Source organism: Paenibacillus sp. P3E (assembly GCF_001909045.1).
GTDB lineage: Bacteria > Bacillota > Bacilli > Paenibacillales > Paenibacillaceae > Paenibacillus_AQ > Paenibacillus_AQ helianthi.
Genome location: NZ_LVWH01000187.1, coordinates 57,672 through 149,492, shown reverse-complemented (window position 1 = coordinate 149,492; position 91,821 = coordinate 57,672). Strand labels below are relative to the sequence as shown.

Genomic DNA, 91,821 nt, shown 5'->3' with positions numbered 1-91,821 from the left:
GACATTTATCACTTTTGAATCCGTCCAAAGACCCTTTTTGTAGCAGCCTTATGACATATATCGGCGTATAATAGAAAAAAATTTAATTATCTCGTTTCATCTTCGATGGCATTCTAGCATAAGCAGGACATAATACATGTGAAAATAATCACTTAAAGATAAACTTTTTTATTGACAGTTGAATTATATCAAATTTTAAAATACTAAGATACTAGTTTAAAGGACTATTATGTGACAGAAACCGACGGGGGTTGCTGTTCTTTTCTGCGGCCGGGATTAGATTCATTTTTAAGGATCAGGGGTAATGATTTTGTAAGACATGAGCCTCTGGTCATACTAAAAAGGCACCTAAGGAGATGAGCATGTAATGGATAGTAATGTAATCAAGGGAAAGTGGATGCAGCTTAAAGGTGAGGCCAAGAAACAATGGGGACAACTTACAGATGATGATCTTGATGTTATCGACGGTGAGAAGGATAAGCTGGTAGGCAAACTTCAGGAACGTTATGGCCATACCAAAGATGATGCGGAAGCGGAATACCGCAGCTGGGAGCAATCCATCCGCCACTAATATAACACACCCTCAAAACAGGATAATCACATAAACAGGAGAGGCGATGTCTATGTATAAATCCCATGTCGTAACCGGCAGAATTATCGAGATCAACGCTGATCGGGTACTTACACAGCAGGGAGAGATGTTCTGCAGCTTTCATCCCCGGTACTATATGCTTCCGGATGTTGAGACATGGACACCTGAGGAATGTGACCTGAAAGAGGAGCCTGTAATCATATTGCATGAGCAGAGCGGAGGCCAGAGCTTGAAAAGCCGCTGGAGTTCTATAAGGCCCTGGTTTCCGCAGCATAAGAAGAGCGCAAATCGTATCTGATTTGCGCTCTTCTTATGCAGAAAGGCATATATCGGAGAAGGATTTGGGCCTGGTTCGCAGGTATTAATGGGACTGTAATTTCATGTGTTGATCCTACTATTATGGTACTATGATTGATAAGAATTACATATTTGTAAGCGTTGAAGGAGTGGTGCTATGGAATACTTGAAGATTTTTTTTATGAACACAGCTCTGCTGATTACTGTCGCTTATCTGGCGAATTTAATATATAAGCATACTATTTCTCATGCTCCAGAGACTGTCAAAAAGGCAAGCTGGGTCGTGCTTTCCATCTTTGCCGGTTGGATCACGATATTGTTTGGCTACAGACTGCATGAGAACGCCATCTTTGATTTGAGGTTTGTGCCGCTGATTATTTCTACGCTTGCATTTCCCCAGCCCTTTATTCTAATTATCATCGGTGTTGGCATAGGCTTGACCCGTCTCATCTTCGGGATGAACGAGGCGGCGGTAGCAGGCGTGCTGAATTTATCGATTCTGGGCTTCGTCTGTGCCGGGCTCAGCTACTGGGTGCGCCGCACCACGGTTACGATTGTGGGTAAGGGTCTCCTTATCATTCTGGTTGTGAATCTGATGAATGCGGTGAATATCATTGTTTTTGGAGTGATACCGGATCGGGTGTACATAACGGAAATTATGCCTATCACACTGCCTGCCGGGATTGTTCTCAGTATGCTGTTTTCGCTGATCATCCGTGATTTCCAGCTTGATCTGCAGCGCACCGGCCAGGTAGTAAGGGCGAACAAACTGCTCTCCGCACAGGCGGAAGAGCTGCACAAGAATAAGATCGTGCTGGAGGAAAGGGCCAAGCAGCTGATGCTGGCCTCCCAATTCAAATCGGAGTTTTTGGCTAATATGTCCCATGAACTGCGAACACCTCTCAACAGCATCATTAATTTATCGCAGATTATTGAAGAAAATGATCAACAGCTCACCCCGGAGGAGATCACCGAATATGGCTTGATCATTCACCGGTCCGGCGGAGATCTGCTGGCGCTGATTAATGATATTCTGGATCTCTCCAAGGTAGAGGCGGGCAAGCTGGATGTGGTTAACGAGGAGTTGAATGTCAGCGAGATTCCGGAATTGCTCGCGCTTCAGTTTACTGTGGTGGCCAGAAAAAAAGGATTGGAATTCAATATTAACCTTAGCGAGGACGTCCCCGCGGTAATTCATTCCGATCCCCAGCGGGTGCAGCAGATTCTCCGTAATCTGTTATCCAATGCGTTTAAGTTCACTTTGAACGGCTTTGTATCGCTGAATGTTCGAATGATAGAACGTTCAGAAGGGCAAGCCCTGAAGCGCTGGGTGGTCTTTGATGTACAAGACAGCGGAATTGGAATCGCCGCCGACAAGCATACGGTAATCTTTGAGGCCTTTCAGCAGGCGGACAGCAGCATCAGCCGCAAGTATGGAGGGACGGGCCTCGGTCTGTCCATCAGCAATGATCTGGCTAAGCTCCTGGGCGGCTACATTACACTATCCAGCAAGGAGGAACAAGGCAGCCTCTTTTCCCTATATTTGCCACTGTGATCGTCCGGGCAAGAAGGTGCTTGGAAGTCCAACTTTATTTGTGATTTTGGCGTATTGACAGGAGCTTGATGCGGAGTAGAATGAAGCAAAAGCCGCATCAAAGGAGTGTTATCACCCCCATGAACATCATGAGAAACAGGCTTGGCGGTTCACGTCCAAAAGTTCTCCGCAAAGCCTCAGTACATCGTAAGAATCTGCAGATCGCAACGTTTGAGGGGATACCATCAACGATATTTCAGGTGCTGCTCCAAGGGCAGTTTCTGACAGGCTTTCTGTTATATCTAGGAGCCAGCTCCAGCCAGATAGGTTTTGTGATTGCACTTACTACACTGGTTAATGTAGCGCAGATAGGTGTGGCTTTTCTGATTCAAAAGCTGCCGAGCCGCAAATGGGCCATGGTAACCTTTATCGGCTTACATAGGCTGCTCTGGGGCTCCACGGGGCTCGTTCCGTTTATTTTTCCTCAAGAGCACTGGGTCACCGCATTTATCGTATTATATACGATTGCATTCATTGCCAATACAGCCGGTGGTGTTTTGTGGAGTTCTGTGATCAGTGACCTTGTTCCCGCACGGGTGAGGGGCCGTTACTTTGGAATCCGCAATACGTTTCTGAATGCCCTGGGAAGTCTTGTGATGTATGGCGGAGGCATTGTACTAGACCGTTATCCGGGAGGGCACGGGTTTCTGATTCTGTATATTGTGGTCTGGATTTTTTCCATCTCTAATATCATTGTGTTCTTTTTCTATCCGGACGTACCGTTTGAGAAATCGGAAGAGAAGGACTTTCTGCCGATGCTCAAGAAACCGCTGCATGACACGTTGTTCATGAAATCTACGCTGTTCCTGTCCGCATGGCTGCTGCTGCAGAACCTGACAGTGCCGCTCTATTCCTATGTCATGCTGCAGCTGCTGAATATCAATTATGAGACCTTGTCCCTGCTGAACGTCTCACAGACGATCTTTATGATGGCAAGCTTCTATGTGTGGGGGAATCTGAACGCCAAGTACAGCAATAAGCGGCTGCTGCTCTGGACATTGCCGATCATTGCCATATCCTCGTTGCTCTGGGGGCTGCTGTCTGTAATGCCGATGCTGCTGGTGCTGTTCGCCGCCCATATTGTGTTCGGTGTGGGAGTAGGAGGCTTCAACCAACTGGCCTTTAACTTCATCATTGGCGATACACCAAAGAAAGAGCGGCCAATGTATATGGCGATGTATGCGGCTCTGACTGGACTCGCTGCGTTTTTTGGACCGCTTATCGGAGGGCGGATTTATGAGTGGATACAAGAATGGCCGCAATGGATGCAGGTATACGGGATGCAGATTATCGTAGGGACGTTGATGCTTCTTCTCGCACTGCTGCTGGGCCGGCGTATTCTGAAAGACTAACTGCAGAGGATGGCCAGGTCTTCCTCTTATTTCGGATGAAAGGAGACCATTCAATGACGAGAATTGCAGTAGTGCTGGGGGCTACGGGTCTTGTAGGCCGTGCGCTTACGGAAGATCTGCTGAATGGGGGTTGGGAGGAAGTGCGTGTGCTGGTGCGCCATCCGATGAAGCTTCAGCATCCCGGACTGAAGCAGGTTATCATCGACTGGGAGCAGCTCGCACAGTACAAGGAACAGTTTGCCGGTGCTTCTGCTGTCTTCTGCTGTCTTGGAACAACCATCAAGACAGCTGGCTCGCAGGAGCAGTTCGAACGAGTGGATCTGGAATATCCGCTTGCTGCCGCGTCACTGGCCAAAGCAAGCGGCGTGAAGCAGTTTCTGGCGGTTTCATCGATGGGGGCAAGCGTCAAATCGCGCAATTTCTATTCCCGCACCAAAGGGAAAGTGGAGGAGGGGCTGATTGCTGCCGGTTTTCAGGGACTCCATCTGTTTCGCCCTTCCCTTCTGCTGGGAGAACGTGAGGAATCCAGGCCCGGTGAACGGGCAGCCGCCGTTGTGATGAAGGCACTGGACTTTGCCATGGTCGGACATGCAGCCAAGTACCGGGCAATACCCGCAGCGAAGGTGGCTAGAGCAATGATGAACATCGCCCTTGCCGATACGCGCGGTGTTCATGTCTATACCAACGAAGTCATTCATGTAATTGGAAAAGTGGAGGCCTGAGGTTTGCAATAAGCTTGGCTCAGGACGTACAATGGGACATAAATCATACGTACATAGAGAGATCACTGTCTTGTACAGCAAACAGGAGGAGAACATGAGCAAAAAACAGGTGGCAACCGCAAAAGCCCCAGGCGCAATCGGCCCTTACAGTCAGGCGATCATGGCCGGGAACTGGGTATACACTTCGGGTCAACTGGGTCTGAACCCGGAAACAGGGGCTCTGGCAGAAGGTGTAGAGGAGCAGGCCCGTCAATCGCTAAGCAATGTGAAGGCGATCCTCGAAGAGGCTGGCGCATCCCTTGAGCATGTAGTGAAGACGACCGTGTACCTAAAGGACATGAATGATTTTGCGGCTGTAAACGAAGTGTACAGCACATTCTTCACGGAGCCATATCCGGCACGCAGCGCTGTTGAAGTTGCACGTCTGCCAAAGGATGGACTTGTAGAGATTGAAGCGGTAGCCCGGAAGAAATAAGCCTAAGGGTTATGAGAGTCCCTGAGTGTTTCCGTACCTTGGAAGCACTCAGGGATTTTTTTTGAACAGATAAGTTTGAACAGATAAGAATGACCTCAAAATTTACTCCGGCGTGGTGTCAGCAGCAGCCAAGTGCTGTAGAGCAGCAGTAAGCCGGCAGCGACTAGCCCCGTAATAAACACACTGCCGGTATCTTTATGCTCCAGGGCAATGGCGATGAAGGCCCACACGAAGACCAGCGGATAGATCCTGTCCCGGTAAGGGAAACTGACAATAACAGCGAGCAAAGTGCCGACACAGAGCATAATTACGGCCCAGGTGGAATCACTTAACCCGAAGCCGTCCCACTGGTTCTTTTCCAGGACGACACTAACATTGACAATAGTGGCAACGGAGATCCAGCCCAGATAGAGGCTGAACGGCAGCTTGACCAGCCATTGTTCCCCTGGAGTGGGGCTCGTGATGCTGCGGGTTTTGCGGTAGATGACAATCAGTGTAATCAGCATCAGCAACATAACCGCGAGGGACAGTTCAATATAGAGATATTGCCAGAGGAACAGCCAGCCCATATTAAAGATGCAGCTAAGCACAAACCAGATGCTGATCGGCCGTACGGAATCCCGGGAGCTGGTACCCTGCCGGAATGGATAGACGATGAAGCCGGCGAGCAGCAGATAGATCAATGACCAGATGGAAAAGGCATAGCCGGCAGGTGTCAGCAAGGTGTGATACCTGTCCGAAATTTCACTGGTGCTGTTCCCGCCAAGCGGGAGGGTCACCGATAGGGTATTTACGACGAGTACACCAAGGAAGAACAGCAGATTCCACCATTTATAAGAATTGTTTCGAATCATTTTCATTCACTCCCTAACCCTGATTATTTAGTGCTGAAGCTGGCGTCTACATAGAATATACCCGCATTCACAGCTGATAAGACCATTTTTGGCAAAAAATGACCAGAGGGTCATAAAGTTTTCGGATAGCAGTCCGGTAACGCTGGGTAATATGTATTAAAGTAAAAGCCGCAACAGCCGAAGGGGGAAAGCAAGCATGGAGAGCAGTGAAGCGATTCGTCCCGAGAAAATGGGTCCGCTGGTTATGAAGGAGACCTGGAATACACCTGGAAGCTTGGTATCCTGGGAACGCTCTGAGAATATATACATTGTCCAGGGAGAACGCGGAGGCATTGTTTTTGTCTTTTTGAATGACGAAATATTCCGGATGAAGGTGTTTCGGGACAAGGTGCCTGATCTGACGACGACTCCGGCGGTGCTGGCCGAGAGCTGTATCCCGCACTTGTTCCCTGTGGAGGAGAATAACGATCAACTGACCTTTACGACCAGTGCAATCAAGCTGATCATTGAGAAAACGTCCCTGCTGCTGCGTGTGGAGAACATGGACGGAGAGATTGTTATGCAGCAGAATCTGACGAGCTGGAATCCGCGCGGCGCGAGCCACGCTGAATATGATATGCAGCCGGACTCCCACTTTTACGGGCTGGGGGAGAAGGCAAGCTTTCTCGACAAGCGCGGGGAACGCTACACCAACTGGAACACCGACGTTTTTGCCCCCCATTTGCCGGAAATTGAAGCTCTATATGAGTCCATTCCGCTGCTCATTCATGTGCATGGCGAGCTGTCTTATGGCCTTTTCCTGGACAATACGGGCCGGAGCGATTTTGACATGCGCTCGCACGGGGTGGCGTTTACCATCGGCTGTTCTACGGGGGCCTATGATGTCTATTTTATCAACGGTCCTGATATGAAGGATGTGGTCAAAAGATACACCTCACTGACCGGCCGGATTGCACTGCCGCCCAAATGGGCTATTGGCTATCACCAATCACGCTACAGCTATATGAATCAGCAGGAGGTGCTTCAGCTCGCCCGGACTTTCCGCGAAAAGAACATTCCATGCGATGTCATTTATCTCGATATCCACTATATGGATGAATACCGGGTGTTCACCTTCGATCCGGTCAATTTCCCCGAACCTGAGAAGATGATTGCCGAGCTGGGCGAGCTGGGGGTGCGGATTGTGCCGATTGTAGATCCCGGTGTCAAAAAAGACCCCAACTATGAAATATATAAGCAAGGGGTGCTGGAAAAACATTTTTGCCGTTTCCTGGAGGGTGACATCTTCTTCGGCGAGGTCTGGCCAGGGATCAGCGCGTTTCCCGATTTCAGTGATGTCCGCACTGCCGAGTGGTGGGGCGATCTGCACAAATACTATACCGACCTGGGCATTCAGGGCATCTGGAATGATATGAACGAGCCTGCGGTGTTCAATGAGTCGAAGACCATGGACCTTGATGTGATGCATTTCAACAATGGCCGTCCGGTCACGCACGAGGAATACCACAATCTGTACGGAATGATGATGTCTAAGGCTACGTATGAAGGACTGGCGGAGCATATGGGCGGCGAACGTCCTTTTGTACTGACACGGGCCGGGTATGCGGGAATTCAGCGCTATGCCGCTGTGTGGACCGGGGATAACCGCAGCTTCTGGGAGCATATGGCGATGGCCATGCCGATGGTACTCAATATGGGGCTGTCCGGTCTCGCTTTCTCGGGGCCGGACATCGGAGGGTTTGCCCACCATACCTCTGCCCAGCTGCTGGTGCGCTGGACGCAGATGGGGGTCTTTTTCCCGTATTGCCGCAATCACTCTTCCATCGGCACGCTGCGCCAGGAGCCCTGGTCATTCGGGGAAGAGGTGGAGGCGATTCTGCGGGAGTTCATCGGACTGCGCTACCGCTGGATGCCGCATATCTATAATCTTTTCCATGAAGCTGAAATGACGGGCCTGCCCGTGATCCGCCCGCTGATTCTGGAATACCCGCGTGATCCGCATGTGACGAATCTGTGTGACCAGTTCCTGCTTGGGGAGAATGTGGTGATTGCTCCAGTGTACCGGCCGGACACGGACCACCGCTCCGTCTATCTGCCGGAGGGGCTGTGGATCGACTATTGGGACGGAGAGGTTACCGAGGGCGGGCAGCATATTTTGGCTGCTGCCCCGCTGCGGATTATGCCGATGTACATCAAGGCAGGGACCTTTGTGGCCGAAGGACCGCTTAAGCAGTATGCGCTGGAGAATACGGCCGAGACGATGATCTTTCATCTATATGGTGCCCGGGCGCGGGATGGGTTCCTGGCCTCCTTTTCCCTCTATGAGGACGACGGACATAGCTTCAACTATAAGGAAGGGCTCTATTCGGAGATCAGCGTCCATGCGGAGGGAGAAGAGGGTGAACTGCGCCTGGGCTGGACCTATACGGTCCGCGAGTACGCGCCGCGAAGGGAAATGCTGCGCTTTGCGCTATGCTATCCGGAATTCACTGCAGCTTCTGTAGACGGGCTTGCCGAAATCAGTCTGGAACAGCTGGAGGAGGGCCGGACGGGCTGGGCACGCAACGGCGGAAATGGCGCGCTTCTAATCCAGGTGAACGATGATCCGGATGGCGGGGAGCTGCGTATTCAGGCAGCGAAGGAGTAGAGAAGGCTGATAAGAAGGAATCGGGAGGACTGCTGATAGGAAAGACTGCGAGGGCAGGAAAAGACTTGCTGATAGTCGGACCTTTAGGATGTAAAATATGCAGGTCCAGGCCATTGGGCCACCTTGAAGGGTGGGCTTCTTACTTCTTGGGAAAGCCTGGATTTCCTTCGTTGGAGATAAGGGGGGAGAGAGTTAGGGGGCAGCGGGTAGTGAAGTGGAATTAGTGAACTTAAATGGGCTCAAAGGCGCTTTGTAAAAGGTATTAGTGGGAATTAGTAAACTTAATCTAAGTGAATTCATCTGAGAGGGTGCGAATCGGTCAGATTAGGTCTACTTTTTCCCACTAGCGATTGTGGGGAGTGGTAGGGGGAATAATTAGGTTTACTTATTCCACTTGGTTTTGCCGCTTGGTTCAACGTGATCCGGAATGACTAGAGGAAGCATAGGGTTACTCTGCGAGCAGGAATGGGCAGGTTGCAACCATGTTCGGACAAACGAGGGGAACCGCTAAATCAACCGCTATTTAGCGGTTTTTTGGCATGGATTGGGTGGATGAAGAGGGATTGGCTACCATAATGAGTGGGTAAATCCGCAAAAAGCAGATAAATCTGCAGAAAAAAGTGCAGAAAGGTTTTTAAATATCTCCTTTTTCGTATAAGATGAAGGGATGAAGAAAAAAACATTTGGCAATCCGAGGGCCGTTCATTCAGACTCTCCGGTTACCTGTAACTATATTTCTTGCGGAGAAGGATTCAGTCTTCCTGATGGGGGGCAGACTGGCTCTTTCTGTTTGCTCAAAAAGAATGGAGATCATCAATGATTAAGCATCTGTATGCAATATGGTTAGGGGACGTATTTTTCTGCTTCTCTGGCGAAACTTCGGAGCCCAAGGTAGACGCATGGACGCGTGTGGTCAAACGGCTGGAGCTTCGGAGCGGCTGGCGTCCTTTTGCGGGTGCTGCACTGAGGCTCACGGAGGTGAAATATCCGGTTGCCGCCTCTGCGGAAGGGAGAACCACGCGGCGCGGCTTGCCGGGGCGGACGCTTGAGGGGTTGGCCCTCGCGCCGAAGGATGCCTTCGAGCTGCTGCTCGGCTGGGACGAGCAGCTATGCCGCAGCCAGGGCCTGGAGCCGGGCGGGGAGCTGCGCTATTGGGCTGCCGCCGCCCGCTTCGCGCTGGAGCTGATGGGCACAGGCGGTATTGTGCCGGGGGCGCTGCCGCCCCGGCCGTTAGGCTCCCGCCGCCGCGGAGGAGAACAGGCGGCGTCGGCTGCCTGGTCTCCGGCCTTCCGGCAGGAGGCAGACAGGGAGCTGTTCCTGCAAATGGCGGCATCTATGCCGGTGCTGGCGCTCGGAACGCATGTGGCAGAGGAAGGCGACCTGTCTTCCCGTGAAGATGCCGGTGCATATGTGCTCTATTCCTTCCTGCAGTCGGTAATGACTGCGGAGATCAAGCGGGTTGTTGCACAGAACGAAGTGAAGCTTGCACCGTACAAGGCGAACTACCGGCGCGGCTACTCCCCTTTGACAGAGCTGTGGTGGAACAGCCTGCTCACGGGTAGCCGCGATATCCCGGTACAGGGAACACAAGCCGAAGTGACGGAGCTTCTGGCTGCAGTGAACGGAACCGCCGGCAACGAAGTGCCGCATGCGGAGACAGAAGAAGCACGCAGCGGACAGCTCAGCCTGGGGCTGCGTCTGGAGCCGCCCGCGGACGAGAACGAGGATTGGCGGTTGTCCTTCTGGGTGGAGAGCCGGGAAGAGGGGGAATTCTGGCTACCAGCCGCGGCAATCTGGAGCAGCCGTGAACGCGAATTCACGCTCTGGGGCAAGCGGTACCGTAATATTCAGCAGCAGCTGCTGTCCGCACTGGGCCGGGCAGGCAAGCTGTCGCCGGACATTCAGCGGGCGCTGACCGTACCTGCTCCGGACAGTGTGAAGCTAACGCCGGAACAGCTCTATTTGTTCCTGAAGGAAAGTGTACAGCCGCTGCGTGAGCGGGGCATTACTGTGCAAATGCCGTCCCGCTGGAGCCGTGAGGGCCGGCGGCGGATCGGAATGAAGATGAAGATGCAGCCGCCGGCTGGCGGAATCGACGGCCCCGCCCAGGCTGCACTGGGCATGGAACAGCTGATTTCCTTCCGCATAGAAGCTTCGCTGGGGGATTCGGATGTCACTGAGGACGAACTGAACGCATTGGTGGAGGCTGGCGTACCTTTTGTACGGTTCCGCGGGGAATGGATTGAGATTGATCCGAAGGAGCTCCGCCAGGTGCTCAGATATATGAAGCGTAATGAAAGCGGAGAAATGTCGGCAGCAGACTGGATGCGTCTGGAAGCCGAAGCAGGCGAGGAACGGCTGTGGAAGGGGATGTCGGTGACCGGAATGGAAACCACCGGTCTGCTGGCTTCGCTTATGCAGGGCGACATGCTGCGGCATCTCCCGCTGCGTCCGGTCCCTCCCGATTTACACGGAACGCTCAGACCATACCAGGAACGCGGGTTTCAGTGGCTGGCCTCGCTGAGCGGGTTAGGCTTCGGGGTCTGTCTGGCGGATGACATGGGACTGGGAAAGACGGTCCAGGTGATTACCTGTTTGCTGGATCGCGCGCTCACTGCGGAGCCGGAACAAAAACACGAGCCTGTGCTTATTCTATGTCCGACTTCCCTGCTGGGGAATTGGCAGCGGGAACTGCAGCGTTTCGCGCCTTCACTACGGGTGCACATTCATCATGGGGGGCGCCGGATTCGCGGCGAAGGCTTCGCCCAGCTTGCGGCCAGTCACGAAATCGTCTTGACCACGTATCATCTCGCCGGACGGGACAGTGAGGATTTGGCAGGTGTAAGGTGGTCAACGGTGGTCCTGGACGAGGCGCAATACATCAAGAATCATCGTACCAAGCAGGCACAGAGCGTGATGAAGCTGTCGGCGCCTCACCGCATTGCTATGACGGGTACTCCCGTAGAGAACAGACTGGGCGAGCTATGGTCTATCTTTCACTTCCTGAATCCGGGATACCTGGGAACGTACCATTCGTTCCGCCAGCGTTATGTTTCCGGAGAAGGAGGAGAGCGGCTGCGCGAGCTGCACCGCCTCGTGTCGCCTTTCCTGCTGCGGCGTCTGAAGAGTGATCCGGATATCTCCAAGGATCTGCCGGAGAAGCTGGAGCTGAAGCAGTACTGTGCGCTCACAGAAACTCAGGCAGCGTTGTATCAGGGAGTAGTCAATGAAATGCTGGGCGTAATCGGAGAGCGCTCGGGTATGGCCCGCCGGGGTCTGGTGCTGTCCTCTCTGACCAAGCTGAAGCAGATTTGTGATCATCCGCAGCTGTTCCGCAAGGATGAGGGGCGGGGACAACGCAGTGAGGCTTCGGGCAAAATGGACGTCATGTTCGAGGTGCTGGACAGTATCGCTGAGCTTGGAGAATCGGCACTCATCTTTACCCAATATGTGGCGATGGGCGAGCTGTTGGTCAGCAGGCTGGCCAGACGGTATGGCAAAGCACCGCTCTTTCTGCATGGCGGGGTCCCTAAGCGGGAACGCGATGAGATGGTGCATGCTTTTCAAGAGGGGGAAGGCCCTGCCTTCTTCGTTCTCTCGCTCAAAGCCGGTGGTGTCGGGCTGAATCTGACCCGGGCCAACCACGTGCTGCATTATGACCGCTGGTGGAATCCGGCAGTCGAGAATCAGGCGACCGACCGGGCTTTTCGGATCGGGCAGCACAAAAATGTGCAGGTGCATAAGCTGATCTGCCAGGGAACCCTTGAAGAGAGAATTGATGAGCTGATCGAACGTAAAAAGAATCTCTCAGAGCAGGTCGTCGGCTCCGGCGAAAACTGGCTGACCGAGATGTCGAATCATGAACTTAAAGAGCTCATTGAGCTGCAAGGGCAGGACTGGATGTAGCGGATACGGACGAAATAAAGGAGGAATCAGCAATGAGCGGAGGGCTTGAGCTTCGGCTGGACATCCAGCCCGGTAGGGTAAAAGCAAGAAGTCTTCAGGGGTCCGGGTCAACGCCGGAACTGCAGGGTGTGCGAAAAGCAGCATCAGCCGTACAGGAGCCGGAAGCCGCAGCGGTTCTTTCTTTGGAAGTTCCGCCATGGACGGCTGAACGGAAAAGAACGGTTCTGCGCGAGCTCGCTGCGCATCCGGGAGAGCTGTATGGACTTCTGCAGGGAGAGTTGAGCGTAAGGCTTGCCGGGCTTGGCCTGCTGCCTGCAGAGGAGGAGCTTGCCTCTGCGGTCTTCGGGCAAGAGCTCGACGCCGCAGACAAGGCCCGGCTGCAGACCCTGCTGACGCAGCGGCTGACGGAGGAGCCGCTGCTGGCTCTGTCGTTGCGCGGCCTGGGAAAGGAAGAGCTGCTGGCAGGCGTATTTGGCCTGTGGGCCGAAGCCGGCACCGAAGAAGAAGGAGAAGCTGTGCCGGACGCTTCAGGTGCACTAGCTGCGGAGCTTGCCCGGCTGGAGCGCAAGGGTCCTGCGGTCGCCTCAGGAGAATGGATGGCAGAGGCTGCCGCCGAAGGCTCGCTTCACCAGCCGGGGCCGCTGTTTCACGAGATCGCAGCCCGGCCGTTTCCGGTGTCTCCAGTGGTAGCCGTGCCAACAGAGGATTGGAAGTCCCTTCTTCCACAGACCCCCAGAGCGACCGAAGGGCTGGCGCTGATCATGCGGGAAGTAGCCGAGGCGGCTGCCCGCCGGGCTGCCGGGCTAAGTAAGATGTGACCATGAAGCGGAATTATACGAAAGGCAGCATATGAACAGGTTACCCGCTGTTCATATGCTGCCTTTTTAGATGATATAAGTCCTAATTTTGTTCAGGGGTCTTATTTCGTGGAGGGACCTTCCGCCAGCTCCAGAATCTCCCGGCGGAGGCGGAGCATTTTCTGGTCCAGTTCATCGGCGGCGCGTGCCGCTTCCTTCAATTCCTCGGCGACATGGGGAGGGAGCTGCTTGTCGAATTTATAATATAGAATATGCTCCATGCTGGCCCAGAAATCCATCGCAAGCGTGCGCAGCTGAATTTCGGCCTTCACCCAGCGGGTTCCCTCCAGCAGCACCAGCGGCATGGCTACAATGAGATGCAGACTTTGATAGCCATTGGGTTTGGGGTGGGCAATATAATCCTTGATCTCCAGCACCCGCATGTCTTCGCGTGCACACAAATGGTCGACCAGACGGTAGATATCCTTTACAAAGGCGCAGACGATCCGCATGCCTGCGATATCATGAATGTGCTGCTCCATATTGTCCAGTGTGAATTCATGCCCTTTGCGTTCCATCTTCTGCAGAATGCTCTTGGGCTCCTTGATCCGGCACTTGACATGCTCAATCGGACTGAAACCGTCGCGCACCTGCCATTCCGTCTTGATGATATCAATCTTATTCTCAAGCTCATTCAGTGCATGGCGGTAGAGCGCCGGCAGCGCTTTGAAGCTTTCCATCTGCTTGGCGAAGTCTTCGCTCATTTGCCACTTCTGCAAATCCTTGACATGTACCTGCAACTGATTCAGCGTAACCTGTGTACTATCGTTTTCTTCCACTGAGACTCTCCCGGTATTCATGATTTGTGACTGGTTCATAATTATATTTTAACCCATGTAGAGCCCTGGAAGCAAAAAAATAAGACCCGGTCCCTCTGGATGAATGCCGGGGAGTCCGGGTCCTGAAATGGAAGAAAAGCAGCTCGCGGCCAGTTTTGCAGAAACATTTTGACGTCCGCCGCGTATTAGCACACATAAAGTTTCGGGCAGGCGCGTAGTTATTTGTTGGTAGGCGAGCCCCCATCATAGCCTGTGTCCTCGTAGCCGGTGTTGGCAAGCTTCGGCAGAACATTCAGCTGTTCGATTGTCTGACGGGTCTCCGGGGTGCCATGGCGGTGGACATACTGAAATACCCGGAGGGTCTGATCGTCGAACTGGTTAATGGCCTCATCGTGGTCTGCGGACTTGTAGGGCACAAACGCACGCCGGAAGGCATACTCGTCCTCCCTGGCCAAATCCTTGAGGATATCCTGAAGCCCTGTCAGCTCTTCAGCGGTAAGCAGGACCTCATACTCACCCGAGTCATTGCGCACATCCTGAATGAGGCCATGACTTACGGACACGAAATAGCGTTTCTTGTCATCGCCATGCAAGTGTAATCCCTCCATCATTCGATGTTTCTCGCTAAAACGGGTACTGTCCTTAGTAGGACGGAGAAGCCGTTTTCACGTAGTATTATACACAGAATGACAAATAATGAATCTGGCCGGGACATTTGGTATGATAGAAGCACAATTCCGCTTCTGCAAGGAGCGTAAAGGGTTAACTACACTATACGAGGCTGCGATCAGCCCGGTTCTCACTCTGGAGAAGGAGGAACTTACAATGAATTTTTTGCAACGGATCAAGGACGGTGCCAGCCGGGTGAGCGAAAAAGCGCAAAGCTCGGTGGAAATTGGCAAACTGAATGGTCAAATATCGGATATTGAGCGTGAGATGGAAATGGAATTTATGAAAATGGGAAAGCTTTTCTACGATGGCTTCCGTTTAAGGGATATGTCGGTGGCGGAAGGCAAAATGGTGGAACTCTCACGGGGCTGCTTCAAGTTTCAGGAGCAGATTGACGAGCTGCGTGCACGTATTGCCGAGCTGAAGAATGAACGTCTCTGCGCCTGCGGGCATGTGGTCGCTCTGGATGCTAATTTCTGCCCGCACTGCGGACGCAAGCTGGAGGGCATCTCCCCGAGAAAAGAAGCGGCGGCAGTGAGCGTACATACCGTTCATGAGCACGAAGAGGAAGAGGATGAATACTACGGCGAGGACGAATTAACTGAAGCCGAAAAAGAACTCGCAATGAGACATGAGAATCGTGCCGTGTACACCGAGGTGCTTCCTGAAGAGGAAGAACTGCCTTTGGAGAATTATGCCGGAAATGCCCAGCATGAGGAGCGCAGCCGCCGCGAGGCCGATGAACTGGAGCGTGAACGCGAGCGGCAGCTTGAGCTGGACCGGCGGATCCGGGACTGGAAGGCCAGTGAACCGGAGGAAGCGGCTGTCAGTGAGGGCAGCGGTGTGCGCGACATCGTGAAATGCCAGATCTGCCGGGCTGATCTGCCCAAGGGCTCCATGTGGTGCCCGCGCTGCGGTTCAGAGCAACTATAGACAGAGTCAGAGACAGCTTAGGGGGACACATAGATGGAACAGTTGCTGCTGCATCTGCGCAATTTGGGCTTCACGGAGATGGAGTCCAAAATCATGATCGAGCTGGCCACCAAAGGCCAGGCTTCGGGCTACGAGGTCGCCAAACAGCTCGGAGTATCCAGATCCAACGTATATGCGGCGCTGCAGCGCCTGACTCAGCAAGGATATGTAAGATGCGGTGAAGGGGAACCGGCGCGTTACAGCGTGCTGGACCCGGAGGAGCTGGCGACAATGATTTCCGGCCGGGTACAGGCATCGCTGGCTTATATGGAAAGTGAAATGCCCCGCGGCGGGCCGGTAAGCCCGTCCTTTTATAATGTCGAGGGTGACCGCAACGTAATGGGGGCGCTGATCCGCCAGTTGAATCTCGCCCGGCAGGAGATCGTGGTTGATGTATGGCGCGAGGAGGCTTCGCTGCTGCGCAGCGAGCTGGAGCAGGCGGAACTGCGCGGAGTGAAGCTGCTGTGGGCTTTTGACGGCGGCAATTCCGTTCCCGCACCCTATCCGGCCTGGCCGCCACTTGGCGGTAAGCTGGCTAGAAGCGGGGGGCGCAAGTTTTCTTTTGTCATCGATAGGAACTGGTGTATGCTGGGCATGCGTTATGAAGATGGAACCGCACAGGCGGTGGTCACGGAGCATCCAGTGCTGGTGGAGCTCTTGCTGAACCACTTTACACAGGAAATGGTGCTTTTTGAACTGGAAGAAGACATGGGAACTGAACTGACCAGGCGTTACGGTGAGCGCTACAGCCGGATTTTCGGTAAATATGTGCTGCATGACCCGTCTGGGGAAGAAGCGGAGAGAACCGGAGAGCAGGTTGCAGGGGAGATGCGGTCCGAAGATTCTCCCGATTAGTGAGCGCTGCGGAGCCGATATTAGCTTAGGGAGGTGAAAAGCATGGAGTGTATCGTCCATTTTGAGGTGAATCATACCGAAGGTGTGAAGCCGCTGCGCGGTCTGCTGTTTCTGGACGAGGGACAGATTCCTGGAGAGAAAGAGCTGGTTGATATGTTCAAGGATATGAAGTTTGATGTACGGCTGGATGACCGTGAGAAGCTGATCTTTAAGCCTGTAAATCCCGGGGAAACCTACTCGGAGATTCGCATCACTAGCTTTGATAATGGAAAGACAGACGGTAAAGAGGATCATAATCTGAAGTCGATCGTCGGTAACCTGCTGCCACAGAAGCCCAACGGGCTGTAAGTAAGGTGCGAGTAAGGAACATGGGTCCATGGGATGGGAGAAGGAGGGGCACAGATGAAGTTGTTGAGACAAAAGGTTATAAGTGAAGGAATTGTTCTCGGACAGGGCGTGCTCAAGGTGGATTCTTTTCTGAATCACCAGATGGACCCGTTTCTGATGCGTGAGGTTGGGCGTGAGTTTACCCGCCGTTTCGCGGGGGAAGAAGTGACGAAGGTGCTGACCATCGAATCCTCCGGGATTGCGCCAGGCATCATGACCGCGCTGGAGCTTGAGGTTCCGCTGATTTTTGCCCGCAAGCAGAAGTCTCTGACCCTGACGGAAGATATATTCGTAGAAAAAGTATATTCGTTCACGAAAAAAGAAAGCAATGAAATTACGGTTTCCAAAAAGTTCATTGCTCCCGGCGAGCGGGTACTGATCGTAGATGATTTCCTGGCCAACGGCGAGGCAGCCTTCGGACTGGCACGGATCGTTGAGCAGGCAGGCGGGACGGTGGCGGGAATCGGCATTGTGATCGAAAAAGCGTTTCAGCCCGGGAACAGGCTGCTTAAGGAAGCCGGCTACCGCGTGGAATCGCTCGTGCGCATTGCTTCGCTGGATGATGGCATCATCACCTTTGTGGAGGAGGACGCGGAGCTCTCTGACTGAGGTTCCGGCGGATAAACCGTCCATCGGCAGATCAGGATGTCCCTGTGCGGGGGCTTCGGACCCGTGGAATACTGTATGCATAGCCATAAAATCAAAACGAACCCTATCGCCACTTTGCAGTGGAGAAGGGTTCGTTTCTTTGTTAAGAGAGGAAGCGGCGATTGTTGCGGAGCATCCGCTGTGCATGCCGCTTGGCAGGTTCGGCCGGGATCTCGCCGTACAACGTACCCGCCTAGCCGCTCGCGGTGCAGGAGCCGGCTACTCCGTCAGCGCTCAGCGCAGCGGCCAGCGGTGAGAGCACGCGCAGCGCGCCCGGCTCACAGCGCACCGTCAGCGGCGCTGTGCCCAGGCTCTCGCCGTCGCCGATGGCCTGGCGCGGCTCAGCGAAGCGGACGGCTACGCTGCGTCCGCGCAGCATGGTCACGAAGGGCAGCGTGGTATGCTTGCCCTTCACGACCGTCGGGAACAGCCGCAGCAGTTGCCCGCGGCTGACTCCGTGCACCACGCAGACGTCGAGCAGGCCGTCATCGGCCTTCGCCTGCGGGCAGATCAGGAGCCCGCCGCCGTAGCTGGGCAGGTTGCAGATCGAGACAAGCCAAGCTGTCTCGAAGGCCTCCTCTTTCCCGTCGCAGGTCACGCTCACGCGGCAGGGCTTAAAGGTCATCAGCGTATGCAGAATGCCGATGAGGTAGGCCAGCTGTCCAGCCCTGATGGCGTTGCATAGCCGCTTGTAGCGGCTGTTGTTCACATTGACGGCCACCTGGGCGTCAAAGCCGCTGGCCACGGCGGTCAGCGTCAGGCCGTCCTCGCCTGACAGCACGTCCGCTGTCAGGCAGCGGTCCTGCAGCGCGGCGTCCAGCGCGGCCTCCGTGGCCAGCGGGATGCCGAAGCCCCGGGCCGTATCGTTGCCGGAGCCGGCGGGGATTACCGCCAGCGCCACGCCTCTGCGCCGCAGCGCGCCCAGCACGCTGTGGATCGTGCCGTCGCCGCCGATCACGATGGCGGCGCGCCAGTCCTCGCGGTGCGCGAGCGCATGCAGAACCTGGGACTCGGCGCTGTCCGCGCTTTGCGTGAACAGTGCTTCGTAAGCGGTACCGCGAGCCTGAAGCATGGCTTCCACGGCATGCCAGGTCCGCTCACCTGCCCCTCCCCCGGAGCGGGGATTTATGATCAATAAATACATGAATGTTCCTCCAGCCTGCAGATTCCTGTATGTCCTGATTCCATTGTACGGAGGAGCGGAGCAAAAGGGAATCTTTTTAGCAAGGATCAGCAAAGACCCGCTGGCACCCAGGTAAGGAACCGGGGTGCCGTTATAGCTTGCGGAGCTGATTTTCTGCGATATCCCCTACCCAGGGCAGCCTATACCACCTTCCACCCAGTGCGTGGTAGATCATCAGCAGCCACACGGCGAACGAGCACAGTGAGATGAGGGCGGCGAAGAATGGACCCAGCAGCGGAATGAATCCGCACAGCACATGGATAATCATCAGCACGCCGAAGGCGATCAGCGACTGAAGTGCATGGAACAGCACGAAGCGGCTGCGTTTTTCAAGAGCGAGAAATACAATCCCGCCAATGAACGGGAAAAAGTAACAGAGGGCAGCAGCGATATGGTCCGGTAATCCGGTGGAGGATTTGATAGGGGACAAGGGCTCACTCTCCTTGGGTGTGGTGGAAGAAGGCAGATTGCCTATTCCTGCTTCCTTACAAGCCTATGAGAGGTTCGTATAAAGTATGTGGCTGCTAACGCCGCAAAGTTAATCCGATTGCCCCTAAAAACCGATGTAATTAGTAAGCACTCTGGTAATGGGCAGTGAACAAAGCGCATACATACGGCTGATATTTTTGCCAGGACTGGGCATTATATCAACATCAGCACCTGTGCAGCCCTCACTGAGAGTCCCTTCTGTTCACGGAGTGTTCACAACCCTAACCTGCATCGGAAGGTAAAATTCATAAAAAAATCCTTTCGCACATTTTACATGGAAAGGTGGAACTTGGACTGGAATATGATACAATATAACGATAAGGCCCGAAAGGAGTGATTCAGCAAGTGGCTCTTCGGGTAACTAAAGTGTCTAAGGGGTCCGATTTATCGGGATGTCCTTATTCTCAGCCCAAATCACGACGAACCTGCTTCACCGGCGAGACGGAATTCCTTTATTGGAAGGATGGTATTGGCGGATAATGCAAGCCACGTATGTGTATGGTTTCTGAACTTGCATTCAAGGTTACGGCGAACTTTTCATCATGCATTCTCTACTATCGGAGCATTCATTTTCAATGTTTTGGGAGGGAACTGATCATGGCAAGTAAAGGTCATAACGAAGTCAAGGAAAGTCTGCGGGAAATGACACGAATTTTCCGGCCCAAAGATCCCAAGAAATTTGTGAAGGAGTACGTCCGTAAGTATCGGATTACGGGAGGCTATGAAGAAGAGCTGACCATGGTCGTGGAGCATGAGCTGGTGAGAATGAACTCATCCGTCTCTTGAACAACAGACAGTTGTACTAAGCATGCTGCTTCTTGAAAGACATCAATCTGAGTCATTACATCCATGAGGATTCTCATAAACCGTGCCCGGGCCGCTTGCTGCCGCAGGAAACGGTTTTTTTTGTATGCCCATTTAAATTGCGCATAACAAATCTTTTAAAATAGTCAAATGAATTAATAGACATAATTAGTTATGTATGCGCTTTATTCATTATAGCAGATATGAAGGTACTTTTGAAAGCGCTATTAAAGTCAATTGGGACAAGACTTCCTGCTGGACAATGCAACATGTGAATTTGTTGTGAACGATTGACAAAACCCCCCTTCAAACTTATATTAATAGTGATTGTTATAATTGACAGGATAATACTCTAATCTACGAAATCGGGAAAAGCGGGGTAGATCAATGATGAAAACGTGGCAGGCTGGAAAGCGGCTTCTTCCCATGACCGCAGCGCTTGGACTCATTCTTGCCGGATGTGGGCGGGAGGACCTGTCGGTGCTTCGACCGCAGGGACCGGCGGCGGAAAGCTCGTTCGATCTGATGAAGCTGTCGATCACCATCATGATCGTAGTACTGCTGATCGTCTTCTCTATAGCAGCCTATGTGCTAATCCGTTTCCGCCGCAAACCGGATCAGAGCGAAATGCCTGAGCAGGTCGAGGGCAACTTCAAGCTCGAAGTGCTCTGGACGGTCATTCCATTGATTCTCGTAGTTGTGCTGGCCGTCCCTACGGTGAAAGCGGTGTTTGCCGCCGGGAATGATCATGCGAACGACAAAGATGCGATAAAGGTTAAAGTGACAGGGCACCAGTACTGGTGGGAATTCGAGTATACCGATTACGGAATAACCACAGCACAGGATCTGGTGATTCCCGCCGGGAAAGATATCGCTTTTGAGCTTAGCACGAAGGATGTATTACATTCCTTCTGGGTACCCTCCCTCTCTGGCAAAATGGACACCAACCCTGAAGGATCAACAAACCGTTTCAGCTTCAGTGCACCAAATGAAGGCGTTTACCGGGGCAAATGTGCAGAGCTGTGCGGTCCTTCCCATGGCTTCATGGAGTTTAAGGTGAAATCAGTCAGCGAAGCGGCGTTTGAAAAATGGGTGAATTCCATGAAAGCTCCAGCGGTGCTGCCGGAGGACCCGGCGCTTGCCAAGACGTTCAAGTCCCAGTGTCTGACCTGCCATGCGGTAGGGGAGATGCCTGACATGTCGAGTGCCCCGAACCTGACCGGGATTGGCTCCCGGGAGTCGGTGGCCGGAATCTTGCTGAATGATGATACAGGGGCGGATGGCGCTCCGGTGCTGGAGAATCTTAAGACCTGGCTGCATGATACCAAGGGCGTTAAGCCTGGCAACAAGATGCCTGACCCTAAGAAGGATATGGGACTGAGTGATGAAGAGATCGACGGAATTGCGGAGTATTTGGCCGGCTATACGCTGGACTAGAGCTTACAACCTGCAATGGAAGCAGCATATCTGAAAAGGGGGTACGAACCTTGGCTCAAGCAGCGCAGTCCCTGAATCCATCACCACCTTTGAGGCATGGCCACAGCGTGAAGCGTCATACCGGACTGATGGACTGGATTACTACCGTCGATCATAAAAAGATAGCGATTCTTTACCTGTGGGCTGGAGGCTTGTTTTTTGGCATCGGCGGGCTTGAGGCCATTCTGATCCGTATCCAGCTCATCAAGCCGATGAATACGTTTCTGGATGCCCAGACGTTCAATGAACTGATTACGATGCATGGTACAACCATGATTTTCCTGGGCGTCATGCCAGTGATTTTTGCGCTGATGAACGCGGTGATTCCGCTGCAGATCGGGGCCCGCGATGTGGCCTTTCCTTTTCTGAATTCGCTGGGCTTCTGGACCTTCCTGTTTGGCGGCATCCTGCTCAATCTCAGCTGGATCATGGGCGGTGCGCCTGATGCGGGATGGACCGCGTACACCCCATTATCCACTATCCAGTACAGTGGAACGCATGGGGTTGATTTCTATACCATCGGGCTGCAGATTGCCGGTCTCGGGACCCTGATCGGCGGCATTAACTTTCTGGCTACCATCATTACGATGCGCGCGCCGGGGATGTCCTTCATGCGGATGCCGATGTTCGTCTGGGCCAGCTTCATCACGTCCGCGATTATCCTGTTTGCTTTCCCGGCTATTACAGTAGGGCTAGTGCTGCTTACGTTCGACCGGATTCTCGGAGCCAATTTCTTCGAAACCTCGTCAGGCGGCAACCCGGTGCTCTGGCAGCATATCTTCTGGATCTTCGGTCATCCCGAAGTGTATATTCTGATTCTTCCTGCATTCGGCATCATTTCGGAGGTTATCCCGACTTTTGCCCGGAAGCGGCTGTTCGGCTACAGCTCCATGGTTTTTGCCACGATTCTGATCGCCTTTCTGGGCTTCATGGTCTGGGCGCATCACATGTTCACGACAGGCCTTGGTCCGGTAGCGAATGCGCTGTTCTCGGTATCGACGATGCTGATTGCCGTGCCGACCGGGATCAAGATCTTCAACTGGCTGTTTACGATGTGGGGCGGGCAGGTTCGTTTTACGAGTCCTAATCTGTTCGCAGTCGGTTTCATTCCCACCTTCACGATGGGCGGCGTAACCGGGGTCATGCTGGCCTCTGCGCCTGCGGACTTTCAGTTCCATGATACGTACTTTGTCGTTGCACATTTCCATTACGTCATTGTTGGCGGTCTGGTATCCGGACTGTTCGCAGGACTGCACTATTGGTGGCCGAAGATGTTCGGCCGGATGCTAAGCGAACGCTTAGGCAAATGGACTTTCTGGACCTTCATTATCGGCTTCCATCTCACTTTCTTCGTGCAGCATTTCCTGGGACTTATGGGGATGCAGCGCCGGGTATTCACGTATTTGCCGAATCAGCAGTTTGACCTGCTTAATCTGGTCAGTACGATAGGCGCGGGGCTGATGGGTGTGGGGATGCTTATTTTCCTCACGAATATCTTCCTCACTTCCAGAAAACCGGCAGACGCAGCAGACGATCCCTGGGGAGACGGCCGCACGCTGGAGTGGACGATTTCCTCGCCGCCGCCGGAATACAATTTCAAACAGACGCCGCTGGTGCGGGGCCTGGATGCTTTCTGGAAGGAAAAAACCTCCGGTCATACCGCTATGACGCCTGCTGAGCCGGTCGGTCCGATCCATATGCCATCGGCGACGATCCTGCCGTTCCTGATGTCGGTCGGCATCTTTATTGCCGGATTTGGCTTTATGTTCAGCCGGGATGACTTCGGGAATGCGTTCATGAGCTTTATGTTCAATAACTATCTGGTTACGGCCATAGGGCTGCTGATCACCTTTGGATCGATGCTGGTACGGTCGCTCTATGATGATCACGGCTGGCATATCGAGCCTGAAGAGCTGGAAGGAAGGTGAGCGGACATGACAACAGCACATGCTGAGGCGGCAGGCACTCTTCCGCACGAACCGGAAAAGGCAACCCTGGAAGGAAGGAATAAGGTGCTGGCCTTCTGGCTGTTCCTAGGCGGAGAGTCGGTGCTGTTCGGCACATTGTTTGCCACATTCCTGGCTCTGCGCAATCAGACTAATGAGGGTCCGTCGGCGAATGAACTGTTCCACCTGCCGCTGGTGGCGGCTGCAACCTTCCTTCTGCTGGTGAGCAGTCTGACCAGTGTGTTTGCCATCCAGGCCATGCACCGCAATAAGCCGGCGCTGCTGCGCAATTGGCTGCTGATTACAGTCTTTCTGGGGCTTGGCTTCCTAGGTCTGGAAATCTACGAATTCAGCGAATATATAAGACATGAAAAGTTCGGCATGACGACAAGCGCCTTCAGCTCCGCATTTTATACTCTGGTTGGTTTCCATGGTGCCCACGTGGCTTTTGGCATTCTCTGGATTTCCGTATTGATCGGACAACTGGCGCGCAAAGGGCTTACAGTCATAACCGCACCCAAAATTTATGTGTCCGCCATGTACTGGCATTTCATAGATGTGGTGTGGGTCTTTATCTTTACCGTCGTATACCTGCTCGGAAAGGTGGGGTAACCATGGCGACAGAACAGCATTCCCCTTCGGATGGTGCAGTGAAGCACCGTCACCGGCAGGAAGGGCCGCAGCGGCATATCGTGGTGTTTGTCCTCTCTGTTGTCCTGACGCTGATTGCCTTTGCGGCTGTTGCCGCCGGAGGCGTCAACGCTACATTTGCCGTGATCCTGTTGCTGGTGATGGCCGTGTTTCAGGTCATCCTGCAGATGGGCTTTTGGATGCATCTCAAGGATAAAGGGCACTTGCTGCCGATTATATTCATGCTGGGCGGCTTTTTTATTGCCGGAACCTGCATCGTGATGGCGCTGTATTGGGTATGGTGGGATTAATGAGACAGGGCGGCGATGCCGCCTTTTTTGCTATAAGAAGAGCGGACGCTGCTGAATGAGAAATAAGGGTGAGTATGGAGGCTCAGTGAGGAGGTTAGAGCGGCGCGGGTTACTTCACTAACTAATTTGCTGGTGGTAAAAGGAGTTAGCGGGAGCGAGATGAAATAAACATAATTCTCGTTACTGGGGCTGGAGTTGGGTTTAGTTGGAAAAAGTAGAGTTAATTCTCCCGTTTAGGGGTGAAACCGACTATTAGTGGGAAAAAGTAAACTTAATTTGGCTGAAAACTGCAAAGGAGTATGGTTTTAACCGAATTAGTTGTACAAATTCCACTTAGCAATCGCAGACGTGGGGAAGGTAGCGTACCGCCTCGGTCCTCACCATACCGGGTAGCGTACCGCCTCAGGCCTCACCACTCCGGGTAGCGTACCGCCTTAGGTTCCGCCCTCCCGGGTAGCGTACCGCCTCAGGTTCCGCCCTCTAAGGTAGTGACCGAATCAGGCTCAGTGAGTCTCAGGCCTTCCATCCGGTCAGCGCTTCAACTGTGCTTCCAACCTTTGTCCCATCAAATATCCTGTACGAGGAGGCCTGAAACATGCCGGGATTATCCTTTTTTAGCTTTGCCGAGCTGTGGAGTCCGCTGTTTCTTGCGGTCATGCTGCTTTTGTCAGCCGGCTACTTTGTAGGGATAGGTCCGCTTGCCGGGCGTTTTCCGGGTTCATCTACAGTTCAGCTATGGCGGCGGCTCTCGTTCATCTTTGGTATGCTGGCGCTGTATCTGGCCCAGGGTGGACCGCTCAGCCTGCTGGGGCATATTTTGTTCTCTTTTCACATGGTGAGCATGGCTTTCTCTTATCTGGTGGCGGTACCGTTGATCATGCTGGGCATTCCGGATTGGGCCTGGCGGGCTCTGCTGAAGGCAGTTCCTCTTCCGCTACGGCGGTTATCCTTTCTGGCTCAGCCCGTGGTGGCGGCGCTGCTGTTCAACGGACTATTTTCGCTCTATCATATCCCCGTGATTCATGATTATGTCATGCTGCATTTTACGGTGCACCGGATTTACTATGCGGTACTCTTCCTGACCTCCGCACTCATGTGGTGGAATCTGATCAATCCGCTGCCGGAGCTGCGGAGCTTAAGCGGACTGGGCCAGATCGGGTTTATCTTTCTGAACATGGTACTGCTGACCCCGGCTTGCGGACTGATCATATTTGCGGGAGCGCCGTTATATGCCACTTATAGTGATCCGCAGACCTGGGCGCGGGCGATGGGGTACTGTGTGTCCGGGAGTCCAGCAGCGCTGCTGCAGGCTTTTGGCGGTCCGGCCTTCTTCGGCTGGCTGTCGCCTAAGGTGGATCAGCAGGTGGGCGGGATCGCCATGAAGTTCATTCAGGAATTTATTTTTGCCTCGATGCTTGCTTATGTGTTCTATCATTGGTATAAAAAAGAGAACGGGCAAGACGATGCGGAAGTCTCCGCGCCCTCTTCCGAGCTGGAAGAGCATGTTATGACCCGGGTATAGCAGGTAGAGCACCGAGGAGGATAATCATGGATATTTTCACAGTGTTTCCGACGATCAGCACATCTTTCATCGTGATCAGTGCGGTGCTGGTAGCTATTGGCTGGAGACAAATTATTAAAGGTAAACGCGAAGCGCACAAGAAGACGATGATTGCCGCCGCTGTCGCTGCTGTACTGTTTTTCATCGTATATATGTCAAGAACGGTGTTTGTAGGCAATACTTCGTGGGGTGGTCCGAATAGTCTGTCGCTGTTGTACCACATTTTTCTGATTTTTCATATTGTGCTGGCAACGGTGGCAGCCGTATTTGGAATTACCACGCTTACTCTCGGCTTCAAGGCTCAGTATGCCAAGCACCGGAAATGGGGCAGAGTGACCGCAGTGATCTGGTTCATTACAGCCATTACAGGAGTAGCGGTATATGTGCTGCTGTACATATTTTATCCTGGCGGACATACGAAGCCTGTATGGGATGCCATTTGGGGTTTTAATTGAAGTAAGAATCGGCCTGTACCGCTGCATCCTTCATAGGAATGCAGGGTACAGGCCTTTTTGATGTGATTTACACCTTTATGAACGGAAGGTAGCAAATCTTGTTCAAATTCGGAAGCAGACAGTTTATAACTTTGGGTTGACACTGGAAAATGAAGGACATATACTGTGTATATAGATATACACAGTAAGCACACAGGAAGCACACTCAGATGATAATTGATGCACACCATGTTACTGAACATAAAGTGAGGTTAAAGTTGATGACAACGATAAGAGATGCCTTGATTATTGTCCGGGGGGACTTTCGGGCCGATAAACTGAAGCTGTTGTGGGCACTGGCCTTCGCCATTGTTTTTATGGGCTATATTTCCATATTTAGCGGAATGATTCTGGATGATGTACTGGAGTCGGGGGACGGGAAGGTGCTGGCAGATATCCTGCTGCTGTCAATGACGCCGATGCTTGGCGTCACTTTCTCCAGGCGTACGATGAAGTATTTAAGTGAGGACTCGTATACCCGGATGCTCGCTTATATGCGCAGTCTCCCGGTTCCGGTGGCTGTGATTCTGTGTAAGAGAAAGCTGCATACCCTCTTCTCCCTTTCTCTGAACGGGGTGCTCCTCTTCGGCCTTATTTATGCCATTAGCGGACAGATTCGAAGCGAGTTGACTATCCCTGCTTATCTCTCCTTTGCATTAATTTGGACAGGGTTCGCACTTGTGATGTCGGGGCTGTACACTTTCATTGAATTGCTGGTTAGCGGTAAAATATATTTCTGTCTTCTCCTGCTCATCGTGTTGCTGTGCATGGGTGCGGCCCTGCTGGTCTGGGAGTTCGGAGGGAATCTGTTCCTCTACAGCTTACAAAATGCGAAGGAATGGGGCTTAGCCTCCCCGTTGATGTGGTCAACGCTGTTGCTGGGAACCGTATCCGTGCAGCTGTTTTCCAAATGGACCATCTATCGGCTGAAGAGCCGTGATCTCGTATGAGGGGACTGAAGGATAGGGAGGATCTCCGGGTGGCCGGAGCGTGGAAAGCGGGTGTGAATCATGTGGATACCGATACAAATTAACGAGAATAGCGCTGAGCCGCTGTACCACCAGATCGAAACCCAGCTCAAATCGCTGATTATCAGCGGAACCATCACCGAGGGTACACTTCTGCCGTCGATCCGGGAATTTGCCGGTGACCTGAAATGCAGCGTAATCACTGTGCGCCGTGTCTATCAAGATCTGGAGGCCGAGGGTCTGCTGCGTACCAGACAGGGTACAGGTACGTTTGTCTCCCATGTGGGTGAAGGGGCGATGGAGGGATACAAGAAGGAGGCCATCCGCAAGGCGCTGGAAAGTGCAGTGGATGTCGGCTTGTCCGTACAATGCTCTGAAGCGGAGCTGATGGAACTGTTTCGGGAAATTGTGAAGCACAAATATGGATCACAGGAATGAAAGGTGGGGACTTTCAATGGTACAGCAGGCCATAGAGCTGCGTAATGTGAGCAAGAAGCGACGGCGGGGCAAGACGATAGGACCGCTTGATCTGAAGCTCCCGCAAGGCTATATTACCGCACTGGTGGGCCAGAATGGGTCCGGCAAAAGCACACTGCTGCACATGCTTCTGCAGCTGACATTTCCCGACGAGGGAGAGATCCGCTGGCTAGGGCAGCTTTATCCGGACGGGTTGCCGCTGTCGCTTCGCCAGCGTATAGCCTACGTGCCAGAAACCTCAGAAGTGGAAGAGAAGTTCTGGAGTGCCGGAGAGGCTGCTGAATTCCGCCGACACTGGTATCCGGATTGGGACCAGGAATATTTCGAGGAACTGCTGGCGAAATTTGAAGTGCCGCAAGGTGCGAAGCTGGGGAAGATGTCCAAGGGAGAGCGCCGTAAGTTCGAGATTGCTGCCGCTCTGGCACCCCGCCCACAGCTGCTCCTGCTGGATGAACCCTCCTCGGGGCTGGACCCTTTCGCCTGGAAGGCTATGGTTGAGACGCTGCGCAAATATATGGATGCTACCGGTGCTACCGTGGTGATCTCCACCCACATTATTGAAGAAGTGCGGCGGCTCGCAGATTATATCGTGCTGATGCATCAAGGGAGCCTGCTCGGAATGGCCGAAAAGGATAGTCTGTTCGGCTCCTGGAGCGAGCTTTGGGTCCAGGTGGAGAATGAAGAGGAGCTGAGGGAGCTTGCAGGGGAGTTGCCGGGAGCATTGCATTTTGATATGCAGACACCGGGTGTGGCTTCACTCATTACCCCGCAAGCTCAGCAAAATGAGAAACGCATGCAGAATTTAGGCGTAAAGGTTATTAAGAGCCGGATGCTCGAGCTGGATGAGATTTTAAGCTTATGGACACAGGGGCATCGCCCGATTCTGATTGACCAGGAGAGAGGGGATTAGAAGAATGGAAGCTTTGAAGCTGGAACAGGTAGTGAAGCAGTATGGAGAGAAGACCGCAGTAAACGGAATCAGCCTGAAGGTGGAGCAAGGTGAGATTTATGGACTGCTCGGAGCCAACGGCGCCGGCAAAACAACGACGATGCGCATGGTGCTTGGACTGATCTATCCCGATGAGGGAAAGATCCTCTATAATGGCAAAACGTTCAGTGATGAGCTGCAGCATCTGATGGGCTACCTCCCGGAGGAACGCGGGCTGTACCCGAAGGTTAAGGTTAGTGATCAGATTATCTATCTGGCCCGGCTGCGCGGTATGTCGGCAAGTGATGCGGACAAGAGCCTCCGCTTCTGGCTGGACCGCTTCGACGTTCCGGATTATTACAATAAGAAGATTGAAGAGCTGTCCAAGGGTAATCAGCAAAAAATGGGCTTCATCGCCGCAGTTGTCCACAAACCGCAAATTCTGGTCCTCGACGAGGCTTTCAGCGGCCTGGATCCTGTCAACGTGGAACTGCTTAAGGATACTGTAAGGGAGTTGCGTGACCAGGGTACAAGCATTCTGTTCTCCACCCACCGGATGGAGCATGTGGAAGAGCTGTGCCGCAATATCACAATTCTCGACCGTTCCAATACAGTAGTACAAGGGGATATTCGTGAGATCAAAAAGGGTTATCCGCGCGAAGAAGTTGTGCTGCGGACAGTGGGCGAAGTAAGCGGCCTGGATCTGATTCCTGGAGTTAGCGCGGTGCAGAAGCAGGAGCGGGGTTATGTGCTCTCCATCAGCGAGATTGCTGCAGCACAGCGTATTCTCCAGCATGCGATGGCGGCCAATGAAATTGAGCATTTTGAAATCAAGGAACCAACCTTGAACCAAATCTTTATCAGAGCGGTGGGTGAATCTCATGAATAAGATGGGGACAATTATCAGCTTTACCTTCAAAAACAAAGTGAGAACCAAATCCTTCATGATTACAACATTAATTCTGGTGCTGCTGCTGAGCATCGGGATGAACGTGCCATACCTCATCAAGGTGTTCCAAGGTGATGATGGAGCGAAGAATACACAGATCGGTGTAGTGGCTGAACAGGGGAACCGTGCCGCAGAACTCTTGCTGGCGTATGTGCCGCCTGCAGCTCCAAAAGCTGATGCGGATAAAGATACGGACACAGTGGCTTTCAAGGCCTTTGCCTCGGCAGATGATGCTGCCCTGAAGCAGGGATTGGATGACGGTAAAATCGAAGGCTACCTTACCTTTGATGCCAAAGGCACGGAAGGCGTACCTCCAGTAACCTACCACAGTAAGGACGGAGAACTGGATGGAGATTTGCAGACTTACCTTCAGACTGCCCTGCAACAGATCAATACAAAGCTGATCGTAGGTGATAAGCTGACTCAAGCACAGGTAGCGGCGATGTTCGCGCCGGTGTCTATCGGAACCCAGCAGCTCAGTACGGATGGAACGGATAGCGGAGCAGCAGATAAATCAAAGCCAGCTATCAATTATGTTATCGTCTATGTGCTTCTGATCCTCTTCTTCATGTCAATTACCATGACCGGGAATATGATTTCGGCAGAAGTCACCTCGGAGAAAAGCTCCCGTATCATGGAGATTCTGATTACCAGCGCTTCACCACTAACGCAAATGTTCGGCAAGGTGATCGGGATCTTCCTGGTCGGCTTGATGCAGATTGCCGTTATCTCGGCAAGTATCGCCATCAATCTGATGCTTCCGCATAACGCCAGCATATTGTCTGACTTTGACCTGGATCTTGGACAATTGAATTATGGCATTCTCGTATACGGACTAATCCTTTATGTGCTGGGCTTCTTCCTGTATGCTCTGATGTATGCTGCTGTAGGCTCCATTGTGAGCCGCACGGAGGATCTGGGCCAGGCCGTGATGCCGGTAATGATGTGTACCTTTGTGGCCTTTTACATTCCGTTGTTCAGTATATCAGCTCCTAATACCATGCTTATCAAGGTGGCAAGCTTTGTGCCCATCACTTCACCGCTCAGCATGCTGCTGCGCATCGGTATAGGGGACGTAGCCTTTTGGGAGATTGCTGTATCACTCATCATCTTGCTCGCAACCACATTTGGACTGGGCTGGCTCGCCGCCAAGATCTATCGCACCGGTGTGCTGATGTACGGCAAACGCCCAAGCATCAAAGAGATCAGAAAAGCGATGAAGGCTTACAAGATTTAAGCGGAATAAGCGCAGTCATTGAGAACAAGTAGCAGTATTTGTTAAAAACCTTGAAGGGCCTAGGCCTTTTGAGGTTTTTTTGCGTTAAGGTATTCAAAATGTAATAAAAAATTAAAATATGGGATTTTTGGAAAAAATAACAACGTAATGGAAAGACAGTTCAATACGATTATGACGGGGATAAAATTATTGCTGAGGCAAATGTTGTAAATGGCATCCCGCAAGAGGTGGCCAGCTACATTCGTGGACAGAGATTGGAAGCCATTTCGTACAATGATGGTACCAAGGCATACCCTCTATACAATGGTCACGGCGATATTGTCGAGGTGAGAGATGCTCAGGGCGAGATTTTAAATCGCTATGATTACGATATGTGGGGCAATATCACTCTGAAAGAGGAGAAGGTTCATAACCCGTTCCGGTACTCTGGAGAGTTATGGGACGATACTACGGGCTTACAATAACTCCGGGCCAGATGGTATGATCCAAATGTAGGACGATTTATAAATGAGGATATGTCTGAAGGGCAGATAATAAATCCGCTGAGTTTGATTTTGTATACTTATGTTGGTAATAATCCTATGATCCGTTTTGATCCTAGCGGAAATTCTTGGATGAGTGATCAGTCGAATGCATTTGTTATTCAAATGAAATCGGTCCATTCATCATGGGAAAGCGCGCTGAGCTATTGGACATTCGGCTTCACAGATCCATTCTTCACTTCAGCTCGGGTAGCAATGAATACGAAAGAGTATTGGTACGCTCAAGCACAAGATCGGCTGCTGTAGTGGAGAAGAACGAAGTAAGCTCGGTAGTGAGATTAGCCAAAAATGCATGTAATTGTTTTACTGGCGATACGAAAGTGCAGACAGGCGAAGGGGAGAAGAATATCGAAGACATTGAAGTCGGAGATAAGGTTCTTTCCAAGGATGAAACGACTGGCGAGGTAGCTTACAAAGAGGTTACGGCAACGTTCAACCACGAGACGGATGAGATTTACAACATCTATGTGGGCGGTCAGACGATTGAATCGACCTTTAACCATCCATTCCATGTGAAGGATAAGGGTTGGACGTTCGTTAAAGACCTTAAAGTCGGTGACTTGCTTGTTCAAAGCGATGGGGATACACTCAAAGTTGATAGCATTGAAGTTGAACACAGGCAAGCAACGGTTTATAACTTGAGGGTTGATGGCTTCCATACTTATTTTGTTAGTGACCTTGGGATTTGGGTGCATAACACCAATTGTGCCTCTATAAACTGGAAAGGGTTTAGTAGTGGTAAATTACAGCCGCATTATGAGAAGCATGGGCATGAATTTGGGAACATAACTCAAAATGAGTACTTGAAGCTAGCTAAAGACTTCGCCGCTGAAACTAGTGATTCTTTCAAAGAACAGGTTGTTGGTAATTTCATTGTTAAATATGATTCTTCAACAAGGCGCGTACTTGTGGGTCATATAAAAGACCGACAGATTAGAACGTTTTATAAGGATGACGGGCGATCTGCTGATCCGTTCCAAGCCGCAGTTGATCTCGCAAAATCACTTGGTGGCGGCTAATAAGTGAGGTGAGAAAATGAATCGATATGAAGCAATAAATATTATCTTAAATTCAACAGTTGCAGATATGTCTAAGGATAAACGGGAAGAAATCCTAATTGATTGGTGGGGGATTGACCAAGACAATCCCGAATTTGATAGATTGCCGGAAACGTTACAATCAGAAATACTCGGTTTTGATGAACCTCAACTAGATGCTATGAATGAAGTTTACAATGCATTGATATCTGTAGCTTTAAGGAAAAAGTATCTTGGAGTCAGAAATGAGTATATATCAAAAAGCGTTTCAGAAATCCTGCAATCTTTCCATGAGGTTGAGGGTTCTCAAGAAGAACTTTATAGTTGTCCGTGTTGTGAATTTAAGACCCTTCCAACGAAGGGAGAATACGATATCTGCCCAGTTTGCTTTTGGGAGGATGATGGGAACAGAGAACTAAGTTACTTTAGTTCACCTAACCATATGACGCTTGCTCAAGCACGTGAGAATTTTGTTGAATTTGGTGGTGTGAAACAATCCTCGCTAAAATATCTTGAATCGGATAGATTTGAGAAGTTCAGTAAATAAAAGGTGGTTGTTCTGGGCCTTGAGGGATAAAACCTTCAAGGCCTTTCACTTACCCCCACCCAGTGCCGAATGAATCGGGTGGCTAAGACAAGATGAACTTAACGCTCACTGGACAGGATTATAGCAGAGCACTACAAAAATTACTTAACGGCGGAAATCTAAGTGCACAAGATAAGGTGGCGGCACAAGCAATTTATGATGATATGCAGAAGGCATTATTAGGAAAGTAGTAAGAGGTGAAAACAGTTGGAGTATGAAAACTTAATCGAACGTTTATTGGCTGACGTACCACAAATTAGACCACATTATGAAGAAGAGATTGAATGGCTTGAAGAGGATTTACCCCATGTTATTTTTGGTATGGTGGTCACTCCATTTATAATCAAGTCTATTGAAACTCAAAAAGAAGTAAGTAATCTCTATAGCTTCCTTGAAGAGATGGCTGTAGCTGATGATAAGGTTCAGGAAGTATTGGTTGTATCAGTTCTAGAATCATTAATAACTGATAGAGATATTATCGATACAGCCAAATCTCATATGGGTAAATTAACGAAAACACTATGTGAGACAACAGAAACAGAATACGGATATTAATGTTATAGGCCTTGAGGGGCGATACCCCTCAAGGTCTTTCTTATACCCCCACCCAGTGCCGAATGAATCGGGCGGCTAAGAAGAAATGCTCACTATCCCCGTATGAGATTTTCTCAAGACCCCTGTTCGCACAATTCCTTTCAGTGCTTGTATTTATTCCTCTATAATTTACCAAGACCCTTGGGAGCAATCTTCAAGGTCTTGATTGATCGGACCCAATGCCCAATGAATCGGTGGCTGACAAACTTACAAAGTTTTGAAAAACATACCGTATAGAAAACACCAGTCTCCGGCATTCGTTATCTGTTCATCTGGCGGAATCATGCCGTATGGTGTACCTTAGTAAGTAAGGAGTGGTAATGTTGATGAAAAAAAGACAAACGCCCTTGATGGTAGCGGCTTCGATCCTGTTGATTATCCTCAGCAGCCTGATTGATTCAGAAGGTTCAACCTGGCTGGGTGCGCTACAGACGTTATTACTGGGTATCGGATTATTAGGGTGCTGCATGGCATTCTTGAGATTCGCCAAGGGCGGCAAAGGCACAAAAGACAAGAATAGCAAAAAAGGCAAAAAATAATAAAAACGGAATAGAAGCCGAGGCTGGTTGCCACGGCTTTTTTGCGGCTTAAGAAATTATTTAAGTCTAAAACTATGGATAACTCCGATTGAAAAGTGAGAGGGATAAACGGAAGAAATGAAGTGATTCAATAGATGGTAAAGCCAGAGGGAGCAATAAGAAGTGGGTGTCATTACCGTGATTCATAGGGTTGGCCGTGATTTGAAGTTTAACCCACTTAAGTACCTTTGAATTGAGCGTAGGCAGGGAAATCGGCGGAATGAGAGGTAGAAATACCTCTGGTCGCGCCATAAACGGGCTAGCGGGCGGAATGAGAGGTAGAAATACCTCTGGTTGCGCCATAAACAGGCTAGCGGGCGGAATGAGAGGTAGAAATACCTCTGGTCGCGCCATAACCGGGCTAGCGGGCAGAATGAGAGGTAGAAATACCTCTCATTCTGGACGGTACCTTAAGCGATACTCTGTATCGCTGCTTCAGCAGCATAGGCTCTCTGTACAGGACTGCAAATCCGTTTTGGCCTACAGTGCTGTTCACTTTAGCCGGCAGATAAACCGGATTTGGGTTGTGCAGCTTCATGTGCTGCCAGTAGCTCGCGCATTTGCCGGAGCTGCGCCTTAAGCTCGGGCATGCTTTTCATGAGGATCGGACTGATCTCCGCCAAAGGGAGCCGCAAGCCATACCGGAGCGCATGCACAAGCTGGTCCTCCCAGGAGAGACAAGCTGTACTGCTGGCCTTACGGCCTTGTGCAATCCGGAAGCAATGCCGGATGCATTCGCGGTAGGCCAGAAGAGAGAAGCTCTGCGGGTCGCAGCCCTTTCGGAGATAAGGTATATACAGCTCTGTGAAGCTCTTCACGGCAGCCTCCTCCGCTTCAGAACCCTGTCCCAGCAGCAACCTGCAGAGCGTAAAGATATTTCCGCTATACTTCTCAACATATTCCGCAAATTCGGATGCGGAAACCGACATGCGCGATTCCATTCCTGTATTCCTCCCCGGATTAGATATACTACTTTTCACCTAGCCCCGGCCGCTCTCCCGGCGAAACCCCGTTACCTCACTAATTTCCGCAAAAAAGCCGCAGCAGAGGAGAACCTCTGCTGCGGCTTCGGTACAGGCTTAAATAAACCTGGCGCTTAAGCTTGGCGGGTTAAGATCTCTCTCTATACGCTTACGAGGTTAGCTGTCGGATTCGGACGGTGAGAGTCGCCCTACCTTGTGAGACCGCACTTCTACAGTCTCCTTAGGATTCACCCCAATAAGGCCTAGTGGCCCGGTGGTTCCCCCGTTTCCCGTGTGCCGGGAATTCAGCGTTCATGTAATTTTTCATGAATTACTTTCAAAACGAATCATACTGCTTCGGGGAGGTCTTTGTAAAAAAGGAAAAGGGAGTTGCTGCGCCAATTTCACGTTGAAATCGGATAATTCGAAGGAAATAAACGGATAAAACCATATATCTTACTGCATATCGGCCCATTATCTCATTCGCACGCCTGTTTTTATTTCTGCCTCAAAATACGGGTCATTCCTTAGGCAAGACAAAAAGGGTATTCAGGGGCAAACAGCTCCCGGATACCCTTTTGTGCAAGTGAACCAATGAATCCGTACGCGGCATTCTCCTGCCAGCGTTCCGGCATATTTATTTCGTAGCTGCGATAAGCTCCTTCAGCTCGGGCAGATTGAACCCTTTGACGACATGTGCCCCGGCTACTGTAACAGGAACGCCCATGAAGCCCAGCTTCTCAACTTCTTCCTGATAAACCGTGCTGGTCATTACATCCCGTACCTCAAAAGGAATGTCCTGCTCCTTCATCAGCTGTTTCACCTGATTGCAGTCACTGCAGTTGGCTGTAGAATAAATGATTACAGGTTGGCTCATTGGCTCACAGCTTCCTTGAGGGCATCGCGGGTGATTTTCCAGTGGGAGGTGTTCCACCGGACTTCACCATCTTCCAGCAGGAAGATTTGCGGGGACTCATGCTTGATGCCGAAATCTTCGGCAATCTGGTTGGAGACCGGACGGTCTTCAATCACATGAACCACAGCAGCGGGAGTTCCGGAGCTCTGGACATAAGCCTGGAATTCTTCATTCGCCTTGGCGCTGATCGGGCAGGTGGTACTGTGCTTGAAGAGCAGTTTTTTACCGGGTTGTGCAATGTATTGATGCAATTCATCAAGATTGTGGATTTGTTGTATGGACATTAGGGGTTCACCCTCCTGGTAGTTTATTTTGCTAACAATTCGGTTGTTAACAATGATATTCCTGATTGTAACATAGTTCAAAATTAAATCAAAAGGAAGAATCAGCAGGGAATGCATTAGCAGAATAGTCCAGCAGAGGACGTTGAATAATGACAATTCCCATGCTAAGGTGTAGGGGATATGGCGATTTATGTATATTGATGTCTGATAAGAGGGAGTGACCCATTCCATGAAAAAGGCTGCTTGTGTTACCGGTGCCGACCGGGGACTCGGGTTTTTCCTTGTGCGTTGGCTTCTGGAGAATAAATATAAGGTTTTTGCCGGGCAGTACCTGGAAGAATCGGAAGCGTTGGAAATACTCAATACAAAATATAAAGAACAGCTAATTCTGGTTCCGATGGATGTCGGGAGCAGCGACAGCGTAAAGTGCGCGGCACGAACTATTGCAGGACGCACAGGGCATCTGGATATGATCATCAACAATGCTGGGATTATTGACCGTGCGGATGATGCCACCATGCTGGTAGATATGGATGACACCGCGATGGCACGCATTTATAATGTGAATACGCTTGGCTCTCTGCGGGTGAGCAATTCGCTGATGGGCCTCCTGCTGCAAGGCAAGCAAAAGCTAATTGTGAACATCTCCTCCGAAGCCGGCAGCATCAGCCGCAATCAGCGGATTAACATGTACGGTTATTGTATGTCCAAGGCGGCACTTAATATGCAGTCCTCTTTACTGCACAATCATCTGCGGGTCATGGGCGGCCAGGTGATGGTTTTTCATCCGGGTTGGCTCCAGTCCTACATGAACGGTGACAAGAATGAGGCAGCCCCTATTCCCCCTGAAGAATCCGCCCGCAAAATTATGGGAATCGTGCAGGAGCATAAGACGCATATGGGCATGGAACCGGCTTATCTTGATCTGGACGGCAATCCCTGGCCCTGGTAAGAACAACTCTCGCTAAGAGAAAGGCGTAGATAAAAGATGACAGAATGGAAGGCACTGGCGCTGGGAAGCTATACAGAGGTTAAATATCATCCGTTCTCCGGGGTGGACCACGTGTTTGAGGCGTTATTTGCCGGGAAGCTGGACGTGAAATCTACGGAAGATTACTCATTGCTCAGTCCGGACAGCCTATTGGCTTACAAGCTTGTGATAGCGTATACAGAATTTTCGGACAACAAAATAGCTCCTGAACAGAGCGGGGCACTGCTCTCCTATGTAGCTAACGGCGGCGGACTGCTCGTAGTGCACAATGGGATCTCACTGCAGCGTAACCAGGAGCTGGGTGTGATGCTGGGAGCGCATTTCACGCATCATCCGGCCTATACTGAGCTTCACATGACAGTTCCGGCAACAGGCCATCCGATCATGCAGGGGATTACCGACTTTGTCATCGAGGACGAGCCGTATTATTTTGACATGCAGCCCTATTTTGAAACGACGGTGCTGGCGGAGTATTTCCACGAGGGGGCCCATCATGCGGCAGCCTGGTGTCATGAGTTCGGGATGGGGCGAGTTGTGTATCTGATGCCGGGCCATCATCTTCCTTCCTTTTCCGTAGAGCCGTTCCGGCAGATGATTACAAGGGGCGGTCTGTGGGCGGCCGGATTACTGTAGTCCTTGATCATTTTAACAACATCATATGGATGGATAGTGTAAAAACCAACGGAAGCGTTAGACTGCTGTTGGTTTTTTGGTTGTTTGGCTGCTCCCGGCGATAAAAAGCCTTGACCCTGACACTGGTGTCAGGGTTTATACTAAGAACAGACCATTTCTCATGAACCCCGGGGAGAACAGACCATGAAAATAGGTGAGCTTGCCGCACGGACGGGTGTCAGCATCCGTTCTCTGCGATATTATGAACGTCAGGGCTTGATCACTCCGCTCCGCCAGGCCAATGGATACCGAGAGTATTCGCTCTTGTCCGTGGAGACGGTGGAGACGATCAAACTGTATTTGAATCTGGGCTTATCGACCGAGGAAATCGCCGGTTTCTTGAATTGTGTACTGAAGAAAAAAGAGGCTTTCTGTGCAGAAGTGATGCCGCTGTACCGCAGCAAGCTGGAGGATATTGAGCGTCAGCTCCTGCAGCTGAACCAGATCAAGCAGAATTTGGAGGAACGGATTGCTTCCATACAGCAGGAGCAGCAGGAATCAGAATAACCTGAATATATTCTTAGACTGATAAGGAGGAGTTAACAATGACTGTTATAAATGCCGGGCACGCCGATACCGTTCGGAGACAGCTGCAGGAAGGCGGAACTGTGCTGGTAGATTACGGAGCGCCATGGTGCGCGCCTTGCCGGGGTCTTCTGCCGGTTCTGGAGGAACTGGATGAAGAGTATGGCAGCAATATCACGATCCTCAAAGTGAATTGCGATGAGCTGCCGGAGCTGGCTGCAGAAGCGGGAGTCATGGGCCTCCCTACCGTGATCGTATACAATGGGGGGCAGCCTATGGAAAAACTGGTAGGACTGCGCCCGAAATCGGCTTATCAGGGCGTGCTGGACAAATTTGCTGCCGCGAATAGCCGGTAAACGCAGGAAAGGCAGGAAGCCGCATAATGCTTGGCTTCCTGCCTTTTTGTTAAAATATAAGAATTTATATGTTTCACGCTATAAATTATCCTTCAATTTCTCGCTGAAACGGATACCATCCTTAAAAGGACGGCGAAGCCGTTTCCACTTGTGGGAAAAATTAAAAATGGAACGAAGTGCGGTTATTTCGCATTCAATGGGAACGGTACCACTTCATTATGGTGCAGCGCTTCGAGCACTTCAGCATGGAGTTTGTCCGTGAATTCAGTCCATACCTTAAGGCTGACCCCCAGCTCATCACGGCCAATGGATTGGATCACTTCCAACCATCCCCGTTTATCGTTAATAGTACCGAGCTGCTCCTGGATGTCTTTGTAGATTTCCTCATGGGCGTGAAATTTCTGGTTGAGCGCAAAGGAAGCGGCACCGGCGGTATAACGCAATTCCTTGGCGGCAATCCGCAGCTCATGCAGCGCATCGAAGGCTTCCTTGGATTCGGCCTCAGGACCCTTAAACAGGGTCTTGCAGGCTTTTTTCTTCTGCTCGAAAGCGACCTCAAGCTCACGCATGACAACGTTCGCATCTCTTTTGCCCGCCAGTGCCTCGAGATCGCTGTTAAGGAATGCCTCCCACTCGGCGTCCAGCGCTTTGCCGCACAGCTTGGGCAGTTTGGTGCCCAGTTTCTTGCGGTACTTCTTTCGTTCGTTCCTCTCGTACTGGATAACAGCCTTGAGCAGCTTGGCCGATTTGGCTTCTCCGGCTTCCTCCGCTTGCTCCCGTCTATCCTTGAAGGATTCAATCAGCACGTCCGCGTCTCTAACCTTGCCGAGTCTTTTTTGCGCCTCTTTGAAGGTACTATACAGATTTGCTGTCACCAGATGCTCCGGATCTAGAATGGACAATAGCGTCAGCAGCTTACGGCAGTTCACTCTGGCCTGATGGGTATCTTCATCGCCGAACTCCTTCAGCGCATCCTTGCTGTAATCACGGAAATTGAGATAGAGCTTGTTCAGCGCCAGCTCCCATTGTCTGGCTTTGCTGATTTGCCGTTCCTTCACGGTTAGCAGGTCAGTCATACGGCATCACTCCTTAATGGTTGTGTATAGCATGAGCTTTGGGGCGGGACGAATGCTCTTCATATACCTTAAGGATAACGCTATCATCCTGCTTTTTCAAATGAAGGTGCTGCCCTGAGCTTCGCTGCTGCACCCCGGATCGGTTACAATGGGAATATTGCCGGTATTGTAAAATAGTACAGGAAGACGGAGTATTCGACGGCAGTCTGCAGGAAGCCAGTAAGTGTGGATGTCTTGATTACGCGAAAGAGGAAAACGATGGTCACCGGGAGGGGTTATGGATGAGCGGAGAATACAAAAAGCAGGGGCAAGGGCAAGAGCGGGTTCAAGCGCAGGAGCAAGCAGTAGAGCAAAGACATATGTACGAGCGAGTGCAGGAGCAGGGGCAGGTCCTGTTCCAGGAGTCTGAGCCTGAGCAGGTGTATCCGTCTGCGGGTTTGCTCCCGCCGGTTATGGCGCTCTTTGAGCACCTGGCGGCAGGGGAATCATCACCGGAAAGCGCAGACTCCGGAAGGATAGCGGATGCAGCAGAAGCCGCGGCGATGCAAGAGCCCGTTGAAGCGGTTGCCGGAGATATGCTGCTCCCGTTCGCGTTCGAGGAGACGCTCTGCAGGGATGTGGGTGCGGGCCTTGTTCCGCCGTCTGTACATCTATGGAGCCATCCCGGCGGAGTGGCATTGGGCCTGCGGGACAGCAAGCTGCCGCGGGCAGCTGAAGCCATGGCCGCGCTGGAAGAGCAGGGCTACCGTACAGCGGTGCGGCACTCCGGCGGCGCGGCTGTGCCGCTGGATGCCGGCATCGTCAACGTATCGCTGCTGCTCCGCAAAAGTCCGGGCAAGCTGGACTTTCATGATGATTTCCGGCTGCTGGCTTCGCTGATCACAGAAGCCGTTGCGGTCAACCATCCACAGGCAGCGGCACAGATCCGGGCAGGCGAGGTCGCCGGGTCGTATTGCCCGGGCGACTTCGATCTGGCCATCGGCGGCCGTAAATTCTGCGGCATCGCCCAGCGGAGGCAGAGCAGCGCGTACTTCGTGCACGCGTTCGTGATCGTCTCCGGCTCCGGGCTGGAGCGCGGGCATTTGATCCGCGGCTTCTATGATACCGCCGCGGATGGCGATGACGCGCTGGACTATCCGCGCGTCATGCCGCAGACCCTAGCCGCGCTTGGCGAGCTTGGCGGACCGGCTTCGGCGGATGTATTCGCCGAAGGATTCCGCCAGGCCCTGGCCCGGCGCGGCGTCAAGCTTCAGCCTGCGGCCGGGCTGGCGGCCGCAGGGTACAAGCTCCAGTACACCGATATCCGTGTACTGGAGGCGGCGCGGGTGCTGCGTGAACGCTACGCCCGCTAAGCTGTGTCATGGCCGGTCGAAGCGAACCGGCCTTGCTCTATAGCCTGTGTAATGTAGCATCACCGGCATAGCAGAAAGTGCCGCATCTGCTGATAGATTCAGCAGGTGCGGCACTTTTTTGCAGTCTAAAGTTCAATTCGATGTGCCCTGCACAATCGGCCCGGCGGATCAAAGATACAGCTCCGGCCTCCGGTCGGAGAAAACCGGAATCTGCGCACGAACCTCCCGCACCTGATGTAAATCAATCTCTCCGCTCAGAATTTCCTCGTTCTCCGAAGCTTCGCAGACCACCTCGCCCCAGGGATCAATGATCATCGAATGGCCGGCAAAGGTGTTCGCGGGATCTTTTCCAGTACGGTTGCACGCAACGACATAACATTGATTCTCAATCGCCCGGCTGATCAGCAGCGCCCGCCAGTGGGCAAGACGCGGCAGCGGCCATTCGGCACTGATGAACAGGACTTCGGCACCGAGCGCCGTATGGGCGCGGACCCATTCGGGGAAGCGGATATCGTAGCAGATCAGTCCGGCGCAGCTTGTCCCGTTCAGAGTGAACAGACCCTTGGCTTCTCCAGGATGCAGATACAAGTGCTCATCCATCAGGCGGAACAGATGCAGCTTGCTGTATTCGCCGGCGATCGCTCCGGTGCGGCTGAACACATACATGCTGTTGGTTATGCCGTTGTCCTTCTTACTGGCGACGGAGCCGGCCACAATATGGATGCCGAGCTCGCGGGCCAGTCCTGACATCAAAGCCTTCGTGGCCTTCCCCTCAGGGTCGGCAATGTCCGCAAGCCGGGTTAAATCATATCCGGTTGTCCACAGCTCGGGAAGAACCACACAATCCGTCCCCTGAGCAGCAGCTTCACGGATTTTACGTTCTGCGGCAGCATAATTTACCTGGGGATTGCCAAATGCTATATCGAGCTGAAGCAGGGAGATTTTCATGTAACAGCCCTCCTTTTTTGGTCGAGCACTACACTTTGATTCTACGGGTAAGCGGCTGCCGGGGCAAGTTGAAAGGCCAATTGAAATTATTAGTTGACGGGTCAAGGATAAAGGTGTAAAGTGATGAATGTCAAAAAGGTTTTGTGCAATCTATTTGTGTTAGGGGGTTAATCTTGACTGAACATCTGCCTGAGGAAGACCGCATCTTTGAACGGCTGCAGGCGCTGAACAAAGCCATTACACCGACCTTCGAGCGTTGTGCGGGCATAAGCCCCACCCGTCTCCGTCTGCTTCATGAGCTGTTTCAGGTTACTGAGATCAGCCAGATTTCACTGCAAAAGCAAGTAGACATCGATGCTGCAGCCATCACCCGTCACCTAAAGGGGCTGGAGGAGAATGGCATGGTCTCCCGACGCAACAATCCCGATGACAACAGAGTGACCCTGGTCTCGCTGACTGCGCAGGGAAGAGACAAAATCCGTACGTACAAGGAAGAGAAGAGCCGCTTCATCGGCAGTCTGCTTGCCGGTTTTGATGAACCAGAGCGCGCTCTGCTCGCAGATATGCTTGTCCGGCTGCAGCATAATATCAACTTGCTGTAGCCATTAACTATAATCCAACTATAAAAGGAGTTTATTATTCATGAATGCAACCAGAACCAATGATTTCACAAGTATTATCACAGGCCGCCGCTCCATCCGTAAATACGACACATCTGTCAAAATTTCGAAAGAAGAAATGACTGAAATCCTTACCGAAGCCACGCTGGCCCCTTCCTCGGTGAACATGCAGCCTTGGCGGTTTCTTGTGATCGAAAGTGCGGAAGGCAAAGCCAAGCTCGCGCCTATCGCCAAGTTCAACCAGCTTCAGGTAGAGACCTCTGCGGCCATGATTGCCGTGTTCGGAGATTTGAACAATTTCGATTATGCCGAAGAAATCTACGGCACCGCTGTAGAGCGCGGACTGATGCCTGCGGACGTAAAAGAAAGACAGCTTGCTGCGCTGGGTGCACATTTCGCGAAGCTGCCTGCAGATATCAACAGAGAAACGATCATGATTGACGGTGGCCTCGTCTCCATGCAGCTGATGCTGGCTGCACGTGCCCACGGCTATGACACCAACGCCATTGGCGGCTTCGAGAAAGACCAGATCGCCGAAGTCTTCGGTATGGACAAAGAGCGCTATGTTCCAGTCATGCTGATCTCCATCGGTAAAGCCGCTGAAGAAGGTTACGCCTCCGTCCGTCTTCCTATCAACACCATTGCACAGTGGAAATAAGAGGCGTAAGCTCATATATGTAAGTCCACGTTTCTAACATAAACTTAGCCTATGCTAGAACTTAAGTTTATGCTTCCGAAGCGAGTTTTGTACGAAGCCAATCAGTAAGCCTAAGCTTACAAAACTTTTAGGAGGACTAATCAATGATTATTATTCATGCCGTAATGCAAGTAAATCCTGCGCATAAGGAAAAATTCCTGGCTGAGGCGAAACAGCTGTTAGCCGCAACCCATAAAGAAGAAGGCAACCTTTCTTATGAGCTGTACAATCATTTCGAACAGGAAAACACCTATATCATGATCGAAACCTGGCGCGATATGGAGGCTGTAGCCAGCCATAATACAAGTGCTCATTTGACCGGATTTGCAGCGAAAGCGCCTGAGTTCCTGACCGCTCCGCTGGACCTTAAGGAATATATAACGGAGAACCGGCCGGCAAATAATCTGTAGCCGGAAGATGAAATCCTGCAGTGAATCATTTTGAGCCATCCACCGGGTTACCGTTAACCTGTTGGAGCTGTTCAGTGAAGCGGATCACAGGGTTGAAATGAATGTAATACATTCTTTGAAGCAAGGGGAAGTTTCAAGAGCCGGACGGGCTGTTGAAACTTCCCCTGTTTGTTTCGAAATATAAGCATTTATAGGTTTTGCTCTATACCGATAGAATCGGGTGGTGAGGAAATAACACGTACGGTACGTTTATTGACGGGCGATCCGGGGTATCTAACCTTAGCCTGATTCGACCTGTCATTTGTTCGCTGGCCCTGAACTGATAGGATCCCCCTTAAGACGGATGGAGGACTTGCCAATGAAGAATATACATATTAATGCCAGAATCTCCTTCGGAGAATGGGATCAAGAGCTTCAGCAGGATGTTATCGATTTTGTGAATTATTATATTTCGGGCGGATCCCTGAGGGCGGTTGCTGACCCGTCCGAACGGGTTTCGTCATTGATTGCCGCAGCTCTGGAAGGAGGCGCTGCCCGCGCATACCGGCAGGAAATTGGTGGCGTAATCACAGAGTTAAGGCAGCTCACTGAATTGCCGGGTTTCAGTACGGAGCTGCTTGAACAGCTTGCCGCTGAGGTCAGCCGGCTGGATTCGGGTAAGCTCCGGGCACTGGCTCCGCGGACTACCCGTAATAACCAGGTCGACGCCTATGTGAACGGCCCGCAGTGTCTGGAAATGCTTCTTGAGGAAATCGCCAAGGCCCGGCGTTATATTCATCTGTCCGTCATGCTGTTTTTTAATGATGATTCAGGCAACCGGATTGCGGCAGCGCTGCTGCATGCATTGGATCGCGGGGTTCAGGTCCGGCTGATGGTGAATTACACTGTCACTGCCCTGGGGTATGGACATAACCTGGCGGTCGGAAGGTTCTCGGAAATCTCGGACCGGCTGGAGCAGGCGGGAGCGAAGCTACAGGATACCTTCCACTCCTACTATTCTGCTATGGAGTGGAGTAGGAGACGGGCTGAATTGAAGGCTCAGGGTATACCTGAGCGCATCCTGTTCCTGCAGGATAAAGTGCAGGAGGACGTTGAGCTGACGGGGCTGAATGTGATTGACCACCGCAAATTCATGATTATCGACGGGATCACCTCTATCGTGGGCAGTCTGAATATTGGAGATCAATATACGTTTGCCACACCGATTGAAGCCTCTGCCTCGGTACAGGTGGATGGGCGCCCGATGGGCGTTCCAGTCCGTGAGGAGGAGTGGCATGACGGCTGTTTTCGTATCCGGGGAGCAGCAGCGCTGCCGCTGAATGCCGTGTTCCAGTCCAGATGGCTTCTGCTCGGAGGGGATTTCTATGATCCGGAGGATGCATTGTATCGTTCTGAAGGCAATACAGATTTCGGCTCAGAGGAATGTACGCTGTTTGTGAGTTTTCCCGGAAATCCGGTCAATCTGATGCAGCAGTATTATCTGGATCTGATCACGTATGCTGCCGATGAGACGGTCATTGTGAACCCGTATCTGATTGACCATGCTTTCTGGGACCGGCTGAGCGGGCTCGGACCGGAGCGCTCCTGCCATCTTACGATCTGCAATCCGCTGGAGGTCAATGACCATCCAACCAACCGTGCAGCCGTGCGCAGCAATATGTATGTCCCTTTTTGCAATGGGGTGTCTTTTTATGACTACAGTGCCACAGAACGCTTTTCCCATTGGAAAATCACCTATGACCACAGGTCGCACGCGGTGTTCCACGGCTCATATAATATCAACGAAAGAAGCGCCTGCCACGATTTCGAGCTGGGGCTGTTGGTGAAGGGAGAGGCCTTTGCAGCAAAAGTAAAAGCTATGATAGACTATGACCTCAGCGTATCACGCAAAATCACTGATAAGAGGGAATTCTTCAAGCACCCGTGGATGCACCCCAGCACTTATGTGAATACAGCAACCCGGAATTATACCTGATCGCGCAGCGGACCGGATGTCATGTATAATATGCAGTAAATCCTAGCAAATGGAGCCATTGCGATGAATATCAAAATACAGAAGACAGGCCTGAAGAAGGACGAGGTGTTTTTTGAAGCGGATGCCGGAGAGGGTAGAGGAATCTGGTGCGGAGCTCAGGTGAAGCCGGGGGACCTTGCTGAGGTAGAATTCGAACTCCCGGTACTGCTTATGCGCTGGGTGGACATCATTCCGGCAGGCGGAGGGGAGCACAGCATCCGTTTGGAAGGCGATATTGTGGTGCTTACCGGGGTGCTGGACAATATCGAGGAGGATGGAACCGGCTGTCTGCAGCTGGACGGAGAGCTAATCATGTTCGAAAGCCTTGGCGAGCCGATGGCGCTGGGCAGCCTGGTGGAAGTCAGGACCCGGGAGATCCGGTTGTATCCGATCTTTCTGTGAATAAGGCATTCGTCTATCAAATTAACCCATTGGCATAGCCACTCTTGGCTAAATAGGCTAAGATAAATAGTATTCAAGAAGTAAGCTATGAGGAGCAGAGGTTCAATGAACAGCGATATTCAGCAATTCAAGACAGAATTTTTTAAGGCGCTGGCTCATCCGATGCGGATTCGTATCCTGGAGCTGCTGAGCGAAGGCGAGAAGAATGTGAACGAGCTGCAGGCCATTCTCGGGTCCGAAGGGTCTGCCGTGTCCCAGCAGCTTGCCGTGCTCCGCGCCAAGAATGTAGTAGCCAGTGTAAAAGAAGGCACGACGGTGATTTACTCCCTGCGGGATCCCCTGATCAAAGACCTTCTGGCCGTAGCTAAGCAGATATTCGATAATCATCTGGTGAACGCAATCTCCCTTTTGGAAGGGATCCGCAGCGAATAACCCGGGGCCTCCCGGGGCGGATTACCCGTTGACAAGCGAGGCTTGCAGGAGTAATGTTGCTCTTATATTCAAATAATCAGATATTTAGAGAAAAGAAGGTTAAAGGATGACAGGGTGGGGCCGTTTCAAAGGCTATAATATTGCTTCGCTGCGTAAGGATCTCATTTCAGGGGTTATCGTAGGCGTCATTGCCATTCCTCTGGGGATGGCATTTGCTATTGCTTCGGGTGTGAAGCCTGAGTACGGAATTTATACAACCATAGTCGCAGGGATTATAATTTCTTTGTTTGGCGGTTCAAAGTTTCAGATCGGCGGACCTACGGGTGCGTTTATTCCTATTTTATTCGCCATTGCCATGCAGTATGGCTATGAAAACCTGCTGCTTGCCGGAATGATGGCCGGGATCATTCTTGTCCTCATGGGTCTGCTCCGACTGGGGGTGCTGATTAAGTTTATCCCCAAGCCTGTAACGATCGGATTCACCGCAGGGATTGCCGTTATTATCTTCACGGGGCAGATCGCGAACTTTCTGGGCCTGAAGGATATGAAGCGGCATGAGAGCTTCGTGGACAACATGAAGGAGATTGGCCTGCATATCTCTACGATTAACCTGTACAGTATTCTGACGGCGGCCATTTGTCTGGCTGTGCTTATACTGGGGATGCGTTTTGCACCCAAAGTGCCAGGGGCACTGGTCGGACTGCTCTGTGCAACCCTCATAGCTGCACTGTTTTTCAGCGGCAAGGTGACTACGATTGGTTCTGCCTACGGGGACATTCCGAATACACTGCCGAGCTTCCACTTCCCGGTCATTACCTGGGAACGGATTAGGCTGCTGCTGCGACCTGCCTTTGTCATCGCTATGCTCGGAGCGATAGAGTCTCTGTTGTCCGCCGTGGTGGCAGACGGCATGTCAGGCAGCCGTCATAACAGTAACCGCGAGCTGATCGGACAGGGGGTTGCCAATATTGCTGCCCCTCTGTTTGGCGGGATTCCGGCTACCGGTGCAATTGCCCGGACCGCTACCAATATCAAGAGCGGAGCCGCTTCCCCCTTGTCTGGTGTGATCCACGGTGTAGTGGTATTTCTTATTCTGCTGCTGTTTGCACCTTATGCATCGAGTATTCCGCTAGCCGCGATGGCACCGATCCTGATGGTCGTAGCCTGGAATATGAGCGAACGCAAGGAATTCATTCATTTGCTTAAACTGAAGACCGGAGATTCGCTGGTGCTGTTCATTACGTTTCTGTTGACCGTCTTTGCCGATTTAACCGTGGCGGTGGAGGTTGGACTGGTGCTCGCTGTAGTCTTGTTCGTTAAACGGATGGGCGAGGTGCATCTGGTGTCCAAGGTGCTGCCTGATCCGGACTCAGTGAAGGTTGAAGCACATATGGTCACGGACAGCCATGACTGTCCGCAGATCGGTATTTATAATGTGGAAGGGCCGCTGTTCTTCGGAGCTGCCTACCGGTTCGAGAATACGATGCCTGGCTTCGGCCCAGATAAGCCAAAGGTTATTCTGCTGCGGATGGGCAAGGTGCCGTTTATCGACACCACCGGTGAAGCCAATCTGGCAGGGCTGGTGAAGAAGCTGCATGAGGATGGCGGCCGCCTGATGATCTCAGGCATTCAATCTCAGCCGCTCGAGCTGCTTAAGAAGACCGGGCTGTATGACAAGATCGGAGCAACGCAGTTCTATGAGCATACCGGAGAGGCAATCAATGATGCGCTTAAGGTCATTAACTATAATAAGTGTCTGGGCTGCCGTCATGCTGCCTTCAGGGAATGCGCAGCCTTTGCCGGACTGGATGAAACGTCTGGCCGCAGTGCCTTCAAAGGGCGTGTGCCAGCTGTAGCACGTAAGCTGAGCGGTGAATTGTAGCCGCTGAGCAGTATGCTCGGATAATTTTTGGCATCAGCGGCAGGCTGTGGCAGAGAAGCCTTAGCTTCATTCTATAGCCTTCAAAAGCAGCGCTTCTCCCTTCACCTGGAGAAGCGCTGCTTTGCGTTAGTGCTCATTTTCCGCTTGCTCTAACTGGTCATAGGCTAGTAAAGGTAGTGACCATTTGAATCCGCCACCCGCGTGGAAAGAGCCGAAACAAAGGTATTTCTGCCTTTGAATCCGCTACCCGGAACAGGCTTATGGCCACTCCGATTTGTACAAGACATAGAAAAATTTGTACAATTACCAATAGAGGGTTTATGAAATTCATTGGGATAAGGAGAGTACCCGGACATGAAGGAATTGAATTATATCAAGGTATTTCTGCTGTTGGCAGGATTGTCCCTTGTCACACTGGCGGTCTACGGTGTAGTGTCTCAACGGACAGATACGTTCTACGAGTTTCTAATCTGGAATCTGTTTCTGGCCTGGCTCCCATTCGTGTTCTCCATGGCCGCCCATGAACTGGACAAAAGAAAAATCGGGGGATTGCTGGTGCTTCCGCTCGGCATCGCCTGGCTGCTGTTTTTTCCGAACGCGCCATATATTATGACCGATCTGGTGCACTTAACGATCCGCAAGAATTTGTATTTTGTCGGTGGAACGATCCAGAGCCGCTACTGGTATGATCTGATTACACTGCTGCTGTTCACCTGGAGCGGCTGGCTGACCGGTTTCTTCTCCCTGTACCAGTTCCAGGCCGTGATATACCGGAAAAGCAACCTGCTGCTCTCCTGGATTTTCGTGGTGTTTGCCTGCGCGCTCGGGGGGTATGGCGTACTGCTCGGACGGGTGTACCGGCTGAACAGCTGGGATGTGCTCACCGACCGGCATCAGCTGTACCAGCTCGTTGTCGACAGCCTGAACAGGCAGTCGGTCTTTTTCAGTGTATTCATTGCGTGTGTGCTACTGGCTATTTATGCAACGATGTACTGCCTGCTGAATGTGCTGGGCAAAGGAAGTAACCGGCCTTATTCCAGTTGAAGCTCATCCTCAGACTTCGGATGATACTGGTAGCGCTGAAGATCGATCGCTCCCTTTGCGTCAAAAACGATGCCTTCTCCCAGCAGATATAGCCGCTGCAGAGAGCTGGACTCATCGTCCGTAAGGGCAATTTCCCCTTTGACATTGACCACTCTGTGCCAGGGCAGCTTGTATGTGCGGCTCATGGAGTGGAGGATGCGGACGACCTGTCTGGCCCCTCTCGGGCTTCCGGCAGCCCTGGCAATGCCCCCATAGGTCATGACATAACCTTCGGGAATCGAGCGGGTGACGGCGATAACCTTTTGCGTGAATGGTGTCATGGCTGGAACTCCTTTTGTACAAACAGTAGTGTGGATTTACTTGAATTATATCAGAAGAACCAGGCCCGTGATGCTCCCAAGGAGTACTGCGGGCTTTGCTTTTGGAGCACACTATTTCCTGCACAGTATAATTATGTGGAATAGGAGAACCAGAGTCGGGGGATAATCAGATCAAAACAATTGTGACAGGAGTGACTGCTGTGAAGAACACAGATGCTGCCCTGGGAAACAGACAGGACGCCTCCAAAATATCGTCTTCCCAGCCGCTTAGTCCCTCGCTGGACGACAATGTGGCTCTGTTCCGGCGGATATTCAGCAATGACGGGACGCTTCGGGTGCGGGTGATTGAGAATAACTATGGAACGCTGTTACGCTGCGGCCTGATCTATGTGGATGGAATGACTGACCAGGATCTTATACAGAATGGTATTACGAAGCCTGTAATGACTTATCCATTCAAGGAAGAAGACCATGGGAATCCGGCGAAGCTGATGGAGAAGATCCGCATGGAGATCATAAACATCAGTGACATTATGGTTTCGACGGAGCTGGATGAACTAGTAGGAGCTGTTGTAGGAGGAAAGACGGTATTTCTCTTGGACGGTTATGCCGGGGCGCTGAATATTAATGCCCAAGGCTGGCAGACTCGTGCAATAGAAGAGCCTACGACGGAAAAGGCAGTCCGGGGTCCAAGAGAAGGTTTTACGGAATCACTGATCGTTAATTTAACCCTGATCCGCCGCAGAGTCCAGAATTCCGATCTAAAGTTTGTCTTTAGTGACATTGGGACAAGGTCCAAGACGCAGACCTGCATCTGCTATTTGGAGAGCCTGGCTTCACCCGATATTCTGGCAGAACTGCAGGGAAGGCTTGCACAGATAGAAATTGACCATATCCTGGATACCGGTTATCTGGCTGAACTGATCCGTGACGAGCCCTACTCCCCATTCGAGATGATGGGCAGCACGGAACGACCGGATACGGCTGTAAGCAAGATTATGGAGGGCCGCATTGCCTTGATGATTGAAGGCAGCCCCTTTGCCTTGACGCTGCCTTATGTTTTTGTGGAGAATTTCCAGGCCAGTGAAGATTACTACGTCAACTATTATTTTGCCTCCTTCAACCGGTTCTTAAGAGTCATTGGAGCCTTCATGTCCATTAGTATTCCGGCAGTATATGTCGCTCTGGTTACCTACTCTCAAGAGATGGTCCCTACCAAGCTGTTGCTCAGCATTGCCGCTGCCAGGCTATCCGTTCCATTCCCAACCATTATCGAGGCATTAATTATGCTGACGATATTCGAAATTTTGCGTGAGGCGGGTGCCCGAATTCCAACCACCATTGGTCAGGCGGTAAGCATTGTGGGAGCGCTGGTGCTGGGGCAGGCGGCTGTAGATGCACGCATCGTGAGTGCGCCAATGGTCATAGTGGTAGGTCTTACCGGAATCACGACCTTGCTTAATCCAAGGCTTACCGGACCCATGATTATCGTGCGTTTGATTCTTTTGTTTGCAGCGTTTTTCCTTGGGATCTATGGATACTTCTTTGGACTGCTCGGTCTGGTGATTCATCTGATGAGTCTCCGCTCCTTCGGTGTTTCCTATATGCTGGGAGTGGGCTCTATCCGCCCGCAGGATATTAAGGATGCGGCGATCCGCGTGCCCTGGTGGGATATGTATCTTCGGCCGGCAATGATTGGTACGCGCAATATGAAGCGGAAGGCGTCCAGGAAGAAGGCGGGTAGCCGGTGAGACGAGCTCTGAGACTGTTGACGCTGCTGCTCTGCATGGCCCTGGTACTGTGTCTCTGCGGCTGCTGGAACTATACCGAGGTTGATGATATGTCCATTGTAGCCGGGGTGGCCATCGATAAGGATGCTGCTGACGGCAAGATCGAGTTGACGGCAGAGATCGTTGACATCAAGGGAGGGCTTAACCAGAATCAGGCCGGCTTCAAAATGCTCAGTCTTAAGGGGAAAACCATGTTTGAAATTGTCCGTAATATGATATCCCTAACCGGGAAAAAGCTGTTCTGGAGCCATGCCAAGGCGATCATCTTCAGCGAGGCGGTTGCCCGCGAAGGACTGATCAAGACAATGGATTGGTACAGCAGAGATACTGAAACCAGATCAGATGTGTTCATTTTTGTGTCCAGTGAGCCAACCGCGCGGGAAATTCTGAACCTGAACACATCCAAAAAAGCAATTCTGTCGTTTGAACTGGCACAAATGATGAGTGACGAGAAGTTTACCAGCACAGCGCCGACCGTGGAAATATGGGATTTCATCGACAAGCTGGAGACTTCGGGTAATCATGCAGTGGCACCTCTGATCTACGTTCATGAGCAGAACGGGAAGAAGAATGAACGTGTTAACGGCTGTGCTATTTTCTCAAAGGATAAAATGATAGGCAAGCTGAATGGGAAAGAGACCAAAAACATGCTGTTTGCCAAAGACGGCATCAAGGGAGGCGTATTGGCGGTGAATGACATACACGGGGTTCCCACCTATTCTTTGGAGATATTATCGAGCAGAACCAAGGTGAAGCCAAAGCTGGTCAACGGCAAGCTGAGCTTGCAGGTCCGAACAGTCACACGTACCGGCCTCGATGAAGTCATGACTACGAAAGACTTCTCGGGCAATGAGGGCATCAGTAGCATCGAGGAGCGCGCCAGCAAAGCCCTCCGGCAGGACATCGAGTCTGTCATACGGAAGTTGCAGCAGGAATACCATGCCGATATCTTTGGTTACGGGGAAATCATTCATGAACATCAGCCAAAGGTCTGGGCCAAGCTCCGTGACAACTGGGATAACGAATTCGTAAAACTGGATATTTCAGTAGACTCCAAGGTGATTATAGAGAACACTGCCAAAACCTCGCGCTCTATTAGGCTGGGAGATTAACAGATATGGTCATTTACCTGCTGCTGATCTATGCTATCATCGTGGTGATTGACCCTTACGGTCTGCTGAAACAAGGGAAGAAGCGGGATTTCTATGTGTGCTCGGCACTGTGCCTTGTGTCCTTCTCTCTGGCCTTTGCCCTGTCCATGCATTGGGACATCCCCAGCCCGTCTCCCACGATCATTTATATGGTTAAGAAGTTGTTCTAGGACCAGACTCTATAAGGGGGGAGGAAAGATGGGTAAGGAAAATATTCCGGCAGGCCAGGCTATAAGCATAGCGGTCCTCTTTATTATCGGCAGTTCTCTGTTTATGGGGGCTTCAGGACAGTCCGGCAACAGCAGCTGGATTGCTATCATTCTTGCCATGCTGCTGGCCCTTCCGCTTATGTTAATTTATGCCCGGCTACATGTGCTACTTCCTGGCAAGGATCTGTTCGACATGCTAATCCTTGTATTTGGAGCAGTAGCAGGAAGAGTGCTCTCCTGCTTGTATATCTGGTATGCGCTTCATCTGGGCTCGCTGGTACTGCGGAATTTTGGGGAGTTCGGCAAGTCGGTTCCTCTGACTTCAACACCTATGCTGGCCCCCATGCTGATCATTGGCCTGCTATGCGTGTGGGTAGTGAAGGGGGGGATAGAAGTACTGGGGAGGAGTTCCAAGTTCCTGCTGCTGTTTACCTTCGGGGTAATCGTTGTGGTGCAGCTGCTCTCCATCCCCAAGTTTCAATTTCATCATTTATTACCAGTTTTGGATAGTGGGTGGAAGCCTGTGTTTACAGATATGATGGGTTCCTTCACCTTTCCGTTTGCCGAAATTGTGGTGTTCCTGGGTGCTTTTCATGCGTTGCCTCAAAAGGGTTCGGCGGTCAGGATTCTGATCAGCGGCACGTTGATTGCCGGAGTTATTATTCTGTTAGTCACGATTCGCAACCTACTCGTATTGGGGCCGGATCTCTTATCCAGCCTATATTTCCCCTCGTATGTAGCGGTCAGCAGAATCAACATCGGTGATTTCCTGACCCGGATTGAAGGCTCGTCAGCTATTGTTTTTGTCACTACGCTGTTTGTGAAAGTGAGTCTCTGTCTCTATGCCGCCTGTAATGGTGTAGCCAAGGTGTTTAAGCTGAGCAGTTACCGTTCGGTAGTGCTTCAAATGGGCCTCATCATGGTCTATTTCGCGGATTTTATCTATAAAGATATTATGCAGATGGATTATTTTGCCCACCATATCTACAAGATTTATGCATTGCCGTTTCAGGTGGTGATTCCTGTGATCCTGTGGATTGCCGCTGAAATCCTGGGCCGGAAAAAAATCCGTAAGCAGAAAACTGCTCAGAATTAAGGGCAGGGTTGCTCCTGGTGCTTCCATGCTTACGCCATGTTCATTTATATTTCCATCCTTCACGGAAGATAGCTATAATGGGAGGCAGAGAGCTAATTTCTGGCGTAGGAGGAAGCACAGGTGAGTGTATCAAGTATCGTCATGTCCTCGCATTGGGGCAGAGAAGTCAGACATAAATATATTACACAGGAATCGAAGGTGCTCGCGGTAGTATTTCCGGGCAGGAACTACTCCGCTGAACGTTCACTGCTGGATTATGCCTCCAAGCTGGCCAGAGAGTATGGCTGCGATATCCTGTTGCTCGAATATGGCTATCAGAGCGCACGTGCAGAGCTCAAACGTGAGGAAATCGATATTGTAACTGAGGAATGCAAAGCGGCCGTAGCTTCACTTCCAGACTACGAACAGCTGCTCTTCATCAGCAAAAGCATGGGGAGCGTCATTGCCGGAAGAGTGGCGGCAGAGATGAACCTTCAGCAGAAAACCTCGCATTTATATATAACACCAGTTGCCGATTCAATGCCGCTGCTGAGACAAAGCCGGGGCAGCATCATCTACGGTGGCAGCGACCCGACCTTCACAGAGGAGCATGCCGCCGGGCTTAGCGGACAGAAGAATCTCCGGGTGTACCGGATTGACGATGCCAATCATGCGCTCGAAGTAGGCAGTGTCAATGAATCGCTGGCCGTGCTGCTCGTCATCATTAACTTTTATCACGAGTTTTTCCGGGATGCGCTCACAGGCTGAGAATAAATATGCAATAGGGGATGATTGTGATGATTCTGGAAGCTGCTATGCTTCATGTGAAGCCGGGGCTTACCAGCCAGTTCGAACAGAGCTTCAAGGCGGCGTCCGCACTGATTTCTTCCATAGAAGGTTATTTGGGCCATGAGCTGCAGCACTGTCTGGAGGATAATCATAAATATCTGCTGCTCGTGAAGTGGCGCAATCTTGAGGATCACACCATCTCATTCAGGGAATCCAGCCAATATCAGGAATGGAAAGCGCTGCTCCATCATTATTATAGCCCCTTCCCGGTAGTGGAGCATTTCAAGTCTGTTAATCTGGAATAAATTGGGGGAGACGGTATGCAGGGGAAGCGGATTGGGGAAGGAAGAACCGCAGAGGTCCGGGAATATGGAACAGGGAAGATTCTGAAGCTCTATCGTGAGGATATTCCTACGCACTACGTGGAGCACGAATATGAGATCAGTAAATATGTCTATGAGCATAACGTGCTCACCCCGCAGCCTATGGAGCTTGCTGCGCTTGAGGGGCGTATGGGCATTGTGTTTCAACAAATTCATGGACGCTCCATGCTTAGGCTGATCGGGGAGAAGCCGTGGAAGCTTGCCGAATATGCAAGACAAATGGCTGTGCTCCACCATAATCTTCATAAACTCCAGGGGGCAGAGGTTTTTGGGAAGCAGAAGGAGAACCTGAAGAGCAGTATTATCGCTGCACCCATGCTCGCCATGGAGGAGAAGACGGCCGTATTGGCCCAATTAGAGCAGCTGCCGGAGGGAGACCGGCTCTTGCACGGGGATTTCCATCCGGACAATGTACTGCTGGATGGGCAGGCATGGATTATCGACTGGATGACCGGGATATCCGGCGATCCGGCCGGGGATGCTGCGAGGTCTGTCATTATGCTCAGCATGGGGGCCTTGCCTCCGGGAGCATCATTCGCCACCAGGTTGATTACTGGTTTTATAAGAAAGAGGCTCACGAAAGGGTATATCAGAGAATACCTCAGGTTATCGGGTCTTACTTACGCCGAGGTGAACGCCTGGGTGCTGCCGGTAGCAGCAGCCCGGCTTACGGAAGGCATTCCGCTGGCGGAGAAAGAGCAGCTGGTCCGTGAAATCCGCAGACGGCTAAGATTAGCTCCCGCCGGTAAGGACATTTAGGAAGGAAGGTGCGCTATGAATACATATATTGCCCTGCTGCGCGGCATTAACGTGGGCGGCAACAAAATCATTAAAATGCAGGCTTTGAAGGCAATGTTCGAGTCGCTTGGATATGAACAGGTGCGCACATATATCCAGAGTGGAAATGTGGTTTTTGAAAGCGGGGAATCGGCAGGCGCTAAGCTTGAGGAAACGATCGGTGCGGCGATCCGGGACACCTTTGGTTTCGAGGTCTCTGTGATGATCCGTACGCTTGCGGAACTGGAGGCGGCTATTGCTGCCAACCCTTTTCTGAACCTGTCACAAGAAGATTATAAAAGGTTGTATGTTTCTTTTCTTAGTAAAGCTCCCTCGGAGGAGGCACTGGACAAGCTGACCCCCTACGCCGATGGCGCAGATAAGCTGCGCGTTGCCGGCAAAGAGATGTACACCCTGTATGAGGTAAGTGTAAGCCAGTCTCCGTTGTTCAAGGTTCCGCTCGACAAATGGCTGGGCACATCCATTACCGCACGGAATTGGAATACGGTGAATAAGCTGGCCGCAATCGGGCGGGGGGAATAGCAGGCTGGCATTGAAAGACGGTGCTGGACCTTCTCTCATTCAAACAATGGCTTATGCTTATTGAAAAATTGATAAAAAAACCGCACATTGTCCAGCTCAAACCATTCTGCTGTTTGAAGAGGCCTCGCATCCAGATTATATATTTTTGCATGCAACGTGCCTAGAACAAAAGGGGAATGAGTGGCAATAATAAATTGACTGTCAAAATATCGTGCCAGCTCATTTATTTGTTCTGCCATCCGTATTTGATTAGCAGGAGAAAGTGATGTTTCCGGCTCGTCCAATAAATACAATTGCCCAGGCAGCAGATATTCCTCGAAGAACTGCATGGACGTCTCCCCGTTGGAGTATTTTTCCTGGGAAAATTGAATGTCCTCCAGCTTCTTCCTAAACGCATACGTAGCTTCATATTCTGCCGCCTGAGCCTCGCTCATCCTTTTGTGCCTCTGTTCATTTATGATTCCCTCACGAAGCACGGAAGATTGCTGGATCTTCTTGATCTCATATAGAACATCCTCTGATTTCATATATCGGCTTCCTTTTGGAAGTTGCCTGATTTCACGTTCTTGCTCATCATACCCAAACTGATAGCTGCTCAAATCAAGGAAACGTTGCGCATAGTTAATATGTCCATAGCTTGTCATTCTTTCCGCCCCAGGAATGCCCAACTTGTTGGAGATTACATTGAGTAAAGTGGATTTTCCGCTCCCGTTATTGCCATATAGCACCGTAATCCGATCAAACAAAAGCACCTCTCCAGCCACGTGCTTAAATACATAATCAGGGTATATGTTGGGATTCCGATCTGTATAATCAGAAAGCTTAAAGCTTCTTAAATAAATCATTGCCGCACTCCCTTACCTAATTTCATGCTTCATCATTATCCAAATTCAATACTAGGCTTGATGCCCATTGTGGTAATTATATCCTCCCTGGGCCCAATACTGAACCCCACATTGTGGGGCTATTTCTCGTTCCGGTATTCAGCAAACATTCAGCCTGATTTCATTATCAGTTAAGGTAGGGGTGCCATAATACACCTAAGCAAAGCTGTACCGGGGGATAGAGCACTGCCGGAATAGTGTATCGATCGATGGGAGTGGAGAGAAATGAAATGGATAAAAAAGCTGGGTTCCGATGTCGTGCTGCTGGGTATTCTGCTGCTTGCAGCCTTTCTGTATGGCTATGGAATCTGGAATGATCAATACTCAAACACGTACTATACCACAGCAGTAGGAAGTATGCTTCAGAGCTTTCACAACTTTTTCTTTGCCTCGCTGGACTCGGCAGGCTCGGTAACGGTTGATAAGCCGCCTGTGACGTTCTGGATTCAGACACTCAGCGCGCTGATCTTCGGCCTGCACGGCTGGAGCGTGATCCTTCCGCAGGTGCTTAGCGGAATAGGTTCCGTATTGCTGGTATATTTGCTGGTGAAACCAACCTTTGGCCGCACGGCAGCTCGGCTCGCGGCACTGGCAATGGCAACTACACCCGTAGCTGCTGCTGTCAGCAGAACGAATAATATTGATGCCATGCTGGTATTTACGCTTTTGCTTGCAGCATGGTTTCTCTTCAAGGGTACTAAGCACAATAAATGGGGCAGTCTCCTCACAGCGTTTGCCTTGATCGGCGTAGGATTCAACGAGAAGATGCTGCAGGCATACATGGTGCTTCCGGCATTCTACCTCTTCTATGTTCTGGCTGCGAAGGTGAATTGGAAGAGGAAAACCGGAGTGCTCGCAGCCTGCACCGCAGTGCTGCTGGTGATTTCGCTATCCTGGGCGGTTATTGTGGATTCGATCCCGGCAAGCAAACGGCCTTACATGGGCAGCAGCGGGACGAACTCTGTGCTGAATCTGGCTTTTGGCTATAACGGGGTGTCGCGCTTGACCGGTGACCGCAGTACCGGAGGCGGCGGTGGCGGCTTTCCTGGCGGCGGAATGTTCGGCGGAGGCGAAATGCCTTCATGGAATGGCGGGGAGATGCCGCCCATGAACGGAGCCGCCGCCCAGGGCAGTCAAGGAATGATGAATGGTACAGACGGTCAGGCACAGGGACAGCCACCTGGAGGTACAGGAGGCGAACAGACTGACGGAGGCTCGAATGGCCGAGGCCAGGCTGCAGATGACGGCGGGATGCCGGGAGGCAGAATGGACGGCCGAGGCCAGTTTGATTTCGGGCAAAGCGGCCGTGGCGGGATGAATGGCGGGGCAGGAGGAATGTTCAACACAGGTACTGCCGGTCCGCTCCGCTTGTTCCAATCGGCGTTGTCCGGCCAGGCCAGCTGGCTGTTGCCTTTCCTGCTATTCGGCTGCATCGGAATCTTTGCCAGCCTGCGCAGACGGAACTTCACATGGCGGCATACAGAAGCATTGTTCTGGCTGGCCTGGCTGGTGCCGGCTATGGGATTCTTCAGCATCGCCGGATTTTTTCACCAATATTACCTGATTATGATGGCTCCGCCGATTGTGGCACTGGCCGGAGCAGGCTGGCTGCAGCTGTGGACCTATTACAAAGAACGTTCAACCTGGCTGTCCTGGCTGCTTCCAGTGGCGACGCTCGCTACAACTGTCTTTCAGTGGTACATTATGCATCCTTATGACGATAAGATCGGAAGCGGCTGGTCCATAGGTGTTCTGGCAGGGGGGATCGCTGTCACTGTTCTGCTGCTCGCATTGCGGGTATGGAAAGGGCAGAAGAAGCCTTTCGTACATGCTGCAGCGGTGATGGGTTTACTGGTGCTGCTGGTCGGACCTATCTACTGGGCACTGACACCTATCACTTACGGAGCAAACAGCATGACTCCGGCGGCTGGACCGGACAGCAGCAGCGGTTTTGGCGGCATGGGTGGTAAAGGAGGAACAGGCGGATTGGGTGGCAGAAATGGCACAGCGGGAGTCAACGACAATCTGCTGACCTATTTGAAAGAGCATAATACCGGTGAGAAGTATCTGTTCGCGGCAATGGATTATGGAACTGCAGGCCCTTATATTATCGATAAAAATGAATCGGTCGTTATTCTAAACGGGTTCAACAACTCGGATGTGCCGTATACCACCGATACACTGAAGGCGCTTGTGGCGAGTGGTAAAGTGAAATATTTCCTTGTCACTACCAGAGGCATGGGCGGCGGTCGCGGGGGCAGCTCTGAAATTACCAACTGGATTACAGAGCATGGAACGGTAGTTCCAACAGCAGAATGGCAGGGAACAGAGACAGGTAATAACGGCGGAACCTTGTACGAAGTGAGTGTTCAGTAGGACGGGGTTTACCAGGCTGTATAGTAAGCGCGCTTGACTTGATTTTTTGGCAAAAGCGCGCTTCATGATTAGAAATGAAATTAAGGAGGAGCTGCTCATGAGTACGCACGTGCGCTATTCCATAATCATACCGATGTACAACGAAGAGGCGGTTATTCAGGAAACCTACCGGCGGATAAAAAAGGTAATGGAAACGACAGGAGAGGCTTACGAGCTGCTGTTCGTCAATGACGGAAGCACGGATAATTGTGCGCAGATGATTGAGGAATACAGCTATTGGGATGAGAGCGTGAAGCTGATTGATTTCTCCCGCAACTTTGGTCATCAGATTGCCATTACCGCGGGTATGGATTATGCGCTGGGGGATGCGGTAGTCATCATCGACGCTGATCTGCAGGACCCGCCGGAGCTGATTCTGGATATGATCCGGGAATGGAACAACGGCTATGAGGTTGTATATGCCAAGCGGGTGAAGCGCAACGGGGAGTCTCTGTTTAAAAAGTGGACAGCAAGCCTCTTTTACCGGGTGCTGCGGTATTCCACGGACATCTCTATCCCGGTGGACACCGGCGATTTCCGGCTGATCGACCGCAAGGTATGCGAGGAACTGAAACGGCTGCCGGAGAAAAACCGCTTCGTTCGCGGACTGGTCAGCTGGGTCGGCTTCCGGCAGAAGGCTATCGAATATGAGCGTGATGAACGGCTGGCAGGTGAAACGAAATACCCGCTGAAGCGCATGATCAAGCTGTCACTGGATGGGATCACCTCCTTTTCCTACAAGCCGCTGAAGCTGGCGGGCTATCTGGGAGGGTTGCTGTCGGCTGCCGGATTTCTGTACCTTATGTATGTGCTGTACCTGGCACTGTTTACGGACGCAGCCGTTAAGGGCTGGGCATCGATGATCGGCATTACCTTGACATTCAACGGATTTGTACTGATTATGCTGGGTATTCTGGGTGAGTATGTGGGCCGGATCTATGACGAAACGAAGAGACGCCCGCTCTATATTGTCCAGGACTTTTACAGCGGCAAGCAGCAGCAAGGTGCAGTCGAGCAAAGGGTGGCGCAGCTTCATAAATAGTTGGGATGGTGCAAAGGTCTTGTCCGTCCGGCAGGTTCCCGGTGCAGGGGCAAATGGCCGGGTTCGCTGACGGCAAGGCTGAATCCAGTGGATAGAGAACCGACGTCCAAAAAGGCCAGCCGGATGTATCTCTGGCTGGCCTTAACTGGCCTGAAGCTCTTTCGTGCCGAACAGTAAGTTTAAGCCTTCAGCAGATCATGGTCCACATATCTTGCACCGTTCAGTTCACTGATAATATTAATAGCAACCTTCGCGCCGTCTCCGGCAGTAATAATGGCATGAACGCTTACTCCCGCTACCGTACCGGCAGCCCAAATACCTTCGACATTGGTTTTGCCTTCAGCATTCACGGCTACAACGGTCTTGATTCTTGGCTCTGTGCCGTCCTTCGTGTCTACACCGGCTTTGGCGGCCAGATCCGTCAGCACACCCGTTGCCAGGATTACGTGCTTCGCTTCATAGGTAGCGCCGCTCTCACTCTCAATGACAAAGCCCTCGTCGGTTGTAGTGAGGTTCACCGCTTGGTCTGCTACTAATTCCGCACCGAATTTCACAGCCTGCTTATGACCGGTTTCCACGAGTTCGGGCCCGCCAATTTCAGCAATCCCATAATAATTCTCATACCAGCCTCTGCGCGTCATGCCTTTATCGTTGTCGATTAACAGCGTTTTTTTGCCCGCTTTGGCGGCGAACAGGGCTGCACTTGCACCGGCAGGGCCGGCCCCGATGATGGCGATTTCGTACATAACATAACCTCCTAAAAGTTTTGTGAGCCTACACATCATTCGAACTGCTTCGTACAAAACTCACTTCGGAAGCATAGGCCTTAAGTTTTGTGAGCCTACACATCATCCGAACTGCTTCGTACAAAACTCACTTCGGAAGCATAGGCCTTAAGTTTTGTGAGCGTCTCACTTACTATTATAACGTTAATGATTCTTCATTAGCTAATCTGTGAAGCATGGAAGGGTAACCTTGAAGGAGGTTCCTTCACCGGGGCGGCTGTCGATACGGATGTCGCCGTGATGTGCATCCACAATGGATTTGGTTATGGAGAGTCCGAGTCCGGAGCCGCCGTATTTACGGGTGCGTGAAGAATCACTTCGGTAGAATCTTTCAAATACATGGGGAATATGCTCTGCCGCGATCCCGGAGCCATTATCCCTCACGGTCAGTTCGGCTTCCGTACCCCGGGCAACCAGGCCAACATGTATAATTCCCTCTTCAGCATCGGTATGTTGTACCGCATTGTGGAATAGATTAAGAATCACTTGCTTCAGCTTGTCGGGATCATACATGCCGCAGATGCCGCGAGGGATCTCGAAGGTAACCCTGCGGTCTCCGGCAAGCATGAGGAGCTGCGGCTGCATCTCGGTGATCACATCTCCCAGCATCATTTTTTTGATGTTAAGCTGCGGCGCTCCGTCCATGCGGGCCAGGAGGAGCAGATCCTCTACCAGCTTATTGATCCGTTTCGATTCTCCGTGCATGCTTCTTAGCGCATTCATGAGCTGTTCCTTGTTATCTGCAGCTCCTCGCAGCAGCACCTCCAGAAATCCATGGATGGACGTTAGCGGGGTCCTAAGCTCGTGGGAGGCATCAGCGGCAAAACGCCGCATTTGCTCTTTGGCTTCACGCTCACCTTGAAAAGAAATCTCCAGCCGCTCCAGCATTCCGTTGAATGAGCGGGACAGCTTGTCGATCTCTGTCTGTCCCTGGTTGACGGGGAACCGCTCGCTCAAATTGCCTGCATCGATAATCTGTGCGGCTTCCCCCATGTTGGATAAGGGAACTAGCGTTTTGCGCAGGGCTGGCAGGTACAGGAGAAGCCCAGCCAGCAGGGCTGCAACCGACAAGGCTGCAAAAATCAGGAGCTGCTGCATGATCACATCCTTCAGCGGGCCTGTGCTGACACTCATCTGCAGCAGCATCCGGGACTCCTGGGGTTTGCCTAGATTCATGAATACGGCCAGATGCTCACTGCCGTCCGGTGCGGTAATGAGCCGGTAGCTGCCGGTAGCCTTGTCGGTGGTGTGCTTCAGCAAGTTATTGTACTCCGCATCGGATAATCTGGGAGCAGAGGAATCAGACAGGGTCTCCTCCTGGAAATCCTTGAACCCTCCGCTCGTGCTGTAAATCGCGAGGGTCGTATGGGCGTCCAGCAGAAGCGGACGCCGGTTGGCAGCGTTACGCATATTGCCGGGGATGAAAGTGCCGCTGCCTTCAGGGACTCCAATACCGCCAGTACTGCCGTTTACAGGCGGCAGCCCGGGAGCTGGCGTACCAGTGCTGCCACTGATACCGCTGCCTGGTTCTCCGCTGCTTGTCCCGGATCCCTTCTCACCGTTGTTATTGAAAGCCAGCGAGTTGAAAAAAATCTCACGCGGCACGGAACGGATCTGGGTTTCCATGGATTCCGCCCGGTTGGTGTAGATGAAATCACGCATAAGTACATACTGAAGCACACCGATTAAGAGCAGCAGGGCGGAGAGAATCAGCAGTGAAATGATCAGCAGCTGCTTGCGCAAGGAGCGCGGCGCGGGGAGCCTGCCGAATAGGCCCTTGGCACGGGCAATCATACCAGATCCACCCGATAACCCGCACCGCGAAGCGTGCGTATGATCCGGTGTTCTTTGTCGCCCAGTTTCTCGCGGAGGGAACGGATGTAGACCTCTACGATATTCTCCTCACCGCCGAAATCATAGCCCCATACCTTATCGAGAATCATCGGTTTGCTCAGCACCAGACCATGATTGATGACCAGGTATTGCAGCAGCTCGTATTCGGTAGGGGACAGCTCCAGTACCTCGTCCTTGTGGCGGATTTCCTTGCGCCGGCCATCGATCCGGAATGGTCCGCAGCGCACTTCGCCGAGCAGTCCCGGGAACTGGTTCCGCAGACGTGCCTGAATCCGGGCCAGCAGCTCTTCGAAGCTGAACGGCTTGACCATATAATCGTCAGCCCCAATGGACAGACCCTTAACACGGTCATCCACTTCATCTTTGGCTGTAAGCATGATTACCGCAAGCTCTGATTCCTCCGAACGGAGATAGCGGCAGAGCTCGAATCCGTCCATCCCCGGCATCATCACATCCAGAATGGCCACATGGGGCTTGAATTCCGCAGCAACCGCAATGGCACTAACCCCGTCCGGAGCGGTTCTTACTTCAAAGCCCTCATTGTTCAGGCCCAGCTCCAGGAACTGGAGAATATGAGGCTCATCATCCACGAGCAGCAATCGTACACCTTGGGCAGCCTTCATGCATTGTTCCTCCACATCGGTAATCGTTAGCTACATTATGACATATCAGAATGAAAGTTTGCTGAAGATGGAAACATTAAATTAGGAAAGGATTCGAAAATAGTCTTTCAGGGTTAATCATAATGGTTAATCTAATTATACGGAGATATTAATGCTATTAATAAGAAGTTTAGTCAGAATATAAATAGTTTTTGAACGGGACGATAAAGGGTTTTGACGGCGGCTATAGAACACTTTACAATAAGGATACCACCCGGCCTAAAGAGTCTTTCCGTGGCCGGAAATAAGTCCCAATTCTATGTGTTTTCCCCGTTTCTGACCTTATCTTATTCCTTTGAAGCACGTCTCTTTCGCTACACTTCTTTCTGGAGTTTCTATTTCTGCACTGGGTTAAATCTACGCTGTACTATTCATCATCCAACCTTTTTGATTACATGCTTCACTACCCATAAGTTAAGGGAGGCTCTTCCATGAAGAAAAAAGAAATGGTAGCCATGTTATTGGCGGGAGGCCAAGGGAAAAGATTAAAGGGATTGACCAAGTCGCTCGCAAAGCCCGCTGTTTATTTTGGGGGGACCTACCGGATTATTGATTTCCCTTTGAGCAACTGCTCCAATTCGGGAATTGATACTGTCGGTGTGCTGACGCAGTATGAACCGCTTGTGCTTCATTCATACATCGGAGTAGGCAGCGATTGGGACTTGAACCGCAAGGACGGCGGGGTATTTGTCTTACCGCCGCATGAACGGGAGAACGGGAGCAGCTGGTACCGTGGCACAGCAGATGCCATTTACCGCAATCTGAAGTTTGTGGATCAATTCGATCCGGAGCATGTGCTGATTCTATCGGGAGACCATATCTACAAGATGGACTATTATGCGATGCTTCAGTACCACAAGGCTAGAAATGCCGACTGCACCATATCGGTTATCGATGTTCCGCTGGAGGAAGCCAGCCGGTTTGGCATACTGAATACGGATGAGGATCTTAAAATTTATGAATTTGACGAGAAGCCGGCTAAGCCGAAAAGTACACTGGCTTCTATGGGTGTCTATATTTTCAAATGGGAGGTGCTCCGCAAGCATCTCCTGGAGGACGGAGAGAACGCCGGCTCGTCCCATGATTTTGGCAAGGATATTATTCCGCTCATGCTGGCTGATGGCCAATCCCTCTTTGCGTATCCTTTTGAAGGGTACTGGAGAGATGTAGGTACTATAACCAGCCTGTGGGAAGCGAACATGGATCTGCTGAGCGATACTCCGCCTCTGAATCTGAACGATCCGAACTGGCGTATCTTCACCCGCAACCCGAACCAGCCGGCACAATATGTAGCTCCTGGAGCGAAGGTGTCGGGCTGCATCATTAATGAAGGCTGCATTGTCCACGGAGAAGTGAAGCATTCAGTACTCTTTTACGGCGTGGAAGTGGGTGAAGGCAGTGTGATTACGGACTCTGTCATCATGCCAAAGGTCAAGATCGGGAAGAATGTAAGAATTCACAAGGCCATTATCAGTGAGAATACGGTCATTGAAGATTACATGGAGATCGGGATTGAGCGGGAGGATGAGGAAGAAATTCTGCTGATCGACAATCGAAGCAAAAAGCGCAAATCCGTTGCAGCCAAAACCATATAATCAGCAGAGGACGGGGGGATTTCGATGAAAGAACTCATGGGTGTCATCAATCTTGACCATGAATTGGACCAATTAAACGAGCTGACCTATTTCCGCTGCGGCGCGGCGGTGCCTTTTGCCAGCCGCTACCGGCTGATCGACTTTGTTCTCTCCAACATGATGCGTGCGGAGCTGGAGAGCGTGGGGCTGTTTGTCCGCCGTAAATACCGTTCGCTGATGGACCATCTCGGCGACGGCAAATCGTGGGATATGAACCGCAAGCACGGGGGCCTGTTCATTCTGCCGCCTGACTGGAATGATCCGACAGATACTTCCCTGGGGGATTTGCAGCATTATCACAACAATCTTGATTTCTTCAAACGGGCTGCGGCCAAATATATTGTGTTCTCCGGCAGCCAGCACATCAACACCGTCGATTTCCAGGATGTGTTTCAATATCATATGGAGAAGGGTGCTGATGTCACGCTGGTTTACAAGAAAATTGACATCCTTAAGCCGGAGCACGATCCCTGTCTGCGGGTTGATGTAGACGAGGACAGTAATGTGACGGAGATCCATCAGGAGAAGGATCATCATAACGTCTATCTGGATATTTTTATTATGGAAAAAAAGCTGTTTCTGGAGCAGGTGGAATATTGCATTGCGCATGGGGAGAGTTACTTTTTCCGTGACGCCATTCAGAAGAACCGCCACAAGTTCAAGATTGCCGCTTATGAATATACAGGTTATCATGCAGTAATCAACTCTCTGGAGAGTTATTACAAGAACAGTCTGGAGCTGCTGCAGCAGGATAATTATTTCGGACTCTTCAAAGAGAACCCGGTTCAGACGAAAATAAAATATGAAGCTCCTACCCGCTATCTGGACAGCGCGGAGGTCAGCAATTCGCTGGTGGCCAATGGTTGCATTATTGCGGGGACCGTGGAGAACAGCGTGATTTTCCGGGGGGTGCAGGTCCGCAAGGGTGCGCGCATTATTAATTCGGTGATTATGCAGAAATGTGTCATCGAAGAGAATGCCGTGATTGAGAATGTCATTATGGATAAAGACGTGCAACTAAGCAAGGACCGGATACTTGTCGGGGACAGCAGACGTCCATTTGTGATTGTTAAGAGCAGTAAGATTTAACCGTGAGGCCATTCTTTTAAAAAAAGCATTTGTCAGGAGGAACCTGCTGTTGTTCAACGATAAAGAGACTTTTAAACAAGTGTTCCGCGAGACACTCATCGGGAAATTGGGCAAGCCGCTGGAGGAAGCATCGAACGCCGACATCTACAACATTCTCGGCAACATGATCCGTGAAAATGCGGGTAAGAACTGGGCGGACACCAACCAGAAGTTCAAAGCCGATAAGGATAAGCAGGTATACTATTTTTCCATGGAGTTTCTAATCGGCAGACTTCTCGGCAATAACCTCCTTAATATGGGCGTGCTTGAGGTTGTACGTGACGGACTTACGGATTTGGGGTTCTGCCTTCGGGATGTGGAAGAGGAGGAAGCGGACGCGGGCCTCGGCAATGGCGGTCTGGGCCGTCTGGCGGCATGCTTCCTGGATTCACTGGCCTCCCTGCAGTATGCAGGGCACGGCTGTGGCATACGTTACAAATACGGCCTGTTCGAGCAAAAAATCGTTGACGGGTATCAGGTGGAACTGCCCGATTACTGGCTGCAGAATGATAATGTATGGGAAGTGCGGCGGGAAGACAAGCAGGTAGAGGTGCGGTTCTGGGGCCATATCGAGACCCGTGAGGAGAACGGTGAGCTGGCCTTCGAGCATAAGGACTATGAAGCGGTGCGCGCGGTTCCTTACGATGTGCCAGTTATCGGTGCAGACTGCAGGCATGTGAACACACTACGCAACTGGAGCGCAGAGTCCATCGCCCAGCCTTCACGGATGTTCGGTTCTCTGGCCGGAAGTGATTACCACAAGTATCTGGAATACAAGCGTTCGGTAGAGTCGATCTCCGAGTTTCTGTATCCGGATGACTCGCAGTATGAAGGCAAGCTGCTCCGGCTGAAGCAGCAGTACTTCCTGTGCAGCGCGGGGTTACAGAGTATTCTGCGGACGTACAGCAAGAACGGGCTTGGCATTGAATCACTGCCGGACAAAGTGGCCCTGCATATCAATGATACGCATCCTACACTGGTTATCCCGGAGCTGATGCGGATTCTGATGGATGTGCACGGACTCGGCTGGGAGCAGTCATGGAGTATCACTACCCGCATGGTCTCCTATACGAACCATACCATTCTAAGCGAAGCGCTGGAAAAATGGCCGATCAGCATGGTACGGGAGCTCCTGCCGCGTATCTTCCTCATTATCGAGGAGATTAACGCCCGCTTCTGCGGTGAGCTGATGAGTAAATATCCGGGGGATCAGAACCGGATTAATCAAATGGCAATCATTCATGATGATCAGGTGCGCATGGCCCATCTGGCGATCGTAGCCAGCCATAGCGTTAATGGTGTGGCGGCTCTGCATACAGAGATTCTGCAGAAGCGCGAAATGCGTCTGTTCAATGAGATGTATCCGCACCGCTTCAATAACAAGACGAACGGCATCACCCACCGGCGGTGGTTACTTCATGCGAACCCGGAGCTGGCCGGACTGATTACTGAATCGATCGGTTCGCGTTGGGTTCATCATCCGCAGGAAATGATTGGCCTGATCAAATACAGTGAGGATGCTTCCTTCCAGGAGCAGGTGGCCGGAATCAAGCGCCGCAACAAGCAGCGCCTCTCTGAATATATTTTCAGCAAGCATGGCGTTCAGGTAGATCCGGACTCGATCTTCGATGTGCAGGTTAAGCGTCTGCATGCATACAAGCGCCAATTGCTGAATGTGCTTCATATCATGCACTTGTACAATCAGCTCAAGGATAACCCTTCCATGGACATAGTGCCGCGCACCTTTATCTTCGGTGCCAAAGCAGCGCCAAGCTATCACCTGGCGAAGCGCATCATTAAGCTGATCAACACGGTAGCCGATGTCGTCAATAAAGACCCGCAGATCAAGGGCAAGATCCGTATTTTCTTCCTCGAAAATTATTCGGTGTCCCTGGCGGAGAAGATTATTCCAGCTGCTGATGTTAGTGAACAGATCTCTACCGCCAGCAAGGAAGCCTCCGGTACCGGGAACATGAAGTTCATGATGAACGGTGCGCTAACCGTCGGAACGATGGATGGGGCGAACGTGGAGATGCATGAAATGGTCGGGGATAACAACATGTTCCTGTTTGGTCTTCGTGCGGAGCAGGTTATGGATTACTACCAATACGGCGGTTACCATGCACGTGATATTTACAACGGCGACAGCCGGGTGAAGGAAGTGCTGGATCAGCTCGTGACCCCTGGGCCTATTTGCTGCAATACCCAGGAATTCGATACGCTGTATCAGTCGCTTCTGGACAATAACGATGAGTTTTTTGTGCTTAAGGATTTCGCTTCCTATGTGGAGACCCATGTCAATATTGACTTGGCGTACCGCAACCAGAAGGAATGGCTGAAGAAATCCATTATCAATATTGGACATTCCGGCAAATTCTCCAGCGACAATACCATTGCCCGCTATGCATCCGAGATCTGGAATATCAGTCCGGTGCGCCTGTAGGCAGAGCCCGACTGAATAAACTGGAGTGCGGGAAGAGAGGATTCTCTCCAGCACCCCGGCAGCAAAAAGACCTTCACCAGCGCAGATTATTCTGCGGCGGTGAAGGTCTCTTTGTCTGATTACGGAGCGTATCAGATGACGTCGGCAACCAGTGTGGCGAACCGTTCCAGGAAACGGCGTTCCTCATCATCAAAACGGTGCTTGATAGGGCTGTCAATATCAAGCACCCCCAGCAAGCGTTCGCCTTGAACCAGCGGGACGACGATCTCGCTGTTTGAAGCCTCGTCACAGGCGATATGCCCAGGGAAGGCATGTACATCACCAACGACCAGCGTACGGCGCTCGCTGGCGGCCGTACCGCACACCCCCTTGCCCAGCGGAATGCGGAGGCAGGCCGGCAATCCCTGGAACGGTCCGAGGACCAGCTCCTTGCCGTCGAATAAATAGAAGCCGGCCCAATTGGTATCCGGCAGAGAGTACTTAAGCAGTGCGGAGGCGTTGGCCAGATTGGCAATGGCATTCGGCTCGCCTTCCATCAGTGCACCGAGCTGGCTGAGAACCGATTCAAACCTCTCGCTGCGTGTGCCATCATAGGGCATGGCTTGAAACATGAAGCATCACCTTCCTGTACGATAAATCAGCATAAATCCATAACTGTAACTAACAACATAGTACAGCCCGGCGGGATACGTCAAGCATTCCTGGGATATTGACGGATTGTTTGAATTTTACATCAGCGGCTCAGTGGGAAGGAACGCCCGGTTACCATATCTGGTTGATGTTTCCGATCTCTCTCCCCAGGGTAATGCAGTTATAAATACCGAAGGCTTCTGGCCGGAAGGAGTGGGATATGCGCGCCGATGTACAGAACTTGTTCATAGGAATCCATATGTTGTATTGTGCACATGAGAAGGATCTGACACTGGCAGAGATGCTGCCGGAGTTGGAAAATCTGGGGTACCGGGTGGCAGAACGTGAAGTGAAGCAGGAGCTGGAGCGGCTCTCCCAGGAGAATTTCCTGACTGCCCATGGGGAGGCTTACAGTCTTACCGGAACGGGAATTGAGGAGTTCAAGGCGATCCAGCAGAAGCTTCAGGTGCTGTGCACCGAAGTTCTTAAGCCAGTCCGAGCAGCAGGTGCGTCCGGATAGCTTCCGGCCGTTACAATTAGATAACGACAGCGTCTGTTGCGGGTGGCAAGCACCCATGACAGGCGCTATTTTAAATTCTAAGCTACGCTTCACGCTATAAATTATCCTGCTATTTCTCGTTTCAATGGGGTACCTGATAGCAATACATAGTATCGCTGCTTCGGAAGCCTAAGCCTTCAAAAGGACGGCGCAGCCGTTGTTGCATCTGATGTATACTAAATAAAGTTGAAAGGAGACGATCGTCTTGTATGTATGTGGCGGAGAAGTCCCTGTCCTGCACGGAAAAAAAGTAAAGCTGCGCGCGATGGAGGCGGAGCATGCGGCAGACCTGTTCGCCGTCTGGTCGCATCCGCAGGTTGCCTGCTGGCTGGCCGCACCGCCGCTGTCTACTCCGCAGGAGGCGGAAGAGCTCATAGCGATTCTCCTGCAAATGTCCCGTGAGGAAGAAAGTCTGCGCTGGAGCATCCTCGGACATGACGGGCATATTATCGGCAGCTGCGGTTATAACAGCTGGCAGCTGCAAGGAGCGTACAGAGGAGAAATCGGCTGTGAGCTGCTGCCTGATTATTGGGGGAAGGGCTACATGCGGGAGGCACTGGAGCTAATGCTGGACTATGGCTTCGCCGTAATGGGCCTCAACCGGATCGAAGCGTTATGCCATCCGGATAATATCCGGGCGCAGCGGCTGTTTCAGTCACTCGGGTTTGGGCGGGAGGGTCTGCTGCATGAATACCGGCATACGGAAGCGGGATTCCAGGATGTAGTCCTGTATGCTCTGCTTGAGAGCTCGCAAAAGGACTAACTTCAGCAATGAAGGAGCACAGCGTGTGGAAGGAAAGCTGAACCTGGTCATCCCGAAGCTCCAATGTACAAAAATGGCCGCGCTCTCCTGTACAGGGGGCGCGGCCGTTTTCTATTTAGGTTAGTCTGAACGTGAATTGATTCACAACCTCTGAGGCCTAAATCCTACTTGCGGGGAAGCGGAGAGAGTTTCTCAGCCTGCAGGCCCATCTTCTTAAGCAGTGTAATCATCTGTTCCTTCTCTTCATCACTCAGTCCGCTAAATGCAAGATGCAGCCGCTCCGAATATTTCGGATACATTTCGTTCATGAGACGTTCGCCTTCTGCAGTCAACTCGGCAAAGATCACCCGGCGGTCACTTGGGCAGGGTTTGCGCTGCAGGTAGCCGCGTTCTTCCAGCTTGTCGATTACGTAGGTAACGTTGCCGCTCTGCAGCAGCAGCTTGGCGCCGATCTGTTGGATAGGCTGTGGTCCCTTGTAGTAGAGGACTTCCATGACAGCGAAAGCCGTAGGATTGAAGCCTTCAATCTTGCTGCCGGTTACGGCATGCTCATTAATGCTCTTGAAAGACTTGGCAAAAACCCGGTACAAATGCAGTGTCAGTTGAGTATCGCGTTCATAGGATTGTATCATGCTTCTCCACCTCTATTGTTAATCGTGAGGGCTTGCCCACACGGTTTGGAATCCTGCTTTCGTTGATCTAGCTTTACAATACGTCAAAGAAGGAATGTTGAACATGTGATTTGTCACAATGAGCACACTTTTAATTATTAAAAATCAAACAATTTTTTACGGGTGCACAAAAGTTGTGAACTTTTTGGAGATTACCGCAATCCGTCTCTGGAAGGAGCGGGAAATCAGCCTTAGGCGCAGCAGGTAATTACAGCCAGGGTTCGATGAACCTTCCTGTGCAATTCCTTATTATGGTTACAGTAGATAACCAATTGTACGGGAGTGGATAAAGGATGAAAGAAAATCAGGGGAATTCGGCGCAGGCAGTGAAACTCACGGCCAACAAGCCATTTGTAGTGCTGATCACAGCACAGCTGGTATCCAATATTGGGGATTGGCTGCATATTCTGGCCCTGCTCACTATGGTCGGACTGAAGTGGCAGGCTTCACCCTGGGAGATAACCGCCGTCTCCTTATGCATGGCAGTACCGATGCTTCTAGGGGGTCCATTCGCAGGATATTTAAGTGATAGGATGGATCGCAGAGCAATCATGATCGGGTCTGATCTGGTGCGTGCCGGGATTGTGGCTTGTCTGGTATTTGCGGGCTCTCTTTGGCAAGTCTATGTCCTGCTGCTGGCGAAGGGGGTTCTGGATGTGATGTTCTCTCCGGCCAAAAGCGGTAAGCTCAAAGAGCTTGTGCCGCCTGAACAAATGGATCAAGCGGTAGCGCTCAGCTCTTCCATAGAGCAGATTACCAAAATTATCGGTCCTGCGATTGGAGGTCTGCTTGTTGCAGCCGTCGGAATTTCCGCCTGCTACATCATTGATTCGGTGAGCTACATCGTATCGGCGGTCATCCTGCTGGGGCTGCCGCGAGCGGGAATGTTCAAGACAGACAGAGTGAGTGAGGCTGCTGAAGCGCCAAAGCTTCGCCATTCCTTCCGCAAGGAAGCTGGTGCAGGATTACGGCTGATTGCCGGCATGCCAGTGGTGCTCAGCGGCGTCGTGATGATTGTAGCAGCCCTGCTGGTGCTTCAGGTGGCTGATTCCCAGACCGTTACTCTGTTCCGGGAAATTCCCGGAGTGAATGCCGATTTGCTGGGCTGGTGCGTAGCTGCCAGCGGTTTCGGTACTCTGCTCTCGGCCCTCGTAGTGGGACGGATGGGCAGCAGCAAGCGCCAGCTTGTGTTCATGGCCACCGGTACGATTCTCATGGGCTCTGTATTTGCGAGCGCTGCTCTTGTGGCTGCTTACGGACAGGCGGGCCTTTGGATGAATATAATGTTGTTCGGTTCGTTTGTTCTCGCCGGTGCCGGCGCAGGCTTTGTGCTTATTCCATTCAACTCGATGCTACAGTGCAGGACACCGGAAGCCTATACGGGCCGGGTATTTGGAATTGTGAGCAGTCTGACCAGTGCAGCGGTTATTCTGGGGCCGGTAGCTGGTGGGGCATTAGTGACAGTTTCCGGTCCGGTCACGGCTTTCATTGTCTCGGGTATGCTGGCAGCCCTGCTTGGAGCGTCGCTGCTCTTCCTGCGGCCGGGAATCGAAAAAAGAGACAAGGCGTCGCACGCCCTGGAACAATCAGTAGCCTAAACGGATTGTCCGCCGAACTAAGCTGGTACAGGGTGGCTGAGGGTGATATGATCGGATTACCGGAGTGTATCCGGCAGGCGGTGAATAGGCGCCAGCTATTATGGTTTAGGAGATGGAGAGCTGTATGGAAGAGACAGAAGCACCGCAGGTTCAGGAACTTGGATCAATCGGAGATCATGAGCAGGAAAGTATGGAACGGGACATTGTACTGGATGTCTATATTGAAGAAGCGGGCTATGAAGCAGGGGATAAGAGAATATCCAATATCTCTTTTCAGGTACAGCAAGGACAGTTGCTGGGCTTAATTGGTCCTAACGGAGCGGGAAAGAGCACCACAATCAAGACCCTCCTGGGTCTGCTGAAGCATGCCAAAGCCCAGGTGAAGCTTGGCGGAGAGAACAAATCTTATGCTTACGTGCCGGAGCAGCCCGTATTTTATGAGGATCTGACGTTGTGGGAGCATCTGGACCTGGCTGCAGCCGCTTATGGCTTGTCTTACGAAACCTTTGAGGCCACGGCCGATAAGCTTCTGTCCCAGTTCGGCATGGATCAGGTGCGCAACGATCTTCCCGCAGGCTTCTCCAAGGGTATGAAACAAAAAATGATGCTGATGCTGGGCTTTCTGGTCCAGCCTGATGTCTATATTGTGGATGAGCCGTTCATCGGGCTTGATCCGCGTGCGACCAAAGATTTCCTTCGTCTCCTGGAAGCTGAGCGCAAGCGCGGAGCCGGCGTGCTGATGTCAACGCATGTGCTGGACACGGCCGAAAAAATCTGTGACAGCTTCGTGCTGGTCTCCGGAGGGAGAATGACAGCAACGGGGACACTGGAAGATATCCGCGCCCAGGCGGGATTGCCGGAGGCGTCGTTGTTTGATTGCTTCGACGAACTGACATGAGCAGAAGTGCATTTGCTTTTCCCACAGCTCGGAAGCTGTTCCGGCGGCGGTTGTTTTCCCATTTTCGTGAGCAATCTGCTATCATCCGTACAGCTGCGGACTGGACGGTGCTGCTGTACATTATCATTCCAGGCGGTTTGCTGGGCGGACGGTTTTATTATGGCTTCTGGAATCAAGAGCTGCCTGCATGGGCAGCAGATTTACCCTTTGGAATCATTCTCGCCCTGCTGGCAATCCTGGTGGCCACCGGAGGCCTGGTTCTGCTACTGCAGGAAGGGGATCTGTTATTCCTCAGGCAACGGGAGGACTGGATCCGGACGATTGTGCTGCGGGGAACGCTATACAGTCTTGTAGTCACAGCTCTGAAGATGGCTGTGCTGTATGTCATTCTGCTGCCCTTCATCGTCCATGGCTACAGCGTTAGTCCGGCCGCGGCCTGGGCACTGCTTGCCATGACGATTGCCTGCAGCTGGTGTGTCAAGCTGCTCGGGCATATCGTCAAGGTCCAGCGGCAGGGCTTCCGCCGCTGGTTATGGCTGATTCCTGCGGTTACCGTACCCTGTGCCGTCTATATCCGGGCCGGACTGTACTTCAAGGACAGCCCTCTGCTTCTGCTGCTGGTCACTGCCTTGTTTGCGGTGGTGACGGCCTGGGCTATCCGCTATCGCTTGCGTTTGCGCGGCACCTTCATGAATGATGTGCGCGAAGACTACAAGCAGCGGATGAGAATCGCTGCACTGATGCTGCGCGGGGTGCTCGATAAACCGCGGCCTACGCGGTACAAGCCGTGGATCTTCCGGAAATCGCAGCCGCTGCTGAAGTCTACGCTGCCTGAGAGCCGGTTCACGGCGGCTGCTATCAAGGCATTGGTGCGGAATCCGTCTCACTTGAAGCTGTATCTGTCATTTACCGGAGTGGGATTGATAGCGGTATTCATTGTTCCTTCTATGTTGAAGTGGCTGATCTTCGCGCTGCTGATCGCATTAATGTCCTACTGGCTGTCCTCCTACTGGCTGCTGTTTTCAGGGGATGACTACATTGGGATTTTACCATTTACCAAAGAACAGAAAGCAGAGGCGGGAGCCAAGGCGCTTCCGCTCATGCTGATGCCGTTTGCCCTGCTGTGCTCGGCGGCCATCTGTCTGCCGCTGTATGGCTGGCTCGGACTGCTGCTGTTTATTCCTATTGGCGGCGGGGCCGGATATCTGATAGCCAATATGTTCAGCGCATTCCGTTTTGCCAGATGACAACAGCTGTAAACCGGATTTTTTCCGAATAAAAGTAATCCTCTTCAAAGTTTCCCGCGAAGGTTAATATAGAGGGAGATTAATGAGAGGGGTTCCCTTATGACAGAAGCTCTGGATGACAGAGAGTTGATGAAACGCATTGGAGACAAGGAACCCTCGGCGCTGGAAAACCTCTATGACCGTTATGAAAAGGTGATATACTCCTTTGCCTACAGGATGGTACAGGACGCCATGGCAGCCGAGGAGGTTGTGCAGGAGCTGTTTCTGCGTGTATGGACGCATAGTGAGCGGTATGATGAATCCCAGGGCAAGCTGACAACCTGGATGTTCGCGCTCACGCGCAATATAGCGGTAGATATGCTACGCCGCAAGTCGGTCAGGGACCGGGGAGTACCTGTGGAAGACGCTGCGCTGCATGCCGTGGCTGACGAGTCCTTGGAACCTGCCGTGGTTGTTGAGATGAGAACGGAAGGCCAGCGCATGCGGGAAGTGCTGGCAGAGCTTAGCCGTGATCAATTGCAGGTCATTCATTCCATTTATTATGGAGGCATGACGCAGCAAGAGGTTGCGGCGAGGTACAACCTTCCGCTGGGGACGGTCAAAAGCCGCGTGCGGCTGGCCCTGAAGCAGCTGAAGAGGCATTTTAAGGCTCAGGAAAGGAGGGAAGGCTACCATGGATGAAGCGGACAATCAAATCTGTGAATGGGCAGAGCTGTATGCGCTGGGCGGGCTGGACGAAGAGCAACGGCTGGAGTTTGAGACGCACTTGACGGGCTGTGCGGATTGCCGGAAGGTAGTGGAAGAGCTGAGAGAGATCGTGGATGTGCTGCCTCTCGCTTCAGAGGAAATGTCACCGCCGGAGGGAATGAAGGAGCGTGTGCTGGGCCGGGTGCTGGCTGTGGAAGAGAGCAAGAAGACATCTCTTGCAGATGCTCTGGAACGGAGCACCGTACGCGGTGCTCATGAAACCATAGTGCCACCGGCTCCCGCACCGGAAATTCCTTTCTCTTCGTCAGCTGTAAAAGCGAAGGCAACTCCGTTGAGCCGCAACAGCCTTTTGCGCGGTGCATGCGCTATATTGGCTGTAGCTGCAGCGGCGCTTGCCATCTATTCCGTTTCCCTGCAGCGGGATGTGAGCGGGCTGAAGAAGCAGCTTGCACTGACCGGAGCCCCTTCCACTGAGCTAAAAGTAAATGAGGTGGTCCAGCTTGGTCCTGCGGCACAGGACATTGTGGCCAAGGGCCTCGCGACAATCGTTATTGATGCCAAAGGCACCCATCTGCTGGTACAGGCGGAGAAGCTGCCTGAACTTAGTGGAAGCGAGGCATTCCAGGTCTGGCTGATCAAGGGCGATGTTAAGAAAAGCGCCGGAACCTTCCTGTCTTCCGCAGGGACAGGTGCGATGTACTATACCTTTGATCCCCAGGGCTATGATACCGTGGCGATTACACTTGAACCGGATGGGCAGGGGGAGCAGCCCAGAGGGCGGCCAATACTCATCGCCAAGATTGAAGGGTAGCCGCTGCCCGCAGCTAAGCCCTCAGACCACCTGAATATATCAAACCCCAAAAGCCAGCCTCCTAAGCAAACGGAGGCTGGCTTTTTACATTCAAGACAAATCTGCCGGAAGTGAGGTGCGGAGGGTTACTCCCCGTGCTGCCCGGCCGCATGCATGCCCGCCGTATATCCCGTCGAGAACGCAGCGGTAATATTGTACCCGCCGGTATATCCGTGGATATCCAGTATTTCACCGCAGAAGAACAGTCCCTGCATCAGTTTCGATCCCATGGTCCGGGGATCAATTTCTTTCAGGTTAACGCCGCCGCCAGTAACAAAGGCTTCCGCCAGAGAACGGGTGCCATGCACCTGAACCGGCATCCGCTTCAGAAGCGCTGCGAGCGACTGCAGCCCGGTTTTGGGCAGATGATGTCCTGTAGTATCGCCGTCGAGTCCAGTCTTAGCCAGCAACAAGGGAATCATCCGCTCCGGCAGCAGGCCCTTCAGCGAGTTGCGGATGGCCTTTTTCGGCTCCAGCTCCAGCTTGTTCTGCAGCTGTTCCTCCATCTCCTGCGGGTTCAGGTCCGGGAAAAGGTCGATGGACAGTTCTACAGTGTGGGTTCCCGATTTGCGCTGAACCTGCCGCAGGAACTGGCTGCAACGCAGCGCAATCGGCCCGGAGAGGCCGAAATGGGTGAAGATCATGTCGCCCCGGTGGGCAATGACCCGCTTGCCCTTCGGATTCCAGACCGTCAGTGTTACATCCCGCAGGGATAAGCCCTGCAGTTCCCCGGATTTAATCCATTCCTCCTGCGACAGGATAGGCACCTCTGTAGGGAACAACTCCGTAATGGTGTGTCCGGCGGCCTCGGCCCACGGGTATCCGTCTCCGGTGGAACCAGTCTGCGGTACAGATTTGCCGCCTGTGGCGATGACCACGGAACGGGCACCCAGCTTTTTGCCCGAGGACAGCCGGACGCCCTCCACTGCGCCATTTGTATAGAGAACCTCTGTCACCGGACTGTCGGTTATAATCTCCACACCAAGGCTTCGCACTTTGCCGATGAGCGCTGAGACGACGCTGGAGGCTTTATCGGATACGGGAAACATCCGCCCGTTGTCTTCTTCTTTTAGGGCAATCCCCAGATTCTCGAAAAATTCGATAATATCCTGATTGTTGAAATGGTCAAACGCGCTGTACAGGAAACGGCCGTTGCCGGGAATATGGGAGATCAGCTCGGAGGTCTCTTTGATGTTGGTCACATTGCAGCGCCCTCCTCCGGAAATCCCCAGCTTCCTTCCAAGCTTGGCACCTTTATCAATCAGCAGAACTGCCGCTCCATGCCCGGCAGCAGCCACGCTGGCCATAAGCCCCGAAGGTCCGCCTCCGATGATAATTACATCATAGTTACTGCTCATAAATCTGCTCCTTTACATATGAAGACAAGATGCAAACTGTGCACCCTTAACGGCATCATACCATTACGGCCACGACGGGGCCAGAGGCCCCGCGTGCGAGACGGCGAATTCCATTGTCAGGACTGCAAGGTTATGATTTAATCAAATGGAATAGGGTGATTTGTCCAATTTGGGGAGTGATTGCAATTATTTACGAGGTAAAGGATATTTTATTGCAAATAACATCTGCCTGCTCCTTTCTGTTCTTGTTCCAGTGGTGGCTTGATCAGAGCCAGATGGTTCGAAGGAACGGGAAATTCCCGGATGACCAATCCTTTTTGATTATCAGTTGTGCACTAAGCATTGTATTCTGCATGATTCTGTCCACAACGCTGTTTGGTGTGATCTATCTGAATTTAGCTATTATACCGGCTTACATCGGCGTTTTATACGCTGGATTCCGTTCGGGGGTGAGCCTGGTCATATTTTTTGTACTATGCACTATATTATTCTCGGAGCCTTCCGGTATCAGCAATCTGGTGCTGAACACAGGGGTGCTGCTGTATCCGCTGCTGTTCGGTATGGCGAAACCGTTCAAGAACGGCGGGACACTAAGCAAAATTGCCGTCCTCTGGGGTGTACTGTTTCCGAGCATGCTGTTTATTGTCCTTGCACCCAAAATGCATGGGCACAGCCTGTATGATTCCCCATCCCAAGAAATGGGTGTGGCCGTGCTCTACCTTGTTGTCTCGGTGGTCCTGGGCGGCAGCTTTATTTACTTTATCGAAACCGCCTGGGACCGGATGGAGATCCAGAAACAGATGAAAGGGATCTCTGAGAAGCTGGAAAGGGAATCGGAGAAGCTGCAGCAGATTACCGATGTCGTGCCGGTCAGTATTATGTCTCTGGATGATATGGGCTGTGTAACCGAACTGAATGAATGTATGCTGAACCTTTTCCGCCAGCATAATCCCCTGATTACAAAAGAGGCCATTCTAGGCCGGAGGGTAGAGCGGCTTCTCTGCAAAGAGCCGGATAGCCCGATCCTAAAGCGTATGGCGGATAACGTATTGCACAAACAACGGTACAACGAGAAACTTCACTATGATTCCAGGACTTATGATGTATTCTCTGCACCTCTGCAGCTAGGAATGGGGGGCATATCCGGAGGAAGGGTTGTGATTGTCCAGGACCTGACCGAGGAAGAGAAATTCCGCAGTGAACTGGATCATGTGGAGCGGCTAACCCTGGTTGGGCAGATGGCGGCGGGAATTACCCATGAAATCCGCAATCCGATGGCGGTGGTGCGCGGATTTCTGCAGCTCATGCGGGAAAAAAGCCATGGAGAGATGGACTCGTATTATCAGATTATTATGGAAGAGCTGGACCGGGCCAACAGCATTATCAATGACTTTCTCTCCCTTGCCCAGAGCCGGATATCGAACAAGGAGACTGTTCAGCTGCATCATATTATAGAAGAACTATCCCCGCTTCTCTGGGCTGATGCCAATCTCCGTGGTCAAAGCGTGGAGCTGAGATTATGTCCGTCCCTCCCGCTGCTTCAACTCAACTCCAGGGAAATCAAGCAGCTTATCCTTAATCTGGCCCGCAATGGAATGGAAGCGATGGAGCCTAAGGGGGTTTTGTATCTGGAGACGCGTATCCATGAGGATAAGGTGGAGCTGGTCATACAGGATACGGGAAGCGGAATTCCGCAGAGTCAGCTGGAGAAGTTATTTGTGCCTTTTTACACAACAAAAGGTCAGGGGACCGGCCTCGGTCTTCCGCTTTGCCTAAGCATTGCCGAGCGGCATCATGGCAGTATTACAGTGGATTCCCAAGAAGGCAAAGGTACGGCTTTTATCATTTCTTTTCCTTACGGGCAGGAGGTCAGCCAGGAAGCTGCCGCCACAAAGGAAACCTCTTATTTTCCCTCCAGCGATATCCCTCCCGGCCAAGAACTGTGAGGCCGGTTCTGCTTGCTTTCACAGAGTATGTATGTATAATAAAGTTAGTGAATCCTGCTACAACGCGGTTTTGACAAATAGTTTAAGGATAAAGGAGAGTGCATTGAATGTCCATGTCATTTAATCAATATATGAAGGATTCCATCCAGCCCATGCGCGATGATCTGACAAGCATCGGGTTTCAGGAGCTTTTGACTCCGGAAGAGGTGGAAGCAGCTCTTCCTGCCTCCAAAGGTACCTCACTAGTTGTTGTTAATTCGGTCTGCGGCTGTGCCGCCGGTCAATGTCGTCCGGGTGTGGCTCAGGCGCTGCAGAACGAGATCCTGCCGGATCACCTGTTCACCGTATTCGCCGGCCAAGAGAAAGAAGCAACAGCCAAAGCGCGTGAATATTTTGCACCGTATCCGCCTTCTTCGCCTTCCATTGCGCTGATGAAGGATGGGGAGCTTGTTCACTTCATCGAACGTCATGGTGTTGAAGACCGTTCGGCTGCTGAAATTGCTGCTGAGCTGAGGGATGTATTCAACCGCTTGTGTCAATAAAATAATGCCAGCATTACTCGGTCTCGCAGGCTGCCGGAAGTCCGGTTGTCTGCGGGACTTTTTTGGAAATAATACGCAAGAATAACCGCAGCTATGCTGTGAATCGGGGTGTACGTACTTGAGTATGCAAGAAGAGATTATTACCGCCCTCGGTGTTAAGCCATCTATTGATGTGGAGGCGGAAGTCCGGAAACGGGTGGATTTTTTGAAAGCGTATATACTGGAAGCAGGGGCAAAAGGGCTGTTAATCGCGATTAGCGGCGGGGTAGACAGTGCGGTAGCTGCAGGTCTGTGCAAAAGGGCAACAGATGAGCTCTCAGCCGGAGAAGGCAAGGAATATATCACACTTGGCGTGTTCCAGCCTTACGGCGAACAGGAGGATATCGCGCACAGTTATGCGGTAGCGGAGGCCTTTGCATTGACGCATAAGGTGGAGACCAATATCGAGGAAACGGTCAATGAGATTGCACTTGAGGTAGAACACAGCCTGAAATCGCTTGGGCAGCACCGTCACATCACCCATCAGGGCAAAGGCAATGTGAAGGCCAGAACACGCATGGTGATGCAATATGCGCTGGCCTTTGAGAACAATCTGCTGGTAGTAGGAACAGACCATGCCTCCGAAGCCATAACCGGCTTCTATACCAAATGGGGCGATGGTGCCGTGGACATTACGCCGCTGTCTTCGCTGAACAAGCGTCAGGTGCGCCAGCTGGCTGCATTCCTGGGTGTACCTGCCGACATCGTTACCAAAGCACCGACAGCAGGCCTATGGCCGGGACAGACGGATGAGGCGGAGCTGGGCATCACCTATGAGGAGAACAGCGATTACTTGGAAGGCAAAACGGTCAGTTCCGAAGCCGCCAGGAAGCTTGAAAGCTATTACCGGAGAACCGCGCATAAGCGTAATGTGATTCCGGGGATCTGAAAAAGGGGTTATATCGAAAACCGCCGGGCCGCTGCTTCCAATCGCAGCCGCTCCGGCGGTTCTTCATGTGATTAGCTACTTCGCCAGAATACGCCCAATGAACGTCCTGGAAGCATCAATCGCCTGCTCCAGCCCGGGAGTAGTCCCGGCAAAAGGGTGAACGGTGCCAAAGGTATGATTGCCTCCGGGAATCTGTGACCATTCAATATCCGGCCGTAAAAGGGTCAATTGTTCTGAACCGCGGCGCAGCCGCTCCCCATCCTCGCTTCCCTGGATCAGGACGACCGGGAAGCTGGCCTGCTTCATCCGCTCCAGGATGTTGTAGCGTTCGGCTTGCTGCTCTAAGTCTTCTAGAATTATAGCATCCAGAGGCATTTGCTGACCTGTACGTCCATTGAGCACATAGGTCCGGCCCTTTGCTCTCATCTCCCGCTTCTGGTCTTCTGTGAGCAAATCGATACTAGTGACACCGTTCCAGGAGATCACGCCGGTAATTGCCTCGGGATGATCGAGAGCGTAGAGCAGACATATCCCGCCTCCCAGGCTGTGACCGAGCAGAAATACGGGCAGACCTCCAAATTTGTGATGCTGGCTGAGGTAGGAGAGCAGAATTTCCAAATCTCTGATCTCACGTTGACCCGTATTGCGGGCGAACTTCTCCAGCTCGGTGAAGTTCTGCAGATCCTCGCCAATTCCGGCATGCGAGAAGTTGAAGGTGACGACCTCATGCTCATCACTAAGCGCCTCTGCAGTATAAGGGAACATTCCCCAATCCTTGAAGCCCTTGTAGCCATGGGCAATGACAACCAGACTTCTAGCTTTGCCTCGGGACGGGAAATGGGAACAACGCAGGACAGCATCCTCACCTGCGGGCAATTCGAAATTACGGGGCATAGGGCATCTCCCTTTCCTTGCGAAAATAGACTTCAGCGGCTTTTTCTTTTAAGATAGCAGAAAGCTAGAACCAAGACTATAATTTATACTACTCCATACAAAGGTTGAAAGACTTCTGTCCAGTATGAGATTATAGTCTTTCTGTAGGAAGATCATACCATTAGCACGCGGTTAAGGATAGAAGGCAATATGAGGCAGTCCATGACTGCGGGAGCACGAGGGGCGTGAAGTTTTGATATACGGAATCGGACATGATGTGCTGGAAATCGGGCGGATTGTAAGTATAGCAGATGGTAATTTAGGCCACCGGTTTATCCGCCGGATTCTTACCGGGCAGGAGCTGGTACTGGCCAAAAGAAGGGGCGGGAAGGCAGCGGAGTTCATAGCCGGACGATTCTCGGCCAAGGAAGCGGTAGTTAAGGCGCTCGGATGCGGAATCGGGCATACCGTGGGCTTTCAGGATATTGAAATTCTGCCGGATGACCAGGGCAAGCCGGTGGTCTCGCTCTCGGCTGAGGCATGGGCCCGGCTGCTGCTGCCGGAACAGGAGTATGCCATCCATCTCACCATTACGCACAGCCGCGATTTGGCCTCAACATTCGTTGTGGTGGAGCGGTTGCCGGCCCAATAAAAAGGGTCTAATAAATGAACGGCAAGGAGAATAACCATGACAACACATGAACAACAAGGTAAAGCACAGCAGGAAGCCAAGTTATTCTTCAGCCGGTTCCTGCTGGAATGGTATCAGGGTCAAAAACGGGATTTGCCGTGGCGGAGCCACCGCAATCCTTATTATATCTGGATTTCGGAGATTATGCTGCAGCAGACCCGAGTGGATACGGTGATTCCATATTTCAACCGCTTTATTGAGCGTTTTCCTACGGTGGAGTCGCTGGCCGATGCCCCTGAAGAAGAAGTGCTGAAGTGCTGGGAGGGACTCGGCTACTATTCGCGTGCCCGGAATCTGCAGCATGCCGCAAGGCAGGTGAAAGAGCAGTATGGCGGGCAGGTTCCGGATGACCGCGACGCCGTATTCGGCCTCAAAGGCGTAGGCCCTTACACAGCAGGAGCTATCCTCAGTATTGCCTTTAACCGGCCGGAGCCGGCGGTGGACGGCAATGTGATGCGGGTATTGTCCCGGTATTTCCTCATTGAAGATGATATCGCCAAGGGACCTACCCGCGTTGCCATGGAGCGCCTGGCGGCAGAGCTGATTCCTGAAGGCGAGGCCTCGCCTTTCAACCAGGCGCTGATGGAGCTTGGCGCGCTTGTATGCACGCCGAAATCACCGCGCTGCCTTCCGTGCCCGGTGATGGAGCACTGCGCTGCGCGACTGGCGGGCTGCGAGACATCGCTGCCCGTCAAGACCAAGGCCAAGCCGCCGCGCCCCGAGGAGCGGCTGGCGGCCCTGGTGGAGGGCTGCGGCGAGCACGCGGGCCGGGTGCTCATCCGGCAGCGGCCATCCAGCGGGCTTTTAGCCCGCATGTGGGAGCTGCCGCATTGGCCTGCGCCGCCTGCAGAGGGCGGCGCAGCAGGCGCGCTGCTGCCGGAGGCCGCGGCGCTGGACCGGCTGCGCCGGTCCCTGAGGCAGGCCGGGATTCCCGCCCGGCCTGCTGAGCACTGGATGGCTGCAGAGCATACATTCAGCCATATTGTGTGGACCCTGCAGGTATACCGCTGCAGGGAAGAGGATGTCCGCGCGCTGCCGCTGGCGGCGGAAGGGCGGACGGCGTATGCTGCCGTGTTGTCCCCGGGTGCCGGGGACGCCGGTCTGCCTGACGCCGCGGACAGCGTATCAGTAGAGCCATTCGCAGACGGCACCGGAAGTCCTGAAGATGGCGGGGCGGTACGATGGATTAACCGTGAGGATATGGCCAATTACGCCTTTCCCAATGTTTTCTTGAAGCTGCTGAATCACTATTTCGATGGGCAAGATTCCAATCAGGTGAACGGTTGAATGTCGCATATTACATGAGATACAGCCAAAAAAACGGGTACCCGCCATCTAGGAGGGTACCCGTTTTCATATATTCAGGTGCAGCACCATTGCACTGCACTAAGCGGCACCGGGCCGCTTTTACTTATTTTGCGCTGTCGTAGCGTTTGCCGACTTCTTCCCAGTTGACTACATTCCAGAAAGCTTTGATGTAATCAGGACGTTTATTTTGGTAGTTCAGGTAGTAGGCATGTTCCCAAACGTCAAGGCCGAGGATAGGGGTTGCGCCTTCACTGATCGGGTTGTCCTGGTTAGGTGTGCTTGTTACAGCCAGTTTGCCGTCCTTAACAACGAGCCAAGCCCAGCCGCTGCCGAAACGGGTAGTTGCTGCAGTAGCGAAATCTTCCTTGAATTTATCGAAGCCGCCCAGTTCGCTGTCGATGGCTGCGGCCAGTGCGCCGGTTGGTGCGCCGCCGCCATTCGGTCCGATAACTTCCCAGAACAGAGTGTGGTTGGCGTGTCCGCCGCCGTTATTGCGGACTGCCGTGCGGATCGCTTCAGGTACTGCGTTCAGGTCAGTAAGGAGTTCCTCAATGCTCTTGTCTTGCAGTTCGGGTGCCTTTTCCAGAGCAGCGTTCAGATTCGTCACGTATGTGTTATGGTGCCTGTCATGGTGAATCTCCATCGTCAAAGCGTCGATGTGCGGTTCGAGAGCGTTGTTCGGATAAGGAAGTGCCGGTAATTGAAATGCCATGGAAAAATCCCTCCTGAGTGTTATTAGAATTTGTATAGATAAAGAATTTTGGCGGTCTTGACGTCAAAACCCCTTATTTCCGATGAACCTTATAGGTTATGTACCTGATAAGATACTATTATTAAACCGTATCTGGAACAATAATGCAACATTAAACAAACATTAATGTTTGTAAAGTTCAGACTATGAAAATCTAACCACATGTGTTAACGCTGTGTTAAAATCGAAAGGGGCCGCCCCCGGTATACGTTTACATGGCTTTAACGTCCTATTTAACGAATTTCTGTAACATTATACTATGTAAACGCTTTATATCAAGCGCTTTCAAAAGAAAAATGATGATATCGCCAGAAAAGTATGCTTTAATAGACTTAAAAGCAGGTATTTCTCGTTTTTTGAAGTTTAAAGAAGCTATAAACTGTTTAACATTAGGTTAATACTTCTTTAGTCGCATGAAATGCTACTACTTAAGACAGATTACGCGACTTCTTCGAAAGGCAATTTTTTGCTTTTCTTTTTTTCCTCTCCACGCTGTTACGGGAACTCCTTCTTTTTGTTAAATTCTAAGCCATAGAAAAGGGAGATTTAAAGAATGCACGTTCGTTCCTTTCAATTAAGCGACGTTACCCCTGTGACTGAACTGCTGCAGACCGCATTATCGGAAGAATGTTTCGAGAGCACTATCGAGCCTTTCTCCAGGCAGCTTTCATGGGATTCCGATCTCATTGTTGTTGCTGAGGATGAAGGAGAGATTGTTGGTGCGCTAATTGGTACGATCGAGAAGAATCACGGCTGCTATTTCCGCATTGCCGTTCATCCCGACTACCGCCGCAAAGGAATTGGCAGAGGTCTTGTATCGGCAATGGAACACAAGTTTCAGGCCCGCAAGGTCAGTGGTATTTTTGTAGCGGTTGATGAGCATAATTCATTTGCCCTGCCGCTGTATGAAGCCATGGGTTATGGCGAGGATCAAATCTTCAAATCAGTACGGAAGCTCAGCATTGTCGGATAAGGAACTTTGATTCCGGTGCTGCGTAAGCGGAAACATTTTCTAGAGTAGAGAACTATAGCAGTGGTTACGTCTTCAATGATCATGAATAGGATAACATGCTTATTTTAGGATTGAGTACGTGCTTGCATAGTCTGATTTATTATACTGAAGCATATCTTCCCACAGTCCATTGCAAATGGCCGGGAGATATGCTTTTCTATTGTTATGGACTTGAATGACCAATGAGAAGCAAGAAGGTGGCCTATGAACCAGGAGCTTAAAGAAGATTTCATGCGGAGCCGCCGGCAGAGATACCGGTCTGTTACCCACGGGAAGCCTGGCTCTGCACCGGGACGGGGCTGGGTCCGCGATTTACGGGATTGGCTCATAACTGCCGCAGTTATTTTCACATTGATGTCACTGCTCAATATATTTGTGTTCAACGTCTCAACGGTTATCGGCCAATCCATGCAGCCAACGCTGCTGGAGGGCGAGAAATTGATTATTAACAAGATCTCACTAGTCTTTGCCAGTCCAGGGCGTGGAGATGTGATTGTTCTTCATGACCCAAGCACCGGACCAGACCGTAAGGAATACCTGGTGAAACGGGTCATTGGGATACCGGGTGACAAGGTAGAAGTGCGGAACCATAAGCTGTATGTGAACGGCAAGCTTAAGGCTGAGCCCTATGTGGATACTGAAATACAAGACCCGGATTTTGCCCAGCTTACCCTTGATAAGGGAACCTATTTTGTGATGGGGGATAACCGGCATGCGGGGGCGAGCAAGGACAGCCGGTATTTTGGTGCCGTTTCACAGGACCTCCTGGTCGGCAAGGCTGCGTTTATCTGGTGGCCCTTTGGCAAGGCAAGTGCATTATAAGTGAAGGAGAAGGCGGTAATGAACAATAACATTCAGACATCCTATGCTCCACCGCCTTCGAAATGGGAAGGTCTCAAAGCTGAAATTAAGGCTGCTGCTTCGGAACTCGGTATTGATGATATCGGGTTTGCGACTGCGGAGCCGTTTTTATATTTGAAAAATATGCTCCAGGAGCATCGGGACAACGGGTATGATTCGGGGTTCGAGGAGCCGGATCTTGATAAGCGGACCATCCCGGCCCTGCAGTCCGGGGGGCAGCCGATGTCCATTATCGCCATAGCTGTAGCTTATCCCTCCAAAATGGAAAATCCGCCCAAGTCAGAGCCGGGTGCACGGCGCGGTATTCTGGCCCGTGCCTCCTGGGGGCGGGATTATCATCATGTCCTCCGGGAGGCACTCGCCAAGCTGGAAGGCTTCATCCGGGAGCGTGTGCCGGGAGCAGAGCTAGAGAGCATGGTGGATACCGGAGTGCTGGTCGATCGGGCCGTCGCTGAGCGGGCGGGCATCGGATTCAGCGGTAAAAACTGCAGTATCATCTCCCCCCAATGGGGCTCATGGATATATCTCGGAGAGATGGTGACGAATATCCCTTTTCCGCCGGATAAGCAGGTAGAGGAGGGGTGCGGAGATTGCACAAAGTGTATCGACGCTTGTCCTACAGGGGCCCTGGTGGGTCCCGGGCAGTTGAATGCCCAGGCCTGTATTTCGTATTTGACGCAGACGAAGGGCTTTCTAAGTGATGAATACATGACCAAGATCGGCAACCGGCTGTACGGCTGCGATACCTGCCAGATCGTATGTCCGAAGAACCGGGCGAAGAATTGGGATCACCGTCCCGAGCTTCTGCCTGATCCCGAGATCGTCAAGCCGCTGCTGATGCCAATTCTCGAACTCAGCAACCGTGAGTTCAAGGAACAGTTCGGAAGCAGCTCAGCAGCCTGGCGTGGCAAGAAGCCGATTCAGCGCAATGCGGTGATCGCGCTCGGGAACTTCAAGGAGACTGCGGCTGTGCCGAAGCTGACTGAGATTCTGCTGAAGGAAACCCGCCCGGAGATGCGCGGGAGTGCTGCCTGGGCGCTCGGACGTATCGGAGGCCAAGAAGCGCTTACGGCAGTGAAGCTGGCGCTGCGGGAGGAAGAGGACACTACGGTCCGGGAAATGCTTGAGCGCTCGCGGGACAAGCTCCTGCTGCAGGAGGAGGTTCAGGAACATGACTGAGACAATGGCAGACACGGCCAGCATGGAGAAGTCTGTATTTTATGAGGAAATGAATTCTCCAGTTGGCCCGCTTACCCTCTGCGCAACAGAGGCGGGGCTGTGTCTTATAAAGTTCGGTACGTTTGGGGATACCGCTTCAGGTATCGGCCAATGGATCAAAGGGCAAATGGGCCAGGTCAAGCTGCATCAGGATTCATCCAGATTATCGGAGGCTGTTCAGCAGCTCAAAGCCTATTTTGCCGGTGAGCTGAGAGGTTTCTCACTCCCGCTGGATATGCGTGGTACTGTGTTCCAGCGTCAGGTATGGGAAGCACTGTGTACTGTGCCATACGCGGGATCGGCCTCATATAAGGATATTGCGTCCCTGATCGGCAATCCGCAGGCGGTCCGGGCTGTGGGCGGAGCCAATAACCGCAACCCTGTGCCGGTAATAGTGCCGTGCCACAGGATCATCGGTTCGGGTGGTGCTCTTGTCGGTTATGCGGGAGGCCTGGGGATCAAAAGCCGGTTGCTGCAGCTGGAGGCGGAGCACGGCATGGCGGACGGAATGGGGGCCTACCTTTTTTAAAAGATAAGAATTTATATGTTTCACGATATGAATTTTCCTTCTCTTTCTCGCTGAAGTGGATACCTGATTTGCAGTGACCTGTTTCATTGTATTTGCCAATTGCTGTCCAGTTGTTGAAATGCTATGATAGATTCGCGTGCCTAGAGCGGCATTGCAGACAATAGAGTAAGAGGTGGACTTTGGATGAACATTGCATTGCCTATTATTACGCTTGTCGTAGGTCTGATCGGCGGATTCTTTATCGGGGTATATTATCTGCGCAGACAAATGACAACGATGCAGAATGATCCTGAAATGCTGCAGAAGGTTGCCAAACAGATGGGGTATAACTTGAACGGAAAGCAGATGCAGCGTGCCCAGCAGATGATGAAGAACAATAATCAGCCGGGACGTGCACCAGCAGCGGGCAAAAGACAAGGCCGTAAAGGCAAGTAACCGGTCCCGGATAAAGTGGAATTAGATACGGGTACGGAAGGGGGAGGCTTCATGGGGGGCGTCAAAGATTACATGAATGGCAAGGTTGCTGCGAACCGTGAGCAAATCGAGTACCACGTAGAGAAAATACTGGAGCTGATTGGTGAAGACACAGGCCGCGAAGGGCTGCTGGAAACACCGGCCAGAGTTACACGGATGTATGAGGAGATTTTCGGCGGTTATTCGATTGATCCCCGTGAGGCGCTCGGTGTGACCTTCGATGAGTCTCATGAGGAACTGGTGATCGTAAAGGATATCGTCTACTATAGCCAGTGCGAACATCATATGGCCCCGTTCTTCGGGAAGGTGCATATCGGGTATGTTCCGAGCGGACGGATTGCAGGGCTCAGCAAGCTGGCCCGTCTTGTGGAGGCCGTAAGCCGGCGCCTTCAGGTGCAAGAACGTATTACGGCGCAGATTGCCGATATCATGACAGAGGTTCTGAATCCGCATGGTGTGATGGTCGTTGTGGAAGGGGAGCATCTCTGCATGTGCGCCCGCGGGGTGAAAAAGCCCGGCAGCAAGACGGTAACCATGTCAACGCGGGGGACCTTCCGTGAGGACGCTGCCGCCCGGGCGGAGTTTTTGGCTTTGATCAAGGAATAGAATACTGGGGCATGCCCCGTTGCTTCATAAGATTAAGAGCCCTTCCATCACTGCCAAGTGACGGAAGGGCTCTTTTTGCGTCTGGACGAGTAACGGTGCCGTCCTTTGTTAATAAGGTTGCCAGACAAGCTTGCGGGCGGCGGTAAACCTTTCAGAGACATATGGCCAATTTACAACCTTCCACCAGTCCTTGATGTAATCCGCGCGGTTATTCTGATGCTTGAGGTAATACGCGTGTTCCCACACATCCAGGGTCAGTAGAGGAACGACATCCCATTGGGAGAGATTCTGGTGCTTCTCCGCTGTCAGGATTTCCAGTCTGTGGCTCCGCGGACTCCAGACCAAAATCGCCCAGCCCCCGCCTTCCACTTTGTTGGCCGCCTCCGTGAACTGTTCCTTGAAGGCCTCGTAGCTGCCGAAGCTGTGCTCTATGGCATCCAGCAGTGCGCCTGTCGGACGGCCTCCCCCTTGCGGTGACATGACGTTCCAGAAGATGGTATGCAGATAGTGGCCGGCCCCGTTAAAGGCAAGCTCCCGCTCCCAATGCTTCACCAGGTCAAAATCTTTGGTTTTCCGGGCTTCGGCCAGCTTCTTCTCCGCCTTGTTCAGTCCGTCTACGTAACTTTGGTGGTGCTTGTCATGATGGATTCTCATGGTCTTTTCGTCGATATACGGCTCCAGCGCATTATAGGCATAGGGAAGAGGCGGCAGGGTATGGCCTCCGATCGGAACCGTGCCCTGTTCCCGATTTCCGGAGGACTGAAGAATCAAGGGAACCAGCGGGCTAGGCCCAGTCTGGCTGTCTCTGGGCTTATGCTCATCTGCTGCTTCCGATTGCGGCGCTGTGTCCTCCCGCATCCAGGGGGGAACATTTCCGTGTAATGTCAGGGCGCTCAAAACGCCCAAGACATACTCTGATTCCCGGATGATGTGCAGC

At 52.0% G+C, this 91,821-nt stretch carries 96 protein-coding genes, 1 pseudogene and 1 riboswitch (1 of these 98 cut by a window edge); of the genes and pseudogenes, 76 read left to right on the top strand and 21 right to left on the bottom strand.

Going from position 1 to position 91,821, the window contains the following annotated elements; translation table 11 throughout:
- The first annotated feature begins 367 nt into the window (after positions 1-367).
- The 6 genes from A3842_RS22175 (at position 368) to A3842_RS22150 (ending at position 5,032) form a co-directional block, all read left to right on the top strand.
- Positions 368-571 (top strand): CsbD family protein, encoded by a 204-nt coding sequence (locus A3842_RS22175; RefSeq protein WP_074086743.1) that lies wholly within the window; start codon positions 368-370, stop codon positions 569-571.
- Between the two features lie 52 nt (positions 572-623).
- Positions 624-890, top strand: coding sequence for a hypothetical protein (locus A3842_RS22170; RefSeq protein ID WP_074086744.1), 267 nt, complete (start codon positions 624-626; stop codon positions 888-890).
- Positions 891-1,046: 156 nt separating this feature from the next.
- On the top strand, positions 1,047-2,444 hold the full coding sequence (locus A3842_RS22165; RefSeq protein WP_074102761.1) for a sensor histidine kinase: 1,398 nt from the start codon (positions 1,047-1,049) through the stop codon (positions 2,442-2,444).
- 119 nt (positions 2,445-2,563) lie between these two features.
- Positions 2,564-3,835 carry an MFS transporter gene (locus A3842_RS22160; protein ID WP_083606779.1) on the top strand — a complete coding sequence of 424 codons (1,272 nt, stop codon included), beginning with the start codon at positions 2,564-2,566 and terminating at the stop codon, positions 3,833-3,835.
- A gap of 53 nt (positions 3,836-3,888) precedes the next feature.
- Entirely contained in the window at positions 3,889-4,557 is a 669-nt protein-coding gene (locus A3842_RS22155) for an NAD(P)H-binding protein (RefSeq protein ID WP_074102760.1), read from the top strand.
- 94 nt (positions 4,558-4,651) lie between these two features.
- The gene (locus A3842_RS22150; protein WP_074102759.1) at positions 4,652-5,032 is read left to right on the top strand and encodes a RidA family protein; all 381 of its coding nucleotides are present in this window, start codon (positions 4,652-4,654) and stop codon (positions 5,030-5,032) included.
- A 95-nt stretch (positions 5,033-5,127) separates the two neighbouring features.
- On the opposite strand, the gene A3842_RS22145 is transcribed toward A3842_RS22150, so the two are convergent.
- Complete coding sequence (locus A3842_RS22145; RefSeq protein ID WP_074102758.1) at positions 5,128-5,886, bottom strand: tryptophan-rich sensory protein; 759 nt, start codon at positions 5,884-5,886, stop codon at positions 5,128-5,130.
- A gap of 196 nt (positions 5,887-6,082) precedes the next feature.
- Here A3842_RS22145 and A3842_RS22140 point away from each other — a divergent pair, with 196 nt between their 5' ends.
- The 3 genes from A3842_RS22140 to A3842_RS22130 all read left to right on the top strand — a co-directional run bounded on the left by A3842_RS22140 (position 6,083) and on the right by A3842_RS22130 (position 13,257).
- A complete protein-coding gene (locus tag A3842_RS22140) occupies positions 6,083-8,533 on the top strand; it encodes a glycoside hydrolase family 31 protein (protein ID WP_074102757.1) in 2,451 nt (816 codons plus the stop codon).
- 816 nt (positions 8,534-9,349) lie between these two features.
- On the top strand, positions 9,350-12,439 hold the full coding sequence (locus A3842_RS22135; RefSeq protein WP_074102756.1) for a DEAD/DEAH box helicase: 3,090 nt from the start codon (positions 9,350-9,352) through the stop codon (positions 12,437-12,439).
- A gap of 32 nt (positions 12,440-12,471) precedes the next feature.
- Entirely contained in the window at positions 12,472-13,257 is a 786-nt protein-coding gene (locus A3842_RS22130) for a hypothetical protein (protein ID WP_074086751.1), read from the top strand.
- Between the two features lie 101 nt (positions 13,258-13,358).
- Here the strand turns inward: A3842_RS22130 and A3842_RS22125 are convergent, their stop codons facing one another.
- Together A3842_RS22125 and A3842_RS22120 are read right to left on the bottom strand one after the other, a co-directional pair.
- Positions 13,359-14,000: a GTP pyrophosphokinase gene (locus A3842_RS22125; protein WP_244169740.1), complete on the bottom strand. Its 642-nt coding sequence runs from the start codon at positions 13,998-14,000 to the stop codon at positions 13,359-13,361.
- A 293-nt stretch (positions 14,001-14,293) separates the two neighbouring features.
- Complete coding sequence (locus A3842_RS22120; RefSeq protein ID WP_244169735.1) at positions 14,294-14,686, bottom strand: hypothetical protein; 393 nt, start codon at positions 14,684-14,686, stop codon at positions 14,294-14,296.
- Between the two features lie 214 nt (positions 14,687-14,900).
- On the opposite strand from A3842_RS22120, the gene A3842_RS22115 reads away from it, so the two are divergent.
- From A3842_RS22115 to A3842_RS22100, 4 genes are read left to right on the top strand one after another with little or no spacing between them, the layout of a single operon-like run.
- The gene (locus A3842_RS22115; RefSeq protein ID WP_074102769.1) at positions 14,901-15,677 is read left to right on the top strand and encodes a zinc ribbon domain-containing protein; all 777 of its coding nucleotides are present in this window, start codon (positions 14,901-14,903) and stop codon (positions 15,675-15,677) included.
- A 33-nt stretch (positions 15,678-15,710) separates the two neighbouring features.
- Entirely contained in the window at positions 15,711-16,571 is an 861-nt protein-coding gene (locus tag A3842_RS22110) for a TrmB family transcriptional regulator (RefSeq protein ID WP_074102755.1), read from the top strand.
- 42 nt (positions 16,572-16,613) lie between these two features.
- Positions 16,614-16,919 (top strand): hypothetical protein, encoded by a 306-nt coding sequence (locus A3842_RS22105; RefSeq protein WP_074086754.1) that lies wholly within the window; start codon positions 16,614-16,616, stop codon positions 16,917-16,919.
- A gap of 54 nt (positions 16,920-16,973) precedes the next feature.
- Entirely contained in the window at positions 16,974-17,567 is a 594-nt protein-coding gene (locus tag A3842_RS22100; RefSeq protein ID WP_074086755.1) for a xanthine phosphoribosyltransferase, read from the top strand.
- A 232-nt stretch (positions 17,568-17,799) separates the two neighbouring features.
- Here A3842_RS22100 and A3842_RS22095 read toward each other — a convergent pair whose 3' ends face one another.
- Both A3842_RS22095 and A3842_RS22090 read right to left on the bottom strand, forming a co-directional pair.
- Positions 17,800-18,750, bottom strand: coding sequence for a diacylglycerol/lipid kinase family protein (locus A3842_RS22095; RefSeq protein ID WP_074102754.1), 951 nt, complete (start codon positions 18,748-18,750; stop codon positions 17,800-17,802).
- A gap of 130 nt (positions 18,751-18,880) precedes the next feature.
- Positions 18,881-19,219: a DUF4870 domain-containing protein gene (locus tag A3842_RS22090; protein ID WP_074086757.1), complete on the bottom strand. Its 339-nt coding sequence runs from the start codon at positions 19,217-19,219 to the stop codon at positions 18,881-18,883.
- Positions 19,220-19,875: 656 nt separating this feature from the next.
- Here A3842_RS22090 and A3842_RS22085 point away from each other — a divergent pair.
- From A3842_RS22085 to A3842_RS22000, 19 genes are all read left to right on the top strand, one after another.
- A complete protein-coding gene (locus tag A3842_RS22085) occupies positions 19,876-20,064 on the top strand; it encodes a hypothetical protein (RefSeq protein WP_019913840.1) in 189 nt (62 codons plus the stop codon).
- Positions 20,065-20,469: 405 nt separating this feature from the next.
- Entirely contained in the window at positions 20,470-21,519 is a 1,050-nt protein-coding gene (gene coxB, locus A3842_RS22080) for a cytochrome c oxidase subunit II (protein WP_074086758.1), read from the top strand.
- A 128-nt stretch (positions 21,520-21,647) separates the two neighbouring features.
- Positions 21,648-23,486, top strand: coding sequence for a cytochrome c oxidase subunit I (ctaD, locus tag A3842_RS22075; RefSeq protein WP_074086890.1), 1,839 nt, complete (start codon positions 21,648-21,650; stop codon positions 23,484-23,486).
- Between the two features lie 6 nt (positions 23,487-23,492).
- Entirely contained in the window at positions 23,493-24,116 is a 624-nt protein-coding gene (locus A3842_RS22070; protein WP_074086759.1) for a cytochrome (ubi)quinol oxidase subunit III, read from the top strand.
- A 2-nt stretch (positions 24,117-24,118) separates the two neighbouring features.
- Entirely contained in the window at positions 24,119-24,445 is a 327-nt protein-coding gene (locus A3842_RS22065; RefSeq protein WP_074086760.1) for a cytochrome C oxidase subunit IV family protein, read from the top strand.
- A gap of 595 nt (positions 24,446-25,040) precedes the next feature.
- Positions 25,041-25,967, top strand: coding sequence for a cytochrome c oxidase assembly factor CtaG (gene ctaG, locus A3842_RS22060; RefSeq protein ID WP_074102753.1), 927 nt, complete (start codon positions 25,041-25,043; stop codon positions 25,965-25,967).
- 26 nt (positions 25,968-25,993) lie between these two features.
- Positions 25,994-26,461 (top strand): DUF420 domain-containing protein, encoded by a 468-nt coding sequence (locus A3842_RS22055; RefSeq protein WP_074086762.1) that lies wholly within the window; start codon positions 25,994-25,996, stop codon positions 26,459-26,461.
- A 260-nt stretch (positions 26,462-26,721) separates the two neighbouring features.
- Entirely contained in the window at positions 26,722-27,450 is a 729-nt protein-coding gene (locus A3842_RS22050) for a hypothetical protein (protein WP_143186337.1), read from the top strand.
- Between the two features lie 60 nt (positions 27,451-27,510).
- Positions 27,511-27,906, top strand: a complete 396-nt coding sequence (locus tag A3842_RS22045; protein ID WP_074102751.1) for a GntR family transcriptional regulator — start codon at positions 27,511-27,513, stop codon at positions 27,904-27,906.
- 16 nt (positions 27,907-27,922) lie between these two features.
- Positions 27,923-28,855 carry an ABC transporter ATP-binding protein gene (locus tag A3842_RS22040; protein WP_074102750.1) on the top strand — a complete coding sequence of 311 codons (933 nt, stop codon included), beginning with the start codon at positions 27,923-27,925 and terminating at the stop codon, positions 28,853-28,855.
- Between the two features lie 4 nt (positions 28,856-28,859).
- Complete coding sequence (locus A3842_RS22035; RefSeq protein WP_074102749.1) at positions 28,860-29,762, top strand: ABC transporter ATP-binding protein; 903 nt, start codon at positions 28,860-28,862, stop codon at positions 29,760-29,762.
- Complete coding sequence (locus A3842_RS22030) at positions 29,755-31,059, top strand: ABC transporter permease (protein WP_074102748.1); 1,305 nt, start codon at positions 29,755-29,757, stop codon at positions 31,057-31,059. Before A3842_RS22035 ends, A3842_RS22030 begins: the two co-directional genes overlap by 8 nt.
- A gap of 227 nt (positions 31,060-31,286) precedes the next feature.
- Positions 31,287-31,523, top strand: coding sequence for a hypothetical protein (locus tag A3842_RS33610; protein ID WP_305953393.1), 237 nt, complete (start codon positions 31,287-31,289; stop codon positions 31,521-31,523).
- Between the two features lie 51 nt (positions 31,524-31,574).
- Entirely contained in the window at positions 31,575-31,847 is a 273-nt protein-coding gene (locus A3842_RS33605) for an RHS repeat-associated core domain-containing protein (protein WP_074102747.1), read from the top strand.
- A complete protein-coding gene (locus A3842_RS22015) occupies positions 31,847-32,620 on the top strand; it encodes a polymorphic toxin-type HINT domain-containing protein (protein ID WP_178382387.1) in 774 nt (257 codons plus the stop codon). Before A3842_RS33605 ends, A3842_RS22015 begins: the two co-directional genes overlap by 1 nt.
- 16 nt (positions 32,621-32,636) lie before the next feature.
- Complete coding sequence (locus A3842_RS22010) at positions 32,637-33,185, top strand: CPCC family cysteine-rich protein (RefSeq protein ID WP_074086770.1); 549 nt, start codon at positions 32,637-32,639, stop codon at positions 33,183-33,185.
- Positions 33,186-33,277: 92 nt separating this feature from the next.
- Positions 33,278-33,415 carry a hypothetical protein gene (locus A3842_RS32655; protein WP_178382389.1) on the top strand — a complete coding sequence of 46 codons (138 nt, stop codon included), beginning with the start codon at positions 33,278-33,280 and terminating at the stop codon, positions 33,413-33,415.
- 16 nt (positions 33,416-33,431) lie between these two features.
- Positions 33,432-33,779: a DUF7674 family protein gene (locus tag A3842_RS22005; protein ID WP_074102746.1), complete on the top strand. Its 348-nt coding sequence runs from the start codon at positions 33,432-33,434 to the stop codon at positions 33,777-33,779.
- Between the two features lie 365 nt (positions 33,780-34,144).
- On the top strand, positions 34,145-34,357 hold the full coding sequence (locus tag A3842_RS22000) for a hypothetical protein (RefSeq protein WP_074086772.1): 213 nt from the start codon (positions 34,145-34,147) through the stop codon (positions 34,355-34,357).
- A gap of 536 nt (positions 34,358-34,893) precedes the next feature.
- Here the strand turns inward: A3842_RS22000 and A3842_RS21995 are convergent.
- The 3 genes from A3842_RS21995 to ytxJ all read right to left on the bottom strand — a co-directional run bounded on the left by A3842_RS21995 (position 34,894) and on the right by ytxJ (position 36,558).
- Positions 34,894-35,337, bottom strand: coding sequence for a hypothetical protein (locus A3842_RS21995; protein WP_074102745.1), 444 nt, complete (start codon positions 35,335-35,337; stop codon positions 34,894-34,896).
- A 171-nt stretch (positions 35,338-35,508) separates the two neighbouring features.
- Positions 35,509-35,679: riboswitch (cyclic di-AMP (ydaO/yuaA leader) on the bottom strand.
- 316 nt (positions 35,680-35,995) lie between these two features.
- Positions 35,996-36,235, bottom strand: a complete 240-nt coding sequence (locus A3842_RS21990; protein WP_074086774.1) for a glutaredoxin family protein — start codon at positions 36,233-36,235, stop codon at positions 35,996-35,998.
- The gene (gene ytxJ / locus A3842_RS21985; RefSeq protein WP_074102744.1) at positions 36,232-36,558 is read right to left on the bottom strand and encodes a bacillithiol system redox-active protein YtxJ; all 327 of its coding nucleotides are present in this window, start codon (positions 36,556-36,558) and stop codon (positions 36,232-36,234) included. The genes A3842_RS21990 and ytxJ overlap by 4 nt, the downstream gene beginning before the upstream one ends.
- A gap of 229 nt (positions 36,559-36,787) precedes the next feature.
- Here ytxJ and A3842_RS21980 point away from each other — a divergent pair, with 229 nt between their 5' ends.
- The 4 genes from A3842_RS21980 (at position 36,788) to A3842_RS21965 (ending at position 39,102) form a co-directional block, all read left to right on the top strand.
- Positions 36,788-37,510, top strand: coding sequence for an SDR family NAD(P)-dependent oxidoreductase (locus A3842_RS21980; protein ID WP_074102743.1), 723 nt, complete (start codon positions 36,788-36,790; stop codon positions 37,508-37,510).
- Positions 37,511-37,546: 36 nt separating this feature from the next.
- Entirely contained in the window at positions 37,547-38,182 is a 636-nt protein-coding gene (locus tag A3842_RS21975; protein WP_074102742.1) for a ThuA domain-containing protein, read from the top strand.
- A 183-nt stretch (positions 38,183-38,365) separates the two neighbouring features.
- The gene (locus A3842_RS21970; protein ID WP_074086779.1) at positions 38,366-38,728 is read left to right on the top strand and encodes a MerR family transcriptional regulator; all 363 of its coding nucleotides are present in this window, start codon (positions 38,366-38,368) and stop codon (positions 38,726-38,728) included.
- Between the two features lie 38 nt (positions 38,729-38,766).
- Positions 38,767-39,102, top strand: coding sequence for a thioredoxin family protein (locus A3842_RS21965; RefSeq protein WP_074086780.1), 336 nt, complete (start codon positions 38,767-38,769; stop codon positions 39,100-39,102).
- Positions 39,103-39,284: 182 nt separating this feature from the next.
- Here the strand turns inward: A3842_RS21965 and A3842_RS21960 are convergent, their stop codons facing one another.
- Positions 39,285-40,178, bottom strand: a complete 894-nt coding sequence (locus A3842_RS21960; RefSeq protein ID WP_074102741.1) for a CHAD domain-containing protein — start codon at positions 40,176-40,178, stop codon at positions 39,285-39,287.
- A gap of 281 nt (positions 40,179-40,459) precedes the next feature.
- On the opposite strand from A3842_RS21960, the gene A3842_RS21955 reads away from it, so the two are divergent.
- The gene (locus tag A3842_RS21955; RefSeq protein ID WP_083609690.1) at positions 40,460-41,530 is read left to right on the top strand and encodes a lipoate--protein ligase family protein; all 1,071 of its coding nucleotides are present in this window, start codon (positions 40,460-40,462) and stop codon (positions 41,528-41,530) included.
- A 168-nt stretch (positions 41,531-41,698) separates the two neighbouring features.
- Here A3842_RS21955 and A3842_RS21950 read toward each other — a convergent pair whose 3' ends face one another.
- On the bottom strand, positions 41,699-42,478 hold the full coding sequence (locus A3842_RS21950) for a carbon-nitrogen family hydrolase (RefSeq protein WP_074102740.1): 780 nt from the start codon (positions 42,476-42,478) through the stop codon (positions 41,699-41,701).
- Positions 42,479-42,651: 173 nt separating this feature from the next.
- Here A3842_RS21950 and A3842_RS21945 point away from each other — a divergent pair, with 173 nt between their 5' ends.
- The 8 genes from A3842_RS21945 to A3842_RS21910 all read left to right on the top strand — a co-directional run bounded on the left by A3842_RS21945 (position 42,652) and on the right by A3842_RS21910 (position 49,979).
- Positions 42,652-43,080, top strand: a complete 429-nt coding sequence (locus A3842_RS21945) for a MarR family winged helix-turn-helix transcriptional regulator (protein WP_074086783.1) — start codon at positions 42,652-42,654, stop codon at positions 43,078-43,080.
- 40 nt (positions 43,081-43,120) lie between these two features.
- Entirely contained in the window at positions 43,121-43,756 is a 636-nt protein-coding gene (locus tag A3842_RS21940) for a nitroreductase family protein (protein WP_074102739.1), read from the top strand.
- A 143-nt stretch (positions 43,757-43,899) separates the two neighbouring features.
- Positions 43,900-44,205, top strand: a complete 306-nt coding sequence (locus A3842_RS21935; RefSeq protein ID WP_074086785.1) for a putative quinol monooxygenase — start codon at positions 43,900-43,902, stop codon at positions 44,203-44,205.
- A gap of 358 nt (positions 44,206-44,563) precedes the next feature.
- Positions 44,564-46,180, top strand: a complete 1,617-nt coding sequence (locus A3842_RS21930) for a phospholipase D-like domain-containing protein (protein ID WP_074102738.1) — start codon at positions 44,564-44,566, stop codon at positions 46,178-46,180.
- Between the two features lie 63 nt (positions 46,181-46,243).
- Positions 46,244-46,621, top strand: a complete 378-nt coding sequence (locus A3842_RS21925) for a hypothetical protein (protein WP_074102737.1) — start codon at positions 46,244-46,246, stop codon at positions 46,619-46,621.
- Between the two features lie 105 nt (positions 46,622-46,726).
- The gene (locus tag A3842_RS21920; protein WP_062522366.1) at positions 46,727-47,053 is read left to right on the top strand and encodes an ArsR/SmtB family transcription factor; all 327 of its coding nucleotides are present in this window, start codon (positions 46,727-46,729) and stop codon (positions 47,051-47,053) included.
- A 106-nt stretch (positions 47,054-47,159) separates the two neighbouring features.
- Positions 47,160-48,935 carry a SulP family inorganic anion transporter gene (locus A3842_RS21915; protein ID WP_074102736.1) on the top strand — a complete coding sequence of 592 codons (1,776 nt, stop codon included), beginning with the start codon at positions 47,160-47,162 and terminating at the stop codon, positions 48,933-48,935.
- 354 nt (positions 48,936-49,289) lie between these two features.
- Positions 49,290-49,979: a DUF1361 domain-containing protein gene (locus tag A3842_RS21910; protein ID WP_074086789.1), complete on the top strand. Its 690-nt coding sequence runs from the start codon at positions 49,290-49,292 to the stop codon at positions 49,977-49,979.
- Here the strand turns inward: A3842_RS21910 and A3842_RS21905 are convergent.
- Positions 49,967-50,299, bottom strand: coding sequence for an MGMT family protein (locus tag A3842_RS21905; protein WP_074102735.1), 333 nt, complete (start codon positions 50,297-50,299; stop codon positions 49,967-49,969). The two genes, A3842_RS21910 and A3842_RS21905, sit on opposite strands and share 13 nt — an antisense overlap.
- A gap of 200 nt (positions 50,300-50,499) precedes the next feature.
- On the opposite strand from A3842_RS21905, the gene A3842_RS21900 reads away from it, so the two are divergent.
- The 8 genes from A3842_RS21900 to A3842_RS21865 all read left to right on the top strand — a co-directional run bounded on the left by A3842_RS21900 (position 50,500) and on the right by A3842_RS21865 (position 57,016).
- Entirely contained in the window at positions 50,500-52,050 is a 1,551-nt protein-coding gene (locus tag A3842_RS21900; protein WP_218618694.1) for a spore germination protein, read from the top strand.
- The gene (locus A3842_RS21895) at positions 52,047-53,201 is read left to right on the top strand and encodes a Ger(x)C family spore germination protein (protein ID WP_074086791.1); all 1,155 of its coding nucleotides are present in this window, start codon (positions 52,047-52,049) and stop codon (positions 53,199-53,201) included. Before A3842_RS21900 ends, A3842_RS21895 begins: the two co-directional genes overlap by 4 nt.
- 5 nt (positions 53,202-53,206) lie before the next feature.
- Positions 53,207-53,410 carry a hypothetical protein gene (locus A3842_RS32650; RefSeq protein WP_074086792.1) on the top strand — a complete coding sequence of 68 codons (204 nt, stop codon included), beginning with the start codon at positions 53,207-53,209 and terminating at the stop codon, positions 53,408-53,410.
- Positions 53,411-53,438: 28 nt separating this feature from the next.
- Positions 53,439-54,545, top strand: coding sequence for a GerAB/ArcD/ProY family transporter (locus A3842_RS21885; protein WP_074102734.1), 1,107 nt, complete (start codon positions 53,439-53,441; stop codon positions 54,543-54,545).
- Positions 54,546-54,665: 120 nt separating this feature from the next.
- Positions 54,666-55,292, top strand: a complete 627-nt coding sequence (locus tag A3842_RS21880) for a hypothetical protein (protein ID WP_074086794.1) — start codon at positions 54,666-54,668, stop codon at positions 55,290-55,292.
- A 29-nt stretch (positions 55,293-55,321) separates the two neighbouring features.
- Positions 55,322-55,618, top strand: coding sequence for an antibiotic biosynthesis monooxygenase family protein (locus A3842_RS21875; RefSeq protein WP_074086795.1), 297 nt, complete (start codon positions 55,322-55,324; stop codon positions 55,616-55,618).
- Between the two features lie 15 nt (positions 55,619-55,633).
- Positions 55,634-56,455, top strand: a complete 822-nt coding sequence (locus tag A3842_RS21870) for a phosphotransferase family protein (protein ID WP_074102733.1) — start codon at positions 55,634-55,636, stop codon at positions 56,453-56,455.
- A 15-nt stretch (positions 56,456-56,470) separates the two neighbouring features.
- Positions 56,471-57,016: a DUF1697 domain-containing protein gene (locus tag A3842_RS21865; RefSeq protein WP_074102732.1), complete on the top strand. Its 546-nt coding sequence runs from the start codon at positions 56,471-56,473 to the stop codon at positions 57,014-57,016.
- Between the two features lie 35 nt (positions 57,017-57,051).
- Here A3842_RS21865 and A3842_RS21860 read toward each other — a convergent pair whose 3' ends face one another.
- Positions 57,052-57,768, bottom strand: coding sequence for an AAA family ATPase (locus A3842_RS21860; protein ID WP_256701807.1), 717 nt, complete (start codon positions 57,766-57,768; stop codon positions 57,052-57,054).
- Between the two features lie 357 nt (positions 57,769-58,125).
- Between A3842_RS21860 and A3842_RS21855 the strand changes: the two genes are divergently transcribed.
- The 3 genes from A3842_RS21855 to A3842_RS32645 all read left to right on the top strand — a co-directional run bounded on the left by A3842_RS21855 (position 58,126) and on the right by A3842_RS32645 (position 61,534).
- Positions 58,126-60,276 (top strand): glycosyltransferase family 39 protein, encoded by a 2,151-nt coding sequence (locus A3842_RS21855; protein WP_074102730.1) that lies wholly within the window; start codon positions 58,126-58,128, stop codon positions 60,274-60,276.
- A gap of 97 nt (positions 60,277-60,373) precedes the next feature.
- On the top strand, positions 60,374-61,357 hold the full coding sequence (locus A3842_RS21850) for a glycosyltransferase family 2 protein (protein WP_074102729.1): 984 nt from the start codon (positions 60,374-60,376) through the stop codon (positions 61,355-61,357).
- Complete coding sequence (locus A3842_RS32645; protein ID WP_178382388.1) at positions 61,358-61,534, top strand: hypothetical protein; 177 nt, start codon at positions 61,358-61,360, stop codon at positions 61,532-61,534.
- 2 nt (positions 61,535-61,536) lie between these two features.
- On the opposite strand, the gene A3842_RS21845 is transcribed toward A3842_RS32645, so the two are convergent.
- The 3 genes from A3842_RS21845 to A3842_RS21835 form a co-directional block, all read right to left on the bottom strand.
- Entirely contained in the window at positions 61,537-62,103 is a 567-nt protein-coding gene (locus tag A3842_RS21845; protein WP_074102728.1) for an FAD-dependent oxidoreductase, read from the bottom strand.
- Between the two features lie 201 nt (positions 62,104-62,304).
- On the bottom strand, positions 62,305-63,936 hold the full coding sequence (locus A3842_RS21840; RefSeq protein WP_074102727.1) for a sensor histidine kinase: 1,632 nt from the start codon (positions 63,934-63,936) through the stop codon (positions 62,305-62,307).
- A complete protein-coding gene (locus A3842_RS21835; RefSeq protein WP_074086803.1) occupies positions 63,933-64,619 on the bottom strand; it encodes a response regulator transcription factor in 687 nt (228 codons plus the stop codon). The genes A3842_RS21840 and A3842_RS21835 overlap by 4 nt, the downstream gene beginning before the upstream one ends.
- A 470-nt stretch (positions 64,620-65,089) precedes the next feature.
- On the opposite strand from A3842_RS21835, the gene A3842_RS21830 reads away from it, so the two are divergent.
- From A3842_RS21830 to A3842_RS21820, 3 genes are read left to right on the top strand one after another with little or no spacing between them, the layout of a single operon-like run.
- Positions 65,090-66,253 (top strand): glucose-1-phosphate adenylyltransferase, encoded by a 1,164-nt coding sequence (locus A3842_RS21830; protein ID WP_074086804.1) that lies wholly within the window; start codon positions 65,090-65,092, stop codon positions 66,251-66,253.
- Positions 66,254-66,277: 24 nt separating this feature from the next.
- Positions 66,278-67,381: a glucose-1-phosphate adenylyltransferase subunit GlgD gene (gene glgD, locus A3842_RS21825; RefSeq protein ID WP_074086805.1), complete on the top strand. Its 1,104-nt coding sequence runs from the start codon at positions 66,278-66,280 to the stop codon at positions 67,379-67,381.
- A 49-nt stretch (positions 67,382-67,430) separates the two neighbouring features.
- Positions 67,431-69,863 (top strand): glycogen/starch/alpha-glucan phosphorylase, encoded by a 2,433-nt coding sequence (locus tag A3842_RS21820; RefSeq protein WP_074102726.1) that lies wholly within the window; start codon positions 67,431-67,433, stop codon positions 69,861-69,863.
- 131 nt (positions 69,864-69,994) lie between these two features.
- Here the strand turns inward: A3842_RS21820 and A3842_RS21815 are convergent, their stop codons facing one another.
- Positions 69,995-70,474 carry a GAF domain-containing protein gene (locus A3842_RS21815; protein WP_074086807.1) on the bottom strand — a complete coding sequence of 160 codons (480 nt, stop codon included), beginning with the start codon at positions 70,472-70,474 and terminating at the stop codon, positions 69,995-69,997.
- 239 nt (positions 70,475-70,713) lie between these two features.
- Between A3842_RS21815 and A3842_RS21810 the strand changes: the two genes are divergently transcribed.
- Both A3842_RS21810 and A3842_RS21805 read left to right on the top strand, forming a co-directional pair.
- Entirely contained in the window at positions 70,714-71,013 is a 300-nt protein-coding gene (locus A3842_RS21810; protein WP_074086808.1) for a hypothetical protein, read from the top strand.
- A gap of 244 nt (positions 71,014-71,257) precedes the next feature.
- Complete coding sequence (locus A3842_RS21805; RefSeq protein ID WP_074102725.1) at positions 71,258-71,815, top strand: GNAT family N-acetyltransferase; 558 nt, start codon at positions 71,258-71,260, stop codon at positions 71,813-71,815.
- A 164-nt stretch (positions 71,816-71,979) separates the two neighbouring features.
- Here A3842_RS21805 and A3842_RS21800 read toward each other — a convergent pair whose 3' ends face one another.
- The gene (locus A3842_RS21800) at positions 71,980-72,447 is read right to left on the bottom strand and encodes a MarR family winged helix-turn-helix transcriptional regulator (protein ID WP_074086810.1); all 468 of its coding nucleotides are present in this window, start codon (positions 72,445-72,447) and stop codon (positions 71,980-71,982) included.
- Positions 72,448-72,779: 332 nt separating this feature from the next.
- On the opposite strand from A3842_RS21800, the gene A3842_RS21795 reads away from it, so the two are divergent.
- The 5 genes from A3842_RS21795 to A3842_RS21775 all read left to right on the top strand — a co-directional run bounded on the left by A3842_RS21795 (position 72,780) and on the right by A3842_RS21775 (position 77,748).
- Positions 72,780-74,084, top strand: coding sequence for an MFS transporter (locus A3842_RS21795; RefSeq protein WP_074102724.1), 1,305 nt, complete (start codon positions 72,780-72,782; stop codon positions 74,082-74,084).
- Positions 74,085-74,208: 124 nt separating this feature from the next.
- A complete protein-coding gene (locus A3842_RS21790; protein ID WP_074102723.1) occupies positions 74,209-74,982 on the top strand; it encodes an ABC transporter ATP-binding protein in 774 nt (257 codons plus the stop codon).
- Positions 74,979-76,229: an ABC transporter permease gene (locus A3842_RS21785; protein ID WP_074102722.1), complete on the top strand. Its 1,251-nt coding sequence runs from the start codon at positions 74,979-74,981 to the stop codon at positions 76,227-76,229. Before A3842_RS21790 ends, A3842_RS21785 begins: the two co-directional genes overlap by 4 nt.
- 99 nt (positions 76,230-76,328) lie before the next feature.
- On the top strand, positions 76,329-76,910 hold the full coding sequence (locus A3842_RS21780) for an RNA polymerase sigma factor (protein ID WP_074102721.1): 582 nt from the start codon (positions 76,329-76,331) through the stop codon (positions 76,908-76,910).
- Complete coding sequence (locus A3842_RS21775; RefSeq protein ID WP_074102720.1) at positions 76,903-77,748, top strand: anti-sigma factor; 846 nt, start codon at positions 76,903-76,905, stop codon at positions 77,746-77,748. Before A3842_RS21780 ends, A3842_RS21775 begins: the two co-directional genes overlap by 8 nt.
- A gap of 125 nt (positions 77,749-77,873) precedes the next feature.
- On the opposite strand, the gene A3842_RS21770 is transcribed toward A3842_RS21775, so the two are convergent.
- Entirely contained in the window at positions 77,874-79,145 is a 1,272-nt protein-coding gene (locus A3842_RS21770; protein WP_074102719.1) for a BaiN/RdsA family NAD(P)/FAD-dependent oxidoreductase, read from the bottom strand.
- 176 nt (positions 79,146-79,321) lie between these two features.
- Between A3842_RS21770 and A3842_RS21765 the strand changes: the two genes are divergently transcribed.
- The 3 genes from A3842_RS21765 to nadE all read left to right on the top strand — a co-directional run bounded on the left by A3842_RS21765 (position 79,322) and on the right by nadE (position 82,561).
- Positions 79,322-81,091, top strand: a complete 1,770-nt coding sequence (locus A3842_RS21765; RefSeq protein ID WP_083609688.1) for a two-component system sensor histidine kinase NtrB — start codon at positions 79,322-79,324, stop codon at positions 81,089-81,091.
- A gap of 107 nt (positions 81,092-81,198) precedes the next feature.
- Positions 81,199-81,633 carry a BrxA/BrxB family bacilliredoxin gene (locus A3842_RS21760; protein WP_074086816.1) on the top strand — a complete coding sequence of 145 codons (435 nt, stop codon included), beginning with the start codon at positions 81,199-81,201 and terminating at the stop codon, positions 81,631-81,633.
- 118 nt (positions 81,634-81,751) lie between these two features.
- A complete protein-coding gene (gene nadE / locus A3842_RS21755; RefSeq protein WP_074102718.1) occupies positions 81,752-82,561 on the top strand; it encodes an ammonia-dependent NAD(+) synthetase in 810 nt (269 codons plus the stop codon).
- 75 nt (positions 82,562-82,636) lie between these two features.
- On the opposite strand, the gene A3842_RS21750 is transcribed toward nadE, so the two are convergent.
- Positions 82,637-83,455 (bottom strand): alpha/beta hydrolase family protein, encoded by an 819-nt coding sequence (locus A3842_RS21750; RefSeq protein WP_074102717.1) that lies wholly within the window; start codon positions 83,453-83,455, stop codon positions 82,637-82,639.
- Positions 83,456-83,687: 232 nt separating this feature from the next.
- On the opposite strand from A3842_RS21750, the gene acpS reads away from it, so the two are divergent.
- Together acpS and mutY are read left to right on the top strand one after the other, a co-directional pair.
- On the top strand, positions 83,688-84,086 hold the full coding sequence (acpS, locus tag A3842_RS21745) for a holo-ACP synthase (protein ID WP_074102716.1): 399 nt from the start codon (positions 83,688-83,690) through the stop codon (positions 84,084-84,086).
- A 36-nt stretch (positions 84,087-84,122) separates the two neighbouring features.
- Positions 84,123-85,412, top strand: coding sequence for an A/G-specific adenine glycosylase (gene mutY / locus A3842_RS21740; RefSeq protein ID WP_074102715.1), 1,290 nt, complete (start codon positions 84,123-84,125; stop codon positions 85,410-85,412).
- Between the two features lie 124 nt (positions 85,413-85,536).
- On the opposite strand, the gene A3842_RS21735 is transcribed toward mutY, so the two are convergent.
- Complete coding sequence (locus tag A3842_RS21735; protein WP_074086821.1) at positions 85,537-86,145, bottom strand: superoxide dismutase; 609 nt, start codon at positions 86,143-86,145, stop codon at positions 85,537-85,539.
- A gap of 592 nt (positions 86,146-86,737) precedes the next feature.
- Between A3842_RS21735 and A3842_RS21730 the strand changes: the two genes are divergently transcribed.
- From A3842_RS21730 to folE, 5 genes and pseudogenes are all read left to right on the top strand, one after another.
- Complete coding sequence (locus A3842_RS21730; RefSeq protein WP_074086822.1) at positions 86,738-87,157, top strand: GNAT family N-acetyltransferase; 420 nt, start codon at positions 86,738-86,740, stop codon at positions 87,155-87,157.
- 243 nt (positions 87,158-87,400) lie between these two features.
- Complete coding sequence (gene lepB, locus A3842_RS21725; RefSeq protein WP_083609687.1) at positions 87,401-88,018, top strand: signal peptidase I; 618 nt, start codon at positions 87,401-87,403, stop codon at positions 88,016-88,018.
- A gap of 18 nt (positions 88,019-88,036) precedes the next feature.
- Positions 88,037-89,804, top strand: a pseudogene (queG, locus tag A3842_RS21720) (tRNA epoxyqueuosine(34) reductase QueG).
- A 183-nt stretch (positions 89,805-89,987) separates the two neighbouring features.
- On the top strand, positions 89,988-90,239 hold the full coding sequence (locus A3842_RS21710) for a YneF family protein (protein WP_074086825.1): 252 nt from the start codon (positions 89,988-89,990) through the stop codon (positions 90,237-90,239).
- Between the two features lie 51 nt (positions 90,240-90,290).
- Positions 90,291-90,884 carry a GTP cyclohydrolase I FolE gene (gene folE, locus A3842_RS21705; RefSeq protein ID WP_074086826.1) on the top strand — a complete coding sequence of 198 codons (594 nt, stop codon included), beginning with the start codon at positions 90,291-90,293 and terminating at the stop codon, positions 90,882-90,884.
- A gap of 108 nt (positions 90,885-90,992) precedes the next feature.
- Here the strand turns inward: folE and A3842_RS21700 are convergent, their stop codons facing one another.
- On the bottom strand, positions 90,993-91,821 hold the 3' portion of the coding sequence (locus tag A3842_RS21700; protein WP_074102713.1) for a Fe-Mn family superoxide dismutase. Its footprint extends 350 nt past the window's final position; only the last 829 of its 1,179 coding nucleotides appear in the window; the start codon falls outside the window, past its right edge — the gene reads right to left on this strand; its stop codon occupies positions 90,993-90,995.

Bases quoted from the DNA above. Each gene is read 5' to 3' on its own strand.
- A3842_RS22175 (WP_074086743.1), top strand. From the start codon at position 368: ATGGATAGTAATGTAATCAAGGGAAAGTGGATGCAGCTTAAAGGTGAG.
- A3842_RS22170 (WP_074086744.1), top strand. From the start codon at position 624: ATGTATAAATCCCATGTCGTAACCGGCAGAATTATCGAGATCAACGCT.
- A3842_RS22165 (WP_074102761.1), top strand. From the start codon at position 1,047: ATGGAATACTTGAAGATTTTTTTTATGAACACAGCTCTGCTGATTACT.
- A3842_RS22160 (WP_083606779.1), top strand. From the start codon at position 2,564: ATGAACATCATGAGAAACAGGCTTGGCGGTTCACGTCCAAAAGTTCTC.
- A3842_RS22155 (WP_074102760.1), top strand. From the start codon at position 3,889: ATGACGAGAATTGCAGTAGTGCTGGGGGCTACGGGTCTTGTAGGCCGT.
- A3842_RS22150 (WP_074102759.1), top strand. From the start codon at position 4,652: ATGAGCAAAAAACAGGTGGCAACCGCAAAAGCCCCAGGCGCAATCGGC.
- A3842_RS22145 (WP_074102758.1), bottom strand. From the start codon at position 5,886: ATGATTCGAAACAATTCTTATAAATGGTGGAATCTGCTGTTCTTCCTT.
- A3842_RS22140 (WP_074102757.1), top strand. From the start codon at position 6,083: ATGGAGAGCAGTGAAGCGATTCGTCCCGAGAAAATGGGTCCGCTGGTT.
- A3842_RS22135 (WP_074102756.1), top strand. From the start codon at position 9,350: ATGATTAAGCATCTGTATGCAATATGGTTAGGGGACGTATTTTTCTGC.
- A3842_RS22130 (WP_074086751.1), top strand. From the start codon at position 12,472: ATGAGCGGAGGGCTTGAGCTTCGGCTGGACATCCAGCCCGGTAGGGTA.
- A3842_RS22125 (WP_244169740.1), bottom strand. From the start codon at position 14,000: ATGAGCGAAGACTTCGCCAAGCAGATGGAAAGCTTCAAAGCGCTGCCG.
- A3842_RS22120 (WP_244169735.1), bottom strand. From the start codon at position 14,686: ATGATGGAGGGATTACACTTGCATGGCGATGACAAGAAACGCTATTTC.
- A3842_RS22115 (WP_074102769.1), top strand. From the start codon at position 14,901: ATGAATTTTTTGCAACGGATCAAGGACGGTGCCAGCCGGGTGAGCGAA.
- A3842_RS22110 (WP_074102755.1), top strand. From the start codon at position 15,711: ATGGAACAGTTGCTGCTGCATCTGCGCAATTTGGGCTTCACGGAGATG.
- A3842_RS22105 (WP_074086754.1), top strand. From the start codon at position 16,614: ATGGAGTGTATCGTCCATTTTGAGGTGAATCATACCGAAGGTGTGAAG.
- A3842_RS22100 (WP_074086755.1), top strand. From the start codon at position 16,974: ATGAAGTTGTTGAGACAAAAGGTTATAAGTGAAGGAATTGTTCTCGGA.
- A3842_RS22095 (WP_074102754.1), bottom strand. From the start codon at position 18,750: ATGTATTTATTGATCATAAATCCCCGCTCCGGGGGAGGGGCAGGTGAG.
- A3842_RS22085 (WP_019913840.1), top strand. From the start codon at position 19,876: ATGGCAAGTAAAGGTCATAACGAAGTCAAGGAAAGTCTGCGGGAAATG.
- coxB (WP_074086758.1), top strand. From the start codon at position 20,470: ATGATGAAAACGTGGCAGGCTGGAAAGCGGCTTCTTCCCATGACCGCA.
- ctaD (WP_074086890.1), top strand. From the start codon at position 21,648: ATGGACTGGATTACTACCGTCGATCATAAAAAGATAGCGATTCTTTAC.
- A3842_RS22070 (WP_074086759.1), top strand. From the start codon at position 23,493: ATGACAACAGCACATGCTGAGGCGGCAGGCACTCTTCCGCACGAACCG.
- A3842_RS22065 (WP_074086760.1), top strand. From the start codon at position 24,119: ATGGCGACAGAACAGCATTCCCCTTCGGATGGTGCAGTGAAGCACCGT.
- ctaG (WP_074102753.1), top strand. From the start codon at position 25,041: ATGCCGGGATTATCCTTTTTTAGCTTTGCCGAGCTGTGGAGTCCGCTG.
- A3842_RS22055 (WP_074086762.1), top strand. From the start codon at position 25,994: ATGGATATTTTCACAGTGTTTCCGACGATCAGCACATCTTTCATCGTG.
- A3842_RS22050 (WP_143186337.1), top strand. From the start codon at position 26,722: ATGACAACGATAAGAGATGCCTTGATTATTGTCCGGGGGGACTTTCGG.
- A3842_RS22045 (WP_074102751.1), top strand. From the start codon at position 27,511: ATGTGGATACCGATACAAATTAACGAGAATAGCGCTGAGCCGCTGTAC.
- A3842_RS22040 (WP_074102750.1), top strand. From the start codon at position 27,923: ATGGTACAGCAGGCCATAGAGCTGCGTAATGTGAGCAAGAAGCGACGG.
- A3842_RS22035 (WP_074102749.1), top strand. From the start codon at position 28,860: ATGGAAGCTTTGAAGCTGGAACAGGTAGTGAAGCAGTATGGAGAGAAG.
- A3842_RS22030 (WP_074102748.1), top strand. From the start codon at position 29,755: ATGAATAAGATGGGGACAATTATCAGCTTTACCTTCAAAAACAAAGTG.
- A3842_RS33605 (WP_074102747.1), top strand. From the start codon at position 31,575: ATGTCTGAAGGGCAGATAATAAATCCGCTGAGTTTGATTTTGTATACT.
- A3842_RS22010 (WP_074086770.1), top strand. From the start codon at position 32,637: ATGAATCGATATGAAGCAATAAATATTATCTTAAATTCAACAGTTGCA.
- A3842_RS32655 (WP_178382389.1), top strand. From the start codon at position 33,278: ATGAACTTAACGCTCACTGGACAGGATTATAGCAGAGCACTACAAAAA.
- A3842_RS22000 (WP_074086772.1), top strand. From the start codon at position 34,145: ATGAAAAAAAGACAAACGCCCTTGATGGTAGCGGCTTCGATCCTGTTG.
- A3842_RS21995 (WP_074102745.1), bottom strand. From the start codon at position 35,337: ATGGAATCGCGCATGTCGGTTTCCGCATCCGAATTTGCGGAATATGTT.
- A3842_RS21990 (WP_074086774.1), bottom strand. From the start codon at position 36,235: ATGAGCCAACCTGTAATCATTTATTCTACAGCCAACTGCAGTGACTGC.
- ytxJ (WP_074102744.1), bottom strand. From the start codon at position 36,558: ATGTCCATACAACAAATCCACAATCTTGATGAATTGCATCAATACATT.
- A3842_RS21980 (WP_074102743.1), top strand. From the start codon at position 36,788: ATGAAAAAGGCTGCTTGTGTTACCGGTGCCGACCGGGGACTCGGGTTT.
- A3842_RS21975 (WP_074102742.1), top strand. From the start codon at position 37,547: ATGACAGAATGGAAGGCACTGGCGCTGGGAAGCTATACAGAGGTTAAA.
- A3842_RS21970 (WP_074086779.1), top strand. From the start codon at position 38,366: ATGAAAATAGGTGAGCTTGCCGCACGGACGGGTGTCAGCATCCGTTCT.
- A3842_RS21965 (WP_074086780.1), top strand. From the start codon at position 38,767: ATGACTGTTATAAATGCCGGGCACGCCGATACCGTTCGGAGACAGCTG.
- A3842_RS21960 (WP_074102741.1), bottom strand. From the start codon at position 40,178: ATGACTGACCTGCTAACCGTGAAGGAACGGCAAATCAGCAAAGCCAGA.
- A3842_RS21955 (WP_083609690.1), top strand. From the start codon at position 40,460: ATGAGCGGAGAATACAAAAAGCAGGGGCAAGGGCAAGAGCGGGTTCAA.
- A3842_RS21950 (WP_074102740.1), bottom strand. From the start codon at position 42,478: ATGAAAATCTCCCTGCTTCAGCTCGATATAGCATTTGGCAATCCCCAG.
- A3842_RS21940 (WP_074102739.1), top strand. From the start codon at position 43,121: ATGAATGCAACCAGAACCAATGATTTCACAAGTATTATCACAGGCCGC.
- A3842_RS21935 (WP_074086785.1), top strand. From the start codon at position 43,900: ATGATTATTATTCATGCCGTAATGCAAGTAAATCCTGCGCATAAGGAA.
- A3842_RS21930 (WP_074102738.1), top strand. From the start codon at position 44,564: ATGAAGAATATACATATTAATGCCAGAATCTCCTTCGGAGAATGGGAT.
- A3842_RS21925 (WP_074102737.1), top strand. From the start codon at position 46,244: ATGAATATCAAAATACAGAAGACAGGCCTGAAGAAGGACGAGGTGTTT.
- A3842_RS21920 (WP_062522366.1), top strand. From the start codon at position 46,727: ATGAACAGCGATATTCAGCAATTCAAGACAGAATTTTTTAAGGCGCTG.
- A3842_RS21915 (WP_074102736.1), top strand. From the start codon at position 47,160: ATGACAGGGTGGGGCCGTTTCAAAGGCTATAATATTGCTTCGCTGCGT.
- A3842_RS21910 (WP_074086789.1), top strand. From the start codon at position 49,290: ATGAAGGAATTGAATTATATCAAGGTATTTCTGCTGTTGGCAGGATTG.
- A3842_RS21905 (WP_074102735.1), bottom strand. From the start codon at position 50,299: ATGACACCATTCACGCAAAAGGTTATCGCCGTCACCCGCTCGATTCCC.
- A3842_RS32650 (WP_074086792.1), top strand. From the start codon at position 53,207: ATGGTCATTTACCTGCTGCTGATCTATGCTATCATCGTGGTGATTGAC.
- A3842_RS21885 (WP_074102734.1), top strand. From the start codon at position 53,439: ATGGGTAAGGAAAATATTCCGGCAGGCCAGGCTATAAGCATAGCGGTC.
- A3842_RS21875 (WP_074086795.1), top strand. From the start codon at position 55,322: ATGATTCTGGAAGCTGCTATGCTTCATGTGAAGCCGGGGCTTACCAGC.
- A3842_RS21870 (WP_074102733.1), top strand. From the start codon at position 55,634: ATGCAGGGGAAGCGGATTGGGGAAGGAAGAACCGCAGAGGTCCGGGAA.
- A3842_RS21865 (WP_074102732.1), top strand. From the start codon at position 56,471: ATGAATACATATATTGCCCTGCTGCGCGGCATTAACGTGGGCGGCAAC.
- A3842_RS21855 (WP_074102730.1), top strand. From the start codon at position 58,126: ATGAAATGGATAAAAAAGCTGGGTTCCGATGTCGTGCTGCTGGGTATT.
- A3842_RS21850 (WP_074102729.1), top strand. From the start codon at position 60,374: ATGAGTACGCACGTGCGCTATTCCATAATCATACCGATGTACAACGAA.
- A3842_RS21845 (WP_074102728.1), bottom strand. From the start codon at position 62,103: ATGTACGAAATCGCCATCATCGGGGCCGGCCCTGCCGGTGCAAGTGCA.
- A3842_RS21840 (WP_074102727.1), bottom strand. From the start codon at position 63,936: ATGATTGCCCGTGCCAAGGGCCTATTCGGCAGGCTCCCCGCGCCGCGC.
- A3842_RS21835 (WP_074086803.1), bottom strand. From the start codon at position 64,619: ATGAAGGCTGCCCAAGGTGTACGATTGCTGCTCGTGGATGATGAGCCT.
- A3842_RS21830 (WP_074086804.1), top strand. From the start codon at position 65,090: ATGAAGAAAAAAGAAATGGTAGCCATGTTATTGGCGGGAGGCCAAGGG.
- glgD (WP_074086805.1), top strand. From the start codon at position 66,278: ATGAAAGAACTCATGGGTGTCATCAATCTTGACCATGAATTGGACCAA.
- A3842_RS21815 (WP_074086807.1), bottom strand. From the start codon at position 70,474: ATGTTTCAAGCCATGCCCTATGATGGCACACGCAGCGAGAGGTTTGAA.
- A3842_RS21810 (WP_074086808.1), top strand. From the start codon at position 70,714: ATGCGCGCCGATGTACAGAACTTGTTCATAGGAATCCATATGTTGTAT.
- A3842_RS21800 (WP_074086810.1), bottom strand. From the start codon at position 72,447: ATGATACAATCCTATGAACGCGATACTCAACTGACACTGCATTTGTAC.
- A3842_RS21795 (WP_074102724.1), top strand. From the start codon at position 72,780: ATGAAAGAAAATCAGGGGAATTCGGCGCAGGCAGTGAAACTCACGGCC.
- A3842_RS21790 (WP_074102723.1), top strand. From the start codon at position 74,209: ATGGAAGAGACAGAAGCACCGCAGGTTCAGGAACTTGGATCAATCGGA.
- A3842_RS21785 (WP_074102722.1), top strand. From the start codon at position 74,979: ATGAGCAGAAGTGCATTTGCTTTTCCCACAGCTCGGAAGCTGTTCCGG.
- A3842_RS21780 (WP_074102721.1), top strand. From the start codon at position 76,329: ATGACAGAAGCTCTGGATGACAGAGAGTTGATGAAACGCATTGGAGAC.
- A3842_RS21775 (WP_074102720.1), top strand. From the start codon at position 76,903: ATGGATGAAGCGGACAATCAAATCTGTGAATGGGCAGAGCTGTATGCG.
- A3842_RS21770 (WP_074102719.1), bottom strand. From the start codon at position 79,145: ATGAGCAGTAACTATGATGTAATTATCATCGGAGGCGGACCTTCGGGG.
- A3842_RS21760 (WP_074086816.1), top strand. From the start codon at position 81,199: ATGTCCATGTCATTTAATCAATATATGAAGGATTCCATCCAGCCCATG.
- A3842_RS21750 (WP_074102717.1), bottom strand. From the start codon at position 83,455: ATGCCCCGTAATTTCGAATTGCCCGCAGGTGAGGATGCTGTCCTGCGT.
- mutY (WP_074102715.1), top strand. From the start codon at position 84,123: ATGACAACACATGAACAACAAGGTAAAGCACAGCAGGAAGCCAAGTTA.
- A3842_RS21735 (WP_074086821.1), bottom strand. From the start codon at position 86,145: ATGGCATTTCAATTACCGGCACTTCCTTATCCGAACAACGCTCTCGAA.
- A3842_RS21730 (WP_074086822.1), top strand. From the start codon at position 86,738: ATGCACGTTCGTTCCTTTCAATTAAGCGACGTTACCCCTGTGACTGAA.
- lepB (WP_083609687.1), top strand. From the start codon at position 87,401: ATGAACCAGGAGCTTAAAGAAGATTTCATGCGGAGCCGCCGGCAGAGA.
- A3842_RS21710 (WP_074086825.1), top strand. From the start codon at position 89,988: ATGAACATTGCATTGCCTATTATTACGCTTGTCGTAGGTCTGATCGGC.
- folE (WP_074086826.1), top strand. From the start codon at position 90,291: ATGGGGGGCGTCAAAGATTACATGAATGGCAAGGTTGCTGCGAACCGT.